The sequence below is a fragment of the Chlorogloeopsis sp. ULAP01 genome (genome assembly GCF_030381805.1).
In the GTDB taxonomy this organism is placed as follows: Bacteria; Cyanobacteriota; Cyanobacteriia; order Cyanobacteriales; family Nostocaceae; genus Chlorogloeopsis.
Genome location: NZ_JAUDRH010000020.1, coordinates 1 through 115,343 on the forward strand (window position 1 = coordinate 1; position 115,343 = coordinate 115,343).

Below are 115,343 nucleotides of genomic sequence, written 5' to 3' on the forward strand. Positions count from 1 at the left end.
CACTATCTTCCGAAAAAGACCGTTCGACTTGCATGTGTTAAGCATACCGCCAGCGTTCATCCTGAGCCAGGATCAAACTCTCCGTTTTGTTCTACGTTAGTAGTTTGTTTAGCTCTTTCTTTGGCTATTTCTTTTTTGACCTCTAGCCTCGGTCTATTTGCTTTACTCCGCAGGCTATGTGTCTTATAATTGCTTTCAAACTATATTATTTTCATGGTTCGGCTTCCTTTCGAGCAGCGCTCTGTCGCGCCCCTCTCAGGCACTTATCTATAGTAGCCAACACATCTTTCACTGTCAACTACTTTTCGAAAAATCTAAGAAAATTTTTTGGAATAGTCTAAAAAAATTAGTAGGTATAGGGTTTTGGGCTAAAGTATTCCTGGAACTAGAGAATTGATATTAAGAGTAAGTTGTGGATAATTTTGGAATTTTGCCCCCTTGGCTAGTAATAGATAAACTTTTACATGATTGGTTATTAGAGGATGTTGGTAGGGGTGATCGCACTACTCAATCTCTTTTATATAAGGATGCAAAAGAAGGACAAGCAAAGTGGATAGCAAAAGCGCCCGGAGTAGTAGCTGGTTTGCCTATTGCGGCAAGAGTGTTTCAAATTTTGAACGCAAAAGTTGGTTTTGAGGCTATCATCCTTGAAGGAAAAGAGTGTGAGCTAGGACAAACAATAGCGGAAATTAACGGTTCTCTGGATGCATTATTGATGTGCGAGAGAGTTGCACTCAACTTGGCTATGCGCTTGAGTGGCATTGCCACATTGACGCAAAAATATGTGGAACAGATTGCAGATTTACCTGCTCAATTGGTAGATACGCGTAAAACTACACCGGGACTACGATTATTAGAAAAGTACGCAACTCAGGTAGGAGGGGCAACCAATCACCGCATGGGTTTGGATGATGCAGTGATGATCAAAGATAATCACATTGTGGCTGCTGGAGGAATTAAAGAAGCGATCGCTCGGATTCGCAAGCAAATTCCTTATCCTCTATCAATAGAAGTAGAAACGGAAAGCTTAGATCAGGTAGAAGAAGCTTTGCAGCATGGGGCTGACATTATTATGTTGGACAATATGTCTCTAGATTCAATGCACAAAGCAGTGGAAATGATTCGTTTGGAGAGCGAGCGAGTGAAAATAGAGGCTTCAGGCAATATTACCTTAGATACGATTCGCGCAGTAGCAGAAACAGGAGTGGACTATATTTCCAGCAGTGCACCCATTACACAGTCAAAATGGTTAGATTTGAGTATGAAAATCAAGTGAATTACTGTAGGCTCCGCAATATTTAAAATTCAACTAGATAACATTTCAGAACTTTGCAATAGCTGATGCTGACATTCACCCAGCGTAAACCACCAAATCCACATACAGCAGTAACATTAACTTTGGCTTTGACAGCACAAGAGCGTACCCGTAGTCGTCATCATTTTGAGACAGAAGATGGACAAATAGTATGTTTGCGTTTACCCAGAGGTATGGTGCTGCAAAATGGGGATATTCTTCAAGATGAAACGAGCAATAGTATGATCAGAGTCATTGCCAAGCCAGAGCCAGTCTTCACTGTCACAGCTCAAACAGCGCTTTTATTAATACGGGCGGCATATCATTTAGGTAATCGTCATGTCCCAATAGAAATTACGGCTGATTATTTACGATTATCTCCTGACCTAGTACTACGCGCAATGTTGGAAAAACTAGGACTAAAGGTTCACGAAGAGGTTTTACCCTTTCAACCAGAAGGGGGTGCTTATGGACACCATCACACTTACTAATAGTAATTTTTTGTACATTTTGCAATTGGCAAGTCCAGCTTTGCCTGTGGGAGCATATAGTTATTCCGAAGGCTTGGAAACTTTGATTGAGAATAGCACAATCGCTACTAAAGAAAATTTAAAGCACTGGCTAGCAATGGAATTGTGTTATGGAACAATTCGCTTAGAAGCAGCTGTGATGGTACGAGCATATCAGTCAATGAAGGAGAACGATTTAAAGACTTTATCTGACTGGAATTTTTGGTTATCAGCAGCCAGAGAAACAGAGGAATTGCGTGCTTCCAGTGTAGGCATGGGGCGATCGCTGATGCGGCTACTGGTAGACTTGCAACCACAGTTAGCAACAATTGGTAGTGCTATCGGTAATTATTGCAATTATGCGATCGCTTTTGGTGTTGCAAGTGCTTTTTGGCAAATAAATATGGAAGCAGCAGTACTGGGATATCTGCATAATTGGGTGAGTAATTTAATTACTACTGGAGTAAAACTCATTCCTCTTGGTCAAACTGCAGGACAGCAATTATTAATGGAGCTACAATTATTACTAAGTACTACTACAGTAGAAATTCTCGGTTTAGAGGATGATGAGCTTAGTTGTTGCAGTTGGGGTCTATCGCTAGCAAGCATGAGGCATGAAACATTGTATACAAGATTGTTTAGAAGTTAGAGCAAGATAGGGAAATGAGCAGAGGGAGTAATAAACAACTAACCACTAACTACTATACATTGATAAAATTATGAGTGCCTTTCGAGTCGGTATAGCTGGTCCTGTAGGTTCGGGAAAAACTGCTTTAGTAGATGCTTTGTGTAAGGCAATGCGTGAGCAGTATAAAATTGCAGTAGTGACAAATGATATTTATACACAAGAGGATGCACGGTTTTTGGTACATTCTCAAGCACTGCCAAGCGATCGCATTGTGGGAGTAGAGACTGGTGGTTGTCCTCACACTGCAATTCGCGAAGATGCTTCGATAAATATAGCAGCTATAGAACAGTTAGAGGCAGATTTTCCAGATTTAAATTTAGTTTTTCTAGAAAGTGGTGGTGACAATTTAGCTGCTACTTTTAGTCCAGAACTTGTTGATTTAACTATTTATGTAATTGATGTAGCAGCTGGTGATAAAATTCCCCGTAAAGGTGGCCCAGGAATTACGAAATCTGATTTACTAGTAATAAATAAAACTGATTTAGCTCTCTATGTTGGTGCCTCGCTAACTGTAATGGAAAGTGATGCCAAGAAAATGCGTGGCAATAAGCCCTTTGTGTTTACAAATTTAAAAAATCAGGAAGGTCTTGCAGATGTAATTAAATTTTTATTAACAAATATCTGCTAATTTTTCCTAAGCTTTAATCTGTACCAGACCAACTCCAAACCGGGTTTCCTGTATTGACACTTTTTTTGGTAATGGAGGGTGTGAAACTATTAACGTCTCTGTTTCCAGTCATATCTAGAATTAAATATACTTTGCCACCATTAAATCTGACACGTAAATAGGAATGAGAATTATATGTTTCGTTGCCATATTTGATAATTCTGCCAGTAGCTACACATTTTTGAAAGGCAAGCTTAAGGTTTGCTACCCAAGTAACACTAAAGCGATCAAAAGAGGCGATCGTAAAGGCTCCTGCAAAAGAGCTTAATTTTGCTTGACCGTTGACTGTATATCCGCCCTCATAATAAGGTGCACGCTGTTCTGTGATAATCACTTTCTGAGGACAGTTTACATCAGGTGCATCTACAGATTTGAAAACACCCAGTTCTACTTGGGTTGCTTGAACTGACATAGCAGGGGAAAAAGCAAAAATGACAGATTCTAAACCAATGATAAATTTTTTACACATTATTATTACTCAATAAAATGACAGCACAAATAACACAATTTTCTAATGATATTTAAAATAAACTAATAGGTTTAAAAAAGACAGAAATTATTAACAAGGATTGATTGCATAATAATTTAGTGATTCCTAATTTTTAATTATTACTTCCAGTTATACAGTTCTAATTTACCTAGCAACTCAGAATTTGCTCATACATTTATATATTGTTATTCAGCCAGATGCAAAGTGGTATAATACAACAAAATTAGCCATAAATTTTTACTTAATTTATTTAAAGTTTTTATAAAATTAAGGATGCAGAAAACTATAGTGACCTACTAGTTAAAATAAAAATATAATTGAATAGTCTACTAAAGTGAATTTTTCATATGTTTAGGATTAAAATCCAAACAAATCGTCATTTGGCTATTCTAATTTTAATGAATTTTTTAGGAAAAATAAGAATCGAAGAGATGACTAGCAATTTCAATAATTAAATTTATTAACCTTTCTTCGTCATAACTTCAATTTGCTGAGGCAATAAAATATATCCAGCTTCAATTGATTAGGGACATTTTTAGTTTTTTAATTAAAGATTATAGCTTTAATTATCATATCTTGGGAATTAATATAAAGGTGATAATTTAAAAAAAATTTTGTTTTTTTGTAAATAAAATGATACAGTATCGGTGAATTCACTAACAACACTTGTATAGCTCAAAAGACCTTCTTGAATTAAAAAATAGCAGTATCAAAACATTTAGCCATCACAAGCACACTAAATATTAGTAATGAGATATTAAAAAACTAGAAATAATTTAAGTAATACTACTGAGACATTTAAATGACAATGGTTCAACATATTCTCAAAGCTACAAAAGAAACTGTGCATCTAGGTGGTTTCTCGCATTTGCTAGAATCAGTATTAACAGTTGACTCTGGTGATACAGTGGAGGTAGAAACTTACACTGGTTACTATATCCACGACAAAGCTCCTCCAGAGTTTCTCACGCCAGAATTTTTAGATATCTGCCAAAATCTGTCACCAGAACGTAAGATAGCAGAGGGGCCACATTTGCTAACAGGGCCAATTTATGTGCGGGGAGCAGAACCTGGAGATGTTTTGGAAGTAAAATTAGAAGCAATTAAACCAAGCTTACCCATTGGTTTCAATGCTATTCGTACTGGTTGGGGAGCCTTACCACACCAATTTCCACAAGCGGCTTTGAGATTTATTTCTCTTGACTTGGAAAAAAATATTGCTGAGTTTCCCAAAAACAGCAGTATTAAAATTCCTCTGAAACCTTTTTTTGGCATACTTGGGGTGGCAACTCCAGAGATACAACGTTCTTCAATTCCTCCTGGTTGCTATGGCGGCAATATCGACAACCGTGAATTACAAGCAGGTTCAAGAGTATTCTTACCTGTTTTCGTCCCCGGTGCTTTATTTTCTATAGGTGATGGGCATTCAGCACAGGGAGATGGCGAAGTAAATGTTACTGCTATTGAAACTTCTATGAACGGTATTATCAAACTAAATCTTCGTAAGGATTTGCAGTTGACAACGCCTATAGCTGAAACTTCCACTGACATAATCACAATGGGTTTCAGTCAAACTCTGGATGAAGCTTTTGAATTAGCTTTAACAAATATGATTGATTTTTTGGTAAAGTTTGTCCGACTATCACCAGAAGATGCTTATGTGTTGTGTAGCCTAGCAGTAAATTTTCGTATTACTCAAGTTGTTAATAATCCACAAAAAGGTGTACACGGAATGTTACCCAAGTCTATTTTACCTGAAGATTTACAGTTATTGTAAAGCAAATTGTTATGGATTAGTAGTTTTAGTGACTATGATTCAACTACTAAAAAGTATAGAGATTTACTCCAGGAGAAACTAATACCAATTTAAAAAATGATTAAGGGTAGATGGATTTAGCAAACCCTGACATACCAGGGAGATTCCCAATCCAAAATCCGTATTGAAAAGCTTTGATCGGAGGAAACATCCGCACCCTTACGGGAACCCACTCCGCGTCTACAAACTTTTCGCAAAATTCAAAATCGTATAACGTACATAGTGTTCTAACATCAAGGAAGTGGTGAGCCAGAGGAAGTTTGCTTATATAGCCATCTTTACCACTAACTACTATCTAATAACTACTATCTACTGATAAATGACTACTTGGTTGCTTTTAATTTTGAGTGGATTACTTTCTGGTGTTCTTGCTGGATTCCTTGGAATTGGCGGCGGTACAATTTTAGTACCTTTGCAAATTGCATTAGGGTATCCACCTGTACAAGCTGTTGCAACTAGTAGTTTGGCGATCGCAATTACAGCTATTTCTGGCACTGTACAAAATTGGCGAATGGGTTATATTAATGCCCGGAGAGTTATTTTATTAGGTTTGCCCGCTCTACTGACAGCACAATTAGGTGTCTATTTAGCAAATATTTTTCCTCCAAAGATAATATTAATTGCTTTTGGTTTGTTACTTTTATTAAATATTTATCTAGTTGAATTACGTAAACGATTAAGTAGAAAAAATGTGCAAAACCAGCCACAAAAATTAAATCCAGTTATAGCTAGAATACTTACTGGTGGCTCTGCTGGTATATTAGCAGGTTTATTTGGTGTTGGTGGTGGCGTAATTATGGTACCACTACAAATTTTATTACTAGCTGAACCAATTAAAGTAGCAATTCAAACTAGTTTAGGTGTAATTGTAATTACTGCTATTTCTGCAACGATAGGACACGCTATTAGCGAGAATATTTTGTTTCTAGAGGGGTTAATTTTAGGATTGGGAGGACTGGTGGGAGTGCAAATTAGTACTCGCTTTTTGCCTAAATTGTCAGACCAATTTGTTAGCTTTGCATTTCGGTTTTTGCTAGCAGTGTTATCAGTTTATATATTTTGGCAAGCTTGGCAAATATAGCTATTTAGTTAGTAAAGAAATCACGGCTTTACAGAAATTACTTTCTTTCAATGCTTTTTACTCTTCATTATTTTTTTTTAGAAATAATGAAAGGGTTAGTTAGCATTATAGAATTAATCTGTATCGCCGCGAAATTAAGTCGCTAAAGTGTATACAAGATGTGAGTTATCACTTTTATATTACGTGTTTTTCTTTTAAGAATATTTAAAATATAATGGTTTACAATTAAAATTTTTTAAAAGTCAATATCTAAAATACCGAAAGCAAATTATTGAGAAAAAATAATTAAACATTATATCAAAATAGTTGAATTTATTAAAATATAATAAAATTAACAAAAACCCTCAAATAGCTATTTAAAATCAAGTTAGATTCTTATACTGATTTTACTATTATTTATGTTAGATAACAGATGTTATGGGAATCAGGTTTAATTTCTGAAAAATTAAGTATTTGTAGAGAAGCCAGTGGTTGCGCGGGTTAAGCGCATTGTAGCACCTGGCATGGCGTTACGCTTTGCGATAAAACACCCTACGTGTTGTTCAAAAACCAAATAGTAATCCTATATCTTTAGTAAGACTTGGGTAGTACTTGAATTTAAAAGCTATTACTGACTTGAAAACTGATAATGCTAAATCTGCGATGGGCTAAGTAGCATCCCAAATAAAAATGTATTTGCAGTACAGGAAACTATCTGAGTAGGATGACCTATGCTTACTATTGATATGATTTCAGTAATGCAATAATTGGTCATGTTAGTAAATCCGAGTTCTGATCAGAGTACTTAGCTACATATATACGCAATAACAGATAACATATCCAATATTTAAAATCTAGAACCTATGCAACCTCCATCCTTTCAAGCAATCACACAGCGTCCAGTTCTGAAATTACCTAATCAAGCTAGAGTTGCTGTATGGGTAGTCATGAATGTAGAGCATTTCACCTTCGGCAAGTTAGGAACGGCAATTCAATCGCATTTAAATAGTTACCCAGAAATAGCTAACTATGGTTGGCGGGATTACGGTAACCGCGTTGGTATTTGGCGGTTATTTAACTTGTTTGCTGAATTGGAGTTTCCTGTCACTGCTGCTGTTAACGGCGAAATTTGCCAACTTTATCCCGATATTATAAAGGCTATACAGGAATATGGCTGGGAAGTGATGGGTCATGGTCTTAATAATTCTACTGGTCATAGTGGCATGGAACGGGAAGCAGAAACTCAGATAATTGAGAAAACTGTAAGTTTACTTGAAAAAGCCACTGGGAAAAGACCTAAAGGATGGTTAACCCCAGGATTTTCAATTACAGAATCAACTTTTGAATTATTACATTCAGCAGGAATAGTTTACGTTGCTGACTGGGTAAATGATGACCAACCTTATTGGTATCCATTATCTAATGACCGCTTACTGGCAATTCCTTATACTATAGAAGCAAATGATATTACTTTATGTTTGAGTAATCGCTTTTCTGGTTTAGAGTTTGCACAAGCAATCAAAGACCAATTTGAGCAATTGTGGGAAGACGGAGAAAAGCAAGGACGAATAATGGCAATTGGCTTACATCCATTTATTGTTGGTCAGCCGCTAAGATTGAAGTACTTAAAGCAGTGTTTATTACATATCAAAAACAAGCCAAATTCTTGGTTAACTACAGGTGAAGGTATTTATGAATGGTTTAGCAGTAATGCTAATTAACAACTATGATTAAAATATAATTTTATTAAGTTATTTGATTTTAAACTATTACATGAAGTCTTTATATGTCTAATTCATCTAGCAGAGTTTTAAAAATTCCCGTTATTGATGCTAATTCAGAAAATATTAAACCTTTTGGATATCTTTTGGGCGATAATGTTAGCAAACCAGGTTTAGAAATTCCTTTTTATCAAGGTAGAGTCATTGAAGGCGAAAATCTTGATTTTATCTATCGTGGTACGGCAACTTTTAGAACCGCGAAAATTATGCCGGGTTATCCAGCTATTATTTGGCTAGAACGCCATATGCATATGACCCAACTATTTGTCGGTTTGGGAAAAGCACCATTCATTATGGTAATGGCACCACCTAATCACGAACAGGGTGAAAATTTACCAGACTTAAATCAAGTGAAAGCTCTAAGATTTCCCGCCGGACACGCACTATTACTACATCTTGGTACCTGGCATGACTTTCCTATTGCCTGCGAGCAACCAGTTGTGATCTTGACAGCAAATTCTGATGAAGTTGTAATTGCTTTAAGTCAAATTAAACAACCTGGAGAAATGAATCAAGGTGATGTTTACAAAGTTTCTCTGCCAATGCGACTAGGTTATGAAATTCAGCTAGATGTAATTAATCAGTGAGTTATTGTATTAGAAGTATATTAGTTGAAAAGCCTCTGATTTGTGATGGAGACTTAAGCGAGAAGTAAATTGTTTATTTGACCTTCAAGTAACATTCAAATAAGCGTTTATTGTGATTGCTGTAATAATTTAGTTTTTAAATCAATGGTTTAGTCAGACTGTTATGAATACACTGACAGACCAACAATTAATGTATAAGGTAAGCAAAAGAAGCATATACTATTTGCCTTGTTGATTAAGAGAAACACTCATAAGAATTAATTCTCATTAACTTCCGATCTGAAGCACTAGTTTTCAAGCTATGATTGACCCTAGTTTGACAATATAACCTAATATATAAATTCGTAGTGTTGTATTTAGTTTTATCTTGTTCACAATGAACAAAAAGCAAGCGCACAGTTGTTATGCGGTTGCAAACAAATTTTATGAGAGTTGATTGCTGATCACAAATTTTTTAATACATGGCTTTACAGAATTGGAAACGTAAGCGTGGTGTTGTACTTACCACTAGAGGTTTACACAAACTTCAAGAGGCAAAGCGTCAGTCAGAAACAAACGAGAATTACGGAAATAGCTACACACTTGAAGAAATGAGCGATTTATCTGGATTGTATCCTAGTACAATCTCAAAAGTAATAAATCGTGAAGGAGGAGTAGATAAAAAAACTATTGAAAAACTATTTTCTATTTTTAAGTTGAAAATAGATAAAAGTGACTATTTAAGCTCAAATACCCACATAGATTGGGGAGAGGCTGCGAGTATCTCAATTTTTTATGGGCGTACAGAAGAACTTGCTATATTAGAACAATGGATTCTTGATGATCGCTGCCAATTGGTAGCATTATTAGGAATGGGTGGTATCGGTAAAACTACTTTATCCATAAAACTTACTCAGAAAATTCAGGAAGACTTTGAGTATGTTATTTGGCGATCGCTAAGAGAAGCTCCACCCGTTAAAACTATTTTGGCTAGTCTGCTCCAAGTTTTATCTGATGAGCAGGAAACAGAAAGTAACTTATCCGACAACTTGAGCGATCGCGTATCAAGATTACTTGATTACTTGCGAAATCAAAGATGTCTTTTGATACTTGACAATCTGGAAGCAATTCTCCGTAGTGGTGGGCGAGCCGGACAATACCGAGAAGGATATGAGGGATATGGTGAGCTATTGCGACGATTAGGAGAAGCAACTCATCAAAGCTGCTTGGTGCTGACAAGTCGGGAACAACCACAAGAAGTAGCATTATTGAAAGGACAAGCATTATCGGTTCGCTCATTACAATTAAGTGGGTTAAATGTCATCGCAGGGCTAGAAATCTTTAAAATTAAGGGATTAACTGTAGCAAAGGAGGAATGTGAGGCGATTGTTAAACGCTACGCAGGCAATCCTTTAGCTTTGAAAATAGTTTCTACAACGATTGAAGATGTATTTGATGGTAATGTAAGTGAGTTTTTGCAGCAAGAGACTGCTGTTTTTGGCGATATTCACGATATTTTAGAACAGCAGTTTAATCGTTTGTCAGATTTAGAAGCGGAAATAATGTACTGGTTGGCGATTAATCGTGAACCTGTTTCGCTCTCAGAATTACGAGAAGATATTGTCTGGCTAGTGCCATCAGCCAAATTGCTAGAAGCTTTAGAATCTTTAGGAAGGCGATCGCTAGTCGAGAAAAGCGCAGCAACATTTACTCTACAACCTGTAGTTATGGAATTTGTAACTCAGGTATTAATAGAGCGAGTCTGTGAAGAAATTGCTGCTGAGGATATTGAGCTTTTTAGAAGCCACGCTTTGATAAAGGCAACAGCAAAAGACTATGTTAGGGAAGCTCAAATTCGCCTTATTCTCCAACCAGTTGTGAATGGGCTGCTCTCTGTTTTTAGAAATAAAAAGGGAATAGAAAAGCACTTAACTACAGTATTAGTAAAACAGCGAGAGGAATCACCGCAAGAACCTGGATATACGGCTGGAAATATTCTTAATCTGCTGAAGCATATAGGAACAGATTTAACTGGCTATGATTTTTCTTATTTAACTGTTTGGCAAGCAGACCTACGCAAGGTAAATTTACATCATGTAAACTTCCAAAACGCCGATTTAGCGAAGTCAGTTTTTTCTGAAACCTTTGGTGGGGTGATGTCTGTCGCCTTTAGTCCTGACGGGAAACTCCTTGCTGCGGGAGATAGCAATGGTGAAATTCACTTGTGGCGAGTTGCTAATGGTCAAAAACTTCTCATCTTACGAGGACACGCTAACTGGGTTGTCTCCGTTGCTTTTAGTTCTGACAACAAGACTCTTGCTAGCGGGAGTAGCGACTGTACGATAAGGCTGTGGGATATCAGTACTGGTGGATGCCAACAAATTTGGCAGGAACATGGTGGTGAAGTTTGGTCAGTTGTCTTTAGTCCTGATGGCGAGATGATTGCTAGTGGTAGTGATGACTACACCTTAAGGCTATGGCAAGTTAGCACGGGCGAATGCTTGAAAATTTTTCGGGGGCATACAAGCTGGGTAACCTCTGTTGCTTTTAGTTTGGACGGGCAGACACTAATTAGCGGCAGTGACGACCACACGATAAAATTCTGGAATGTCAGCACGGAAGAATGCCTTAGAACATTGGAGGGACATAGCGATGGAGTCCGGTCAATTGCCCTCAGTCCTGACGGTAAGATGCTAACCAGTGGCAGTGAAGATCACACAGTAAAGTTATGGAATATTTATACAGGTGAATGCCTTAAAACATTTGAAGGTCATACAAATCGAGTATTTTCTGTCGCCTTCAGTCCACAAGGAAATGTTCTCGTTAGTGGTAGTCATGACAACACAGTAAGGTTGTGGGATATTACCACAGGTCAAGCGATGAAAACTATGCAAGGACATTCTAGTTGGATATTTTCTGTCGCCTTTAGTCCGCAAGGAGATTACCTTGCTAGCGGTAGCCACGATCAGACAGTAAAACTATGGAGTGCCAGCACTGGTGAATGTTTCAGAACTTTCCAAGGATATACCAATCAAGTTCTTTCAGTCGCTTTCAGCCCGATTCCCCCAACCCCCCTTCATAAGGGGGGCGAAGGGGGGATCTTAGCGAGTGGTAGCCACGACCACACAGTAAGGTTGTGGGATGTTAGCACAGGTGTGGTTTTAAAGACTATTCAAGGACATACTAATTGGGTTTACTCAGTTGCTTTTAGTCCACAAGGCAATTTATTGGTTAGCGGTAGTGGCGACAGAACCATTAAATTATGGGATATTAGCACAGGTCAGCTTTTGAAAACTCTCCAAGGGCATCGCGCCGCAGTTTGTTCGGTTGCCTTTAGTCCCGATGGCCAGATCCTGGTAAGTGGGAGTGAAGATAACACGATTAGATTGTGGGATGTCAGTACTTACCAAGTCTCAAAAGTTTGCCAAGGGCATAGAGCTGCGGTTTGGTCGGTTACTTTTAGTCCTGATGGTCAAATGTTAGCGAGTGCTGCTTGGGATCAAAAAATTAAATTATGGGATGTCAATACTGGTGAGTGTCTCAAAACTTTAGAGGGGCATACGAGTTGGGTTTGGTCGGTTGCTTTTAGTCCCAACGGCAAGATGCTAGCAAGCACTAGCCCAGACGGAACGCTAAGGTTATGGAGTGTTCGCACGGGTGAATGCGAAAGAATTTTACAACCACCTACAGGTTGGTTACTCTCTGTTGCTTTTAGTCCAGATGGTCAGACACTAGCTAGTAGTAGTCAAGATGGCATAATTAGTTTGTGGGATGTTAACACTTTTGCATACCAAAAAACCTTGTCAGGACACAAAAGTGGAATGATCTGGTCAGTCGCTTTTTGCTCAGATGGTCAAACTCTGGCTAGCGGTAGCGAAGATGAGACTATTAAGCTTTGGAATACTGAAACTGGTGAGTGTTTGAAAACTTTAAAAACAGAAAAGCCCTATGAAAGTTTAAGTATCATAGGGACTATTGGTATAACAGAAGCAACGAAGACTACGTTAAAAGTTTTAGGTGCAGTTGACTGAACTGCTGCTACTTTTTGCTTTCTAAAGCCATCATTTACTTTCTGTGTTACATAATTCGGATAGCTCACTGAAATTTATCAGAAAGTTTTTGGCAAATAGCGATCCTTGCTCAGATTTATCGCCTAAAATGCCCTAGTATTGGCAAGTAGCAATCCTTGCTCAGATTCATCGCCTGAAATGCCTTGCCACTCTTTATCGAGATCTATTTCCTCCAAAACTACATCGTTGTTTTTGTCGAGGCGGTTATTATAATCCCGATTCAAAGTCTGTTGCTCACCTGCTGGAACAACATTTTGCTTTTTCGACAGCTGCTCCATCGCTGCTGTCGTTGTAGAGGTAACAATTGCGCACAAACTCAGAACAGTTAACAGGTTTAAAGACTGCTTTTGATTTGCTGTGTTTTTGTTTTTAGGTTCCATGAGATCCTCCTAAAATTTGCTTCTTAAAACTGGATTAAAAACTTTTGTAAAATGGATTTAGGTTCTGTTTATTTTACAATTGATCGCTTAACCAGCTAGCAACATGAATGACTACTGTTAGTATTCCTTCAAAGCTAACGGTCTTAATATATGCTGTAACTCCTCTTCTGATGGATAATCATTCTGGGACGAACTAAAGTCCAACAGCGCAGTTTCATAACAGGCAATGGCAACTTTAGTGCGTTCTTCCGGGGTTAATCCTGCCACCAATTCAATGATCTCATCCGCGTGTTCCACATCGCTACCAACACCACTGTGTACACGCAGACAACGGGTAGCACGAGTTCCAGGTGGCAATATTCTTTCTACTGCTTGAATACGCTTTTCACTAACACCAAGTGCGAGACGTTCCATCGTATAGGCATAACCTACGCAACCAATTGGATCGATCGCTTGCACGGTGCGGGTGAAGTAATCTACTAAAGCTTTCGCCGATGGAGGAAATATAGCTTCCACCACTGCCTCTGCATCATATCCTAATGATTGAATATCGAGCAGAGCTAGGCGATCGTGACCGCTTTCTTCAATGGCTTTCTGTGCTGCCCACTGCGCCAAAACTTCGCGTCCAGCAGCAGCAAAGAGCTCTCGCGCTTCCTCCATCAGTCGTGGCGTAGAGTGGGTGAGATGGTACTGACCTGCCAAACTCCAGATCCAAAGTGTAGGAGTTAAAACAGGGGGTTGGTCAGAGAACGAGACCGCACGTTTTGCGAGCACTATTGAAGTGTCAAGGAGCTTCTGAGTTGTGGCTACACTACCTATACCACTCATTGGTTGAGTGAAGATATTGCTACTATCCGTAGAACTGGGTCGGTACACCCAAACCCGTTCAGATGTCGCCACTACTACTGTATCAGGCGCAACCCGCGCCCATTCAATATCAGGGCATTCAGTTTTCATAGCAGGTGAAGGTAGATGTACGACGCAATGCTTTTCACTAATGTTAAGAGCCATATTCTAGATGCTTTTTAACACCATACCTTGATGGTAATAACATCATAATACTAAACTGGAATTTTTTAACCAAGCTTACCAAAAAGATTTTATAATCTTCAGTTTGGCGAAAGTACAAGAATTCAAATGAAAACACATAATTATGTATTCCATCTAAAATTATGTCTATCATCAAGACAATAGCTACCGACAAAGTCAAGTCATTTTAATTGACAATGTATCAGATAATATTTAACACTTTCACAGATAATAGTCAACAGAGTAATTACTCAAAATTATTTTAGTTAATCTCTTATAGATTTTCAGTATAATTACTGGATAAAATGTCAGTTTGGCATTCCATCAAGATATACATTTTTAAAGCTTAAGCAAGGGAAAATCATAAAGTTAAGAGTGAACTTTAGAACAATTCATCAAAATTTATTTAAGTAATTAACGGATCTGTATTGTAAATCTGAGTTTGATAAGAAAATAAATAGCCATACCATCTATTATATAAAATCCACTTATTTTAAATAGATTTAAAGTCCCCTTAGTTTACTTAATAAGGCGTAGATCATAATTTAAATATATGAGTATACGAAATAACCACACCAGTATTTAGAGCAAAATTGTTAATCACAGGGCAGCGATCGCTGGATATGCTTTGCAAAAAAATAAGTAACTCAAAAAGCTTAACTTAAATCTCAAATTCTCGATTTTCACTGGTAAAAATTTTTCTAAGTTGGCAAGATTAGCAAACTTGATAAAAACATATGAAGCAATGAACAAGACCACTGCTCATAAGTCTCCCAGTGCTACAACTCCCTATCAATTGACTTGCAAAGAAATCTCTGTAGACTTGACGCAAGATGAAGCGAATCATCTTGAGAATTATTGCAGACAAACAGGAAAAGCTGCAACGGATGTGATTCAAGAGCTGATTCAAAGTTTGCCTGTTACCTAACTTTTCATCGCTGATCGAAAAAGTTAGGTTTAGAAAACTTTTAGTTCAGTTACAGCAAGTACATAGTTAACTGATTGATGATTGCTGAAAAAACTGAATCAACCTTAAAATTATTAACTAAATGATAGCTAAAAGTCTATGATTACTAGAAGATATTTATGGTAAAAAGAGTAAAGCCTTTAGTAAAAAATGTTACTAAAGACTATATAATAAGATTCAAAGTGATTTGATGTTACTCTACTCTCGTCACAGGCAACCCTCGAATCAGTTCTCGAATTACATCTGTTGCTGGTCTACCCGTCTGTCCACAATACTTTTCTAGCTTTTTGGCTTCATCTAATGCCAAGTTTATGGTGATTCGCTTGATCGCCCATTTTTTGCTCATGCTGCAATTTTGATGATGTTCCACAGATTTATTGAAGTAAAAAGACTCTGTATAAGTCAAAAATTTTTTGTGAAGAAATTTTAAAGATTTAGGTCAAGGAAGTTGACCAGAACCTAGAAATCTTTTGTTGTTACATAACTATGCTTCTGGTGCTTCAGCTCATGGTTTCGTATCCTTGTAGCTCTCCTGATACTGGTTTGGCAATCTTGATAGAATATTCTCATTTTGAAGTTTCTGGCTAGCTTGGTCAAGACTTAGAATAATATTTTCTTAATTTTTGAGTTAGTGAATTTAGTTCAGGCAACAGCCTAAATCTTGTGATCAAGGGAGTTTGGGAGCAAAAAAACTTTGGAGAGTTTTCATCTATTAGGCGATCGCGATCTAGCTTGTTGTACCCACAGCTTTTCTATAAAAGACTATTTGAATACTAGGATCAAGGACTAGCACGTCCCATAACTATACTCTGAAATCTAGGGACACAAGGCAATTGTTATCATTTAAAGACTAGATTTTGACATCTGCGTTGAGGCTGTTTAGTTTTCAAGAAATAAAGCTAAGGAGAAAGAGCAACGCGTTGTGGAGCCAGTGCGGTGGTGAGACAGTGCTCATAGTAAGGTTTCCAACGCCACTTGACGCCGAGCACGTGCAAAGAGGTAGTAGACGTTCGTCTTCTTAGCTAGCGGATAGAAGCTAGAGGATAGAATTGACTTGTTTATTTCATTTCTAGCTTATGGTGGTGCTATGGGTTAACCTGCTCCCAAGTAGTGATAAAGATATGAAATATAGTGAGCACATTACTAGTCATATTTTGAACACATATAGGACTCATATTTGATTTTTGAAAAACACGTAGGGTGTGTTGTCGCGGAGCTTAACGTACCGTTTTTATATAAATTCATGAAGTAAAATAAATAAAAAAGTATTACTTGACATAAAAATTTAAAATTATATTTTGTAAAAATTGAATTTACTAGTTTTCTAGCTTTTATCTTTTAAAAATGTTTTTGTTATAATTCATCCAAAGAACAACTTTTGTACGTATAGTCTTAATTATATTTAGGTAAATCAATGGATTTGCCCAATATTGAGAATTATTTAAGTGTTCATAATATTCAAAATATCACTAACTGGGATGAAGGCTGGGCTTGGTTAGCTGGTGGAACGTGGCTATTTTCTGAACAGCAACAAAATCTCAAAGTATTGGTAGATATACAGCCTTTAGGATGGTCAGAAATTGAAGTTTTACCGTTTCTCGATATTAATGAATTACATTCTTTCGAGGCTCCTATACAAAAGAAGATGGTATTATCGATTGGTGCAAGCTGTCCGTTAAGTAAATTATTGCAGTATACATGGCTGCCGGAGTGGCGAGCAGTAGAAGGATTAAAAAGTGCTGTGTCTGCACTTTCAGCTTCTATGAAAGTCATTAATATGGCAACAATAGGAGGTAATATTTGTCTGGCGCTATCTGTTGGAACCTTTGCACCTTTAATGGTGGTATTAGACGCAAAGTATGAAATTTGGAATTTAAAAGGAGAAACGCGCCTAGTATCAGCAAAGGAATTTCAAGTTGGTTATCGCCAGACAATTTTGCAACCACAAGAAATATTGAGGCGAGTTTTAATTCCTGTTGAAAATTTAAAATGGCAAGTGAATTATCAGCGTATTGGTATTGCAGCAAGCGATCCAGCATTAGCAATAGTAGTGAGCGCTTGTAATCCAGATAATTTACAACTACGATGCGCGCTCGCTGCGAGTGTCAGTGCACCGATGCTGCTAAATTTGCATGATGAGCAAAAAATACAAGATTTTCGGTTTCTACAAGGAATAAATTTTATTGATGATGCTAAGGCAAGTTCTGTTTATCGCCGTGAGGTAACACAAGTTTTAATTAAGCGATCGCTACAACAATTAAAAATGTAAAATCCGACATGGAAGAATTATTAAATTTTCGGGTTAATCACCAAACTTTTACAGCAACTTGCAATCCGGGAAGCAGTCTATTGACTGTACTAAGACAACTTGGTTGGTTTGGTGTTCATCGTGTTTGTGATTCTGGAGATTGTGGTGGATGTACAGTTTGGGTAAATGATGTACCAGTGCATAGCTGCATTTACCCTGCCATGCGAATTGCCAACCAAGAGGTGACGACAATAGAAGGGTTATCAGTAGATGGCAAACTCATGCCGATGCAGCAAGCATTTCTACAAGCACAAGGATTTCAATGCGGTTTTTGCACTCCAGGTATGATTATGAGTGCGACAAAGTTGTCTTATTCATCAGAACAGGAACTACGTTTAGCGTTAAAAGGTAATCTCTGTCGTTGTACTGGATACCAAGCCATTATTAATAGTATTTTACTTGCTTGTGGCTCTTTAGAGGTGATAGAGCAAGATGGATGCAACCAAAAAAGAATTGTCGGACAAAATATTCCCAAGCAAGATGGTACAGCAATTGTCACTGGCAAAGCATCCTACACCGCAGATTTTGTACCACCTGGTTTACTACATCTGAAAGTACTGCGATCGCCTCATCCTCACGCCCGTATCCGCAAAATTAATACTGAAGCAGCGAAAGCACTACCTGGCGTCGTTGCCATTTTTACCCATGAAGATGTCCCCAGAATAGCTTACACCACTGCTGGTCACGCCGAACCAGTTCCTGATCCCCTCGACCACTATTTATTAGATCATAAAGTGCGGTTTGTGGGCGATCGCGTTGCAGCTGTAGTTGCCCAGTCAATAGCCATTGCTGAACAAGCTTGTCAATTAATTGAAGTCGATTACGAAATTTTACCTCACGTTCTTGATCCGATTACAGCCATGAATGATAGTAACCTCATCATTCATGATGAATCAGAATCGTCACAAATTCCAGATAAAAATCGCAACATAGCAGGACAAATTTTTCTTGAATCTGGTGATATTGAAAAAGGTTTTGCACAAGCAGATTTAATTTTAGAAAATACCTATCATCTGCCAGCAGTACAACACGTTCATCTCGAACCTCATGTGACTATAAGTTGGTTAGAAGCGGATGGAACGTTAGTTGTTCGTTCTAGTACTCAAGTTCCATTTCACTGCCAACGTTTACTTTGCCAAATTTTTAATTTACCACAAGAAAAAGTTCGTGTTTATAAAACTCAATTAGGTGGTGGATTTGGCAACAAACAAGAAATTTTATCGGAAGATATTTGCGCTTTTGCTACCCTTTCTACAGGCAAACCAGTGCAATGGGAATTTACTAGACATGAAGAATTTACAGCTACAAATAGTCGTCATGCAATGACAATCAAAATTAAAAGTGGAGTAAAGCTAGATGGTACATTTGTAGCTCAAGAAATAGAAGTAGTTGGTAACACAGGTGCTTACGGCAATCATGGTCAAACTGTAGTATTTTTATCAGGGTATATTGCGCTAGGTTTGTACCGTTGTCCAAATAAAAGATTTCAAGGATTTGCCGTCTACACAAATACAATGCCAGCTGGAGCATTTCGCGGCTATGGTGCTACTCAAGGTACTTTTGCAATGGAAAGTCAAATAGATGAAATTGCCAAGCAACTGGGTATAGATCCAATTGAAATCAGATTAAAAAATATTATTTGTCCTGGAGATGTGATTAATTTAGGACAGTCTTCAGCAGACCATTTTAATTTAATTGGAAGCTATGCTGTTCGAGAATGTTTTGAAAAAGTTACACAGGCATTAGGTTATATTCCTGGAACACTACCATTAGTAGAAAGCTCTCGCTCTCGTGGAGTAGGGTTTGCAGTTTCTATGCAAGGTAGCGGTTTATGTAAAATCCACGTAGCTAGCGCCAAGCTATCACTTTTACGTAATGGAAAATATGAGTTAAGAACTGGTTCGGTAGATGTTGGTACTGGTTCAGACACAACACTTCGGCAAATAGTAGCAGAAGTTTTAGATGTAGAAGTTACTGATATAAATATTGTTTCTGGTGATACGAAAGAAACTCCTTTTGATGCAGGTTCTTACGCATCTGCTACTTTGTATATTTCTGGACAAGCTGTAAAGTTGGCGGCAGAAAAATTGATAGATAAGTTAAGAAATGAACCGCTAAGTCACCAAGATGAAATAAATATAAATGAAGAGGATTTAGTTGCTGTTGAAGTATCTTATGCAGCAGATGCAGCAACTTTAACTTTTGCTGTGCAAGGTGTAGAAGTAGAAGTTGATAAAGAGACAGGAAAAATTGAAGTTTTACGATGTGTGCAAGCTATTGACATCGGCAAAGCGATAAATCCCAGAATTTGTCACGGACAAGCCATTGGTGGAATTGCAATGGGAATTGGCTATGCATTAACTGAAGAGTTGCTATTTGATGAACAAGGAAGAATTATTAATTCAAATTTGCGAAACTATCGCATTCCCACAGCTAGTGATATTCCACCAATAGAAGTTTTTCTTGTAGAAAAAGCTGATCCTTATGGGCCTTTTGGTGCTAAAGGTGTGGGTGAAATAACTACTAATTGTACAGCACCTGCGATCGCCAATGCTGTTGCCCATGCTACAGGTATCAGATTACGCCAACTTCCGATGACACCAGAACGAGTATGGAGACAATTGCATCAATAGCGATTATGCCACTGCGCTCAACAATCAAGCTGTGTTTAAAATTATTGATATTTTGAAAATAATCCTTGAACATACATTTCTACTAGAGCCAAATTTGAGGCTCAACTTTAATCTATAAATTAGTGCGTTACGAACTATATTCTTAACGCATTTTTCTTTTAGAAGTAGTAGCTGGTAGCGTGTGCTACACCTTTACAAATACGAATATTTGACTTGTTAGTACATTTATACTATAATAGGAATTGATCAGGTAATCTCTAGGGTAGACAAACCTTACTAAGTCAATCACTACACAATTAATGTATTTGATATAGTATTTTTGACAGTTAGTTGGCATAACTGTTAGTGAATATATTTTGGTTTATTTAACCTCAATATTTTAAGCTTTTCAAACAGTTGGAAATCATTATAGACACTGTCATAAAATCTCAGATCAATTTGAAGTCTGAAATTGGAGTAGATAAAAATATGCATAAACAAGCAACGAATATTACAACAGACAACACTTTTTCTTTACTAGAACTCATCAAAATTTTTGAAGAACATCAAGACAATATTATTATTAATCATAACCAATTACAGGAACATTATCAACGCACAAGTGTCAAGCGTGTTAATGGTTATAGAGATGAAAATGGCAAAATTATCACGCCGTGGCTCAGGACGGAAGATATAGATAATTGCAAGTATGTTGGTATGGGTTCATTTGAATTCAACCGCAATACTGCTACTATTAATATGCTCGTTACTCATAAAGTTAGACTTGTCAAGGTAGAGGATAAAACACCAATACTTGAGGTTGCAGGTTTACTAGTAAATGAACTAACTAATTTTAAAAATTACACTATTGTGAGTGACGGTCAATTGAATATCAAGTCACTACAAGTCAAAATTAATAGTAGAAAAACATTTGCTTTACTTAAAGAAAAAGGTGTACTGGATGCAGAAGCATATGATTTTCACCGTGAATACACAATTCAATTAGATAAGTTACCTCTTTTACCTTTGAGTAGGTATTACGGGAATATTGATGGTTTATTTGAGCAACTTGCAGAAATAAAAGTAATTTCTAGTATTCTTTCTGCGTTTTTAAAAGAAGAATCAGATATTTTCGTTCCAGAACAGTTGTTAGAGCTAAAAAAGCATGAGCTTTCAAGAAATACTTATATCAACTTTCCAACAACTAATGATTACACCGATTTACAAGAAGCTCTTACAAAAGGTAAAGTAGATACACGCTTAAGCTATAAAATTGAAATCGGCAGCAAAGAAATTCTCAATCTGAATAAACTGTATCCTGCCAACAAATTCCTTAATAGAATGTATCGAGTTTATGAGCGAGGAAGTAAAAAAGTTTTCCAAAAACCCACCTTGAAATTGGCTTTTCATGAAAATATTGGTTTTAGGCAGAGGCTATTATCTTCCCGTACGAAAATTACTAAGGTGGATGAGTTCATGAAACCAATTTTTGACGATTTTCTCGGACTTGAGAATAATGGTATTGTTGCCAATATTCTGACGGAAGTCAGAGGCGATCGCTTGGTGCAGATATTACAAGAATACCGTCACGGTAAGAGTGGCAGCAAAGAGAATTTAGTTGCAGCAATGTTTGCAGCCAATGCCAAGCTCAAAGAGATTGTAGATAAAATCTACCGCGAGCAAGTTTGCCCTTTGGTGTTCTATATCGGTTCTACCGGAGTTTTGCCAAATGGGATGGATGCAAAAGCCATGACTGCTGAAGAATTAGCCATTGAATACCCGCATTTGCAGTTCTCTAAAAGTGAGCAACAAGGTAAGTTTTTTATAGTTGGCAGCAGCATTATTAGTATGTACAAAAAAACTGAGTATTATACTCCAGGAACAAAAAGTGTTAATTGTTCCTATTCTACTAATTGAACTCAATCCCTGTTCACGAGAATTGGGTAAAGTACTTTACCTACCTGTACTATTCGGCACTCCACGCTAGTTGACGCTAGTTTTACAACCTTCCCATTTTTTCTCTTTCCCAGGCTGGAGCCTGGGAAACCATGATTGAGGCTCTGCCTGAAAAGGAGGCGGAGCCTTCCAACTTTCATTACCATGCAGAGCATGGTAATGAGAAAAATATACTTGTGTATACACGGTAGCTTAATGGAGGGAGTGTTTGACTTTGTTATTTGTGGATTATTGAGAATCCTCAGTAGTTATTAAGATACTGTTCGCTAATTCCAAATGTTTATTAACTTGGCTATTTTGGCAGTGTGTAAGATTTTCTCGATTTTTGCAGTATAACTCTGGATGCAGTGCTATCTGCTCAAATAAAAAGCCACAGGGTTGTTGTTGCTGTGAGGGATAAGGACTAGATATTTAATTTTTGAACTTCAGTAGCACGAATTTTACTAATACTTTGAAGCAAGTATTCAGAGATATTGGGGGTAAGTATTTTTTTGAACAGCAATTTAATAATTAACTTTTGAGTTTCTATTTGAAGTAGGATTTTTGGATTTAGCTGGATTGCTTTACGCAATTTTTGACTAGCTTTTTTTACTCCTTCTTTACCTGGAATTCTTGTTAAGCAAAGCTTGCTTGAATAACGATAAACATGAGCAAAACTAGGTTGTTTAAGCCTTTGCAATTCTGCTGGGGCTATCTGGAAAGCTCGCTCCAAAACTTTAAATTGACAGTCTTCCATCAATTCAACTTGAGATGACATTGAACTAGAAGATTGACGATAAAAAACTTGTGGTTTGGGGACTACAACAAATGACCATTTTGCAGCTAAACGTAACCAATAATCCCAATCCTCAGCTCTTGACAACGATGTTTCAAATTCTCCGACAGACTCAATTGCTTGTCTACGAATTAGAGGATTTGAACCACTTGCAATGAAATTCCATTTCAATAAATCAGCAAAAACATTTCCTTGAAATAATATAGGTTTATCTGTACTGCAATACTCATTTTTTTCATCCATGAAATAACTCCAGCTATAGGCAACTCCTGCTTCTGGACTTTTCTGCAAAGCTTCTAACTGAAGTTCTAACTTATCAATTGTCCACAAATCATCAGCATCAAGAAAAGCAATAAATTCCCCTGTTGCATGAGAGATACCACGGTTGCGAGCTGTTGATAAGCCTCCATTTCTATAGGAGAAAACTTTGAGACGACTATCTTGTATCTCGTTCAGTAGCTTGAGAGTTCTATCTTTTGAACCATCATTGATCACAATTAATTCAAAGTCAGAAAAAGTTTGTTTCTGAACGGAGGTAATTGTATCGATTATTGTGTTCTCGGCGTTATAGGCAGGGATAATTACAGATATGGTAGGCATATGAATCACACAAGTTTCAAAAGTGTATTGAACAGATTAGCTATGGGTGGAAACAATAGCTCGCAAAACTAAGTTCAGGCACAATCATGGATAGTATGAGTGATAGTATGAGTCGGGTATAATCTAGCATAGCCAGCAGTTATACATTCATCTGTCTGATGGAATAAGTAAAGCATGACAATTAACTAATTCATATTGTATGCACTCTGTAAGAAGTTGCTTCAACGGTAGTATAAAAATCTGCTGTAGATTTAGTGAGTAAATCACATTATGTAGAAGCCGAAAGTTTTCCTGAGCCATTATTATTTAAAGTGTTTGTCAGAATGCCGACTGCCCTAATTTAGTGACAATATCCCGGTTAACTTTTACATAGCCAAGCTCGATATGTAAAAAATGTGCTTTTAACTGCTGATGAGCTTTTGGCAATGCATGGAAAGGAATAGATGGGTATAAATGGTGTTCTGCATGAAAGGGCATATTCCACATTAAAAATTGCACAGGCCAAAGCGTTAATGTGGTACGCGTATTTGTAAGTAGATTGGCATCAAGAGTGCAACTTGTGTGTTCTGCCAGCAGAATAAAACGCAGAATCGGCTGCCCTACAACCAGTGGCAGCAGCCAATAGAGTACAAACCAAGGCTGATTAACTGTAAATGAAATAGCGATCGCAACTATATAAGTAGCTAATTGCCAGCGAGTTGAGCAAATAACTTCTTTTTGTGCTTTTTCTGGTATAAATGGACAATCATCAAGTTGACCGAATGCAGCACGAAAATGTCCGCGTATCTTTCCGAACCACCAAGGCAAACCGCTAATTATTAACAAGTATCTACCTAAGTTGCTTGGCTTCATATCAGTTAGTTCCGGATCTTTGCCGGGAACACGAGTGTAAAGGTGGTGCCATTTGTGGTAGTAACGGTAGAATGTGCTGTTATAAAACGAGAGGACACCTGCACACCAAGCAATAGCGTCATTCAAACGATTGTTAGTAAAAGGAGTTCTATGAACACATTCGTGCATAGGTGCAAACATAGAAGCAAAACTAAAGCCGTATACTACCAGTGCTGATATTGCTAGCGCCCAATTACCAAAGTTCGTCGCCCAAAGGTAGCCACTACATCCAGTGATTGTTAAATGTCCAGCTAGTTGTACCAACCCTTGATGATTAGAGCGATCACTTAAAATCCTTAATTCTTTTACACTCAGAATTTGACGCTCATTGGCTTTGTTATCTATTAATTCGGGTTGAGTGATTGCATCACCAGACATAATAGAAAACTCCACTCACATGATAGATGGGCAAATTAGACGTAAAATATAACAAATTTTTAGGACGTTGTAGTTTAGCATTTAGTTGCGGATAACACAAATAGCACTAACAAATTTGTTAAGGTCATTAATAAAGCGATCGCTTGAAAACTAATGCCACTCTGAATAAAAGCGCTGAACATAGTTTGATACAATCTCAGCATTTTTAGCTGTTTGCAGCTTGGCTAATTCTTCGTCAGGAAACAGGGAACAGGTGAAGGGATTTTTCATGCGTTCTGGTGAAGCAGCGCGAAGTCTAAACTAAGCTAGTTCAGGTTAAAACCAGATTATCCCGGTGAATCACAGTCTCCGCACCTTCATATCCTAAAATTATAGGAATTTCACTTGAGCGACGTCCGCGAATCTGTTGGAGTTCTATACTGTTGTAATTCACAAGTCCTCTGGCAACTTCTTTCCCACTGCGATCGCACAATTGCACAGCATCTTGGCTATCAAATTCCCCTTCGACGGCGGTAATGCCAGCAGCTAGCAAAGACTTACCTGCTTGAGAAATTGCTACCACTGCTCCCTCATCTAAATACAATCTTCCCGAAGGAACTACACCGTAGGCTATCCAGCGTTTACGAGCAGAAGTTGGCTCTGGCTGTGCTTCAAAGTGAGTACCAATAGCTTCTCCTTGTAAAATTTGTTCTATTTTTCGGGGATATTTTCCTTCAGTAATGACGGTACGCACACCAGCAGCTGTAGCAATGCGAGCAGCAGAAATTTTTGTCACCATGCCACCAGTACCCCACTGGGAGCCTTGAGCACCTGTTTTTACCTGTAATTCTTCCAATTCTTTAATACTACTAACCAAACTAATTGGTTGTGCATCCGGTACAGAACGGGGATCGGCGGAGTAAAGCCGATCTACATCAGTGAGTAAAAATAGCCAATCCGCGTGGACTAGACTAGCAACTAAAGCTGAAAGAGTGTCATTGTCCCCAAATTTTAATTCCTCTACCGCTACCGTATCATTCTCGTTCACCACAGGAATTATGCCTAATTCCAACAATTCCTTAAAGGTGTTATAGACATTGAGATAGCGACTGCGCTGTACTAAGTCACTGCGCGTCAGCAATACTTGAGCAATTGGTTGTTGCAAGGTAGTAAATAAATCGTCGTATACCCGGATTAATCGCCCTTGCCCAACTGCGGCTACTGCTTGTTTGAGAGCGATCGCTTTCGGTTTTTCTGTTAAACCTAAACGCGCACAACCTACCCCAACCGCACCAGAAGACACCAAAATCACCCGATGTCCCTGTTGCCGTAACTGCGAAAGAGTTTCTGCTAAGGTAGCGATCGTGGAAAGTGCCAGTTGTCCAGTTTCTGGTTGAGTTAGACTGGAAGTTCCGATTTTGACAACGATGGTTTTAGTCATTTGTCAATAGTCATTTGTCATTTGTAGAGGCGGGTTTTATGGATGATTTTTGCTTTCAAATCGACTATTTATATTTACCCTGATTTTGGTTCGCTTGTTGAAACCAAAGCATACCATGTCGTGGGTGTGTAGCTTTATAGGCGATCGCTTATATGCGCAGTTTGTCAGGAGATGATATTTTACCTGGATTTGTGCTTGATTTAGCAGGGATTTTGAGTTAGGCGATCGCAGCTGATAAATTAAAATCAGTCACTCAAAGTTGATGCCAACCGTGTCTAAAAATGAACCTCCCCAACATTTACACTTGTTAGAGGCGGGATGTGATGGCTTGCACCTCATCTGTGAGTTGGAACCTGCTAATGACGAAATGCCTGCAACTTACTTAGGGCAGCATTTTATCGTGATTGCTTTAGATGATTTTCGGGCTAGCTATATGCTGAATGGACGTTGGCAGGATGTAGATTATGCTCAGGGTGAAATAGCTATTTTCCCAGCCACTGAACTTTTTCCCAGAAGCAAACTTGATCGGGAAGTTCCATTACTAGAATTATTTGTTGAACCTGCGATGTTGACGCGTGTAGCTTCTGAATCTGTGGATGTAGAGCAAGTCGAGCTTGTACCGCAGTGGCAGTTATGCGATCCATTAATTCAACATCTGGGGCTAGCACTAAAAGCAGAGTTAGAAGCAGGAGATACAGGCTGTCGGCTTTATTTAGAGTCAATGGTAACAGCACTTTCTGCCCATTTAGTGAGGCGATACTCGTCACAGCAACAACAGATAATAAACTATTCGGGTGGATTGCCGAAATATAAACTCCGAGAAGTGCTTGGTTATATAAATGAAAATCTAGAGCAAGATTTAAATTTGGCACAATTGAGTGGCATAGTTCACATGAGTCCGCATTATTTTGCTAGTTTATTCAAACAATCTACAGGGTTGTCTCCACATCAGTACGTGATGAAATGCCGAATAGACAGAGCAAAGCAGTTATTGCTCAAGCAAGATTTGACGCTTGTAGAAATTTGCCAACAAGTGGGTTTTCAAAATCAAAGCCATTTTACAAGAGTATTTCGTCAACTAACCAAAACTACACCCAAGGCATATAGAAAGCTGTTTTGAAAAAGGCAGAAGGTAGAGAGCAGCGCGTGGGTTAAGCGCGTCGAGTGCGACTGCAAAGAGGCAGAAGGAAAGACAGTTTTCATTCGCTTGTTGTGTGTTTTATCACTTGACTGTCTAGCTTGAAATTTGCAGAAGATTAGAACATTTTTCGGAAGAATAGACAAGACTGGAGCAAAAGGCGATCGCTAAACTTTGTACCTATGAGCAATTTACTCAAAGGATAGCAAAGCATGAGAAGTATACAGGGATGGCGGATCGTTGGTTTGTCTGCGTTGGCAATTGGTACGATGGTTGCTGCAATCTGGCTTATGCATGGTATTGACGAACAAGGTATGCGGATGGCGATACGAGCAACTGCTAGAACATCATGTATTTTATTTCTCTGTGCTTTTGTTGGTTCTGCGTTGCGAAGAATTTGGTTAAGCCCAATCAGCACATGGCTTTTAAAAAATCGCCGCTATTTGGGATTATCGTTTGCACTCTCCCATACTTATCATGCGATCGCTTGGACTGGATTATGGTTTGTCACTTCTGGCGCTCACCCAAAATTTGATCCTTTGGGAATCTTGGGTTATATCTTCCTTGTAGCTATGACTGTAACATCGTTCGAGCGTCCGGCAGCTTTATTAAGTCAACGTGCTTGGAAGATTTTGCATACTGCGGGAATGTACTATTTTTGGCTTGGTTTTACACTGGAATTTAGTCTGAGAATTTCCCAGTCAATGTTTATATATTTGCCGTTGGTAATTTCGCTCGTTTCTGCAATGCTGCTACGCGTAATTTCTCCGAGAATGCAGCGCAAATTAGCGAGTTAATTGGACAAGCGATGTCTCCGACAAACCGCTCGTGTCTTCTGCCATCTGCCCTTTACCATCTGCCTTCTACTTAAACAGGAGTCAAAGTAGGCTGAAAAGGTTGCAGTAATATTCCTAAAATTTTATCAACTTCTTTGATGTAGTATTCAATTGCATCAATATAAACAGTAGTTCCTTCTAAAATTAAAAATTTCCAGTTAGTTCCAGTTGTCACCGAGCCATAGATTTTTTTAATGGAAGTTAACGATAAGGAAGCGATCGCCCCTACGTTTCTATAAAGTTAAGTAATTTACCACGGTAAGCGACTACCATTCCAAGAAAAAAACTGCCCGCTATCATCTGACTGTAGCTTTTCTATCACAGTAAGTAATTGGCTAACTGTACGTTCTACGGAAAATAATTTTTCGGCAGGTACATTTTTTTGAAAAGGTTGAGAAAGACGTGTATCAGTTGTACCAGGATGCAATGTGACAACTATTGTCTTTGGACTCGTTCTGCCATATTCTATCGCTACGTTTCGCATAAACATATTTAGTGCAGCTTTGGAGGCACGATAACCGTACCATCCACCAAGTTGGTTATCGCCAATACTGCCGACTTTGGCAGAAATACTAGCAAAAATGCTTTTATCGTTATGTCGAAATAATGGCAATAGGTGTTTGGCAAGCAGCACAGCACCAATACTATTAACCTGGAAATAGCGTACTAACTGTTCGGAATTAATTTGTCTGAGGCTTTTTTCTGGTTGCAACGTCCCTTCATGCAGTATTCCCACGCAGTTAATTACCAGATGTAATTTATCTATCTCTGCACGCAGTTGTTCTACACATTTTGATATTTGCACTTCATCTGTAATATCGACTGACAAGCAAACTAATCTCTCGGGATGCTCATCCATGAGTGCAATTAACTCAGAAGCCGACTCCTGATGGCGATAGGTTGCATAAATACGGGCGATATTGTCCAATTGCAGTAATTTTTTTACAAAACCCAAACCAATACCTTGGCTTGCACCCACAATTAAGGCATTATTAGTTTCTTTAAGAATAGACATTATGATAATAGGGATTAGAGAACAGGGAACGGGAAATAAACATAACACGGGGACAGGGAGGTGAGGAAGTGATTGAAGTAAATTCTTCCCCACCTTCTTTATTTCCTTCTCTAACTCTTCCCTTGTGAATTCTTTTTTGATAATAGTACGGATATTGCGATCGCTCTAGGCTGAAAACCCGAACCTTGAGTTTGCTTGCTATAGCGTTCGACAAAAAGTTCATCCTGTTTGACTAATAAATATTATAAATATTCGCTAAAACTAGGAATTGATCGATATATCCGAAATTTATTTTGTCGGTCGTAATCTACGATAGAAGATAGTACTTTAATAATCAAAATGGAATTCAAGACTTCATCTCAGCGATTGCCCTTTACAAAAACGCGGTGAAATAAACTTTATATATTAACGAACAGCTTGAAGCGCATCATATAATAACTTAAATCGCTTAAACCCTGCTTCATACACAGAGTTTTCTTGCGGCTGTACTACATTGCGATCCTGTGGCAACATCTTGAATGCAGCTTCTAAATTGGGATATGCACCAACCCCCACCATTGCTAAAATTGCTGCTCCGTAAGCGGCTCCTTCTTCGGCTTTGGGAGCAATAAGTTCTATTTGCAAAATATCTGCCAAAATTGGTAACCAGATGGTGGATCTTGCGCCTCCACCTGTTGCTAACGTTGGTGATCAGGAGCGATCGCACTAATTATCTCCAATACTTGCCGCAAACTAAATGCAACGCCCTCCAAAACAGCACGACTTACTATCTGCCTGCGTATGAGCTAATGACAGATTCACAAAGGCACCGCGAGTATCAGGATCGAGGTAAGGACTGCGTTCTCCTGAGAGGTGGGGCAAAAATAGCACACCACGAGCACCAGGTAGTGAACTTTCTGCCATATTCATCAAATTGGTGTAAGGAATATTTGGTGCAAATGTATCTCGGTACCAACACAGCGAACCGCTAGCTGCCAGTGTCACTCCCAAGAGATGATACCCGCCATCCACATGACAGAACAAATGCACCCGCCCTTCTGAATCGGGAATTGGGCGATCGTAGGGTGCAAAGATAACTCCTGAGGTGCCAATACTCAAACTGCCCCGGTTAAGATTGCTCGATGAAATGCCCAAACCAATCGCTGCTGCCGCATTGTCGCCTCCGCCTGCAACCACAGGTAGTCCCACGCGAGCGGCAATTTCTGATTTCAGCCGTCCGGCGATCGCGGTAGACTCAATTAGCGGGGGAAACAACGCTGGGTTAATCTTGAGAGCAATGCAAAATTTAATAAAAGTTGTAACGTTTGAAAACAAGACTTAGCAAGTTAAGAGCAAAACAGGTTAAGTTACAGCCAATCTCGATAAGCCGAAATTTCATTGACGCTGATTTCAAATGGCATTCCTTTACCAGATGGCGGATAAACGCGGATTTTTGCGTCACTACTATACTTTTCTAGCTTCGTTCCAATCTGGGTAATATTGTTGACGATGTGCCAATAAGTTACTATGTCGGGACAGTCGATTACTAATTTCATGCTGTTAGCATCTGTAATTAGATACCACTGACATTGAGACAACAGTACTTGCGTAATGCGATCGCACGCTTGATAAAAGCATGAACCAATAGATTGCTCTAGTTCCAGATGTAGCATTCTATCCTGTTGCGTCACCTCAGTTGGTGGTCTATCATCTGGATGTAAGAAGGGTTTATTCATAATACCAGCACTTTCTACAAGATTTATTAATTGCTAATTGGTACTTGTTCATTTTAATTAGCCATTAGCTATTAACCATTAATAATTAACCATTTCAGACATAATTCCGGATTTCTTGGTTGTAGCGTGTCAAACTTTCCAGATTTTTTTGCACATTCAAAGATGAGGGTTTAAGTGCTAGTGCATCTAAATTTAGTTCATCCTGAAAGAGTTTGATTTTGTCGCGACAAGTTGCTACATCACCAATTATTGAATTTTCAATTAGATAGTCCTCATCAAAACAAATGTTGTTGCGGTCAAACGGTTTTTGTTGTTGATTACCGTTATTTTGCATCACCACAGCAGCATTAGCTTTCATTTTTTGGCTGAATTTGCAGATGAAGGGCAAAGCCTCGCTCACGGCTTCTTCATAAGTTTTAGCAACGAAAAAGAAGCGTGCCAACATTAATTTTTCCGAATCACTAGAATTAATTGTCCGATACTTAGCAACAGTATTTTTCAATCTCTCCAGTGAAAATGGTGGCCCTCCCATTAAACCAAACGAATGTTGGGCAGCAAAGGCTATGCCCTGTTCATCACCGCTTGCTACATACACAGGTATGTTTTTCTGCAAGGGTTTGGGGAAAATGGTGACGCGATCGCAATGATAGTATTTCCCGTCAAACGATACGTCAGTTTCATACAACAGCTTATGAATCAATGCCATCGCCTCTAAGGTTTTGGCACGAGATTCACTCATGGGTATGGCAAAATGCTTGTTGTGTTCGGGAAAAGGCCCTCCTTTGGCTATCCCGAAGGCAAGTCGCCCACCACACAGATGATCGAGTGTAGCAATGTCTTCTGCAACTCGAATCGGGTTGTGAAAAGCCAGCAATACCGCCGCCGAGCCTAACCGGATCGTTGAAGTTACGCCCGCTAGGTGTGCCATCAATACTAAGATTGATGGACTGAGATTGGATTCATTGAAATGTTGTTCCGTCACCCACGCCTCATCAAAACCCAAGCTTTCCACGTGTTTTACGAGGGCGACTTGTTCTTGAATGGCGCGACGAGCATCTTGATGATGATTTTCGTAATTGCAAAATAGTCCGGTTCTCATTGCGATCGCCTTATGTTCTTATGTTGCAACCCAGTGCAAATCTAACCACAAGCGTGGATCTGCCTGCTTAATCTTCGACATTGGATCGCGCAACAATCGCGAGGCATTTAAGAAGACTACCTGAACTAACCCCATATTGTCTGCTAATTCTCGTAGTACTTCTTTATGAGCTTGCACATGGGGCATCATTTCATCAGAACAATAAATTCCTATGTATCGCAAGCGCTTAGGAGGTCGTCCCCAATAATTAGTGATGACTTTTACATGACAGCCATCCAATAATTCTCCAATTTTTGGGTAATATTTACCGACGACCCTGATGAATTCTTTTGCCAAGATATCTTCTCTAATCATGACAAAATCTAAATTTTGTAGGGTTGATTACATATTTAAATATAGCATAAATTTGTCATACAAAGCTGACTTTTTGGACGGAAAAAACCATTTATTTATATATTTTAATTTTAGCAAAAAAGAGCTAAATTCATTAAATAATTCTTGAAAATTGGAAAAGTGAATTGTCAATTAAAAACAAACTTTGCCATTTTTATACTTATATATTTGTATTTATTTTAGTTTTTAAAGTACTCAAATACTATAAAATTATGGATATAAATTCAAAGCCTCAGGAATCTATCTATAGGGCAGTAATATCTGAAGTGATTATGCTTAAAAAAAGCAAGTATAAGATTTTCTATAATTATCTACTTTTATATTTATAAAATAAAATTCACAATTTTCAGGAATGTTTTTGAGCAAACACAAATTGTGAATTTTAAGATGAGACTATAAATTTTACTTATCGAGAATTGCGCTCTGATACTAAAACTTCTGCGACTAGATGTGGAATATTTGTCAGGTCTATATATCCTTCTGAGCCAGAAATAGGTGAGAGAAATGTATAATTTGGATCGCACTCTCCTGTATCGTAGACTTGGACATACCATCGATCAGGAAAGCCTTCTATAGCCAATTCTACAATGTACCAACTCTGACCAACAAGACGAGAGCTAATAATTACAAACCACTCCCTATCTTCTTCTAAGATATTCCACTCAGCTAAGATAAATTCTAAAGCAATTCGTCCTGCATCAGTTGCGGTCAGTAGCATTGTTACTCCTATTTTTTACTCCTTATTTGGAACTTCAGGATACAAACCCAATTCTTTAGATAATTCACGAGCAATATGAATTAAAAATTTTGCTCCTTCTTCATTACCTTGATGTGCAAATACAGTTGCCACTTGTAGTATTGTTTGTATTAAACCTGCATCAATTAACTCTGGTTGGGCTTCCAAAATTTCTGGTTCTTCCCCATTAGGACATTTGAGTAATTTATCAATCAATTCAAAATATTGATTCTGGCGTTCTTCTGTTAGTGTCATTTTTTCTTGCAAATAAACTATTGTTCAATACTTTCATGCCACAATTTCTCTAGTATATCTACTTGTCGTTGAAAAACTGTAGCGCGATAAACCAAGTACCTGTCATATAAAAAAATTAATATGCCTAGACAAATAGGGAACAGTAAAAAAAACCATTTAAAGAAACTGATAATTTTATATTTATATAATTGAATAAGAAATAATTGTGATTTTAATAAGTTGGTATCAAATATTTTAATACCAACTAAATCTTGAGTAGATTTTTTACGTTCTTGTTGAAAAATCATTGCGGGAGCGTTTTGACTAGAAGCAATGCTAGGATTCTTTTCACACATGAAATTTTGTGTTTCTACTAGCTGCATATGTTGCTCCCAAACCACGCTTAATACTACTAGCTCTGGAGAAAGCACTATTAATGTTAACAAACTAACTGTCAAAAACTTTAAAATTTTTAATTTCATGTTGGCTCTCCTGAACTCGGCAGTATGCACCCTGTCAGATAGTCTCTTTTAGAATTAATGTAAGTTTGCTTACATCTGTAGGCTATGCCTCAGAAATCTTAATTCAGGTATGCACACCCAGAAGTTAAGCCATTGTGTACTCAGATAGCATCTTTTCGTGTAGGAGACGAACTTTTGATACACACATTATTAACAAAATTCCTCTCCATTGATAATAAAGCTAGAACTTGAGAACTGAACTTACGCCTTTAAAGCCTTTAATCTTATCTTGTAGTTGTGGGGGCTTAAGAAGTCCCCCCTTTGCAGGGGGGATAGAGGGGAATCTCTGCGTAAATCCTATAGGTTTTATAGCAGCCACCTCAAAAGGGAATAGTTTTTCATCCCTGGATCAAGAATTATTAAATTAATTAAGCTTGTACTCAAAACCTGTAATTTCCATCTTGTCTACATTCAAAAAATTTTTTGGGGTATGGGTACTAGTATTTTAGGGGTGTGGGTACCCTTATTTTTGAGGTAGGGTGCTGGCATTGATGTACTCATTAGAAACTATAAGAAGCGAGAAATGAGGCTTTTCTCAAGTTTTGACTCTAGTAAAAATAATTTGGAAAAAAATGTATTTTATTTTATGGAGAAAGTTTGTATAGTCAACAAACTATTACAAAGTGAATGTAGATTATAGAAACAATAAAAATATAAAAATATCCTATAATGTCAAACTCAGATCAGCTAATAATAAACTTAAAGATATTGTTAAAGTTTTTAGTAAACAATGTAATAAGTTTTTACAATATTTAGTGAATCAGTCAAATTAATAATGTATAAACAGCACTTCAAAAGAGCCTCTAATAAAAGAGAAATATTTCATATTGTCAAATTAAATAGACAACAGAAAAAGTAGGGATTAGATACTAAATTATTGGGATTATTGGGAAAGGGAGATTACTAATTTTTTATTCTGTATCCTATCTAGCAGTAATTTAGGAGTTAATTAATGCGCATCGCTCATGACATCAGCGAACTAATTGGACGAACTCCTTTAGTTCAATTAAATAAAATTCCTCAAGCCGAAGGATGTGTGGGTAGAATTGTTGTCAAGTTGGAAGGCATGAATCCAGCCGCTTCGGTAAAAGATCGTATTGCTATAAGCATGGTACAGGCGGCAGAAGCAGCAGGGTTAATTGAGCCAGCAAAAAGCATTTTAGTCGAGCCGACATCTGGCAATACGGGAATTGGGCTGGCAATGGTAGCGGCGGTACGTGGCTATCGTTTGATTTTGACTATGCCTGAAACCATGAGCTTGGAAAGACGAGCAATGTTGAGAGCTTATGGCGCAGCCTTGGAATTAACACCCCAGGCTGAGGGAATGCAAGGAGCAATTCGTAAAGCCGAAGAAATTGTGGCTAGTACTCCTAATGCGTATATGCTGCAACAATTCCGCAATCCAGCAAATCCAAAAGTTCACAGAGAAACCACTGCCCTAGAAATTTGGGTGGATACAGATGGGAAAGTAGATATTGTTGTAGCTGGGGTAGGAACTGGAGGAACGATTACTGGCATCGCTGAAGTTATCAAATCACGTAAACCTAATTTCCAGGCGATCGCAGTCGAACCAAAAAATAGTCCTGTTTTATCTGGTGGTCAAGCAGGAGCGCATAAAATTCAAGGTATTGGTGCCGGATTTGTGCCGGAAGTTCTGCGCACAGATTTAATTGATGAAGTGATAAAAGTCAGCGACGAAGAGGCAATGATATTTGGGCGGCGTTTGGCAAAGGAAGAAGGTTTATTATCTGGTATATCTTCGGGCGCAAACTTGTGCGCAGCTATACAAATAGCAAAACGTCCAGAAAATGCCGATCGCTTAATTGTGATGATTCAGCCTTCCTTTGGGGAACGTTACCTCAGCACACCGATGTTTCAAAACAGCTAATTACGAAAAAATCTCACAATCACTCATTTCCCAGTAAGCGATCGCCTGATTGGAAAGCCTCTGTTGCCAAAGCATCTACACTTTGCATTAGGGGCGATCGCTCTAATGGAATGCAAAATTTTATGTAAAATGGTGTTCGTAGTAGATTGCGCTTCAAAAAAAGGCTTCTACATTGTGTCGGAAAGCAATCAAAGCGTGCTTGCCCTGCACCTCTTTTAGCCCTGAAAGGATAGCATTAGATACTTCTAATGAAACAATAGTCTTAATTTCAATATTAGTGTTATAGCCTGCTATGTCTCCCATGCGTTTTCCGTGGCTGCCCTCTCCCTGCACTTGATTAATGGTATAACCACTGACATGATGGCTTTTCAACAGCTTGACTATACGGTCTTGTAGTACTGTTTCAGTAATAATAGTGATTAGAACAGCAGGTTGGACGGGAGGAGATGAATCTGACATGAAAAATTTCAGAGAATGGGTTTTTACTTCTAAAGCTTACAGCTATTTTGTCACCTACCTGCCTTCATCTAGCGTGTAACCACCAAAAACACGCTACCTACCCTACAAAAAGTTGTGATTCAAACAAATGAAATTTGCTGTAAGTTTTTGTCGTCTAGTCGAAATTTAGTATAAAAAAGCTCAAGCATTAATGCCTGAGCCGCTATAAAATCCAATTAACTTGCTGGGCTAATAGGTTAGCTTAAACACCTAGATCTATGAAGCAAATCTTAGTAGCGATTACGGTAGCTGTTGTTTCCCCGATTACCACCAAAGGAACCTCTATCTTCTCTAGGTCTAGCCTTATTTACTTTGAGATCGCGTCCCATCCACTCAGCACCATTAAGAGCTTCAATAGCAGCGTTTTCTTCAGCATCTGTACCCATTTCTACAAATCCAAAGCCGCGCACACGACCTGTTTCACGATCAACGGGGAGCTGAACACGCTTTACAGAACCATATTCTGCAAAAACAGCATTTAAATTATCTTCCGTTACTTCATAAGAAAGATTGCCTACATAAACTGACATAGATTTTCTCCAAAATCATAAGAGTGTAGAGATTTAGATTTCGGAGAAAAGTCTGTAAATACCAAAAGGAAAAAGCCTGTCAATACTAAAAACAAACGTGGTCGCCGAATTAACTCTCACCTCCCAGTGTGACACAGCGAGCAAATATGAGGGGAAAAGTTTGAAAAACTGCCACAAAAAGTTACGTTAACAATTGACAGCTAAGTATGGATTATGGCTTGGCTATGAAGCAACATCTCTGCAAAATTTGCTCCAAACAGGATTGGGGATCTAGTTGTGTTTTAAAATGACTTCTTCACTTGTTCTATCCAACACTAGCAGCAACAGGTGCATTCGCTAGCTTGCCGTCTTCCATATACACAATGCGATCGGCAATATCTAAAATCCGGTTATCATGGGTGACTAAAAGAATCGTACAACTTTGCTCTTTTGCCAGTGTTTGCATTAAGTTTACGACATCTCGTCCTGATTTACTATCCAATGCGGCGGTAGGTTCATCTGCAAGCACTATTTTGGGATGACTTACCAATGCACGGGCGATCGCAACCCGTTGTTTTTGCCCTCCTGACAAGTCATCTGGGTAATAATGAAGACGATTCTCCAATCCTACCATCTCCAGCATTTCAGCCGCCTTGGTATACATTTCTTGCGGGGAAAGACTATGGTGCAGTTCTAAGCCCATCTTGACGTTTTGTAGTGCTGTCAAACTGCCATGCAAGTTATGAGCTTGGAAGATATAGCCGTGACTGCGTCTTGCGAGTGTTAATTGTTTGTCATTGGCTCCACAAAGTTCTTTTCCCAATACCCGCAAACTACCTTCTTGAGCAGAGCGCAAACCGCCCACTAAGGTTAGTAGTGTAGTTTTACCAGAACCAGAAGGCCCTGTCATGATCACAATTTCCCCAGCGTTAATCTCCAGGGTGATACCAAATAGTACTTGTTTGCGGAGTTGTCCTTTACCAAAATAGTGATTGAGATTTTGGATAGCGATCGCAGGTTCCATATTAATTAGTTAATTGTTAATAGTTAATTGCACTGTTAATCATTTTTTAAAACATATCTGCCGGATCGGCTTCTAGAACTTTACGAGTAGCAATAGCTCCAGAAATCATACACATAACTACAGTGAGTAACTGCACGATCAATGCTCGCCCTAAAGTCATATATAGTGGCAAATTAGTAGCATTTCTTGTTAAGGTGTATAGCCCCAAAGAAACAGTAAATCCAGGTATAAACCCTAAAATTGCCATAATAATGGCCTCTTCAAATACCACACTTAATAAGTAACGATTTTGGTAGCCCATCGCTCGGAAAGTAGCATATTCTTTCATATGGGCATTAACATCGGTGGAAAGAACTTGATAAACAATAATTACTCCCACCATAAACCCCATCGATACACCCAAGCTAAAAATAAAACCGATGGCGGTGTTTGTCTGCCAATAATGCTTTTCAAAGTTAATAAATTCTTCTTTAGTTAAGACTTGAACATCTTTTTCATTCTGAAGATAACTTTTTAAAGCTGTTTTGACTTGGTTCGAGTCATAGCCTGGCTCAATTTGAATTAACCCCAAGTTGACGCTAGTTGCTTCTCGCCTGGGAAATAGTCGTAAAAAGTTCTGATCGCTGGTAATCAAGGTGCCATCAGCAATAAAGGAAGCCCCTACCTGAAATAAGCCGCTAACAGTAATGGTTCGTCGTTCAATTTCGGTAGTAACAGTTTTTCCCGCTTCAATTTGAGCGATCGCTTCTTGGTAATCTCCCCTAGAACCGCGATCAAATAACACTGTATCCGGTAGCTTGATGGCATTCAATTGGCTATTAACTTCTGGTAAATTCAAAGCTGGTTTGTCGGGATTTAACCCCATCACCAAAACCATTGTTTCTTTACGGGTTTGGGGATTTTTCCAAGAAACGGTGTTGATGTACATCGGTTGTGCTGATTTCACACCCGGTACATCCATTGCCTGGAACAGCCGCCGCCGGGTAAATGTAGATAAATAGGCTAAGTTCCGCGCCTGGGGACTAATCAAGACAATATCTGCCTCTAGGCTGCTATGCACTCTAGTGTTACTGTTGTACAAAGCATTCTGAAACCCCGTTTGCATAAACATCAGCATATCCGCAAAGGCAATACCCGATAGTGCCACTAAAAAACGGCTTCTGTGGCGGCGCAGTTGTAGCCATCCCAGTGGTGTGCGTCGTTGTAGTTGCTGAATAAATGCAATCACTGTTGTTTCGCTCCAAGTTAAAAGTTGAAATGTGATTAATGTCGTCTGTACATAAAGTCAAAAAAGTCTTTAAATTTCAATTGCTGCCTGTACTTGCAGATTGGTGAACTTGGCAGCTTTCTGACTTGATGCATTGTCTAGTTGAACGTGAACTTCCACAACTCTGGCATCTATATTGCTTGAAGGATCACTGTTGATCACATTCTGTCGCTGGATCTGCCAGCCAATTCTTTCCACAGTTCCGGATAATTTACCTGGGAGAGAATCGCTATCTATCTGCACTTTTTGCCCTGGACGTACTTTATTGACATCACTTTGGTAAACTTCTACTACCGCATACATCTGCTGGCTTTGCCCAATCTCGACAATACCGTCGTTGGAAACTAATTCACCTGGGCGGGTATATATTTTGAAAACTTGCCCATCTTGAGGCGATCGCACGTAAGCTTGTTGCAGATTTGCCTGTGCTCTTTTAGTGGCAGCAATGGCTTGATTTACTTCGGCTTGGGCAGCAGCCACATCTACAGGGCGCACTTCGGCAATCTGATCTAAAGTAGCTTCCCCTTCCTTAATTTGTTGTTGTCGGGATGCTTGGATACGCTCTAAGTTGGCTTTCGCCTCGCTTAACTGTTGCTGTCGGGATGTTTGAATACGTCTGAGGTTGGCTTTTGCTTGATTTACCTGTTGCTGTGTAGTTTGCCAAACTAAACGCTTGCTATCCCGTGATGATGCTGAAATCGCTCCTTCTTGATACAGGGTTTGATGGCGTTGGTATTCTGCTTGGGCGTTATCTAGTTCTGCTTGCAACTGAGCAATAGTTGCTTTTTGCGCCTCTATTTCCGTGTCTTTTTCTGCCTGGAGGCGAGCAATAGTGGCTTTTTGGGCTGCTATTTCCGTGCCTCGTTCTACTTGCAGGCGGGCAATCCCGGCTTTTTGGGCTTGAATTTCACCCTGCTTGGCACCAGCTTCAACCTTTTGCAGATTTGCCTGTGCTACTTGCACCGCTTCTTTGGCTTCATCTAGGGCTGAGGAGAGGCGATCACGATTGTCTAAAATTGCAACTACTTGCCCTGCCTTCACCGTATCTCCTTCTTTTACCAGTAGCTGCTCCACTCGATTCCCTTCGGCTGAGGTAGGTGCAGACAGTTTAATCACCTCTCCCTTTGGCTCAAGTCGCCCCAAGGCTGTCACGGTTTTGATTTGTGGTAGTTGAACTAACTGTTGTTGCGCCTTCAGTTCAGCACTGCGAGACTGCTTTACTGTATACACACCAATTCCTACTGCACTCAAAACTGCAATTGTTGCGATCGCTATCGAGGGGCGAAAAATTGATTTTGGGGAAAAGGAACCTTCTAACTTGGAGTGTTGCAGCATGGCATCCCTCAGCTATTAAACTAAACTGTTTAGTTTTATAATAATACTAGACTAAACCGACTAGTTTAGTTTGACAAGTACTACAATAGAAAAAACTAGACCATACAGTTTAGTTCGTTCCTTGCAGTTTTCTTAGCCCGACACGGTGCACGATATATCACGATATATATCGTGTCCGTGTCTCTCCCTAATAGTGAACAAGGAAGGAGCAGGGGGGATGAACAGACAAGGGGAATAATTAATGACTAATAACCAATGACGACCTTAATAAGTTAACTTTATTAGTGCCGACCTTCTAAATATAAGTTTTGCGTAAATCCTACGGTTTTCTCTAAATCATCTGGGATATTAAACAGTGTGTGGAGTGTGCTAAAGGTTGGTAAGTAGCAGGAAACAGTAAAAAATGGTACGTGCAAAAACAACTGATATAGAACGTGAGAGTTCGGTTGAGAAAGTTGAACAAATTCTCCAAGGAGCGATGCAGGAATTTTTAACGCATGGCTTTGCTGGTACAAGTATGGATAGGGTAGCAGCAACAGCTGGTGTTTCTAAAGCTACTGTTTACAGCCACTTTACAGATAAAGAAGGACTATTTAAGGCTTTAATTGAGCGGCTAGCACGTAAAAAATTTCATTCTATCTTTGGTAATGAACCCTTAGAAGGAGAGCCATCTCAGGTACTGCGCCAAGTAGGAAGCAAAGCTTTAGAGCAGATGCGCGAGGATCAAGAGCATTGTGCATTGATGCGCGTGCTAATTGGAGAATCGGCTCGTTTTCCAGAGTTAGCGAAAGTTTGCGTTCGTGCCATGATAAAGCCGATATTTGAGACTTTGAGTCAATATCTAGCTTCTCATCCGGAACTTAAAATTGCCGATCCAGAGGCTGTCGCGAGAATTTTGGTTGGATCGTTAGTTCATTTCCATATTACTCAGGACGTGTTGCACGGCAAAGACATCATATCGATGGAAGGCGATCGCATCCTTGATACTATAATTGACTTGATTATGAAATCTGCTCGATAAACTGAATTTCTACTTCCAGGTTGTGACGAGCGGAAGATTCAGAATTTGCGAACATCAAATCTGTAAAGTAAATCCGATGCCGTTGCAGAAATTGTTGCAAAACCTTCTTTCTACCTGCCAGATATATTGCATCTGGTAACCAAGCATATTCTTGACGAATTGCCAGGGCGTATTGATTATACTTTAATGGGTGAGTACCTAAAATCGCTAAATCCGCATCCAGCAATATCTGAGTATCAAAATCATCTGATTCGGCTTGATGATGTTTGGTATGCAAAATCAGGGTAGAGACTTTGGTAATTGTAGGAGGGGAAATAGTAAGTGATTTTAAGACTTCAACAGCATAAATAGTACTGTTCTGTTCATTGTTTTTTGCTTGAGCATCATAAATAACATCATGAAACCAGGCAGCAAATTGAACTGCTGGCAAATCTTGAGCCTGGTTTTGTAAAGTTTGTATCGTATTTAGTACATGATGGATGTGTTCTAGGGTGTGATAATAACGACCTTGACTTGAGTAGGCTGTAACTAGATGAGTAAAAGCTTTTTCGGCAGTAGCTTGCTCTACTCCAAAAGATAGGAGTAGATGCCACCAATTCTCAAATAATTTCTCTATGATTTGATTTTGAGGCTCCAAAGCAAAATAATTTCTGTTGAACTAAAGAACATTCCCATTATGTAGCAATACGGTTTAGTTAAAGGTAGCCGACACCTCAAAAGGAACGTCTACACAGACAAAACCTGCCTTTATTATGTATTTTGTTGTTAAGGCAACAGCACAGACTTGATTAGCATTGTAGTGTCTGAATGAAATTGATGCCTCCAAAAATTAGGGACATGAGTGCAGTAGCAAAGAATACTCCTCCGACAACGGTTAGAATTTGTTTCACAAATTTGGCAGTTGCGATGAGACTTTTCTTAAGTAAAATTGAGTTAAGTAAACCTAATCTCCTAACTGCCCAATCAAGAAAAGGCTATACTTACCTAACAACTATAATGATGGCAAGTTCCGTAAAAAGGATCGATAGGTTTTACTGGCTCAGAGGCAGGGTTATAAGAAGGGGTAGGAGTATTATCTATATAGTGATAGTCTCGTTTATGATCTTGTGGACTGCTGCTACTACCATTAGATAAAAATAATCTTAATAGAAACAATGATGCTTCTAATTGCTTTTTTCTGAGTGCTTGCTGCTGTTGGATATAAGCTTGTTTTTGTTCTGGAGAGAGGCTGTTAAAGTACTGTCTTCTTCTTTCTACTTCTTCAATTTGTCTTTGTGTTGCAAGTCTACGAGCAGCTGCATATTCTTCTTGTCTTCTTTTTCTTTCTTGTTCACGAGCTTGACGTTCCTGCAATCTTTGCTCACGTTCCCGTTGTTGCATCTCTAATCTTATTTTTCTTTCCCGCGCTCTTTGTTCTTGCTCTGTTCTTAATCTTTCCCGTCTTTCCATTCTGTCATTTGTTCTGTCTATTGTATCAACGGTCTTGAGAATTTCATCGAATAATCCTGCAACAATGATCTCTTGCGAGTTTGCTTGATGGTCTAATCTTTGATTTGATGGTAATCCATTCTGGTATTTCGATGCTGCGAAAACTGGGTTTGCATTGGCGATAACAATCAGTAAAAACCCAATTTTAGGGAATACTTTATTCATAATTTTCAAACGAGTCAACGAAGAGTTGGAGTTTTTAGTGTTCTGATTAATCAGCATGACTATAATTTGGGTAGATAGAATTAGAGAAGGAAACTAACAGTAGCAAGCTTGTGATATTACTTCCTTGTGGCTGATAGTTTATATACGTACTCAATTCTCTACGTACTGCAAAAGACTAAAAGAATTTTAGAGGATAATGCGTAGAAACTAAAGTGCCAGCTTGGCTGGATTATAGTTCAAATCGATGCTCTCAGGAATATGGCGCACTCAAATTCTACGTGGGTTTGGAGCAACTGTGATTTTCTTTTTCCAGACAGGCAGTAGTACTAAAAAGCAAACTCCAGTCACCAAGGCTTTTTGTAGCAATAATTCCCGATAGCCTAAGTCATAAATGGCATACCAATTGGATTGCCTCTGAGCCTTACTTACAAGAAGGAATCAATGTTATTCAGTATGACAAAGGAAATAACGATAACTCTAAATGGAAGTTGGAAGATGCAGGTGATGGCTATTTCTACATCATCGGCAAACAAAGTGGTAAGGTTCTACAGGTAAATGGTGGCAACAAGGATAACAGTGCAAATGTCGATCAATGGACAAAAAAACGTTGATCGACACAAATGGAAATTTGAGGCTGTGTAGTTAAACCCTTTACCGCTTTGTGAACTTTGCTCGACTCCTGAATTTTCAGGAGTCGGTTTTTCTGTCGATTTCCACTCCAAGCGATCGCTACTCCAACAGAGTAAGGTGGGCAGGTAGTTAATGCTAACTCTGGCTTTTCTGTTTCATGGGGTATAGCAGTTAGCTTCAACAATTTTGTAGAAGCTAAGGTTTCTTTAGTTTAGAGTGGCTCACTGCTACTTGTGCTGGTGTAATTGCTCTATTATGTAAGCTTCTAGTTCTTGCCTTTCTCGGTTACTTGCCTTTCGTTGGTAACTCCTGCCTGTTTCTTGAATAAACTTACGTTTCTCACTTTGAGAAGAATTGAGTTTAGTTCCCCCTTGCTTCAAGTTTTTGTGTAATTCCTCCCACGTTTTTTCACCCACACTTTCGCCAAGTTTTACCAGTGCTTGAGGTAGTAATTTTCTAGCCTCTGTTTGAAAATCCTCCTCTGTCTCTAGAGAACTGAAATCTACATTGCTGAAGTCTAAATTGATTTCAAACTTATTCATTAAATTATATTTGCTCCATTGACAACTAATGCAGTAGATACACTCTACAGTCTTTTAAATACTGACTATTACATAATAATTTTAATAATATTTCACTCTGTACCTATTTATATTTGAAGATTTTTATGAGATAATCACAAGTTTAAAATTATATTTTTTAATTGTCAATTTATAATGATGTCAAGCTAGGATTTATTAGCTTTATAAGCTTTAAAGTTTAAATTAATCATATTGCGATCGCCTAAATTCAAATTAACAAACTAGATTATTTAAACTAGATACAAAAATATCAGAAGCTCAATTATACTGGTGGGAAAAGCCTGTAATCTAGCTGGCATGAATTTAATTGAGTTTCAACGGGAACCTGCTAGTCACAAATTTTGCGTAAATCTATGATGTTGAAGATTTGAAAGCGGTAGTGAAAATTCTTAGAAGATTGGGTGATTTGTGATTGTAGTTGGCAACACTTCCCTAACAGCTTCACCCCTAATTCCCTCTTACTTTTTCCCTCACCCACTGTCGCACCGCTCGCAGAATTGCTAGTCTCCCACCTATCCGATGTTCCTCAATTAATTGCGGTAGTTCTTTAATTGGTAAATTAGGAAACACTAAGCTTGTTTCTGCCTCAATATATTCACTCTCTTGGAGATGATATATTTTCAATTCCCCAACATCGTAACACCATAATTCCGGTACTCCCAAACGTGCATAAATCGGAAAGCGGTTTAGAGACTTGCTGGTAACATCTATTTCCAGTGCTAAATCAGGCGGTGGATCTTGTGTCAAATTTACATCCAGCCTACCTCGAACCGCGTCAACATTCTGGAAATAAAAGCAGTTATCAGGCTCTAAGCCTGCCATCCGGCTTTCTCGTTTCCAAGTGGTAGAACCATAGCTTTCGTAGTCCCGTTCAAGTTCTTGGGCAATATCTTTAGTTAAGTCGCTAATTACTTCTTTGTAATATTCATGTTCAGGCAGAGGCGTCATAATTTCCAAAGTTCCGTTATCGTAAGCAATCCTTGCAGCACGATGCTCTCCCAAATCTTTGAGGAGATTTTCAAACTGTTCCCAACTGATGTTGTAAAGTAGAACGCGATCGGCACGCCTGCTAGCGATTGTCATAAAAACGGCTCCTGCGGTTATCTCCCATCAAATTACTGCCCAAACTCAAGCCTAGCCTGCTCAACCAATTCTGCTGTAATAATTTCTTGCTCTGCTTGACGAGCCAGTTGCTCAATTCGTGCTTTAGCTTGAGCGCGGGCGAAGAAGGGTATTTGCTTTAATTTTGCTTTGGCTTCGGCTGTCCATTTTAAAGCATCTGGAAAATTGGAGTCGTCCATACTACCCCCATCCTCACCTAAATTAATATTGGAGAAAAAATTCGGTTAATCAATACTGATTATCACCTTAAACGCCTTTAAAGAACTTTTCTACGCTTTGCTGCCAATATTCTTTATTCACAGTAACAAGTAACTGATGCTTTGCATTGGGAAAGATAACAAGTTGTTTTGTGGCTCGCAAATTCTGGAATAACTCATTAATTTCTGTCATATTCGTCCATTGATCTTGTTTACCTTGAAATACCAAAGTTGGACACTTAACTTGGTTAGCATAGGTAACTGGATTATGAGCAAAGCCATTAAATCCTTGCTGAATACTGCCCCAAAAGACAAGCAACTCAGCTGTAAGAAATGAAGGAATATTGACAGCTCTCAATCGGCTCTTAACAGCATTCAACAGCCGAGCAAAGGGAAGTTCAAGAATAATAGCATCGGGTTCAATTTTCTCTTGAGCGAGGGCTTTTAAAATAGCTGCACTTCCCATTGAAACTCCATAAAGCACAATCGGATGTTTTAGATTTAACCGTTCAGCATAATTAACCACTAGAGCAACATCTTTAGCTTCCCGTATACCAAGAGTTGTTGTATTGCCACTGGAACCCCCCACACCTCGAAAATCCACCAATAAGGAGTCATAGTTTAAGGCATGAAACACCTTAGTTGGGGCTAGCAGTTGCTTTCCTTTACTGCTTCCATTACCGGGAAATAACAATATTGTCCCATTCGGCGAAGATTGTTTAGCAGGGACGAACCAAGTTTCCAGCCACTCAGTCTGGTTAATCGAAATACGTTGCTTGACATATTTAAGTCCAATATCTGTTGGAATTGTGAAATTCTCAGGTCTGGGAATGCCCAAGCTAAACTCTCCTGGGGAGCTAAAGTGAGTGAGGGTGTAAGCACCTATGCAGGCGATCGCATTAATTACAACAACAGCGACTAATACAGCCTGAGCAATTCGCTGCTTCTGAAGTATCCTTAATAATTTTTTAACTGCCGATACTTTTCGTCCCTGCAACATAAATTTCATCACCTGGGAATTTCTATTTTGGCTGATGATAAACAGGATGGAAAGATAGCACCCAATTGGCACAAACATACAAAAATAAAAAAGCCCCTGCTTTTACACAGGAGCTTCATCAATAATTGTCAGTGATGAAAGAAAACTTATGTTTTAGTCGATGTCCTTCATGAACAACACTGGTTCTGTTTCACGGTCAATACCTTTTTCAAAGCCAGCAGCAGCAGCACGAGCACGACCAGCATGCCACAGGTGACCGATGAGGAAGAAGAAAGCTAAAACGAAGTGAGAAGTTGACAACCAAGCACGGGGGTTGACGTAGTTGAAGGAGTTAGGCTCGGTGATTACACCACCCACAGAGTTGATAGAACCGTTGGGAGCGTGGGTCATGTACTCAGATGCACGACGAATTTGCCAAGGCTGAACGTCGTTCTTGATCTTGTCAAGATCCAAACCGTTGGGGCCGCGAAGAGGCTCTAACCAAGGGCCGCGGAAATCCCAGAAGCGCATAGTTTCACCACCAAAGATGATTTCACCAGAGGGTGAGCGCATCAGGTATTTACCCAAACCTGTGGGGCCTTGAGCAGATGCAACGTTAGCACCAAGTTTTTGGTCACGAACCAAGAAGATGAAAGACTGAGCTTGAGAAGCTTCAGCGTTTGTAGGGCCGTAGAATTCACTGGGGTAAGCAGTGTTGTTGAACCAAACATAGCAAGAAGCAATGAAGCCCATTAGGGAAAGAGCGCCCAAGCTGTAGGAGAGGTAAGCTTCACCAGACCAGATGAAAGCACGACGCGCCCAACCAAAGGGCTTGGTGAGAATGTGGAAAATACCACCAGCAATACAGATTAAAGCAACCCAGATATGACCGCCAATGATGTCTTCCATGTTATCAACACCGACGATCCAGCCGTCACCACCGAAGGGAGACTTAAGCAGATAGCCAAAGATGACTGCTGGGTTCAATGTTGGGTTGGTAATAATACGAACATCACCACCACCAGGCGCCCAAGTATCGTAGACACCACCAAAGAACATTGCCTTTAGCACCAACAACAAGGCTCCACATCCCAAAATAATCAGGTGGAAACCGATAATGTTGGTCATCTTGTTCTTATCTTTCCAGTCATAGCCAAAGAAGGAGGAATAATCTTCTAAGACTTCTGGGCCACGAATGGCATGATAGATACCGCCAAATCCTAGTACGGCGGAGGAAATTAAGTGCAGAACACCAACGACAAAATAGGGGTAGGTGTCTATTACTTCACCACCAGGGCCAACTCCCCATCCGAGAGTTGCCAAGTGAGGCAGAAGGATAAAGCCTTGCTCGTACAAGGGTTTTTCAGGGACAAAGTGAGCAACCTCAAACAAGGTCATTGCTCCAGCCCAGAAGACAATCAAACCTGCGTGAGCAACGTGTGCGCCCAACAGTTTGCCGGAGAGGTTAATCAGACGAGCGTTACCAGCCCACCAGGCAAATCCGGTGGAATCTTGGTCGCGTCCTGCTCCCAGAACGCCAGGTCGATTAGAGAGCGTTACCACGAGGTAATACCTCCTCAGGGAATACAAATTTCTCGTGTGGCTGATCTTGAGGAGCCATCCAAGCGCGGATACCCTCGTTCAGCAAAATGTTTTTGGTATAGAAAGTTTCAAACTCTGGATCTTCTGCTGCGCGCAGTTCTTGAGAGACGAAGTCGTAAGCACGCAGGTTCAATGCCAAACCAACGATGCCAACCGCACTCATCCACAAGCCTGTGACTGGTACAAACAACATGAAGAAGTGCAACCAGCGCTTGTTGGAGAAAGCAATACCGAAGATCTGAGACCAGAAACGGTTTGCTGTCACCATCGAGTAGGTTTCTTCAGCTTGAGTTGGATTGAAGGCGCGGAAGGTGTTTGCTGCTTCGCCGTCTTCAAACAGGGTGTTTTCGACTGTCGCACCGTGAATCGCACACAGCAGCGCACCACCCAATACTCCTGCTACACCCATCATGTGGAAGGGGTTGAGTGTCCAGTTGTGGAACCCTTGCAAGAATAGCAAGAAACGGAAGATTGCTGCGACGCCAAAGCTCGGAGCAAAGAACCAGCTTGACTGTCCCAAGGGGTACATCAAGAATACGCTTACGAATACGGCAATTGGTGCTGAAAATGCGATCGCGTTGTAAGGACGAATCCCTACCAAGCGAGCAATTTCAAATTGACGCAGCATGAAGCCGATTAAACCAAAGGCTCCGTGCAAAGCGATGAATGGCCACAATCCTCCCAACTGACACCAACGGGTGAAGTTGCCTTGAGCTTCTGGACCCCACAACAGCAATAGGGAATGTCCCATTGCGTCTGCTGGTGTGGATACTGCTACGGTTAGGAAGTTACATCCTTCTAGGTAGGATGATGCTAATCCGTGGGTGTACCAACTGGTGACGAAGGTGGTGCCGGTTAGCCATCCCCCTAGTGCCAAAAATGCACAGGGGAAGAGCAGAATACCAGACCACCCTACGAATACGAAGCGATCGCGCTTCAGCCAGTCGTCGAGAACGTCAAACCACCCTCTTGTGGGGGCGCGTCCAACTGCGATGGTCATCGGACTAAAATCCTCTTTTTTACTAAAATTGCAACCTTTTGAGGAATTTAACGCTTTTTTGACACATCAGGCTGCTTTGATGCTGCCGCTCTTATGAGAAGTCACCGCTTAAACTTAAGTCGGCTTCCCTCTTGCTTGTGCCAAAAGCACTACCACTTGCTGTAATCCAGCTTGTGATTACTTAATACTTTTTAACTTATCACATTGGTTCTGCTTTACGCCTGGTTTACATCAGTAAATCAGGTATTAAAAACAAACCTATTAAATATTATCAATATCAGAAATTTTACAATCTGACACAACTTTTCTCAGAAATCTTAAAATAAACTTGCAATAGAGCCTGCTCCAGTGGCAGACTTTTAAAGGGAAATTGTTAAACACCAAGGTAGTCCCATGACGACATCAACAACCATTAACAAAGGCGAGCCGCCTAAGGATAATGGCTTGGCTTCGCAAGTTTTGCATCAAAAAGTCATCGGTTCACGTCGGTTTAGTAACTACTGGTGGGCAACTATCGTCACCTTGGGAGCTACGGGCTTTTTACTGGCTGGGATATCTAGTTACCTAAGAGTAAATTTACTCATAGTTACTGATCCAACTCAACTAGTCTTTTTTCCCCAAGGCTTAGTGATGGGGTTGTATGGTGCGGCAGGCTTGGTTTTAGCTTCATATCTATGGATAGTAATTCTATTGGACGTGGGTGGCGGATACAACGAATTTAATCGGGAAACTGGCAAAATCAAAATTTTTCGTTGGGGATTCCCTGGTAAAAACCGTCGTATCGAAATTGACTGCAACACTCAAGATGTACAATCTGTACGAGCACAAATCAAAGAGGGTTTAAATCCTCTTCGTGCATTGTACTTGCGTGTTAAAGGTCGCCGTGATATTCCCCTCACCAGAGTCGGGCAACCCATGTCTTTAACAGAGTTAGAAACGCAAGGTGCAGAATTAGCAAAATTTTTGGGAGTACCTTTAGAAGGTTTGTAAGTAATTTGAGATTTGGGATCAAACACCAGAGTAACTCATAGCAAGTTTGTAGCAACTAACAGTAAAAGTAAAAGAAATGACGAAAAAATAAGCAACTACTGCCAAAAAGCAATATCTTTGACAGTGTTACTGACACTTACAGAAGCTAAGATACTCTGGTTGAGTCTATAACTGGCGATGCGGTTAAAAATTTCTGAATTTTTAGTTGTGCTTGTGATTGTTGTTAGCTTGATCACAGCTGGATGTTCTACACAACAAGCAGCTTCTAATACTTCTTCTCCTAATTCCACAGCTACCGAGGCAAGCACAAAAACAACGACAGAGACAACCACATCTGTATCTGAAGTTACAAAAGAGGCTGTTCCTGGAATGAACAATTTACCAAGACTTGAAGGCAAAGCCACTGTAGAGATGATTGTTAATGGCTCGCCGATCACAATCGAAGTAGACGGCACCAATGCCCCGATCACGGCTGGCAACTTTGTAGATTTAGTCAAACGTGGGGTATACGATGGAGTGGCCTTTCATCGAGTCATCGGCCCTCAGAGTAACCCACCGCAAGATCCTTTTGTAGCTCAAGGTGGAGATCCTCAAAGCAAAGATCCCAAAGTTCCTGCACAACGTTTAGGAACAGGTAATTTTGTTGATCCTAAAACAGGTACTCCACGCTATATACCCTTAGAAATTAAACCAAAAGGGGCAAAGGAGCCGATTTACGGTAAAACAATTACCGAAACGCCGGAGTTACCTCACAAACTTGGTACAGTTGCTATGGCGCGATCGCAGGTGCCTAATTCTGCCTCCTCTCAGTTCTACTTTGCTTTGGCAGACTTATCTTTCTTAGATGGTAACTATGCTGTGTTTGGCAAGGTTACTAATGGTATGGAAGTAGTAAGCAAAATTAAGCAAGGCGATCGCATTGAATCTGCGAAAGTCACCCAAGGTGGAGAAAATCTTAAAAACGGCGGACAGTAATTAGGAGGGGGAGAGTGAGAGATAGGGAAGATGGGGAAGATGAGGAAGAATTTACTCTTATCACTTCCTCACCTTTCTCAACTCCTTGTTCCCGTGTCCTCCTTATTCCCCATTCCTAAAATTCAAAATTGGTAGAGGTTGTTGTTACTGGTATTAGTTTAATTTCTGCTTTAGGTAAAAGCCTAGAAGATAGCTGGCAAAAATTAATAGCAGGAAATTCTGCTATTAAAGTCTATCAACCATTTCCTGAACTAAAATCACATCCCCTTGGGTTGATTGGTAAGCAACCAGCGCAAGTAAAAAAACTGACTTCTTTGCTTGTCACTTCTGCTTTAAAAGACGCTGGTTTGGTTCCACCCTTACCAGATTGTGCTGTTGTCATTGGATCTAGTCGCAGTCAACAAGCAGCATGGGAAGAGATGGCACGGCAGATGCATGAAGAGTGGGAGAGAGGGAAAGGGGGAGAGAGGGAGAATCTATCAAAAATATTCCCCGCGTCACCGCGTCTCCATGTCCCCGCGTCCTCTTCTTTCCCCCTATGCTCTAGGAATTGGTTAGACACTCTTCCGCACATGAATGCGATCGCTGCGGCACGACAAATCGGTGCTACTGGAATTGTGTTGGCACCAATGGCAGCTTGTGCTACTGGTATTTGGGCGATTACCCAAGCTACCGAATTAATTAAAACTGGGCAAGTAGCGCGAGTTCTGGTTGGTGCGGTAGAAGCTGCAATTACACCACTGACGATTGCTGGCTTTGAGCAGATGGGTGCTTTGGCAAACACAGGGGCTTATCCCTTTGATTTGCACCGTGAAGGTTTAGTTCTGGGAGAAGGGGGAGCTTTATTCGTCTTGGAATCGGCAGAATTGGCAAAGCAACGCCAAGCAAAGGTGTATGCTCAAATTCTCGGCTTCGGTTTAACAGTAGATGCATTTCATCCAAATGCACCAGAACCAGAAGGTAAAAGTGCGATCGCTGCTATCAAGCAATGTTTAGAACGCAGCAACTTAACACCCAACGATATTGATTACATTCACGCTCACGGAACAGCCACGCAGATGAATGACCGGATAGAAAGTTTAGTTATACAACAGTTATTTACTCAAGGTGTGGCAGTCAGTTCTACCAAAGGTGCTACAGGACATACACTCGGTGCATCAGGAGCTTTGGGCATAGCTTTTTCTTTGCTGACATTGCAGCATCAAATTTTACCACCTTGTGTAGGGATAAAGAAACCAGAATTTGATTTGGATCTGGTGAGAGAAGCGCGTAAAGCTGAAATTCGACAAGTATTGTGTTTAGGTTTTGGGTTTGGGGGACAAAACGGGGCGATCGCGTTGGGTTTACCTACGAACGCGAATTGATGAAAACTCCTCTTCTGTTGTCCCTAGCCTCAGCACCCCTATTTTCGCTTTTGTATAGCAATGGAAAAATTTTGGTCGTTAAGGAAGTTAGTTCTGTTTTGGGATTTTTTTCAGTTGGAACATTTCTTAACAGTTCGACAATGAAACAACGGAAAATCAAGGATTTATACAACTTTTGTTACAAAATTTTACAACGTGTCTCTTTTTGCTCGTATCTGCGCGGCCACCCTAATTGAGTCTACTCAAACCAGTGGCTTACTACAATTTATCCTCAAGCAGTTAAAAGTTCAGCATGATGTTCATAGTTAGCATTGTGTTACCTTAGTATTACTTGTAAAACAAAGTGTTGAACAAGTAAGAGGAATTATTATCGTCATCCAAAAGCAACTAATTAACTCACAAATCAAGTCACCTCAAGTCTTCTTGATTGATCATGAGAATAGCAATCGTGGTCTTACTGACACCCGTGAGGCTCTAGAGTTAGCCCAGAGCGTAGATCTTGACCTAGTTATAGTATCTGAAGGCAAAGACGCCCCAGTGGCGAAGATTCTCAACTATGGCAAGCTTCAATATCAAAAGAAAAAACGTCAGAGTCAGAGTTCTAGACCAACACTCAAGGAAGTTCGGCTACGTCCAAATGTAGGTGTGGCTGATTACAATTTACGCATCAATCAAGCCATTGAGTGGTTGAGTAAAGGCAATTCAGTAAAGTTTGTCATTCGTTTGCGAGGTCGAGAACATCAAAATCGCGGTCATGCGGGAGAATTGCTAGACCGCATTGTAACTAATCTAAGTCCAGTGGGTAAAGTCCTGTCGCTTGATAAACGCTCACTGATTGTTCAAGTTATTCCTGCCTAAATTAACCAGGAATCTCTTAAGGGTTTCTCAAAAAAGGAATTAGGCTAAATTAGCAGTTTGAGTCTATAACTCAAACATCTCATCCATATATTTCTATTGGGCATTAGTCAAATGGTTTAGCATAGCCTACTTGCCCACAGCGACAGCCCTATAGAATTTTCACACTAAGCGTTTGCTTTAGAAAAAATGGTGAGCTTGTGGCAACAGTAAATTATAAACAAACAGGGAAATATCTCCCACCTCAGATATTTATTTTGGGAATATGTTTTGTTCCTGGAGTAACTGAAATTAGCGGCGAACAGCTAACTGAAATACGGCGATTTATCAAGAGCGATCGCTTGCTTCAGCATTATTTGGAGCAGAAAATTCTGATCATTCAAGATTGAAGATTTGTCTCATAGTTGTTTAGCTTGAGTGTCATACCATTTCACGTTAATCACAATACATACAAATTATGTAGAGACATGCCATGCACGTCTCTACATGAAGATTATTAAACTTGAATAAGAGTTGAGGCATTGCTTGCTCATGGGCTTTAAGTATAAATGGAAGCATAGCTCTGTACCTTCGCGCGACAAGGCAGCACGCAGCAAGTATCTCCTGGAAGAAGGGCAGTTTAATAACAAAAAAGACCAAAATCTAGCAGAGCAAGAAGCTCGCAAACACTTAGGTGTACCAATGCGAATTCCAGACGATGATCGCTCTATACTGGGAAATTCACAAGACTGGTAGTAAGCGCCCCTCTCTCATTCGTGTTTAAATCTTTTACGAGATTTTAGCGTACTCCTCAAGAAGGGTAGGTATAAGTGAGGGTAGGGGGCAAGCAAAAAGCTTGCGTTTGATTGCTAGGCTAGCGATCGCCTAAAGCCTCTGATTTGAGAGTCACCTCCCCCACCTCTCCCTGTCCTGTCGGACACCCCTCTCCTTGGTAAGGAGAAGGTGAAGAAGTGAGGTTTTTCAATGCCTGGCGATAAAACTTGTATCATCGAGACTGCCTTCCACCTACTACCTTTGCCAAAACTTGGGAAAATTGAAACTTCCAAAAGAGCGGCGGTAACGGCGAGCAGGTTTTCTCGTCCGGCGTCTGGTATTTGTTGTCAAAGCAGACTGTTCTGATTCGGCGTTTTCTGTAAATTCTTCAGGGAGTTGGGTTCTATATTCTTCCTTGCTTTTCCACCAAGCAATCATCCAACCTCCCCCTATACCAGCTAAAGAACCCAGCAAGATACTTACGGGAGCTTGATACCCCAACAAAACAAAGCCTAGTAAGAAAAATAACCAGTATTTTAAACCAGCATCAATGCCCTCGGAAGAAGCCACAGAACCAGCCTTCGGACTGCCTTGGCTTGCTGTACTCATCCAGCCTATAGACAAACCACCTAAAACACCCAAGAAAAGGCTCTGGGATAGCGGATATCCTAGCGCCAGCAATATTAGTGTTAAAAACAACCCAAACAGTAGTTGATTAAAAAAGTTGGGTGAGATAGATAAGAAATTGCTGTTGTTCTTTTCTGGTGCCATGAGGTTAAGACTAGTAGCTAAAGATTTGTTTTAATTGTGCCTGTTGTGGTTGAGTAGTGTCCAAAATTTTAACTAATGGTTTTTCTTTTTCAGTAAAAGGTTCCGCCAATTTTTGTTGAGATGCCAATAAATCGGCAGTAGCATCAGCAATATCGCCCCTGCGGTTTTGCAACCGCTCCCTTATTACTTCTAGCGGTGCTTGACAGTGGAGAATTTGTAAAGGAATTTGCTTTTCTGTAGCTTGAGCGATCGCTTCTTGGCGCAATGCAGAACGGTCATACTTAGCATCCAAAATCACACTAAAACCTTGGGATGCTAGCATAATTCCCAATTCCAGCAAGCGTTCATAGGTTTTCTGAGTCATTTGGGGCGTATACAAATCATCTCCACCGCGTTGCATCAGGGGAATACCAGCCAAATGCTTCCTAACAGCATCAGAACGAAGATGAATTGCTCCCAACTGTCGAGCTAAATACCGTGCCGTCGTACTTTTGCCAGAACCAGACAATCCAGACATCAAAATTAATTGTCCTTGACAGGGTTTAGTATACTCCCAGGCTTGCTTGTAATAACCAGCCGCAGTATTTGCCGCCTCTTGCTTAACTTGGGCTGGCACACCAGGATCGTCTAACAAAAACGAAGTTACCTTAGCTCTAACATAAGCTTGACGGCTTAAATACAAAGGCAGCAGCTGCAAACCTTCCCAGTCGCCAGTTTGTTCTATATACGTATTCAAAAATGCATTACCCAAGTCCTGGCGCTGTCGTGCTTCCAAATCCATCACTGTAAACGCCACATCATACATGACATCGACAAAGCGAAACGGCTCATTGAACTCAATGCAGTCGAACAACAAAATTTTGTCTTGCCACAGAGCAATATTTCTCAGATGCAAATCGCCGTGACATTCTCGAATAAAATCATCAGTCATCCGGCTTTCAAATAACTCTGTACGCTCTGCAAAAAACTTATCTGTATACTGCTTAGTTTCTTCAAACTGTACCTGGGTTTGCGGCCCATTAATATATTTTTCAGTTTGTTGATAATTCTCATCAAACGCTGCTCGAATTTGCGACACCTCACCAAAAGAACGAATGTAATCGTTTGTCGCAGTTTGAGCATGAAATTGTGCCACTACCCGCCCCAACTCTTCTAAGTGAGACTCCTGCAACTTGCCTTGCTCAAACATTTCACTCAATAGCGCCGCTTGAGGAAACTGGCGCATCTTCAGCATGTATTCTACTGCCTCTGTCTTTCCTCCCAAATGGTATTGCCCTTCCACCAAAGTCACAGGCAAAACTTCCAAATACAGTTCCCCCGCTCCCCTTTGATTCAAGCGCAACTCCTCCTCAGCAAAATGATGCCGCTTTTCTAACGTAGAGAAATCCAAAAAGCCAAAATTGACAGGCTTCTTCACCTTATAAGCAAAATCCCCAGTCAACAACACATAAGAAATATGCGTCTGTATCAATTGAATCGGCTCCTGCACTGGATGCGGATAAAATCCAGGCTGCAACATTTGCTCAATTAAAGGTGGAATAGCAGCTTCTGTCATCTCTTCTCTTAGTGTCCTTTGTGCTCTTTGTGGTTAAATCAATAAAAAACCAGGGGTAAAGCCCTGGTCTCTTCAGCAATTTATCACAGATTTTAAGCAGTAGCTTCTGATTCTGTTCCCGTATCGGTGCTTTTTTGTGGAGGTAAAACACTGACAACCATTCGCGTTCCTTCATCCAACGCTGTTACACCAGACGGCAGTGCTATTTCACTGATATGTAGGTTGTCACCAATATCCATTTGAGAAACATCTACTTCAATGTAATCAGGAATATTCTGCGGATCGCAACGTACCTGCAATTCTGTAATCACAGGATCTAAAATTCCACTGTTTTGTTTCACACCGATCGCATCTCCCACAAAATGTAAAGGTATTTCGACATCGGTGGGGCCATGTCCTGCTACAGCAAAAAAGCTGAGATGGTAAGGTGTACCCTTAGCTGGATGGGTTTGCACTTCCCGCAGCAAAGTTTTGCCCTGCCAGGGTGCATCAGTCACTTTTAAATCAATCAAAGTGTTGTTGACTGAAGCTTTTTTTAGCAAGCGCTCTACAACCTTAGCGTCAATGCTCAACGCAATTGACTCTGTGCCTTTATGACCGTACAGGTTACCAGGTATTTGCCCAGAACGGCGCAAAGCCTTTGGCTTGCTACCTTCTGGACGCTTTTGACATTCAACATTAAGTTCCATACTTCAACACTTCAAGAATCAAAATTTAAAATTTGTGAGAGCACTCACACACAAAGGACACTTGGCTGCTACAGAAACCGTAATTGCCAGTGTCCTCCCCAAGTCCCAAGCTGGGATGAAAATAATAACGTATCCCCTACGCACTCAGCAACGAAGCAGGCGTACCGTCAGCGTGCAACAAAGCGCGTTTAGGACCGTGAATGGGGTCTTCAACAATGATAGTTTGATCGCGGCTTGCTCCTAAAGAAACGATCGCGATCGGAACTTCCATTAATTCTGCCAAAAACTTTAGATAATCCAACGCTTGCCGTGGCAAGTCTTCCAAAGTGCGGCAGTTGGCTGTAGATTGCTGCCATCCCGGCATAGACTTATAAATAGGACGACAACGGGCAAACTTACGAGCGCTGCTAGGAAAATGTTCGCAACGTTCCCCATCGATCTCGTAAGCCACACAAACTTTGATTTCCTCTAGTTCATCAAGAACATCTAGTTTGGTAATTGCCAGACAATCCATACCGTTGATCCGCACAGCGTAACGACCAATTACAGCGTCAAACCAGCCACAGCGACGCTTGCGCCCGGTTGTTGTTCCAAATTCGGCACCACGCGCACACAATAATTCTCCCACTTCCCCGTCCAATTCGGTCGGGAAAGGCCCCTCGCCCACACGCGTAGTGTAAGCTTTAGCTACTCCAATCACGCGGTCAATCATTGTCGGCCCAAGCCCTGTGCCGACACAAGCTCCTCCCGCCACCGGATTAGATGAGGTGACATAGGGATAAGTACCGTGATCTAAATCGAGCAGAGTTCCTTGCGCTCCTTCAAACAAGATATTGCGCCGTCGTTGAATTGCATCGTATATTTTTAAAGAGGTATCAACGACGTGGGGACGCAGCCGTTCTGCATACCCCAGATATTCGTCTATTACCTTTTGCGGATCTAAAAGTGGTAGATTGTAAAGTTTTTCTAGAATGACGTTTTTATAATTGATCGTCCACTCTAACTGCTTGCGCAGCCCTTCAGCGTCCATTAAATCTAAAATCCTGATTCCTATCCGCTCTGATTTGTCAGCATACGTAGGGCCAATACCCCGGCCGGTGGTACCAATTTTGTGGCTGCCCCGGCGTTCCTCCGATGCCTGGTCAATCAATCGATGATAGGGCATCGTCACGTGGGCTGTTTCAGAAATAAACAGATTATCAGTGGAAATTCCTAGTTGTTTGAGCTGATCGAGTTCTGCGATTAAAACCTGTGGATCGATTACTGTCCCACAACCAATAATGCACTCCGTATTCGGGTACAAGATACCAGAGGGAATCAAGTGCAGTTTAAAGGTCTGACCCTTAACGACAATTGTGTGTCCAGCGTTGACACCCCCTTGGTAACGCACTACAACATCGGCGGAGCGGCTGAGTAAGTCGGTTATTTTTCCTTTTCCTTCATCGCCCCACTGGGCACCTATGACAATGACGTTAGCCAAGTGTTTATTTTAGAGAGCTACAGTTTCCACAAACAATCATTATGCGCATATTTAATCACTTATGTCAAGGTTGTAAGCAATTTGATTTATGTTTGTGAGGATCGCACTCGCTTTAACAAATTGCTATCAATTGATTGGTTCTTTTTACTGCTAACATCAATAATTAATATGATTAATTTTTATTAATTACTTTATTGTTTAAGAAATTAAAGATTATTGTAAGATTAATTTTACTTATTTTTGCTTAATGCTACTGGCGATATAGTTCCAAAAATCATCTATTTGAAAAAGCCTCATAAGCATATTAATTATTCAATCAAAATTTTAGTTAGGTGATATCAAAATTTAAATCTGAAAGCTAAAGATTACACAGGTATCTTTACCGGAATTATCACCCAATGAAGCTATCAATTACACAAAAGCTGGCAGTAGGATTTGCAACTGCATTGGCAGTTGTAGTTGGAAATGCCATAGTCTCCTATTGGAACACTTTGCAGCTGATTGATAATGAGCGATGGGTACAACATACTCACAAAGTGCTAACTCAACTTGAGAGTACACTTTCGACATTAGAAGATGCTGAAACTGGGCAGCGTGGCTATTTAATTACAGGAGATACAAGTTATTTGGAATCTTATTTTACCGCAGATGTGGAAATAAATGAACATATCAAAAGACTGAGAAAATTAACAGCAGATAACCCCAACCAACAGGAGCAAATTTCTTTACTTGAGCAGAAAATAATCAAGAGATTTGAGCTACTCCAACAAGGACTTTCTTTGCGTCAAAACCAAGGATTTGCACCTGCACAAGAGTTAGTCATGTCTGGTAGAGGAAAAAAGGTAATGGATGAAATCCGCCAGATAATTCAACAAATGCAGCAGGCGGAAAATTCACTATTAGAAAAACGAAGTCAACTGTCGCACACAAGCTCTCAGCAGATGATCGCTACCTTCACCCTCGCTGCTCTTCTGAATTTTGCGCTCATCGTAACACTTTACATATTTATCAGCCGTTACATCAGTCAAAATCAAAAGTCACAGAAGGCGCTACAAAATAGCGAGCAACAATTTCGCGCTACATTTAATCAGGCTGCTGTCGATATTGCTCATGTCGCTCCCAATGGTAAATGGTTACTAGTAAATGAAAAGATTTGCGAGATTCTTAGCTACAGTCGTGAGGAGTTACTCAACCTAACATTTCAAGATATTACTCATCCAGAAGATCTCGATACTGATTTAGAGTTTGTACGGCAAATTTTAGCGAATAAAATTCAGACGTACTCGATGGAGAAGCGTTACATCAGAAAAGATGGCGATCGCATTTGGGTAAATTTGACTGTATCGCTGGTACACGAATCAAGTGGAGAGCCTAAATATTTTATTTCTGTTGTCGAAGATATTACAAAACGCAAACAGGCAGAACAAGCGCTGCAAATATCGCTCAAAGACTTGGCAGACATGAAGTTTGCTTTAGATCAAGCTGCAATTGTGGCATTTACTGATGATGAGGGAAAAATTACATACGTCAACGATAAATTCTGCGAAATTTCTCAATATTCTAAAGAAGAACTTTTAGGGCAAAATCATCGCATTATTAATTCTGGTTATCACACGCGAGAATTCTTTCATCAAATGTGGGCAACTATTACCAGAGGACAGGTGTGGAGAGGCGAAATCAAAAATCGTGCCAAAGACGGCACCTTTTACTGGGTAGATACAACAATTGTGCCACTTTTAGATGCCCAAGGAAAACCTTTTGAATACGTAGCGATCCACAGCGACATTACTCAGCGCAAAGCTGCCCAAGAGAAAATACAAGAGCAAGCACAGCTTTTAGATCAATCACAAGATGGGATTTTTGTCATAGATATGGCAGAATGCATCGTGTATTGGAATAAAAGTGCGGAAAATTTATTTGGCTGGACAAATAAAGAAGCGATCGCAAAAAAAGCCAGCGAACTTGTCTTTAAAAATACTTCTCCCCAATTGCAAGAAGTACAAGAAATTGTTGCTCAATCTGGCACCTGGCAAGGCGAGTTATATCTGGTAAAAAAAGATAGCAAAGAAATCATCGTCGATAGCGGTTGGACATTGGTAAGAAATGACAACCAGCAACCGAAATCAATCCTCATTGTCAATACTGATATTACAGAAAAGAAAAAACTAGAAGCGCAATTTTTACGCGCTCAACGCCTAGAAAGTATTGGCACCTTAGCAGGTGGTATCGCCCACGATCTCAACAACGTACTAGCACCAGTTTTGATGTCTGTACATCTGTTGCGGATGAAATTCCCCGAACCGCAGAATCAGCAACTGCTAACATTGATGGAAGACAGTGTCAAATGTGGGGCGAATTTGGTTAAGCAGGTATTGTCTTTTGCTCGTGGTTTGTCAAGCGATCGCGCTATTTTGCAACTCAAGCATATCATTCGAGAAATTGAGCAGATTATCAAAGAGACATTTCCCAAATCGATTGAATTGCAAACAGATTTACCAAAAGACCTGTGGACTGTTTATGGTGATGCTACTCAAATCCATCAAGTATTGATGAATTTAGTAGTTAATGCTAATGATGCCATGCCAAATGGCGGAGTACTCAAAATTGTTGCTGAAAATGTGGTACTTGATGAACAGTACGCCAGAATGCATCTTGATGCCCAAGCGGGGACTTATACAGTCATTACAGTCGAGGATACTGGCATAGGTATGCCGCCAGAAGTCCAAGAACGGATTTTTGAGCCATTTTTCACTACCAAAGAAGTAGGTAAAGGCACGGGGTTAGGACTTTCTACGGTAATTAGCATTGTCAAAAATCATGGTGGATTTGTCAATGTCTATAGTGAAGTGGGTAGAGGCACAAAATTTCAAATTTACTTCCCAGCATCAGAGGGCGCTGAAACTCAGCAATCTGCTCAAGAAAGAGAAGAACTGACAGGAAATGACGAGTTAATACTGGTAGTAGATGATGAAGTTACTATTCGTGAAATTACTAAAAGTTCTTTAGAAGCTTACAATTACCGTGTCATTACTGCCAGTGATGGTGTAGAAGCAGTAACAATATATGCACAGCAGTGGCAGGAAATTAGTATAGTCTTGCTGGATATGATGATGCCAGCAATGGATGGAGCGATCGCCATCCGCACGTTACAAAAAATCAATCCTGATGTCAAAATTATTGCTACTAGCGGACTGCTGTCACAGCGAACAATTGCCGAATCTCAAGGCACAGGAGTAAAAGCATTCTTATCAAAACCTTGTACGGCGAAAGATTTATTATTGGCGATTAGTGCAGTTAAGTAGAAGGCAGTCACGATGAAACAAGTTTCACCCCCAGACATGAAAAACCTCACCCCGTCCTGTCGGACACCCCTCTCCTTAGCAAGGAGAGGGGCAGGGGTGAAGTGACTTTCAAGCTAGAAGGGGGAGAAAAACGCAAAGACAGTGAGACGCTGTGACACGGAGACAAGGGGAGGGCACTTCCGTGCGGAGGTTCCCTCCGTTGAGGAAAGTGTCCGTCGACAAGGAGAGAAATAAACATTTCCCCCAACCCTGTTCCCTATTTTCAAGACAAACTTACAAAAACTTCATCCGAGTGTCGGTTGTTTTTTAATTTGCTACTGTTAATAATAATTAACATTTATTCCTAGAAAGATTTTTATGGCTTTATACGCAGAATTACACAGGCATCTGGGTGGTTCGGTTGTACCGCGAGTTCTGTGGCGATATTTTGAGCGCCATTCTTCGGAACTAATTTCTCGGTTTGCTGACTATCCAGAATTTGAAGAGTTTTACACGCGTCCTCGCAACACATTAGATGAGTATTTAGAGTTGCACACCCTTGTGGAAAGCGTGCAAACAGTGGAAACTTTGCCTTACTTTATTTATCGCTTACTTCGGGGTGCTTACATTTTTGAAAATTTAGCGTATTTAGAACTGCGTTACACCCCTTATTTGCGAACACCCGAATATCTCAGTCAATCTCAGAGAATTGATAAGATGGCGGAAATTGTTGATGTGGTGGGTAGAGCAAGCAAAATCTCAGAATATCCAATTGTTACCAGTCAAATTTTGTGTATGCACTCCCGCCTACCCTACGAGGTAAATAAGGCGATTGTTGATCTAGCAGCACAAAGCAAGCAGTATGTTTGTGCAGTAGATATTGCTGGCGGAGATAGCTACTATCGCGATCGCCTCCAAGAATGGAGCGAGCTATATGAATATGCCTTGTCTTTGGGAATTAATACCACAGGACATCTTTACGAAACTACTGCTGGCTTTTACCCAGAACTTTTACCCTACTTAATGCGGATTGGACATGGGATTCAAATACCCCTGCTGTATCCCGAACTACTGCCAGATTTAGCCAAACGAAACCAATGTTTGGAAGTTTGTCCCACAACCTACTTAAAAACTGGTACTTTACAGGATATCCGCCAACTGAAACTGGTTTTTGACCGTTGTTTCGATGCTGGAGTAGATATTGCCATCTGTACTGATAATGCCGGATTGCACAATGTGCGTCTGCCGTTTGAGTACGAAAATCTCTTGACATACGACATTATTAACTTTGAACAGCTCCAAGCTTGTCAGGACGCTGCTTTTCGCCATGCTTTTGCTTGGCCTTACACTCAACGCCCAGCATCTATGTTAAATGGTTTACTCAAGCCTCAATCAGCCCAGATTCTAGCGATGAAAACTAATTAATCATTGCTAAAAAATGAGACACTTACAAAGTCTAAAAATGTTGCAGTAAGTGAATTTTTATTATTTTTTATTTAAGGATTTGATGGAAATGCATAGTGATTTGCAAACAGTTGATTAACTGATAGCACAGTATGTATTTCCTTTCAATCAAATGAGTTTGAACCGCAAAATTACAGCTATAGACATTAACAAGAACAGTACTGCACATTGTGCAGTACATCAATAACGAAGCCAGTAATTTAATAATTTAGATTTCTTCTGTTGCACCTCCAACAGACTTCCAAGCATTAAGACCACCTTTAAGTTCTGTTACGTGGGTAAAACCTTCCTGGTGTAGGGTATTTACCGCTTGGGTGGTTTCTGCATCATTTTCACCATAAACAAAAATTTCACGTTTAGTGTGAAAACTAGATTTAGCACGTTCAGCTAAATCTTTTATCGGTAATGATACTGCTCCAGTAATATGAGCTTTGTTGAAGCTATGGCGATCGCGTACATCCAGGATTGTAAAACCCGGTTGACCCCATTCTAGGCGCGATTTTAAGTCATGGGCAATAGAATCAATCATATAGCCACCTCTTGTTACTTTTTACTCGGTTATTTGCCGCTTTTCGCCTCAACAGCAATCTACCAAAAAACTGATTTTCATCGGGATTTTTTTAAAAATAATAAATATTTTTTCAAAGTTTAAATTGCTTTGTTTAGTTATTTTGCAAAATATGAATTAATGTATATTGAGTTCATGAAATTTGTTTAAATAATACAGTGGTTGCTTTCTCGCCTACACTGGAGTGTATGGTATCTACGATACAAACTTTACCAACAGAAGTTGTACATTTAATCGCTGCTGGAGAGGTAATAGACTCTTTAGCTTCTGTAGTGCGGGAATTGGTAGAAAATTCCATAGATGCAGGTGCAACGCGGATTGTGGTTTCGATTTGGCCGGAGCAGTGGCGCGTGCGGGTAACAGACAATGGTTGTGGAATGAACCTAGAAGACTTACAGCGAGCCGCATCAGCCCACAGCACAAGTAAGATCCGCATCTGTGCAGATTTATGGAAAATTACTAGTTTGGGATTTCGCGGTGAAGCGTTGCACAGTTTGACGACTTTGGCTGATTTAGAAATTTTGAGTCGCCCAGCCCCTTCTGTGGAAGGTGGGGTTTGTGGATGGCGAGTAGTTTACGGCTATACAGGAGAAGTAGTACATTTAGAGGCAGCAGCGATCGCTCCTGGTACGGTTGTCACAGTCTCCAACCTGTTTGGTAATTGCTTGGGGCGACGGCAAGGTTTACCCTCAACAGCACAGCAAATGAAAGTGGTGCAAACCACAATCCAACAAATTGCCTTATGCCATCCCCACATCGCTTGGCAAGTTTGGCAAAATGACCGTGAATGGTTTACCATCTCCCCAGCCTCAACGATGGGACAACTGATACCGCAAATTCTTCATCAAGTGCGAGCTAGCGATTTGCAAGAGTTGCAGGTAGAAATACCTGAAAAAGAGTCACAAGCGAATGATTCAAAGCTGAATTTGGTAATCGGATTACCCGATCGCGCTTCACGCCATCGCCCGGATTGGTTGCGGGTAGCTGTAAACGGACGGATGGTAAAAACATCGGAACTAGAGCAAACTATTTTAGGGGCATTTCACAGGACGTTACCACGCGATCGCTATCCCATTTGTTGCCTGCATCTTTTGATTTCTCCAGGGCATATTAACTGGAACCGTAACCCAGCGAAAACAGAAATTTACCTCAACGATGTAAATTACTGGCAACAGCAAATTAGTCAGGCGATTGAACAAGCACTCCGCCTTAATTCTGCCACTGTTAAGGAAGCTGTTCACACTAGTCGAGTCGGGAAATTAATCAAAGCTGCTGAAGAAAAAAGTAACTATAATATCAACCCTTCCCAGCCAGCTGAACCAAATCAAACTTCCCACTACTTAACAGCCGTCGGTCAAGTTAATAACACCTATATTGTTGCCGAACATCCGGGTGGTTTGTGGTTAGTAGAACAGCACATTGCTCACGAACGAGTTTTGTACGAGCAATTATGCGATAACTGGCAACTAGTCCCCGTCGAGCCGCCAATAATTCTCTATCAATTATCGCCAGCCCAAGTATCGCAATTGCAACGCATCGGTTTAGATATAGAACCCTTCGGCGAACAGCTTTGGGCAGTTCGCAGCCTACCCGCACTATTGCAACAGCGAGACGACTGTGCAGACGCAATTTTAGAACTGAGTTGGGGAGGTGACTTACAAACAGCACAAGTAGCTGTTGCTTGTCGCAGTGCTATTCGCAACGGTACACCCCTGAGCTTACCAGAAATGCAAACACTACTAAATGACTGGCAGCGTACTCGCAATCCTCGTACTTGTCCCCACGGACGCCCAATTTATTTGTCTTTGGAGGAATCAGCCTTAGCGCGGTTTTTCCGGCGTCATTGGGTAATTGGTAAGAGTCATGGGATTTGATAGGGTATTGACTTAGAGCGCACTCTAACTTGTAGAGTTTTTTCATGACTAGTGAATTAACCATCCAACAAGTTGCAGAGGCAACAGGTTTAAGCGTCCACGCTTTACGGTACTACGAAAAAGTTGGACTTTTGGCTCCAATTCAACGCGCAGCCAACGGCCATAGACGATATTCTGTTGAAGATGTTGCTTGGTTGGAATTCCTAGTCCGACTGCGGACAACAGGTATGTCGATTCAACAAGTTCTTGCCTTTGCAAATCTAGTTCGTGAAAATCCTCATGATGTTCAACAAAGACGTCTGCTTTTGGAAGCACACCGCGATAAAGTCAGGCAAAATCTTGAAGAATTGGCTCATCATCTACACGTGATTGAGTTGAAAATTGCACACTATCAAGAACTAGAAGCAAAGGGAGAAAGTGATCGCAACTGTATCTTCAAAGAATAACTATCTGAAACAAGCGTTAGAATCTGAACCCTCATTAAACAAATAGGAGACAATCCATGCGATTCCAAAATAAGGTTGTCCTCGTAACTGGGGGCAATTCTGGGATTGGTTGTGCCAGCGCGATCGCTTTTGCCAGGGAAGGCGCAAAAGTTGCGATCGCAGCTAGACGCGAGCAAGAAGGGCAGGAAATCGTTCAGCTGATTAAGGAAAGTGGTGGTGAAGCTACATTTATTCAAACTGATGTTTCTAGCAGTGAAGAAATCGCCACACTCATCTCTAAAACTATTGAAATTTACGGAAGATTGGATTGTGCCTTCAACAACGCTGGAACGGAAGGTATTTTTGCTCCCATGCTGGAACTTAGGGAAGAAGATTGGGATAGAACGATCGCTGTCAACCTGAAAGCAGTCTGGCTGTGCATGAAGCATGAAATTGAGACATTTCTGAAACAGGGAACGGGTGGAGTAATAGTGAACACTTCTTCCTGGCTAGCAGTTGGCGCATTGGTGGGTTCAACCATTTATTCCGCTAGCAAAGCTGGAATTGATGGGTTAATGCGATCGGCAGCTCTTGAATTTGCTCAATCTGGTATCCGTATAAACAATATTAATCCAGGCATTATAGATACACCGATGCTGCGTCGGTTTGGTAATGATGCGGCGTTTCTCAAACCATTTATTGCCCATACTCCCATGCAACGTTTGGGAACCCCACAAGAAGTTGCCGAAACTGTTCTTTGGCTATGTTCAGACGCTGCTTCATTTATGAATGGTCAAAGTATTTTAATTGATGGTGGGTGGACTATTCCAGGTATAAGAAATTGGTTACAAGCTTCAGGAGAGTAGCCCAAGTGAAACTTTTCTTAGGCAAAAAATTTCTGTTTATTTTGGGGATTTTTGTGGCTTATTTTATGTGGGTAACTTTTCCTGCCCATGCCATCAATTTTATAGAAGATTTTTCTCATCCCGAAAGTATTACTATTGACTCAACTGGACAAAGAATATTTGTATCCAATATCGGTGTGAATATGGAACCTAGCTCCAAAGATGGAGATGGTTTCATAAGTGAAATAACAGCGAATGGAAGATTAGTACACAAATTTTTTACGCCCAAGGGAGCTTTAAACGCACCCAAAGGGCTAGCTGTAGCAAATAATATTCTCTATGTTGCAGATATTGACCGTATAGTTGGATTTGACATTGAAAGCGGCAAACAAGTATTTGAACTGGACTTATCAAGTCGTATTTCTTTTATCAATGATTTGTTAGCTTTGAACGAACAAACACTTCTTGCTTCAGCTTCCGACACTGGAAAAATTTATCAAGTGTCCCTAGCAGAGAATCAAGTTTCGATTTTACATGGCTGTGTTCCCGGTGCCAATGGTATTACTTACGATGCCAAAACTAACACTATTTATGCTGTGGGTTTAGGAAAAAACTTTAATGGCAAAGGAGGTATTTACGAACATGATTTATCAATTTCTCCAAACAAATTTGAGCAACTTGATGTTCCTACTGGTTTCTTTGACGGCATTGCTTATTTGGATGAAAAACACCTAATTTACTCAGATTGGGTTGAAATTAAAAAGCCTACACAAGGTGCTATTTACATCTACAACATCAATACCAAAAAACTAGATAAACTCAAACTACCAATAAAAGTTCATGGCCCAGCCGATTTTTATTACCAAGCTACTACCAATCTTCTCTGGTTACCACTAACTTTGGATAATCGGGTTGCCATCCTCAAATTAAATGAAATATTACCAAAGCTTAAAAAATATTGGCGAGAAGAAACAATTTAGTTGATATTAATTGATTAATTCATGCTGAAGAAATTCCTTTATACAGCTGCAATTGTAGTGTTTACCTTTGGCTCAGTTCAGTCTTTAGCTGCGCCCGTGGATGTACTAGCCCCTATTGAACTAACTTCTAATTTTCAATATCCAAATGGAATTACACGTGCCAGCAACGGTACTTTATACATTGGTTCGGTTACGAGCGGACAAATACTACGTATCAATCCTCAAGGCAAAATCGAAACCTTTTTTGCTGGAAATGACGAAGTGTTTGCTGCCAATGCTCTGCGGCTAGATGAACGACGAGGAATCCTTTGGGGAACTTCTTCCGACTTTCTGGGAGTTCGCACTCTGAATGGTGAAACTATCCGTCGCCCACATCGGATTTTTGCCATTGATACGCGCACGGGTAAGATTTTGCGTGTCATATTAATGCCCGATAGTGGTTTTGGTAACGATATTGCACTTGATGAAGATGGCGGCGTTTATGTTACAGACAGTTCACGCCCGCGCATTCACTATCTCGCGCCTGGAGCAACTCAACTCCAGATTTGGGCAGAGGACAAACGGTTTGCCTCCAAAGAAATAGGGCTTGCTGGTATTGCTCGTAAATCTGATGGTACAACCATCGTCGGTTTGTTCTCTGCTGGAGAAATCTTGAAAGTAATACCTCAGCCCCAAGGTGGCGTGAAAGTTGAGCCTATACTCCTTGTACGCAAGCTTGAAAATCCTGACGGAATGCAGTTCGCGTCTGATGGGCGTTTGCTTGTCATTGAAGGTGCGATCAACAGTGGTAACGGTAGCCTCCTACGCATTGATGTACTTTCTCCTGGAACTCAACCCAAATCTATAGAAACCTTGGCTCGTGGCATGGAGTCACCCGTTAACTTAACTGTAAGCGATCGCGAGATCTGGGTTACGGAAGCACGTATTCGCCACCGTCTTCTTCCAGGGCAGGAAAAACAGATCCCTGATCGCTTCTTTATCCGTCGTTTCACCTTGCCACGTTAAGTTTTTGTGTCTTTGGGATGGCTACGAACTCTGCCCAACAACATTTTCTGTCACCACAGCCTTGTGGAAAGAACAAGCGATCGCCAATTCCGCATGACGCATAAGTGTATCTTTGTCAAGGGAAGACACCAAATACTGCGGAGTTATTGCCAAGAGGCTATCAATTCGCATTCTGGCTGCTTCGACAATCCGTTCTTCAAGGCTACCGTTACTCAAAGAATTGATAAAATCTTGAGCGATGGCAAAGGTGCGTTCTAACGAAGATGAAGGCAGGTTGCGGGAGACAATGAACAAATCACAGCCTGCGTTAAATGTCCGCGCCACAGTTCCACTTTTGGTATACATATCTGAGACAGCCTTCATATCCAAATCGTCAGACACGATTACACCCCCAAACCCAAGCTCCTCTCTGAGTATGCCGTTGAGAATTGGTTGCGAGAGTGTTGCTGGCACATCAGGATCTATATTGGGAAATAAAATGTGGGCAGTCATAATCATTGGTACTTGCTCATCAATGAGAACTTTGAACGGGATTAGTTCTCGTTCTCGCAATTCTTCTATAGTTAAATTCAGTGTTGGCAGTTCCAAGTGAGAGTCTGTGCTAGTGTCTCCATGTCCAGGAAAATGTTTGGCACAGCCGATAATTCCTGACTCGTGCAATCCCAGATAGTAGTCACGCGCTCCAGTTGCCGCAGTTTCAGGAGTAGTGCCAAATGCACGAGGCCCTATAATCGGGTTATTGGGATTGGAAAAGATATCTGCCACTGGCGCCCAAGATACATTGATTCCCAATGATTTCAGTTCAACTGCTGCTGCTGTTGCGACTTCACGCGATCGCCCTCCCAACAAAAAAGCATGGGGAAATCGAGTGATCGGTAAATAAGGACGATGAACATTACCTCCTTCGTGATCAATAGTTATAAACATTGAGTCACGTTCGGCGTACTGGCGAATTTGATCAATCAGATTCTGATAAATCAGCAGCCAATCTTCATAATGGCTGCCATAACGAAAGTTTTTAGCATATAAAACAACCCCTACAGGCTTTAATTCGTTTAATATACGTTTATCATCATCATTTAAAGTAGTACCAGAAATACCCACAATCAGGTGATGTCCAAAGCTTTGAATAGCTTCTGATCCTGCCATTATGCGCTCCTTATAGCTAATACTGATAAAAATAAGGTTTTTCCCAGTTAATATCTAAAATTATGCAATTTTTATATGAAAGATAAATAAAGCAAGCGGAAATTAATTTAAACACTCACAAATTCTTCAGCTTGCAAATTCAAAATTTACTATCAGCCTCAATAAGCTTGTTTTTCTCAGCTTCTTTAAATGTATTGGTTTAGTGTTACAAATTATTTAATATTATAATTTTTGTAAATTTTTGCTAATTCATTAGAGCCAAATCTCAGAAATTTATTGAATTAATCTATATATTTAATAAGGTAAAAATCAATTCATGATCTTATCTACTTCATAAAACTTTATAAAAATAAGTTTATGTATTAAACATAGTATACCTTAAGCTAGATGCATAAAAATAAATTTTAAAATGTCATTCTAAAAAATAAGTTTTTCTCAAACATCTAGATTTATTGAGTAATTACTAATAACTTTATAAACCTAAATTTTTTATAAAAGGTATAAATTATCTACGAACTAGATGCAAAAATCTGTTGGTTAATAAAGACCAAGATAATTTTTTAAATGAGTAGTCTTAATTTTTACATAGTTGATGTATTTGCTGAGACAAAATATACTGGTAATCAGTTAGCTGTATTTACTAATGCAGCTAACTTGACCTCAGAGCAAATGCAGCTCATCGCCAAAGAAATAAATTATTCAGAGACAACGTTTTTGACCTCACCTCAGCAAATATCTGGTGGATATAACGTCCGTATATTTACTCCTGAGCAGGAACTCCCTTTCGCTGGACACCCAACATTAGGTACAGCCTATATTCTTCAAAGGGAGATTATTAAATATCCTGTGCCGAAAATTTTATTAAATTTAAAAGTTGGACAAATACCTGTCACCGTTAATTATATTGATGCTTTTATTGAATGTATGTGGATGAAGCAAAAAGAGCCAACTTTTCACCAGGTATTAGATGCACAAACGATTGCTGAAGTACTGAATATTCTGCCAGATGAGATAGATTTGCGTTTTCCAATTCAAGAAGTTTCGACTGGAGTGCCGTTTATTATTGTTCCTCTCAAAACTTTGGAATCATTGAAAAGAACTAAAGTCAATCAAGATAAATATTTTGAGATAATAAGTACCACAGATGCTAAATGTATTCTTGTTTTTTGTCCAGAAACTTATCATCCTATTAATCAACTCAATGTGCGAGTTTTTTGTGATTATTTAGGCATACCAGAAGATCCTGCAACTGGTAGTGCAAATGGATGCTTGGCTGGATATTTAGTTGAATACTCTTACTTTGGCAAACAAAAAATCAGTGTACGAGTTGAACAAGGGTATGAAATCAAAAGGCCTTCTTCGCTACTACTGGAAGCAGAAAAAAAAGATACAGCCATAGAGGTGAATGTGGGAGGAAAGGTAGTTATGGTTGCCACAGGTGAGTTTGTATAAACAGGCTGGAAGCAGACGAAGATAGGTAGTAAGTAACTGTATAAACTGTGTCCCACTCAGTATGCATGAAATTTTTTGCTCATTTTGTATAGCTGCTAACAGCCCTCCGCATTCCTCCGCATTTTTTATAATCACCTATCATCGACTGCAAATGTAACGGTTTGCAAAGTATAATGAGTACGGCAAAACCATTAAGAAATATTGAAGAGCAGTAAGGTTAAATGCGAGTAGCGATCGCCGGAGCAGGACTAGCAGGACTTTCCTGTGCTAAATATCTCACAGATGCAGGTTATACACCCATTGTCTTGGAAAGTCGGGACGTACTGGGGGGTTTAGTAGCAGCTTGGCAGGATAAAGACGGCGACTGGTATGAAACTGGGCTGCACGTCTTTTTTGGGGCTTACCCCAATATGTTGCAGCTACTTAAAGAACTGGGTATTGAAGACCGTTTGCAGTGGAAAGAGCACACAATGATCTTCAACCAACCCGAAAAACCAGGCACTTACAGTAGATTTGATTTTCCGAATTTGCCAGCGCCTTTAAATGGCATTGTGGCAATTTTGCGAAACAACGATATGCTCTCTTGGGGTGAAAAAATCCAGCTAGCAAAAGGATTAGTTCCAGCTATGCTCCGGGGGCAAAAGTATGTTGAGTCAACAGACCAATACACTTTTTCACAATGGTTAAAGCTACAAGGTGTAAAGGACGAGGTACAACAAGATATTTTTATTGCTGCCTCAAAGTCACTTAACTTTATCAACCCCGACGAAATATCGGCTGTAGTACTATTGACAGCTCTAAGTCACTTCCTCCAAGAAAAACATGGCTCTAAAATGGCTTTTTTGGATGGTTCTCCAATAGAGCGATTGTGCCAACCACTGGTAGATTATATTACAGAACGTGGAGGGGAAGTACGGTTAAACACGCCTTTGAAAGAAATTTTACTTAACGAAGACGGAACAGTGAAGGGATTTTTGATCCGGGGGTTAAATGGCGCACCAGATGAAGTGTTGACTGCTGATGTTTATGTCTCGGCTATGCCCGTAGATGTGATGAAGGTAATGTTACCAGTCCCTTGGCAGCAAAATCAGTTCTTCCAAAAGCTAGAAGGGTTAGAAGGCGTACCCGTGATAAACTTGCAGTTGTGGTTTGACCGCAAGCTTACAGATATAGACCAGTTGCTATTCTCGCGTTCACCTCTACTCAGCGTTTATGCTGATATGAGTAATACCTGTCGTGGATACGCCGATCCAGATCGCTCGATGCTGGAATTGGTGTTGGCTCCGGCAGAAAATTGGATTGCAAAATCCGATGAGGAGATTTTGCAGGCAACCCTTGCCGAGTTGCAGAAACTCTTCCCTGTCCATTTTAGTGGAGACAATCCAGCCAAATTATTGAAATATCACATAGTCAAAACGCCGCGCTCAGTTTACAAAGCAACCCCTGGTCGCCAACAGTACCGTCCTTCCCAGCAAACTCCGATTAGCAACTTCTATCTGAGTGGTAGTTACACAATGCAACCTTATCTCGGTAGTATGGAAGGTGCCGTACTTTCCGGTAAGCTGACAGCACAAGCGATCTCTGCGAGAAGCCCTGCGGGCGTCTACGCTGAAGCAGACTCGGCGGCAAATTCAAAAGAGCAAACGCAAACCCCTCAGCCTGCAACGAATGCTGCAACTGCCTGATTCCCCTCCGCGCATGAAACTGCCGGTCTCTGTGGAAGAGTCCTATCAACTTTGCCGTAAAATCACAGCAAAGTATGCCAAAACATTTTATCTTGGCACTTTGTTGATGACCAAAGCAAAGCGTCCTGCTATTTGGGCCATTTATGCTTGGTGTCGTCGTACAGACGAGCTAGTGGATGGCCCAGCAGCTGCTGTTACTACACCAGAAACTTTAGACAAATGGGAGCAGCAACTGGAATCCATTTTTGCGGGATACCCCATAGATAGTTTTGATGTAGCCTTAGTGGATACCCTCCAGCGCTTTCCGATGGATATCCAGCCTTTTCGGGATATGATCACAGGACAGCGCATGGACTTATACCGCAGCCGCTACGAAAATTTTGAAGAGCTATACCTTTACTGTTATCGCGTCGCTGGTACGGTAGGATTAATGTCAACGGCTGTGATGGGAGTAGATACCCAGCAAAATACTGCCCCTTGGAATTACTATCAACCAGCTTATATACCTACCGAGGAAGCGATCGCCTTAGGAATTGCCAGCCAACTTACTAACATTCTCCGAGATGTAGGTGAGGACGCTCGACGAGGGCGAATTTATATTCCCCAAGCGGATTTGGCACAATTCAACTACACTGAACAAGATTTGTTAAAAGGTGTGGTTGATGAGCGCTGGCGTTCTTTAATGCGCTTCCAAATTGACCGCACGCGCCAATTCTACAGCAAGGCAGAAAAGGGTATTAGTCATTTATCTCCTGATGCCCGATTGCCTGTATGGGCAGCTCTAATGCACTATAGTAAAATTTTGGAGAAAATAGAGCGCAACGACTACAATGTTTTCGACCGACGCGCCTGCGTGCCGCAGTGGCAAAAATTACGTAGCTTGCCAATAGCTTGGTTGCGATCGCAAGCGCTATAGAGTGTAGTCATTTGTCATTTGTCATTTGTTAGAGACGCGCCATGGCGCGTCTGTACATAGTCATTAGTAAATAAGCTGGTATGACCAGTGACCAATGACAATGACTCATAAAGCCTAATAACTATTGACTAGCACCTGAGAATTTGCTAATATTTTTATTCGTGACCCTGGAGAGATGGCTGAGTGGTCGAAAGCGGCAGATTGCTAATCTGTTGTACGGTTCGTAAGGCCGTACCGAGGGTTCGAATCCCTCTCTCTCCGTCTAGTGAAGACGCGATACACATCGCGTCTTTATTTTTTTGAGAAAATTTTGTATGGAGGAGCTGGAAGTTTAACAAGTACAGCTTTTCATAAATTATTTAGTAAAGAAAACATAAATAAATATTACTTTTTTAATGCCCCATTCTGTGTTACAGAGGTGAATTTATATTCTGAAGTTTTCTCTATTTATGGATGTTTACAGATGAACGGGATACAAAACTTAGTCTCAAAGTATAAGACTTAGACCTGTTTGACTGCTGAGTTCTAAATTCTGTTGTATTTCGACTCTGCTGGCAAATATCTTACCTTCTTTTACTCCGTAAGGAGGATGTTATTATTTATATGCTTTTAAGGCATTAAGTTTGAATCTGCCTCTAAGATGATCAAACAATAGGCATAAATTCAGGATATATGCATATGAAAAAGAATATTGGTGCCTTTGCTCTAACTTTAACTACATTACTCACAGGTTTTTTAGTATCAGCTTGTGAAACTACTACTTCCAATACCACATCTAACAATGGCGGTAGTGCGACTCCAGCAGGTTCAACTACCACAGCAGCTGGTAGCACTCAAGGATTAAAAATTGGTTCACTTTTACCAACAACAGGTGATTTAGCAGCGATCGGACAGCAGATGGTGCAGTCTGTTCCTTTACTTGTAAATACTGTCAACGCTTGTGGCGGTGTAAATGGGCAACCCATAACTCTGGTACAAGTAGATGATCAAACTGATCCCAGGGCTGGTGCTGCGGGTATGCAAAAATTGGCAACCTTGGATAAAGTTGCAGGTGTAGTTGGTTCCTTTGCCAGCAGCGTCTCTACTGCTGCTGTCTCCATAGCTGTACCCAATAAAGTTATGCTGATTTCTCCTGGTAGTACTAGCCCCGTATTTACCGAAAAAGCAACAAAAGGAGGCTTTAAAAAAGACAACGTCAGCTACTGGGCGCGTACTGCTCCTCCAGATACCTATCAAGCACAAGCTTTAGCTCAACTTGCCAATAAAAGAGGTTTTAAACAAGTTGCCACAGTTGTGATTAATAACGACTACGGTGTGGGCTTTGAAAAAGCATTTGTGCAGGCATTTGAAAAATTAGGAGGAACTGTAGTAAATAAAAATAGACCTGTTCGCTACGATCCCAAAGCTACTACTTTTGATACTGAAGCCCAAGCAGCATTTGCAGGTAAGCCAGATGCAGTGCTAGGCGTTTTTTACGAAGAAACAGGCAGTCTGTTTCTTAAATCAGCCTACCAACAAGGGCTGACTCAAGGAGTGCAGATGATGCTCACTGATGGTGTGAAGTCAGACACGTTCCCGACTAGAGTCGGTAAAACATCTGATGGTAAATATATTACTACTGGATCGATAGGTACAGTACCTGGTTCCAATGGTAAAGGGTTAGAAGCTTTTAACAAACTTTGGCAATCAAAAAGAGCAGCGCCACCAGCACCATATACTCCCCATGGATGGGATGCGGCAGCCTTATTAGTTTTATCAGCTCAAGCAGCGAAGGAAAACACGGGTGTGGGAATTGCCAGCAAACTCCGTGATGTTGCCAATGCTCCTGGCGTAGAAGTGAGCGATGTTTGCGAAGGCTTGAAATTGCTGAGAGAAGGTAAAGATATTAACTATCAAGGAGCTAGCGGTAATGTGGATATTGATGAAAACGGTGATGTCGTAGGTGTTTATGATGTTTGGACAATAGGTGACGATGGCAAAATTAAGACAATTGATCAGGTAACTCCTAAGTAGGAATTAGGAAGAGCACCAGACGCGGTGACGCGGAGAAAGGGAGACGCGGAGAAACTTTTATTTACGTTCTCCTTGTCTTCTTGTCCCGTGTCTCCTAGCCCCTAGCTTCTAGTCCCTATTAAATGCCAAAACCTCCAAAATTATAACCAACACCTATCGACAGACCGATGTCAGTTTCATCAAAAAATGCTGCGTTTACAGCCGCATTTGCCGTAAATTGGGAATTTAGTGGTACATCTACACCACCAGATAAAAGTAGAGAAACTTGAGAGTCACCGCCAGTTTTAATTGCAGCGCCAGCACCAACGTAGGGAGCAATTGGTAATGCTTCACTAAGTGGATCTCCTAGCTGTTGAAAAGAAAAGTCATAGCTGACAGGTATTAAGAATACTGTGTTATCTCCAAGTACTGCTGATGGTCGTACAGAAAAGGCTCTGGTAAATCCAATTTTACTGATAATCATAAAATTACCATCGCCTAAAGCTGAATCACCACCACTTAAACCAATATTTGCTGCTACGCCAATATAGCTAGAACCTCCGCGAGTTGTTGTACCTATACCAATATCTGCTTGAGCCACATTGGGAGCAGCTGTTTGGGAAGTTGATTGTGAATTCTGGGGAGCAAGGGCAGCCGATGAAGTTTCCACAGTGCCAGGAGTAGGTATGACTATGGAACTGACTGTTTCGTGTGCAGAATTGGATACCGCTTGAGTGTTTGCCTGTACTTCAGTTTCCGAAACTTGGGTTAACTGCTGAGTGCCAATGGTATCTAAATTTTCAGCAACCGCAGGCATTCCACCACCTAAAACTGCCACTGCGGTTAAACTCAGCACACCAAAAGCTGTTTTATGAAAAACAATAGTATTCACGTTCACTCCTCAAAGGATATTACCTCAATAAATAGCGAGCCTTATGGTTTTTCAACCATCCTTTGCCAATATTTAACATTTAAACTTAAAAAAAAAATTCTCACATCCTTAGTTTCAACGTAGTACTAACGTTTGGGGAGCAAAAACTTCAAAAATATATCGTTGGTTTGACGGATGACAAACTTTTGTAAAAATGCAATGTACTTATCCTATACAATTAAGTTAGTTAGGTAATCAGGCTGAAATCTTTGACAAAACCCGTTTGCTGAACCTCTGGTGAAATACTCACATTTAATTGAGTGTCAGTGGATGACATAAAAGTGCTTAGTTGTTAAGAAAATGAACTTAAAAATAGAGCAATCCAAGCCATCGCTAAAGAATTATTCTTGTATTTGGGAACGGTTTGTAGAATGAACGCACCTATCTAGCTATAGATGCGACGAGGAGCGATCGCTCTCAAGCAGTTTACAAACAGCAACTCAAAAGCAGCTTTTTTGCTTCCCCTAAGACTAAAGCACAAAGCAAGGGAAATTTCACAAGCAGTTATATTTACATAACGTTAACTCTTTGTTCTTTTAGTTGTGAGATACTATTCTAGTAACTCCTCAAAAGTTAAAAAAGAATGTAAAACTCAATTAAACTTTGTTTGGCTTAAATCTTCAAGTCATCGAGTAGCTGATTGAGAATTGAATCAAAACTATGAGAGATTAGTTAATGTTCTCTCTTTGGTACTTATACCTTAAATTACTGCCGTAGTAAGACTTGTGTGGTGATACATGCAACAAAGGCGGATTAGACAAACTCCTCCTTCTACTTTTCCCTTTGAGATCGTTAAACCAAATGGAAATGTTCTGTCTGTAATTTTTAATACAGATTGCAACGATCCCGTCGCAGATTTTCGCATTCCTTATCAAATGCGACTAGCTGATCGCAATATTCGACGAGAATTAGAAAAGAATTTAGAAGAATTTCGCTGGCTTTTGATTGTCGGGCGAACAGGATTAGGAAAAACAAGAGAAGCGGCTGAATTAGCACAGCTTTACAATCGAGAAGGTTGGACAATTTTATGGCTCACATCAGCCAAATGGATAGATGAGCCAACCCAAGAAGAACTTGAAAAAATAGGGGCTAATCGCAAGTTACTGTTTTTTGTTGATAATCTTGAGCAAAGAATGGATAGCCCAACAGAAGCGGAATTTGAGTTAGCTCCGGCGATCGTGCCAATACAGGAGCGACTCTTGCGAGTTTTAGAGGCTTACGAACAGTTGTGCGGGCAAGCAAATATACGAGTGATTGCCACTGCCGACAATGAGAAAGAATCCGAAATTCCAAGTGAATTAGGTAAGTGGGATCAATTCCTAGAGCAGTGTTGGCAACGGTTTGGAGTTTATGAATTACCAGAGCCGGAAAATGCAGCAATTGTTCAGTTGTTGAGTGATATTGTCTGTCAAACTCAAATAAAAGTTAATGAGGAAGATTATCCGGCGATCGCCCAGAAAAATGACGGTACTTTCACAAATGTAGTTGAGAATCTGCGTTTATTGAGAAATCAGGGCTTACCTTTAACTTCTGATAATTATATTGAATCTTGCCAAAGTATCTGGGAAAAGCGCTATACAAATGCAATCAAAAAATACCCCGCGAGCCAATATATTTACGATGCCATAGATTTATTACGCCAATTTGATATTTCGCTGGAGCGATGCATTGTAGAACGAACTTCTATACTGATGGTGCGGGGAAATTTCTTGCAGCAATCATGGCAGCGCCGACAAATTCATCAGGCTCTAAATTATCTGATTGAAACTCAACACATCCTCAGCCCCCGCAAGGAACAAATTGAAGCCAAGGGCTCCAAGGTAGAAGCAAAAGAATATATACGTCCTTTATCTCGGTTAGTTTGGCAACTGGCAGACAAATATCCCCAAAAAATGTTGAGCTCGCTCTTTAATTTTGGCTGGCGTCTGTCAATTTTAAATTATCCGAAAGAGGCCTTGATCTGCTTCAACAAACTGATTTCCTTCATCCCCGAAATCTCTGATATATGGTTTTACGCGGGTGCAGCTTTGCATAATTTGGGCTACTACGAAGAAGCATTTGCCTGTTACGATAAAGTTTTGGCAATCAAGCCGAATGATTATTATGCTTGGCATAATCGAGGGAATGCGCTGTACTTTTTAGGGCGTTATGAGCAAGCAGTTGTTTCCTACGACAAAGCACTCTCATTCAAACCTAAGTCTGATCAAGCTTGGTATGGGCGGGGTTTAGCACTCAGGAACCTGGGGCGTTGCGAGGAAGCAGTTGCTTCCTACGACAAAGCACTCTCACTTAAACCTGAGTCTGATCAAGCTTGGTACAGCCGAGGTGTAGCCTTCGAGGAATTAAAGGATTATCAGCAGGCGATCGCCTCCTATGACAAAGCACTCTCCATCAAGCCCAACTTGGAGCGAGCTTGGAACAATCGAGGCAATGCACTGTACTTCTTAGGGCGCTATGAGGAAGCAGCTATCTCTTATCACAAAGTCTTAGAAATCAAACCTGAAGATTACCAAGTCTGGTATAGCCGCAGTGTCGCATTAGTAGATTTAGGGCGTTACGAAGAAGCAGTAGCTTGCTGCAATCAAGCACTCTCGATTAAGCCTAACTATGAGCAAGCCTATTATAACCGGGGTAATGCGTTGTACTTTTTGGGGCGCTATGAGGAAGCAGTTGCCTCCTACGATAAAGCATTAATTATCAAGCCCGACTTGGAGCAAGCTTGGAATAATCGGGGTAATGCACTGTTTGGCTTGGGATTTTATAAAGAAGCGATCGCCTCCTGTGACAAAGCGCTCTCAATTAAGCCTAATTTAGAGCAAGCCTGGTATTGCCGTGGTAATGCTCTGTATTTTCTGGGTTCCTACGAAGAGGCAGTTACATCCTACGATAAAGTCTTAGAAATCAAACTCGACTTAGATGAGCAAGGCTGGTACAACTGTGGTAATGCCTTGTACTTCTTGGGGCGTTATCAGGAAGCAGTTATATCCTACAACAAAGTGTTGGCAATTAAACCCGACAATGAACAAGCTTGGAACAACAGAGGTAATGCGCTGTACTTTTTGGGGCAATACGAGGAGGCACTTGTCAGCTTTAATAAAGCTATAGAACTTTCTCCTGATTCCTTTGGCGCTCATTACAATAAAGCTTGCTGCTATGCCTTGCAAGAAAATGTAGACTTGACGCTGGAGAATTTAAAAGAAGCTATTAACCTTAATCCTGAATGTCTAGAGATGGTAAAAACCGACTCTGATTTTGAAAGAATTCTCAAAGATGAGCGGTTTAAGACATTGACTGCTAATGGCTAAGGTAGCGATCGCCTTTCATGGCAGCAAAACTCTCTAATGCTTAAGTTATAAGACTACTGCTGTAACTATTTGTGAGTGTAGCTACTGTCTAATGAATTCAGTATAAATTATGTTTCAATCCATAGAAGGAGTTTACAAGCACGGTAAGATAGAACTTTCTGAATTACCATCAGACATATCAGAAAGCCGTGTGATTGTAACTTTTTTAGAATCAAAAAACAATAAACCAAAAAAGCAAATAATGCAGTTTGGTATGTTTTTTGGAGAAAAACAATCAACGGAAGAGGACTTTCAAATTGCTGAATTTCATGGGGATATCGAGGATGAACTAGACTGGTCATAGGCAATTATGAAGTATGTCATCGATACTCATGCACTAATCTGGTTTCTTGAAGGGAATTCACGATTAGGTGCAAATGCCAACGCTATTCTTTCTAACCCCGATTCTCAATTAGTTATCCCTGCAATTACATTAGCTGAGGCTGTTTGGATTGTTGCAAGAGGAAGAACATCTATTCCTTCTGCGAAAGATTTATTTTCAGCAGTTGAAGCTGATCCCCGCGTGTTAATTTATCCACTTGATAAAGATGTAATTGAAACAACTATGAGCTTATCCGCTATTAATGAAATGCATGATAGGCAAATTACTGCGACTGCAATAGTTTTAGCAAGCAAAGGTGAAATAGTGCAGTTATTAACGTGCGATCGCAATATAACTGCATCAGCTTTAGTTCCAGTTATTTGGTAATTTTATTAATCTTACCTATCCTGTGGCTGTAGCTTATGCCAACCATACCAGTGACGAACCGCTAGCCAAATAGCTGAAAGTAATCCTGCTAGACTCAAGGTAAGCCCACTATACGGTACTAATAATCCAAACACAGGCAGCACTGCCCCAGCAATAGTACAAATAACGGCTGCGAGGGAAGCATGACGGCTTGATCCCAAACCCCACGTTAATGTTAGCAAGATCAGTGAAATCAAAGTCCAAGCTAACTGCGGATTCATGACGCGGCTCATATAAGTTAAAGCCAGCAAACAAGCAAATAATATGCCACCAGCAACAGCTACATTTTTCAAATTCATCGGCAGTGACAAGTACAACAACAGCATCCACCACAGAAATAATGCTGGCGCTAACAGTAATAGCCGGGGAAGAATGCCTGTGTGACGGATGGGGTTAGTATTTGTAAATACGCCAAAAGGATTTTTAACTGCAACATTGTCATCAAATGTCCAAGTAAATCTGGTGCTTTGTCCCTCGCCTGCAATTTCATTTGGTACAATGCCACTGGCAAAATCTGCTCCTGGAAAATTGGCTGTTGCCACTAGACGAAAGTTTTTGAGCAACTGCCCTTCAGCACTATATACCCAGCGCGATCCTCCTTGAGCTTTATAGGTGAGTCGAAAGTTCGTTTCTTCCCCTGGTTGCAAGCGGAAGGGAAAGCCGTAGTCACCCGGATTAATTTGTTGCAACTTTTTACCAGACTGCTCAATTTGATAGCCAGCAAGCAAAGAGTAGCCGTTGGGCGGTGGAGCTTCAAAGAAAAAACTATTAATATCCTGAAGCTGATTAATTACTTTATAGTCAGCAGCATAATCTACGCGATATACAGCGCGGCGATTTTGAACATCTGGAGTTTGCTCGATTTTTACCTGAATTTGCGAACCAGCCAGCGTTAAGTAGCGGTTTTCTTCTCGCGTCTCATTTACCTTGACTAGCTTGTTATTAACTTGAGTCGTGTAGGTGTATGGTACTTTAACTACATAGCGTACTTGCGGCGCAACTTGTTCTAGCCTGTCACCAGCGACACTTTCTGCTACCTGGGCTACCCTCGCTTGTTCCCAATGATGATATCGATTGCTCAAAGTAGAACAAAGAAAAAATCCAGCCACCAGCAAAACTAATAACAAAAATAAATGTTGCAATCCTCGTAGTAGTTGAGAGTAACGAATTGCCCATTCGTCTATGAAAATCGCTTCTTCTGGTTGATTGCGACGCAGAGAAAAGTTGATGAGAGCGATCGCTACTCCCAAAGCAATAACTAAAAATACTAGTAACAGGGAAGCTTTAAGAGCGTGAGTTCCAAATTGGAGGAGTTCAGTAGGATGCGTAATGTCAGGTATTTCTGGGATACCTTGGGCTGGTTCAGACATAAGGGAAATTTCGGAGAATTTGGAGAAGCAGACAGATAAAGTGTCTTAAAAGTTTCTTGGCAGACATCACATTTACGAAACGCATTTTGTGGAACTGGTGCTTTCCTATCGGTTAGAGACTTTAAGATGAGAACATATAATTTTAGGAGATTAGCTTAATGACATATATCTCCCAAAAAACCTTCACCAAAGAAGATTTTCTCTCTCAATACCGAGATAATCCCCGCTATGAGCTGGCAGACGGAGAACTAATCGACATGGAACCAACTGGCCCTCACGAAACGGTGAGTGGCAAACTTGCAACCCAAATTGGTATATACCTTGTTGCAGAAAAACTCCCTTGGTTTATTCCTCGTACTTGTTTAATTTACCCCTTCGCGGATGCAGCCACAGTTCGTCGTCCTGATGTTGTGGTTCTTGATGAAACCGTTCTCGACCGTGAACCCCTTTGGGAGCGAGAACCCGTAATTACGTTGGGACGCTCAATTAAACTGGTGGTTGAAGTTGTTAGTACTAATTGGGAAACTGATTATGCTCGCAAAGTTGAAGAATATGCGCTTTTTGGCATTCCTGAATATTGGATTGTAGACTATAAAGGATTGGGTGGAGTCGCATTTATTGGTAAACCGAAACAACCTACCTTCACTGTCTGTCAACTAGTTGAAGATATGTATATTCAACAACAATATCGATTAAATCAATTAATTAACTCACCACTTTTGCCGCGTCTTCATCTTCGCCTAGATGATATTCTTCCTCGTTGATTGTATTCATGTTGAGGTGCGATCGCGTAGCGGCGATTGATCTATCACCTCAATTAACCGCACCACCAAAAGTATGATCGCAGAGAAATCCCCCAGTGATTTTTTCTGGGGTTAAGTACCTGAACAAAATTCATTACAAATTCTCTGTGCTGTTCCACGTTCCCTTGGCTCCAACCGTAACTTTAAAAGAGCGATCGCCAAGTATAGACAAAGTTTCCAATAGAGATTCATATTGCTCAAAGCTCAGTGCTGCCATCACTGGCTTACCGTGCTTGGTAATGATTACTGGCTCATCCTTTAACTCATCCGGCAAATTCAGCAGATGTTGCCTAGCTTCTGTAATAGTTAAGTACTTTGGCATATCAGTAAGTGTACATTAATATGTACATTTATTATAGTTGGATTTATCTTTCGTATCTTTGCGATTCAAATTTAAAAAAGCGATCGCTCTCTTCCTTTGCGGTAAATTGACAAATGCAAGCACGCAGAGGAACAAGTCATGAAAGCAGTATTAATGACAGCAGCTGGCAATCCGGAAGTTCTACAAGTGCAGGAAGTGACAAATCCCGGTGTTCCTGTTGGCGAAACTGAACTTTTGGTACGTTTAAAAGCAGCAGGGGTTAACCCCATTGACACCAAACTTCGCAAGCGCGGCACTTTCTACCCCGATCGCATCCCTGCCATTTTAGGGTGTGATGGTGCGGGTGTAGTTGAGGCAGTAGGTGCTGGCGTGCAAAAGTTTCGCGTCGGTGATGAAGTTTATTTTTGTAATGGTGGCTTGGGCGCACACCAAGGTAATTATGCTGAATTTACAACCGTCGATGAGCGATTTGTTGCCCGCAAACCCGCATCTATATCTTTTGCGGAAGCGGCAGCCGCACCTTTAGTATTAATCACTGCTTGGGAAGCTTTATACGAGCGGGGAAGACTCGAACCAGGCGAGCGAGTATTAATTCATGCTGGTGCTGGCGGTGTCGGTCATGTGGCAATTCAGCTTGCTAAACTTAAAGGTGCTCATGTCTGCACCACAGTAAGTTCCCAAGACAAAGCAAATTTTGTCAAACAACTCGGTGCTGACTACCCCATTTTGTACAAACAAACAGATTTTGTTCAAGCTGCTTTAAATTGGAGTGATGGTGAAGGTGTAGATTTAGCTTTTGATACCGTCGGCGGAGAAACTTTTCACAAAACCTTCCCAGCAGTGCGGGTGTATGGCGATATTGTGACGATTTTAGAACCAGATGCCAATACAGTTTGGAAAGCTGCCAGATTGCGCAATCTCCGCATTGGTTTGGAATTAATGCTCACACCGATGTTGCAAGAAATGGTGGAAGCACAACAGCACCAAGCCGAGATTCTAGCAGAGTGTGCGAAATATATTGATGCAGGCAAGTTAAAAATTCAAGTTAGCCACAGCTTACCACTACAAGAAGCAGCCAAAGCTCATGAATTACTTGAAAGTGGTTCGATGACGGGTAAAATTGTTTTGCTGATTGGCGAGGAGTGATTGAATAGATTTTTTTTTCAAACGCAAAGGAACGCAAAGGAAAGCGCGGAGGAACGCAAAGGCAGAACTCTGCGTTTAACCTCTGCGTGCCTCTGCGTTTCGATAATTATTTTCTGTAGCCTTATCTTTCTTCCCCTACCTGTTTGGAGCGCACCTGCACAACCAGAACGCACGCCCTTAACTTTAGAATTATTACAAGAACGAGTACGCACGCCCACAATCCGCGAAGGCAATTTGACTGTAGATTTGCGGCAGATGGTGATAGATTTACGCCCAGAAAATTCTGTCTTTCGTGACGCTTTTTACCAAATGCTGCGTAAAGAACTGCAAAAGGCTGGTTCTAAGCCTTTGGGTTTAGACTTGAGTTTTTCTCTGATTCAAGGAGATTTTATTGGTAGTGATTTGGGGTTGAGAACTCCGCTTTATGCCCAAGCGATCGCTCCTATTTTTACTGCCGCAGAGCAAGAACAACTTGAACGTTTGCGTGTGGTTTGTTTGCAGTCTTTTACCTTGGCGTTTCCCACCTCTAAAGATTGCCGATCGCTTTTGGCAACTCCCCCAGCTGCATCTAGTGAAATCAGTGTTTTCCGTGGCTCGGTAGTGTTAGAGCAAACGCATTTTACTGGGGCTGTGCAGTTTGCCAATACGTTTTTTCTTCAACCTGTAAATGCTACAGGTACTATTTTCAGCCAAGAAGCGAATTGGATAGAAACGCGATTTAGTCGTGGTGTGAGCTTTGTAAATGCCACTTTTCGGCGCGAGAGTCAGTGGCAGAGTAGTATCTTTTTTGATAAAAGTAATTTTAAACAAAGCCAGTTTCAGGAAAATGTTTATTTTCAAAATAGTATCTTTGCAGACACTGCCAATTTTAACCAAGCAACTTTTAAACAGTTAGCAAAGTTTAATCGCGCCCAGTGGCAAGGAAATGCAGATTTTTCTGGTGTGCGCTTTGTCAATTCAGCCCAGTTTACCAAAGCTAATTTCAATCAGTTCTTGTTTTTAACAGAAGCTGCTTTTGAGCAAGCTGTGACTTTCCGGGAAGCCCAGTTTAATCAATCTGTAAATCTGCGAGGTGCTAGCATTCTCAATCAAGCAGATTTTAGCGATGCCGAATTTGCTCAAGAAGCTTTTTTAAATGTCTCTGGAATCGCTTTTAACTCTAATCAAGCCAAAATATTAGGCAATCCTGGTCAAATTGGTGAAAAGCTAGTAGTATCAACTTTACAAGGCAATCAAAATGTCTTGCGGAATTTGGGGCAAAATTTTCGCCAGTTACAGCAAATTGCTGATGCCAATCAACTGGAGTATACAAAACAGCGATTGCGATTGGCACAGTTAAACTACCTTTTGGCTGGTGCAAATATTAATAGTGCTTCCAAAAAACGTTTGATTAATCTTGGTTTTTCACCAACCCAAGCAGAAGCGATCGCCCGCCGTAGAGTGATACAACCGTTTCGCAAACAAAGCGAGCTACTCACTCTTACAGATTTTGATCTAGAAACATATACGCAACTAAGTTCCCGGATTGTTGTTGGTGAACCTCTCTCTTTTGGTAAGTGGTTGTTACAAGCTTGGCATTGGCTAACATTGAGTTTACTGCTGCTGCTTTCTGGCTACGGAACGGATTTTTACTTGGTATTTGGTGTCGGCTTGATTGCGATCGCCTATTTCGGCATCCTATTTTGGCTAGTTGATCGTTGTCGTCGCCTACATCCTGTACCAGTTTTACCTACAGTCTCCGAAACTATAGCAATGCTAACTAGTTTTAGCCTGTTAACAGTGTTTGGTATCTTTGCCATTTTTCGCACTGCCGAACAACCTTGGCTCACACTGGGTTGTTTGACAGCGATTATTGTTCCCGTGCCAGCAATTTTGTTGCTCCGCCTATATCAACAAGGGCGCTATCATGACTTAATGGATGTTTCCTATTTCACAGAAGACGGTAGTATGCGCCAATTAAGATTGCTAATTGGACGCTTGCCAGTCATACCCCGGTTTGAAATATTTCGCGATCGCTATCTGCCACTGTTGTGGAATCGTCGTTGGAATTGGCTAAACTACTATGACTTTAGCCTCAACAACTTACTGAAAACCGGATTTAATGACGTTCGCCTGCGAGATCAGCATCTTCCAGGCATCATCACTACATTGGCTTGGTTCCAGTGGAGTTTAGGTATACTTTACATTACCCTAGCTTTATGGACTCTTTCCCGCACCATTCCAGGATTGAACTTGCTAATTTATTTAAAATGATGGCTCAAATTCACCACCAAGCATGAAAATACCTGTTCCCTATTCCTTATTTGAGATACCCCCAAAGTCTTTCCATCAAATTAACATCCAGAGAATTTTGTAACTGCTTATTTTCAGTACATAAGTTATTATCAACTGGAAAAATCAGGCGATCGCGATCACAAAAAGTTTTTTTAAAACCTTTTAGTTTTCGCCTTTTTTGTTTACGGTTATGAAGATATGTCATTTTCAGTTTTACTTGCAATTTGTAAACGGTTACATCTTGCGCTTGCACTCCGAAAATGCTATCAAACCATTGTTGTAATTGGTTATACCTTTGAATTTTTCCCTCTGACTGTTTAATTTGTTTATTAGAGTTTTCAACTGTACAATTCAATATTTTCCCTACTTTCAATAGACTATTTTGAGACTTTATTACTAAGGTAATTCCTCCCTCTTGGTAGTCTGCCAACCACCTTTGGATTGTGGATCTGTCTCTGCCGAGTATCTTTGCTATTGCCTTCACACTCATACCCTCTGTTTTGATCAGGTAAAGTGCTTGAATGCGTTCTTTGAGTCGCAGATTTTTCTGTTGGCGCAACAGCACCTCTAATGTCTCTGCACTCTCATTTATTTGAACTTGGGTAACACATACCATTATTTTTCACTCATGCAATCTCTTCTACCATTTACCGTTTACCTTTTTTCAAAGTGGTATGGTAGTTCATTTTTTTGAAAAAATGTCTTGGAATCGTTGACACGAATATTATTAAATTTGAGACAAGATAAACTAACTATGTCTCACCAAAGACTGAGATTGCCAACTCTTACTGCTTTAGGAACCTCGCTATCTTGAGCTTGAGAGTAGAATTCATTAGCAAGATATAAGCGGCTGTAGGGTTCATTGTAAGCATGAACTCCATTTACTACTAGTCCTAAAACATTTTGACCCGATTTGTTTAAAAACTCCTTCGCAAATAAACCGCTAGCATAATCAACAACCCCAGGACGAGCTACAAATAAAACACCATCAGCCATATGTCCTAAAGTAGCAGCGTCAGCAGCAACTGTTAAAGAAGGAGCATCAATAATCACAAAATCATAGTTGCTAGTAAAGTTTTCTATCAATGCAGCCATTTTTTTGGAATCGAGGAGGGAGGCAGGAGAGGGAGGTACCACCCCAGCACTAAGAACATCCAAATTTTCCATCACGGGTTTGACAGCCGTTGTCAATTGTGCTTCTTTAACAATGACATTGCTCAATCCTTCATGATTTGGTAATTCCCAAATATGATGCTGAACCGGGCGGTGTAAATCTCCATCTATCAGCAAAACTTTACGCTCCATCTGCGCCATTGCGATCGCTAAATTGGCAGCTACCGTTGACTTACCTTCTGTAGGCACAGAACTCGTCACAACGATAACTTTTAGTTCTTTATCAGCACTTATAAACTTGAGATTAGCCCGCAGCATTCGGAAAGCTTCACTAATAGGCGATCGAGGGGCATTGCGAACTACAAGCCTTTGGTTGTAAACCTCCGGTTCTTTCTTATTACGCAGAGGTTTTTTCGACTTATTAAATGAAGGAATCACCCCCAACAAAGTAAATCCAAACAATTCCTGTGCTTGTTGAACAGTCCGAATCGATTTATCCCTGGCTTCTAAGATATACACAGCAGCCACAGCAGCCATACTAGCCAATACACCTGCACCCAGGTACAACACTATCGGAGAAGACATCGGTTCTTCTGGAACTTCAGCTTTGGTGATAATGCTGGCATTACCCACATTTTGATTTTCAGCAATCCGACTTTCTTGTAATTTTTGTAGCAACAGTGAGTAGGTAGTTTGCGCTGCTTCTACTTTACGTTCTAACTGCCGTTGTATTTGTTCCAATCTTGGCAGATTATTCAGTCTTTGCCTGTAACCAGTTAGTAAATTAGATAAAGTAGTTGCTTGATTTGCTAATCCCAGACGATTTGCTTCTAATTCTGCCAGTCTTTCAGATAGTCGTTGTTTCATTTCTCCAAGTTGCAAGTTTGTATTTGGTTGTGGTTGATTACCTCCTCCCACTTGTTGAATTCGTTTTTGCATTAGTCCATTTAAAGACTGGATTTTTTCTTCTAAATCTATAATAAATGGATGGGTGTCTTGCAAAACTGTGCGCCTAGATGCGAGTTGCGTCTCTAACAATTGAATTTCTCTGAGTACATCTTGTACCCCTGGTGTTTGACTCAAGGAAGTCGTCGCTAGTGCCTGTTGAGAGTCCATTTCTAATTGTTTGCGCACTTGTTGAGATTGTGCTTCAACATTGGCAAATTCAGATTGAACTGTGTTAATTTCCTGTTGTAATTCTGCAATCACTCCTACTGCTCTGGTTGCTTCTTCTTCTAGAGAAACAACTTTGTACTTTTCTTTAAACTTCGCTAATTCTGCTTCGGCATTGCGAACAACAAATTCTGCATTTGGTAGTTGTTTTTCAATAAACTTGCGGGCTGCTGATGCTTCGGCTCTTAATGAAGATACATTTTGCTCTAAATAGTTATCCATCAAATTATTAACAACCTGTGTAGCTATCTCTGGATGTTTATCCTGATAGGTAATTTGGATAACATCGGCTCCTTTGACATCTTTTACAGTCAGCCGTTTCAAAAAATCTTTGGGTTTTAAGATATCTCCTTTGTTATCTTGTAAGTCAAGTTCTCTAATAGTTTTTTGGATTACAGGTAGAGAAGTTATGACTTCCGCTTCTGTTTTGAGAGGATTAGTTTGAGTATCACGTCCGACTGTCTCTAATGTACTTATTTCTCTTCCTACTCCTGTGAGAACCGACGTAGTATTTGTTCTTTGGAACCGTAACTTTCCTTCTGCTAAATAAGTAGGCTTTTTGAAAATAGTTAAAGCGATAGCAGCAATCAGGAAAGTAGGTAAAAATATATTTAAAGCAGGAACCCAACGCTGTTTTAAAATTTGATAATATTTCACTAACGGCGAAGATTTTTCTTGAGTTTCTATCATCTATTTGCTCCTTTTAATAGACTGAATTAATATTGAATTATGAGGTTTTAATACTTAGAAAATTAATAATGGTTCTGTTTTCTTAGAAACATAGTGAACAGCAATGATGCTATCAATCACTCGCTGCAAATCATCATCTGTGAGATTAGAACCAGAAGGTAAGCAAAGACCATGTGTAAATAAATCTTCTGCCACTGCACCACCAATACATTCACATTCAGCAAACACAGGCTGGAGATGCAAAGGCTTCCAAACTGGGCGTGATTCTATTTGCCCTGTTTGCAGGGCAAGGCGCACTTGTTCTCTATCTGCACCAAAAGCTTTAGGGTCTATCGTCAAGCAGGTTAGCCAACGAGTAGCACATCCATAATTTGCTTCCGGCATAAGTTCTATTCCTGGTAAATTTCCCAAGCAAGAAGCGTAAATTCTAAAGTTGCGTTGTCTAGAGGCAACCCGTTGTTTTAAAACACGCAACTGCCCTCGCCCAATACCTGCTGAAACGTTACTGAGGCGGTAGTTGTAGCCAACTTCCGAATGTTGGTAATGGGGAGCAGGATCGCGTGCTTGAGTTGCCAAGAAACGAGCTTTTGTCACTAACTGCTCCTCAGGGGAAACCAGCATCCCCCCACCGGAAGTAGTGATGATTTTATTGCCGTTGAAAGAGTAGATACCAATACGTCCAAAAGTGCCGGGAGAGCGTCCTTTATAAGTGGCACCTAATGCCTCTGCCGCATCTTCAATCAGAGGAATATTATATTGATTGCAAGCATTGAGAATCGGATCAATATCTGCACTTTGACCGTACAAATGTACAACTACAACTGCTTTGGGTAACTTGCCAATCCGGGCGCGCTTCTGTAGTGCTTCACACAGCAAGTTAGGATTCATGTTCCAAGAAGTGCGATCGCTATCAATAAATACAGGTTTTGCTCCTAGATAAACAATTGGGTTGGCACTAGCAGCAAAAGTCAAGGTTGAGCAAAAAACTTCATCCCCACGTTCTACACCGACTAATTGCAGAGCTAAGTGCAAAGCTGCTGTGCCAGAAGCCAATGCCGCAGCATAGCCAGCACCTGTAACTTGACAAAATTCCTTTTCAAAGGCATCTATATGTGGGCCAACAGGTGCAATCCAGTTAGTATCAAAGGCCTCTTTGACAAATTCTAGTTCGCGATCGCCTATGTGAGGAGTTGAAAGCAGAATTGTTTTTTTCATCTTATCTCTTCTTCTTAAGAACGATAGGCAGGGAAAAAATCTGATTTAAGTAATTCTTCCGTCTGAATGTTTAAAGTTTTTGCCCGCAAGTCAACTAGATGGCGATATTTTTCTTCGTCTGTAATTAGCCGTAGTGTCGAGAAGATATGGCTTTGTTTAGAAAAACCTGCTTTGAAATGGTACAAACTATCTTGAGAACTTCCTACTCCACCACCCAGATGAAAAACTTGGTTACCACGTTCCTTTGCCCAGAATCTAACATAGTCAAACATTAGCTTACTAGGAGCATCTTTCAAAAACCTTGTTTGTGTACAGCCGAGATGATACTGCACTATTCCACAGCATTCAGCAAATAAACCTGCACAAGCTATTTGTTTATGAAATTCCACAATACAAAGATGAAGTCTATCTCCGAAAAAATCAGCGATATCTTCAAAGTATTTTTTCCCAAAATAATAGAAGTCTTTAGCTTCTACTCGATTCATTGTTTCTTCATAAATTAGATTGAATTCATTGATGTATTTATGAAGAGGCATCATTTTAGCTCTAAAACCAGAACGCTTGCATTTGTTGATTTTATTGCGGTGCGCTGGTCTTGTTTGATGCCAAATATCCTGAGCATTTAGTGTCAAATCAATAGCAACTGTCGTACCACTTTCTTTCAAAATCTCATTGTTTATTTGCTTCAGATTTTGGTTAAGTATGGGATGAAGTCTGATAAATCCTGAACAAACTTGTTTATCCCGCAATACTTCTGTAAGTTTGCCTATTGCCAAGTTTAAAAACTCTGGAGTATTAGATGCTGCTTCATTTAATAAAAATCCAGGATAACCATAGGGCGAGACAATATCAAAAACTTCTGTTGTAAGCTCATCTTCAAATAAATCATCACATCGACGTAGTAAGTAAGGTAGAAAAAAGATTTTTTCCTCATCGACTATCACAATAGCCTCAGGAATCGATTTGGTTCTTTTCGACTCTAAATACACATACTCAGGCAAATGATAAATGTCATAACGGAGCTGTGCCAGAGTTTGTAACCACAAAGGATTAGTGATATCAATGACTTTAATATTCATGGTGAGGAGCAAAAATTTCTATGTTTACTTCCGTTCTTTCCGTCCTGTTAAGCGATAATATTTGTGTGGATATCGCCAGCGAATTACTTGGGCGATGATAGGATTTATTTGCACTCTAGCTGGAATATGCTCGACTGAAAAGCCTATTCCATCCTTAAAAATACAAAGCTTTTCATCTTCAGGTGAGTGCAAACCATTGACAAGTTCATGGATTGTGTCAGAACGTTGGCAGGCTTGTACAAACTCAAATATTAACCCTAAGTTAATATTTGTTGTTATTGCCTCCGTTGAGATATAAAGATGCTCGAAATAAGCAGTTCCACTGACAGCATATCCGGAAATATAGCCTCCCAATTTATCACCAATCAGACCTACCAGTATTAATCGGCGCTTAGTATCTATGTAGTTTGTCAATCTGGTAAGATATTCTGTTTTTGACGGTGCTTGCAAATATTCTGTTCGTTTTGCGGCTGAAAGAACAACTTCATATCCTTGCTCTTGCAGTAAATTTGGACAAGTTAACTGGAAAATATTTACTTTCTTTTGACACTGACGCAGATGTTTCCTACGATTTGCTGACAAGATGTGCAAACCATAGTTTTGAAGATTAGATAACAAGTGAACAGGTATTGAGCCATTGGCTGCTGTGGCATTTTTGTTGTACAAAGCTGCCCTAAATCCCCAAGAAAATGACACTGGGCAAGTTGCCTGCTCCGCACTCAAGCGAGCAAGCCAATGAAGGGGTTCATAAAAACCCGTAATTGACTGGTGCCAGTAACAACCCTGATGGTAAATAACCTGCTTTCCCTGCTCTATTTGCCAGTTTGCAAATTCTTCTTCCGTCATAGAATTGAGGACAGCTTCTGTAACATTCAGCATTTGTATAGAACTCATTAGCTGTACTTCTTTACTTTTGTGATTGAATTTGAGTGTTTATGCAACCACGGTATTGACAAGTCCTAAATTATTTGTGAATAGCTCAAGTTGCTCTGGTTCAACTATAATTTCATTCCAATACTTAAACATAGCGATCGCTCGTACTTGAGGCACCGGAATCGGCTTACCCAGAACATAATGTTTGATGAGATAGTCCACCGAGTTGAATCCAGCATGAGCGCGCAAAGGAGATGTGCCAGAGAAACGGGCATTGATCTCAAAAATTTTAGGAATTCCTTGATCAACTCGAAATTGAAAATTTAAAGGACCAACCCCATCAAGTTGTTCTGCAATCTTAGCTAGTAAAGAATTGAAAGGAGCATCAGGTTCGACATAAGCGCGATAAGTATTACCATCCCGTAGTTCGCGCCTCATGGTGACTACTGCCTTAACAACTCCCTCCATGTCTACCACCACGCCACTGGTATACTCTTGATTAGCAGTAGCAACACATTCTTGAATGATAGGATTCTCCACACAACACAATGCTTGATTTAATTCTTCCTCATTCTTGACAAGGTGAACACCAATAGAGCGAGCACCAATCCGAGGTTTAACAATTAACGGAAAATCACATTCCCGCAACAGATCGTAAATTCCGTTAGGCAACACAGATTTGGGATAAGGAAATCCATTTTCCAGGAGAAACTTATATGTCAACCATTTATCATCAGCAATTTGGATAACATGGGGTGGGCTAACAATGACTCGTGTTTTATACCGAGATTCCAGTTCTAGTTTGTTTTGAGCGTATATCATCAGTTCTGTATCTGTACCAATCAAGACGACATCAGGTTTTTCACGCTCAAGAATACAGCAGACTACATCTAAATAAGATGGATTACTCGCAAGGGGAACTAAATATGCTTGATCTGCCCAATACAACCCAACAGAGCGAGGATCGGGATCTACTGCAATAATATGGTAAGGAATGTCAGACATCCGTAGGCACTTGATAATGCCTTGACCTAACAAAGCACCGGCTCCAGTTACTAAGACTTTCATGGCGTTGCAACTCCTAATTCGTGTAATTGATCTCGACAATTAGCCAGTTGTTCAAGACGATGTACATCTGAACCAATAGAAACATAAGGATTAACTTCTGCACATAACTCTAAGAAATGGTGTAAATTACGCAGGTAATACGTATTAATTTCTATAGCAATTCCTCGTTCTAAGCTAACTTTCATTAACTCGCGCATTAACTCTGCCGGAAACTCATCATGAAGCCTAGAATACATACCACCCGGATGAGCTAACACATCTATAGGAGCAAATTTCAGCAAGCCAAGAGCTAGTTCAAATTCAATTCGGATAAACTCCTCTGGCGTCAACCCAGACACATTGATATATCCTCCTTGTCCATTGGGAAAGCGGTGAACGCTACCTAATACCAAATCACATTCAGCCAGAATTTCTTCTGAGACATCAAATTCACCATTGGTATCAAGAGCCTTCGCTTCACAACCAACTAGCACCCGAAGTTGAGGATGAACCTCTGCATACGATCTGACTTCTTGTACAAACTCTGAAAACCAATTTGTACTTTTGCGAACATGCTCTGTAAAAGCTACACAACTCAAACCTTTTTGAACAGACAACTCTAGGATGTCTGAAACTCTGGCTTTGCCATCTGTCCAAGTAGTGTGCATATGTAGATCGCAATTGATATCAGACCATTGCAAGTCAAGAAAACGTCTAAATTGATACGGTTTGTTAGGATTTTTAGTATCTGTATTATTGGCGATCGCTACAGTTGTCATTGCATTTGCTGTATATTACTTGATTGATTTTTTGTGTCACTTCAGACGATATTTTTGAGCTGATCGAGTTTGCGGTATTATGCTTCAGTTATGTATATAAGCGCTTAACCCACTGCCATTCCTGAGTTAAACCGTCCCTCAAGAAAACTTGCGGTTCATAACCCAAAATCATCCGCGCTTTGGATACATCGGCTGCCGTGTGACGAGCATCTCCCATTGCTTTTTCAATATGCTTCCTTTGTATGGAATGTCCGACAACTTCCTCAATTATGTTTAGGACTTGCGTTAACATCACTCTGCTACCGCCACCAATATTAAAGATTTTGCCCACAGCTTGGGGTGCCGTGGCGGCGGCTAAATTGGCTGCGACAACATCACTGACAAAGGTAAAATCTCGTGTTTGCCGTCCATCACCATAGACAGGAATTGCCTCATTCTGTAAAATTGCTTTGAAAAACTTATGAAACGCCATGTCCGGACGCTGCCTGGGGCCATAAACTGTAAAGTAGCGTAAGGACACAAACGGCACGCCAAAATTTTTGTGATAAAGTCCACATAACCTTTCAGCTGCTAGTTTAGTAATCCCATAAGGGGAAACTGGTTTTGGACAAATTTCCTCATGAGTGGGTAGAGTTTCAGCATCACCATACACGCTGGAAGTAGAGGCAAACACCAATCTTTTCAGATTCGGAGCCTCTTTTGCAGCTTCTAGCAAAACTTGTGTAGCGTTGATATTGCGTTCGGTGTAAGCATGGAAGCCTTGACCCCAGCTTGCTCTTACCCCAGCTTGTGCCGCCTGATGGTAAACAATATCAACATCTTTCAGAAGTGGTTGCCATTCCAAAAATTGAATATTGCCTTCGATGAGTGTGAAACCAGGATGGCTCTGCAAGTGTGCAATATTCTTTTTCTTCAAGGTTGAAACATAGTAATCATTAAATTCATCAATACCTATTACTTCTTCTCCTTGTTTTAACAATGCTTCGACTAAATGAGAGCCAATAAATCCTGCTGCTCCAGTAACGATACTTTTAGCCATAACTTTGGTACTGGTTAATCAGATAACTTGTCGCACTAGATAAAAAGCCTCGGCAGCAAAACGATTGACTGTGCTGCCGCGTAAAGTAGCTAATGCCCGCAATGTTTCCTCAGAACGCTCGTCGGGAAAAGGTTTAACCTGTGAGGCATACATTTGCATAGCTGCCAATTTTGTCTCCAGGTAAGGAGAAATATCAACAAAAACGTTAGGAACAAAGTTAGTTGTTAGATAAGGAGCGTGCCAGTTTGTTTCCGAGAGTGTTTCGTAAGCATATATTGTTTTTGGAGCATAAGGATTATTTGGTCTTGCTGCCACCAAAGACGATAAGAAAACTCTTTGGTGATCCATGTGAATATCACCATAAAAGGGAATAAAAAGCGTATCCGGTTGAAATTTTTTGATTAACTCAAAAAGTTGTCTGTTCACATCGCGATGGGGGACAGCATCTAATCTAGCTGCGGGGAATGAAAGAAATATAGTTTCTTTAACACCTAAAATATGATGCGCAGCTAAAGCCTCTTGGCGTCCTTTTTGAGTCATCTCCTCTGAATAATCTGGTGGACAACCTTTGGTCACGATCACTACATAAACTTCAGCTTCCTCAGCCGCAAATCGAGCTATTGTGCCTCCAACACCCAGCACTTCATCGTCAGGATGAGGTGCAATAACTAGTATCTTGTTGCTCATAGTTTTCCTCAATTAAGCTCTAAGAATTTTTTAGTTTCTGGGCCACAGCAAAACAGGGTATCCACAATTGATAGATTGGGTATGAAGCCCAATTCAGGAAAAGCTTGAACATATGATGGATAATTAAACTCTTGCCATAAGATATTGATGCCAGCAGTTTCAAACGCTGCCAGATCCATATAATTTTTTCCTCCAGAACCTGATAAGTAAGTATCGGCTCCTACAGCTTTACAAATATCAATTAGTAGTTCCGATTTGTTACCTTCAACTTCCAATGCAGACATATATATGATTGACTTTTTGATACCCAGAGTCTCCATCACCCATTCAATTAACGCCATATCGAGTTGGCAAAGATTATTCCATTCTCTACTGAGTATTTCTTCGAGTCCCGCACTATACTTATCGAAGTAAGGAGTACGAGAATAGTTGGTCATCAAAGTATGCCAATGCTTGTGAGACCATGGAAACTCTGAGTTTATGAGCATCTCATTAATGCGCTCTTCATCTCTTGAGCGATGGAGAACTGGTACAGTTAACCATTGCGCTCCTTGAGAAGTTTTGATTTGGTTGCGATGTTGAACACCACGCCTCTGAAACTGAACGCTATCCATAACCACAAAAATATCACCTTGTTGGAGCTTATGAAAGAAGCCTAGATAAGGTAAATACTGTGGCTGGTGAATTACTGCTATTTTCATATCAACTGGTTATTCTTCTAAAGTTTATAATGGGTTTTACTCTTTGGTTTGGTTTGTAGATGTCAAAATACCTTCTTTTTCATAAACTCCTTCTTTGCGAAGAACTACTGGAATTGTTCGTAAAATAATCACTATATCTAACCAAAATCTCCAGTTGTTGACATACCAAATGTCTAGCTTGATCCGTTCATCCAAACTATTTTCCAAGCCACCGTTTACTGCTTCCCAAGCTGTTAAACCTGGTGGCATTAATAAACGTTTTTTTTGGCAGTTTTTGTATGTTGATAGAGTTGAAATTAATAGCGGTCGCGGCCCGACTAAGCTCATTTCGCCAACGAGAATATTGAAAAGTTGGGGTAATTCATCGAGATGATATTCACGTAAGAATTTACCAACGGATGTAATGCGAGGATCGCCTTTGAATGTGTTGATACCAGATCCAATATGGATTGCTCCATCAACCATTGTACGAAATTTATAGATTGTAAATGGTTTTCCTAACCTTCCCAAACGTTCCTGACAAAATAAAATCGGCCCCGGAGAACTAAATTTTATTGCCAAAGCAACTAGCAAAAAGATAGGTGACAAAATTATTAGTGTTAGAAGAGCGATCGCAATATCAAATAAGCGTTTTAATACTAGCTGCGCTCTTATGTATTTATGTTCTTTGAGATAAGCTTGCTCAAATTCCCGCCACTCTTTATCTGTCCAAAACTCAGACTTAACTTTACCAGAAAATAAGTCTATTCTCCCATCCAAAAATCTATTATCCATAGATACAAAACACTTTTTATTTAGGTATGATTAGCAGCTATACATAAAGTGACTCAGAGTAGGTTGAAGATGACAGCATCACTTCGGTATATAAGCTTTCGTGCAATTTAATGATGTGTTTGATATCATAAAAACTCATGCGTTCTCTTCCTTGCTTACCAATTTTGCTAGCTTCTAGGGGATGATCTAAAATCCAAGCCATCGCTTTAGCAAGTTCTTCTATATCTCCTACTTTTACTAATAGACCACAACCTTCGGTTAGTAAGTCACGAGTTCCCCGAATATCTGTACCAATAACTGGAATTTCCATGCACATGGACTCCATCACACACCTAGGTAATCCTTCGTGTTCAGAAGCAAGCACAGTAGCTACAGCCGCACGCATTAAAGTTGGAATATCTTGGCGATTACCTAAAAAACGGACTTGATTTTCCATTTTCAGTTGAGATGCCAAAGATTGCATTTGTTCCATGAGAAATCCGTTACCAGCAAAAGCCAAACAAGTATTTGGTCGATTCAGATGAGCAAATGCTTTTAACACATCTTGAGGGCGCTTGCGAGGAGTAAACTCAGCTACCGACAAAAACAGTTGAGTATTTGGTTGTAACCCTAATTCTTTGCGTACCTGTTCAAGTTCTGTTTTTGAAATTGCATCAGGACTGTAATAGTTCAAATCTACACCAATTCCTGGCATATAACAGATTCGTTCTGGTGAAACAATCTTATACTGTTTCGCTGTTTCCTCATCCTCACGATTAATTACTACCAAATAGTCTGTCCAATTGCCAGCTAGCTTTTCTAGAGCCAGAAATACCGCATTTCTTAATAGTTTGCCACCACGATAGAAATGAAAGCCATGAGCAGTGTAAATTACCTGGAATCTTTGATTTTTTCTTTTATTTCTTAAAGCGTAGCGAGTAACAAAAGACGCCACCGGTGTGTGGACATGAACTATGTCATATTCTTCTTGCTTTATTAGCTCTTGGATAATGCGTGGAGCAATCAGTAAATTCTTAGGATCTAAAGGTTGACGCGACCATTCTATATCCCAAACGCGATCAAATGCCTGCAAACATTCTAAGCTACTAGATATTCTATATGCCATAGCATCCACCCGCCAGCCTTGAGTGCGAAGGGAAGAGCTAAAGGGAAGAAGAAAACCCTTGAGGGTTTCTGGAACGGTAGCAACCATTAATAAGCTTTTCATAATCAATCTCTATTCCTTGTTTTGCTCTAACCACAGTTGTGTTTGCTCGCGCACATATCGATAGAATGCAATTCGTTTGGCGTGCAAAATTTCATCTGTATACTCTTTGGCTTTCTCTAAATTGCGAGCTGACATGGAAGCCATGCGTTTTGGATTAGTTATTACTTCCTGAATTTTTTTGGCTAAAGCTGTCACATCACCGGGTGGTACCATATCTTCAGGCGGTAGTAGTTCAGGAATGCCACCTACTGTAGAACCAATACATGGTAGCGATCGCGCCATTGCTTCTATCATTGCTCTAGGTAAACCTTCTTGATAGGATGGCAAGACAAATAAATCTGCCCGATCCAACTCGGCACGCACGGCATCGCCAGCAGGCAATTGACCTCGAAAGTAGACCCTCTTTTCTAACCCTAAATTTTTAGCTAGCATCTCCAATTCGGGTCGATGCTTACCATCGCCAATCAGAATTAACTGAAGGTCTAATCCCTCTTTTACACATACAGCAACAGCTTTGATCAGTATATCTGGAGCTTTATATAGTTGAGCTAGTGTGCCTACACTAATAAGAGTAAATTTGTGTATTTCCTGCTTAGGTGATTGAGCAAAAGCCACGAAAGCTGTATTAGGTAATTCAACACTAGAATAGTGAGTCGAAAAAGCTCCCTTAGCTGGTGGATACCGACGCTGAAGGGCATATTTGGTGACATAGGCGGCGGCGCAGGCTCCAGCACATTGATGTTGCAGTTGGCGGGGAAAAAACCAGCGAAAAAGGGGGCGGAGGGGATGCTTAATGGAGCCAGAAGCAAAGACATCATAGGGATCAGCTACAACTTCTACTCCGTAGGGATGTCCAGTTTTGTCTAACAAGGGTTGGACACAGTTAGCAATTGTTGAACCTACACGTAAAATTACAGCATCGTTGACATTAACTGCATTTTGGGCAGCAATTTTGACTTGATGCGATCGCTGCAAATATTGCCACGGGCCAACATAGTATGGTACTGCTGCAAATGAAACTCCTTCGCCATCAGCACGTTTTGAGCCGACTGGTATCAAAGGAACTTCACGGACACGCGCTACCACACGTACACTATCAAAAACTTCTAAATAGCGCTTCCAGAACTGATGAGCAAAGGTTGTTTGAGTCCACACAGCACCATCCGGAGTGCGATCAAAACGATGCTCAAGTATTACAACAACATTCATAATCAACATTTCGGGTTAACTACTTTACATTTGTTCAATGCTTTTTCGGTGGCGGCGTTAATATTTAACCCAAGTGGTTTTCCTGTTTGAATCTTTGTCTTAGCCCTTCTGATCGCATCCTCAGCACCTTTGGGGATGCGGTTTTGCCACCAATTCATTCTCTCTCCGTAAATCCAGACATATCGATCCGCAGTCCGGAGCGCATGGTAGGTGTTGTACTCTAACAACCGTAGTCGGTCATTTTGTGACAGAAAATGCGGCATTCTCATACCATACCAGGCGTTCTTAGCGTTGTTAGCAGGCTTCTCAAACAGGTCAAGTACAAGATCCATATAGACGGCTTGACCAACCTCCACATGATTGTCATACTTGTTAGTGTTTATCGGCTCAACAAATGCCCGTGCTTCATTGCGGATGATGTCACGTATTGCTCCAAACCAAGCTCCACGGTAAAAGTAGTATGCGCTTTCGTTACCATCAATGATGACGGAACCAGGGCGCGCTGCATCGAGCATACCGTTGATGAAGGCTGGCCACAGCCCATATTTATGGTTGACTAGTTGCTGCTGCAATTTTGCTGGATCGGTTGTCTCTACCAATAAAGCTTTCATCCAACTCAACAGACCAAGTGTTAACACTTCAGTCTGAGGTTGCGTTGTTTGCAAGATTCTCATAAACCGAGCACCGCGCTTTCGCACCTGCTGTTGATACTCTTGAAATGTCTTGCTATTGTGTTGGGGTTGCACCTCATAGTGCCATGGGGTATAACCGTAAGGCTCTGGATCAAAAGCGATGCCCTTGAAGCGACCAGCTTTGGCAGCCTTAGCAAAGTTTTGAATGTTCTTTTCAGCAGCAGCCCAGTCAGTATCGTTGAACCAGTCCCACCCTTCCTCACTTGCAGACCACATGACTATGAAGTTATTAGTGAGTTTGGAGGAGTTTGTAGCAGCAAGGTCTTTTCGATCTTGAGTGAATGCTGTATCTGGGTAGGGCTTTTTCTTAAAAACTTCTCTACCCGCGTTGAGTTTAACAATTACGCCATCAAACGGACGCTGCTCCATCTGCTTAATATGCTCTCGGAGAAAGTTAGGGGTTGGCATATCCCAGCCAGACTGGATCAATTTTTTTGTGCTTCCTTGGGATTGTACCGATGCTGTTGACAGGTGCATCATGACTGAAAGCATCACGAGTATAAAACCTAATAAGAGTATTCGACGGATCGTATTTCTAGAAATGCGTGGAAAACTAAAACTACGGTAGTAATTATGGAATGCTAAGGCTAATTCTTCTTTATAGCTCATATGTATTCTATGATGAATTAGATAATATCTAGGCAAAATCACAATTTAACTCGAAAGAATAATCTTGGTAGATATTAATTTTGATGATTTAATTTTTGACATTAATATTTTTGCTTATTTAACTTCAATGAATTTGCGTTTCTACTAGCTTACTCTTCTCTATTTGTTCATTTTGAAGATTAAAGTTTAATGCTAAAGCACCAAATAGATAAGCCCACCATATTAAACTTATTTGTCCACCTTTAAAAATAAAAAAATCAAAAAACATTGAAAACCCCGAAGCAAAAATTCCACAATTAAAAATAGCAGATTCAATTCCCTGCTGGCTGCGAAAGAGGAGCCTAATTAAAATAATCCACAGGTTTCCAAAATACATGAGACCAGGAATTCCTAATTCAACAACACACAGTAGAAAAGTTGAGTGGGGATGATATAACAAATATCCAAAGGGATATACCAAAACGATTGGAGCACCATTCATAAAACTAACTCTAGTGTCATCCATATCTGTAAGATACCAAGGCCAATAAGAGCCATAACCAGAACCAGTAATATTCAGTTCAGTATTTCGATGACTAATAATTTGAAAAGAAGTAAAGTATGTATCTGAACGAGTTGAATCTTCAAAGGTTCTAATGCGATCGCTACTAGCTTTTGAATAAATAATTGTTGTAGCTGTGGAGACTAAAATAATCATTATTATAGCAGCAATTACTGCTTGTTTTTTATTTTTCATAAATAGGAATAAGCATAGAAAAAATAAGCACATAGTTAATAAGGCAGCCCGCGAACCAAGACCGATAATAGTTAGTGTTAGAGCCATGATAATAGCCAACTTAAATAAACGTTGAGCATGATTTTTCATGAACTCTTGAATAGCAAAGGCTAAGGCTGGTACTAAAATGAAATATCCAGTGGAAGAAGAAAAAAGAGGCCCTTGTACACGTACTATTCCAAACTCACTTCCTCCCGCATTCAGATCGGCTCTTACATCTGCCATACCTAAAGAGAATAAAGAGGCTGCTGAGTAGAGTAATCCTAGTACAGCTAGATAAACTGTCAGTCGCCATAGAAATGGACGCACAGATGTAACGGATCTTCTTGCCAGTAGAATATAGCCAAGTAAAAAAGCAGATGCTGTCAAAGTTAGAGTGTATGTCATTGCTCTGGCATTGCTTGCATCCATACCACTTCCTTGTATAGATACAAGAGCGTAAAACAGTAAAACAACTGTCAAGATTGGTAAGTGGCAATGCCAATTCCATTGTCTATATTTGGCGGTGCTGCCAAAATTGGTAAGTACTATTAGTAACAAGTAGAAGCAAGCAACCCCAATTAAGACCAAATCTTTAACATTGACAGGTATTGATAGAAATTCAAACTTTGGAGTTAAAGTATCTGCTAGCAGTGACCAATAGGAAAAACTTAACCAGAACGGTAGTTCCCACAAAAACAGCGAGAAAGAATTAGTATTGATATCAGTATTTAAAGAATTGACTTTCATAGCCTTCTAACAGTTTTTTTACACTTGTCTCAATATTGAAAGCGCTCTTTTCGACAATATTTAGGGCATCTAACTTGGTGAGAGCTGATGAATTGTTTGGTGCTGTTAAAACCGCTTCTGCCCATGCAGAGGCTGATTGTGATCGGGATATTCGCTTCACCAAAGGCTTGACTACATCTGCTTCCTGTGGAATAACATCCGAAAAAATACAGGGTAATCCTGCTGCTTGTGCTTCAATTAAAACCAAACCTAATCCTTCGTAGAGAGATGGCAAGAGGAAGACATCCATCGCACCCCGCATTAGTCGTGGTACATCAGGTCGGCTACCTGCAAAAATGACGCGATCGCCTAAGCCCATTTGAGCAACCTTCTGCTCTATATCTGCGCGTAGAGAGCCAACACCCACTAGTAAAAGGTGCATTTTTGGTTCTTGCTTGGCAACCTCTGCGGCGATGTCCAAAAGAAATACATGATTCTTTTGTGGCTCGAATCTACCTACGTGTCCAATCACAAAGGCATCTTTGGGAATCCCTAATTCAGAGCGAACGGCAACCACATCAACAGGATCTTGGAATACAGTTAAGTCAATTCCGTAGTAAAGAGTCTGTCGATGAGGATGGATATGCTGATCTGAACCAAATAGATTTGCTATTGCTTGGTGGCTGCATCCAAAACCTAACGTTGCATATCGAGCAATCCAAGCTCTCATCAAATCCAGATACAAACGTCGATACCATTTGGCTTTCGCTTCAACACAAGAAGTATTGTTGTGGCTATGGGCAATCCGGATAGGTATTCCTGAGCGTTGAGCTAAACGGAGAATGTAACCATTAAAGTGATGAACGTGACTGTGAACAACGTCATAAGTACCGTACATTTTTAAAATTCGCTGAAAGTTAGCAGCGTAAATCCAAGGCTGCAAGCGATTCAGAGGACAATGGATAATTTGACTACCTAAGGCGCGAATCTCTTGATCGTAGGCACAGGCTTGCTCGGTGTGAACGAGGAAATCCATTTGGAAGCGATCGCGATCAATGTGCCGCAAAATGTGCATTAGCCAAGTTTCGATGCCACCCCGATTCATTCCCCCAACCACGTGCAGAATACGTATCGGATAATGCTTGCTAGATAGGAGATTTTTGTTGTGTTTGGTTGTATCGATTGAGTTTGTGTAATGCATGAATGATTACTCCATAACTAATAGCTGCTTGGACAATGACTGAAATTAATAAAGCGATCGCCGCTCCTAGCAATTCCAGCCTGGGTACTAACAACAAACAAGCGATAGCACAGCTAGTTGTTGCAGCAGCAAACAACGGTAATTGAATGCGGAAGTATCGCACTGCGGTCATTCCATATCCCATGAAGGAGGACACATAACCAATCCCAGCAGCAATCATCAGCCAAACAAATAAACTTGTATGTTGAGCGTACTCAGGTTGATACAAAAGAGTTAGGATCTGCTCACCACCAACCACAGCAATCAAAACACCACCTCCGCCCAGCAATAGAGCAATTCCTATTAGCTTTAACAAAAGTCTGCGAAAAGCTATGGTGTTTCCGGCAGCGTAATACTTAGCTAATCTAGGACTGGCTGACTGCCCTAAAGCATTGACAATCATACTTCCTACGACCATCAAGTAAGCTATGGCTGCAAAAATTCCCAGTTCCCGTTCACCCAAATGTTGCTCAATAAAGTAGCGAGGAATATTGGTGTTGAGTGAGATAAGCATCATTACCAACCCCAAAGGTAAAGACAGCCATGCCAAATTTTTAAGAGTGACAAGATGCCAACGATATTTTGGTAAGGCGTCCAGTATTAGAACACCATTCGGAATGTCGTAGACAAATAAAACCACACTCCAGGCAAATACCAATCCAACGACTCCCCAGACAACACCACTCGATAGATATACTCCCATTCCTAGCAGTGTCAATGATAAAGGCCCTTTAATCATCAAGGATATGGCAATGCGATCCATGCGTTCGTGTTGCTGGAGCAAGCCATAATAGACGTCACTGATCGATTCAAATGCCTTTGCTAAAGCTACCAACAAAATAACTAGCGATATTTCCCAAGGATATTTTGCTAAGAAAGTAATGACTGTGATCGCCACCAGTCCAAACCCTGTACCAATCAGTCTCAATTCTAAGTAATCGCTAAATAGATACTGTTTTTTTGCATCTGTTGCTTGAATACTTCGTAACTGGAGATTAGTAAACATGAATACAGGTGCCGTTACCGCTAGCCCCAAGGTAAACTGCCCAACTATTTCAGGGCTACCAAGTTTAGCCATTACCACCAGCATTCCCCACTGACAAGCTGCATAAATAGTATTACCAATAAAAGTCCAGGAGAAGTTATGACGTAACGTTAGTGGTTTAATTTGTTCCATTACTGTAAAATTTCCTAACTTTAGCAAGCTCCTTGATAAAGTTTAATCAACTCTTTATCTGACAGAATTTTTTGGCTTTTCTTACCTATGAAGTAATAAGCTGAGGCGGCATCGAGAGTACCCGGACAATCAATCAATAAGTAATCGAGATACTTTAATGGAAATGCTGTGATTCTGACAAATAATCCAATCAGCTTTCTCCAAAACTTTGATGTTGTAAAACTCAAAAGTAAGTATGAGTAAGACCAAGCTAATGCCATTCCCGGCCCAGCTACTGCTCCACTCTCAATTTCCTCAAATTTTCTAAATAAACGACGATGACCTAAAAAAGTAAATCTAGTAAAGTCATAGCATCCTCCATGTACTTGTTGCATAAATGGGGTTTCCGCATAGACTAGCCCATCATCTTTTAAAACCCTGTAAATTTCTTCTACACAGCACCAGGGGTCAACGACATGCTCTAATACAGCTTGTATGATGACACCGTCAAAAGAACGATCTGCGAAAGGTATGTTGTGAGCATCACAAATCAAAGTTGTGCGAGAGCCGAATGAAACATCAGTTTCTACTATTTCTAAATTGGAGTTTTCAACAATATTTTCTATGCCTTTACCTAAAATGCTACCACCAATTACTAAAACTTTAGGATGTATGCAACGCATATGCAATTTTTTAGAAAATTGTTCATAGTTTCTTTTCGCTTTGAGATTTAAGCTTATACTTGGAACCAAATTTTTTAGAGTTTCCAGAAATTGATTTTTAGGAGATAAATCAAAATATAATTTTCGCTCATTAACAAAGTCATCAATCGAAAATATACTAGCACTCTCATTAATCAAAATTGGTATTCTATTTTTGTGTGGGAATAAAGCCTGACATTGAGAATTTATACATTGGCTATCTTCACTACGCACTACCAATTCACTATTACATATAGGACAGCGTAGCATTGACTGCACTATCGGAGAAAGTTTGAGTTTAGTTTGATTGATTTGATGTTGCATAAGTTTATAACTTCATAATCAGTAATAAAATTTCGATAGCTTAGTCTGAAATTTGCTAATACAAAACTTTTCATACACTTCCTGGTTTCACTCTGACTGTAATTTTTCCATTTGTTCCTGCAAGTAAATTGTTATTTGCTACTGTATCTACCAAAACATGACTTTCAAGATATTTTGGCTTATACCCTGGTACAATTTGCTCAAGTAGAAACAGAATTAAATTCGTATGATTCTTAGCCGCAGCCTTGCATAAATCTTCAACACTTATAGTCAAATTATCTGGAACAATTCGACTCGCATTTTTGACAACTAACAACTTTTCATGCTCAGTTGGTTCGTACTCTTCTCCTTCAATAAACAACTCTTCAAATAACTTTTCACCCGGACGCAAACCAGTAAAGACAATTTCAATATCTTTGTTGACTTCATATCCACAAAGACGAATCAATTCCTTTGCCAAATCAACTATTTTCACTGGCTGTCCCATATTTAACATCAGCACTTCTCCACCATGCCCAATTACTGCTGCTTGCAACACTAATTGCACTGCCTCTGGAATCGTCATGAAATAGCGGCGGATTTCCGGATGGGTAACTGTGACGGGGCCTCCTGCTAAAATTTGCCTAGTGAAAGTCGGGACAACACTGCCACGACTACCTAAAACATTACCAAAGCGCACAGCAACATAAGATAAGCCACTTTTTTTTGCTGCTTGCAATACCAACATTTCTGCAACTCTTTTACTTGCTCCCATCACATTGGTGGGATTGACTGCCTTATCTGTAGATATCATCACGAAATGTTGAACTTTGTATTGCAGCGCCAGATCCACTAAATTTTTTGTTCCCAGTACGTTGTTAGTAATTGCTTCTGGTGAATTTAATTCCATCAAAGGAACGTGCTTGTGGGCTGCGGCATGAAAAATCACATCTGGCTGGAATCGCTCAAAGGCGTGTTTAAGGCGATCGCGGTAACGAATATCGCCAATGAAGATATGAAGACTAGGAGTGTATTGTTCTGCCTTGCCATTTTCTTTAAGTGCTTGAACTAGTTGTTCTAATTCCTGCTGAATATTGAACACAGAATTCTCACCATGCCCCATTAGCATCATTTGGGCAGGATGACATTTGTAAATTTGACGGCAAAGCTCACTACCAATCGAGCCGCCTGCGCCTGTAATTAGTACTCTCTTGCCTGCCAAAAATTCCGCAACTCGTCCAATATCTGTCTGTATTGGTTCACGCCTGAGTAAATCTTCAATCCGCACATCACGAATGCTATCCACTCTTACTCGTCCATTCAGGATTTCATGTATTCCTGGTAAAGTACTGGTTTGAATGCCGGTAGCTTTGCAAATATCAACGATTTCTCGAATCACTTTTCCTGCAACTGTTGGCATTGCAATAATCACCTTGTGAATTTGCAAAGATTTGACAATATCAGGTATTTTGTGGCGATCGCCCACTACAGGAACACCGCGAATGTGTGCATATAGTTTTTGGGGATCGTCGTCAACAAAGGCAACTGGATAAAAACCCTGTTGAGGATTTGTTTGCATTTCTTGCAGTAGAGTCACTCCGGCGTTACCAGCCCCGACGATCAGTACTCGTTGTGAGGGGTTAAATACTGCTCGTTTTTTGTTGGTTCTTTCTACTGCTTTGATGCTGAAACGCAAACCACCGATGAAAATAAACGAAAGTAGTCCATCAATTAATGGCAATGAACGTGGAAGTCCACTGAAAACAGAGTTTGGGATGCTATGAATCACATCAAAACAAAACGATTGTATGATAATCGCTGCTGCCATCAACATAGCGATGTATGTGAGTTCTTCAATGCTGGCATAGCGCCAGTAACGGCGATAAAAACCAGAACTCCATAAAATGAATTGTTTGATCAGCAAAAATAGGATTGTGGCAAATGCTAAGTTTGGCAGATATGCTTCTAGGCTAGGTATTCCATCTAAGCGTAGAATCAAAGCTAATAGGGGTGTAGTGGCGAAAATACTGATGTCGAGTATTAACCAATGCCTGTTTCTCATTTTCAGCAATTTATTCAGCAATATATTGCTTGATTTTTGTATCAACCAATGAGAAACAAAAAATAGTAAATTCATGGTCGTGCGTTCAGGCTACTGTATGTAAATAGTCAAAAAATCAGTAACAGCTTTGCTGCCATTTGTTTAAACAAAAAATGCTTAGATAAATGTGTAGATAAAATTGACACATTTAACACATATTGATGAAATTTTTATTTTTACCACACGATTTATACTTCCACCAAATACTTCACAAATGGTGAAAATTTCTTGTGGAAATCTGAAAATAGCTCTTCGGCGCTTGTAATACTAGCTATCACCCTATTCAGGTCAAAATCTTTCAATAGAGGCTATATACCATCATCTCTCTCTAGTAGAGGCTATATATCATCATCTCTCTCTAATAGAGGCTTTAATCCTCTTTTATCATCCAATCAAGGATTTTATTACTTACATATAGCAAACTATCACAATCTGTTCAGTAAAATCGATAGATTTCTGCTCAATGGATTTTTACCTGAACAATTTAATAGTAATTAAACATTTCGTTTCATGCAACTTATTTCTTTATTTTTTTATTTTGTAACTGATTTGTATCTTGATTGATACTTTAGTGATGCTATTTATTTACAATCGTTTGTATTTTGGTTGTAAGAAGAATATAAAGTACAGAATCTAGGATTAAAAATTCAGTAATTAGAAAGCATGGGGCTAGAGGAAATTAGGACAAGGAAAGTAAATGTGAGTTATGTTGCTTATTTACCTATCCACCATGCCAGGTGATGTTAGTCACTACACACTCAACTACTTTAGCTAGAAGATAAAAGCTTATCCTATCTAGTTTTTGTGAACAAGCATTTTATGTTTGATTATGCCTACCTATTTAGTTAGAGTTATTCTAATTTATAACTCCTGAGTTTGTTCCATCAACTTTGTGCTGGAGTTTAGGTTAAAGATATAACAAAAGTCGAAGAAGTGTTTGCCAATTGATCGGCTCTCCAAACTCCTTCGACTAAAATTTCTATGAACTAAATATTTCTCTGGCGATCGCTAAACTTTTGCTTCCAAAGATTTCAGCAACTCAGTGTTTACTCCTGATTCACGAGTCAGGGCAATTTTACCAGTGCGGGCTATTTCTCTCAAACCAAATTTTTGTAATACCTGCACGATCGCTACCATTTTACCTGGATCGCCCACAACTTCCAAAGTTAGAGAATCTTCTGCCACATCTACGACTCGCGCCCGGAAAATTTGTGCTAATTCAACAACTTCTGAGCGATTGGTGCTAGTAGCATTAACTTTCAACAACATTAATTCTCGCTCTACACAAGGAATTTCGGTGATGTCCTGTACCTTCAAAACGTTGATGAGCTTGTAAAGTTGTTTTGTAAGTTGCTCAATCACATAATCGTCACCAGGTACGACCATTGTAATGCGAGAAATACCTGACTGCTCTGCTGGGCCGACAGCAAGGCTTTCAATGTTGAAGCCACGACGGGCAAATAAACCAGAAATACGGGATAGAACACCCGCTTCATCTTCTACAAGTACTGAAAGGGTATGTTTCATCTTCGCCGACAGAGGCTAGGGGAGCAGTGATTAAGGTGATGAGTATTGCCACACTGGCTATTAAGTGTGGATTATTATATCTTGCACTTGTTTTTTGACCACCAAGAAATAAATTTCTTGGCTGAAAGCAAAAGTAAGCTAAAGCTTACTAAACATATCTTTCAGTCCGTTTCAACGGACTTTAGCTATGAGACTTGTACTTTAGTACAAGGGTGTTCAAGACGAGGTGCAAGATGTGTGGATTCTTATTTTAAACTTAAATCGGTGAACAGGGAACAGGGGATAGGGGACAGGGAACAGGAGATAGGGTAAAAATAAATTATTACTGATAACTGTTAAAGTTAAATAGCATTTTAGGATCGGGCAAAGGTAATACTTGTACTGGATACTGCTTTAGCCACTCCTGAAATGATCGCCCGCCCTGCTCAATATATTGATTTAATTCTGGTAAACAACGACGCCGATAAAAGCCACACAACGGCTCCCATCTATTATCTTTTTGAACTAAAGCAGCGATCGCTTCTTGGGGTAAGCGATCAAGTTCAACTGCCCATTTCTGTAAAACTTCTAGCCGTAAATTGGGTAAATCGCAAGCTAGCAGCAACACCCACTCTGTTTCTACATATACCAGTGCTTGAGCAAATCCTACAAGTGGCCCGTGGGTTCTAGGTTCGTTGCCAGTTTCTCCTGGTAAAGGTACTTCCTGAATGAACTGGCTTTTGGGAGGTAACAAGTGTTGATAGCGTTCCTGCCAGGGAGTGATTACGTAGACTTTTTCAGCACAAGCCTCAGCTATGCGGCAAATAAATTGCAACATCGGCACTCCTTGAATCGGGATCAAGGCTTTGTCTGTCCCCATGCGCGTACTCTTACCACCTGCGAGAACGATCGCAGTTAATTTACATTGCTGAATTTTCTCAGTTTGCTGGTTCATAAAAAGTGATACACACACCAGCCGGATCAATCACGGCAAACTCTTTCATTCCCCAAGGTTTAGTTTCTAGCTTACCGTTTGGGTGAATCATCTGTCCTCCTTTGGCTTGAAATTCTGCGTAAAGTTGCTCGATACCATCAACAAAGACACGAAAACTTGTCCATTCTGCCAGGTGTTTATCATCGTTCTTAAGCAGAAAAATTGTCGCCCCATCTCGTTGGACGATCGCCATCCTCACTGGCTCGCCTTCTTTATGGATAGTTGTAAAGCCAAGCTGTTGCTCATAAAACGCGATCGCTACTTCCATGTCGCTTCCTGCTGGAATCATCGGGTTAATGTTTTTAAGTACAGGTGGCTTGTTCATAGTTATACGTTTAAAACGCGTCCTCTAACTCCGCGTCTTTGTGTCCTCACGTCAATTGGTATTATCCCCTAGTCTGACTTTGCTGTACCTGCTGCAACAGGTTTTCTAAACTCTCAGGTGCTGGCAAACATTTCAAACCTTGGCAAACTAGCCCAACACTACCTTGTGGTAATTTTGATTCTGCGGTGAATACAGCAGTTGGCAAATACTGAGAACTTAATGAGTTAATCTGCTCGGTTGTAGTGCGAATCAAAGTCGAATTGCTATACCAATCCAAGGCGGTAAATAAACTTGGGCAAGCTTGGGGAGCATGATTCATGGCAGAGTGAAATGCCCTCAAGCCCTGCTCGGCTAAATCTAAATAATGGAGATTGTCGGTAAGCAAAGCAAGACGCACAAGATTTGCGATCGCTACTCCATTTGCAGAAGGTGTGGCATTATCTGCATAACTGCGCTCTCGCACGATTAAATCTTGAGTTGCATCGCTGGATGTGTTGTAGTATCCACCTAATTCGACACTCCAAAGATATTCGTCAAATTCTTCTTGGAGAGCGATCGCGCTTTCTAACCAATTTTTTTGATCGGGGCAACAAGTATGTAAATCCAATAGGGCTTTGATAAAGAAGGCGTAATCTTCAGATTGAGCTAGTACGGTTGCTTGTCCTTCATAATTAAGACGATGGAACCGCCCATTTACAAACTGATTATTTAAGATAAAGTTCGCTGCCTGAGTTGCTAGTTCCAAATAAGAAGGTTGTCGGAATACTGCATACGCTCTTGCCAAGCCGGAAATCATCAAACTATTCCAGGCAACAATCATTTTAGTATCTGTTACCGATGGAATTCGACCAGGCCAATTGCTTGTTTTTGCCTCTTGGTTATTGCGAGCGGGTGGAAAAGTTTGTAGCGATTCAGGGGTTGCACCATACCGAGCTACAAACAATTTCGTTAACGCTGTTTCTAACGTTTCGCTCAGTTCTCCTGGATGACGCCTTTGCAGTACGTTCTTACCTTCAAAGTTGCCGTTAGCGGTAACTGTAAACGATTGTTGTAATTCTGTTAGTTCTTCGTGAGTAAGTAATTGCTCTAGTTCACTGTAACTCCAGACATAAAATGCTCCCTCCTCTGGTTCAGTTTCTTCACCAGTGATAAAGCTATCGGCATCTTGAGCAGCCCAGAAGTAACCTGATATATCCGTCATTTCTCGTTTCAGCCATTGCACAGTATGTGCGATCGCTCTCTCAAAGGCAGGTTCCTGTACTCCCGCACTCCAAAGATTAGCCAAGTACTCTACAATTTGACCATTGTCGTAGAGCATTTTTTCAAAGTGAGGCACAGTCCAAGTGGGATCAACTGTGTAGCGGTGAAACCCTCCACTCACATGATCGTAAATTCCGCCCAATGCCAGATCAAGTCCTCGCTGGGTGCAAATTTGCTTGCCGTCGTATTTAGATTCGCGTTCCCAGGTAGAACCAGGGAACGAGAATCGTGTTCCCCGCAGAGCTAATTCTGCATAAGGAATCATCGGAAAACTATTACCGTATTGATTGGGAGTAATGATCCCCGTGCTGGTTTCCCAGCCTTTTCGTAGTAATTCACGGTCTTGAGCTTGTGTTGTACCCTGAAATTGCAACACCGCAGAGGTAAGAAGCGACTCTAAAATTACTGCTTTGCGATCGCGCAAATCTTCTTTTTCTGTATCGTAGTAACGGCGAATCGCTTGCAGAACTTGCAAAAACCCTGGACGACCGTAGCGTGGTTCCAATGGAAAGTATGTACCAGCGTAAAACGGCACTAAATCTTCTGGAGAAAGAAAAACATTTAAAGGCCAACCTCCTTGCCCGCTCATCATCTGCAAAGACTGCATATAAATGCTATCGAGGTCTGGTCTTTCTTCTCTATCTACTTTAATAGGGATAAAATTGGCGTTCATGTACTCGGCAACAGCCGGGTCGGAAAACGCTTCTCCTTCCATAACAGTACACCAGTGGCAGCTAGAGTAGCCAATGGAGAGAAAAATAGGTTTATTTTGCGCTTTTGCAGTGGCGAGTGCTTCATCACACCAAGGCCACCAATCGATAGGATTTTCGGCGTGTTTGCGGAGGTAGAGGCTTTTAGCTTCAGCAAGGCGATTAGTCATGATTAGACATCAGGTATTACCTTCTGAATGTCAGTCTAACGTGTTCTTTAAAGCCTGAGTGTGAATAACGTCGTACTTGATGAAGTGATATCTGACTTGAAAGAGGGTGTGGGGGTATAAGGATTTGGGGTGTAGGAGAAAAAACCTTTTTCATATTTGGTGATGAAGCTTGTTTCATCGGGACTGTCCTGAAAAAGGGTTAAAAGAAAGCTAGTGGAGCACACCCGTAACCCATCTGTATGTATCTGTATCTATACTGGTGTATCGGTGGTCGATTTTTCATGCCTGATTGTGGGCAGTCTCCCATGAGAGTCTTGCATCATATCTTGCGGGAAGGGCTTTGCCCTACTATTGAGAGAGCCGAGGCTCTAGTTCTCATTAACAGGTTGAATCTGGTAATGAGGGTTTGGGGGCTGTCGCCTCCAAGCTGTTGGAACTGGTGCAAGATGTGAATGAAACAAAGCACAAGAAAAGAATTCATAGCGGTTGGTGTGCCGCCCGTGGATCTGCTCTTAAATATAGATGTAATTTTGGCAAAAATACTTAACGATGATGAAGTGGTGTTATCATTACACAAACAAAAACTGCCTGCTTAAACTATCTAGCAGTTTCAGCAGGCAGGTTTGTTTTATATTATTGTGATTATTTACAAGTTGTTTACTATGTGCAGTCATATTAAAGATTTGGACACCTATGTCTGAATTCATCTGTGAAATTTTCTTAATCTAGAAAACTCAGCAGTGAAGCTATTGGTGTTGACAGTGTACCTGGGGATTTTGCTGCCCTAGTATTAATTGTGTTATTTGAAGTCAATCCTACAATCAGATGAAGTAAGAAGGTGATGATCGCGGCTTGCAAAAATTTTTCTAGCATGGCAGTTTCCTCTCTTTAGGTAGATGTTTTTGAATTGCAAAATCATACTTCTTGAATACATCTTGTACTATTGATTAACCCGATGGGATGATGACATCGAGTCTATTGCCAGCAAAATGACGTAGTTACTTTTGACCCAAAAACGACACAATTGTTCCAAGGATGAGCGAAATATATAGATTCACCAACAGAAGAAAGGGGTTTAGGTTTGCGAAGGAAAACAATCAGCCGTTGTAATCGGTAAAATGTATGTACATTAATTACAAGCAGGCTGCATGATTCCTATCGTTATTGAACAATCGGGTCGTGGCGAACGTGCCTTTGATATCTACTCACGACTGATGCGTGAGCGCATCATCTTTTTGGGACAACCGATTG

The 115,343-nt window shown here is 40.4% G+C and carries 108 protein-coding genes, 1 tRNA gene, 1 rRNA gene and 1 pseudogene (1 of these 111 running past the window's edge); 44 read left to right on the plus strand and 67 right to left on the minus strand.

The window, feature by feature from the left end; genetic code table 11:
• Positions 1–88: ribosomal RNA gene (locus QUB80_RS31235) — 16S ribosomal RNA — on the minus strand; the annotation flags it as partial.
• 324 nt (positions 89–412) lie between these two features.
• On the opposite strand from QUB80_RS31235, the gene nadC reads away from it, so the two are divergent.
• The 4 genes from nadC to ureG all read left to right on the plus strand — a co-directional run bounded on the left by nadC (position 413) and on the right by ureG (position 3,119).
• Entirely contained in the window at positions 413–1,276 is an 864-nt protein-coding gene (gene nadC, locus QUB80_RS31240) for a carboxylating nicotinate-nucleotide diphosphorylase (RefSeq protein WP_289793349.1), read from the plus strand.
• Positions 1,277–1,341: 65 nt separating this feature from the next.
• Positions 1,342–1,785, plus strand: coding sequence for an urease accessory protein UreE (gene ureE / locus QUB80_RS31245; protein ID WP_289793350.1), 444 nt, complete (start codon positions 1,342–1,344; stop codon positions 1,783–1,785).
• A complete protein-coding gene (locus QUB80_RS31250; protein WP_289793351.1) occupies positions 1,763–2,452 on the plus strand; it encodes an urease accessory protein UreF in 690 nt (229 codons plus the stop codon). Before ureE ends, QUB80_RS31250 begins: the two co-directional genes overlap by 23 nt.
• A 70-nt stretch (positions 2,453–2,522) precedes the next feature.
• A complete protein-coding gene (gene ureG, locus QUB80_RS31255; RefSeq protein WP_289793352.1) occupies positions 2,523–3,119 on the plus strand; it encodes an urease accessory protein UreG in 597 nt (198 codons plus the stop codon).
• Positions 3,120–3,132: 13 nt separating this feature from the next.
• Here ureG and QUB80_RS31260 read toward each other — a convergent pair whose 3' ends face one another.
• Complete coding sequence (locus QUB80_RS31260) at positions 3,133–3,627, minus strand: hypothetical protein (protein WP_289793353.1); 495 nt, start codon at positions 3,625–3,627, stop codon at positions 3,133–3,135.
• 829 nt (positions 3,628–4,456) lie between these two features.
• On the opposite strand from QUB80_RS31260, the gene QUB80_RS31265 reads away from it, so the two are divergent.
• The 5 genes from QUB80_RS31265 (at position 4,457) to QUB80_RS31285 (ending at position 12,902) form a co-directional block, all read left to right on the plus strand.
• On the plus strand, positions 4,457–5,425 hold the full coding sequence (locus QUB80_RS31265; RefSeq protein WP_289793470.1) for an acetamidase/formamidase family protein: 969 nt from the start codon (positions 4,457–4,459) through the stop codon (positions 5,423–5,425).
• Positions 5,426–5,783: 358 nt separating this feature from the next.
• Positions 5,784–6,545 (plus strand): sulfite exporter TauE/SafE family protein, encoded by a 762-nt coding sequence (locus tag QUB80_RS31270; RefSeq protein WP_289793354.1) that lies wholly within the window; start codon positions 5,784–5,786, stop codon positions 6,543–6,545.
• 842 nt (positions 6,546–7,387) lie between these two features.
• Positions 7,388–8,245 carry a polysaccharide deacetylase family protein gene (locus QUB80_RS31275; RefSeq protein WP_289793355.1) on the plus strand — a complete coding sequence of 286 codons (858 nt, stop codon included), beginning with the start codon at positions 7,388–7,390 and terminating at the stop codon, positions 8,243–8,245.
• Positions 8,246–8,310: 65 nt separating this feature from the next.
• The gene (locus QUB80_RS31280) at positions 8,311–8,892 is read left to right on the plus strand and encodes an ureidoglycolate lyase (protein ID WP_289793356.1); all 582 of its coding nucleotides are present in this window, start codon (positions 8,311–8,313) and stop codon (positions 8,890–8,892) included.
• A 461-nt stretch (positions 8,893–9,353) separates the two neighbouring features.
• A complete protein-coding gene (locus QUB80_RS31285; protein WP_289793357.1) occupies positions 9,354–12,902 on the plus strand; it encodes a WD40 domain-containing protein in 3,549 nt (1,182 codons plus the stop codon).
• 122 nt (positions 12,903–13,024) lie between these two features.
• Here the strand turns inward: QUB80_RS31285 and QUB80_RS31290 are convergent, their stop codons facing one another.
• Both QUB80_RS31290 and QUB80_RS31295 read right to left on the minus strand, forming a co-directional pair.
• Positions 13,025–13,321, minus strand: coding sequence for a hypothetical protein (locus QUB80_RS31290; RefSeq protein ID WP_289793358.1), 297 nt, complete (start codon positions 13,319–13,321; stop codon positions 13,025–13,027).
• A 117-nt stretch (positions 13,322–13,438) separates the two neighbouring features.
• Positions 13,439–14,278 (minus strand): heme oxygenase-like domain-containing protein, encoded by an 840-nt coding sequence (locus QUB80_RS31295; RefSeq protein ID WP_289793471.1) that lies wholly within the window; start codon positions 14,276–14,278, stop codon positions 13,439–13,441.
• Positions 14,279–15,095: 817 nt separating this feature from the next.
• On the opposite strand from QUB80_RS31295, the gene QUB80_RS31300 reads away from it, so the two are divergent.
• Positions 15,096–15,278, plus strand: coding sequence for a CopG family transcriptional regulator (locus QUB80_RS31300; RefSeq protein ID WP_289793359.1), 183 nt, complete (start codon positions 15,096–15,098; stop codon positions 15,276–15,278).
• A 232-nt stretch (positions 15,279–15,510) separates the two neighbouring features.
• Here the strand turns inward: QUB80_RS31300 and QUB80_RS31305 are convergent, their stop codons facing one another.
• The gene (locus QUB80_RS31305) at positions 15,511–15,663 is read right to left on the minus strand and encodes a ribbon-helix-helix domain-containing protein (RefSeq protein ID WP_289793360.1); all 153 of its coding nucleotides are present in this window, start codon (positions 15,661–15,663) and stop codon (positions 15,511–15,513) included.
• A gap of 1,068 nt (positions 15,664–16,731) precedes the next feature.
• Between QUB80_RS31305 and QUB80_RS31310 the strand changes: the two genes are divergently transcribed.
• The 3 genes from QUB80_RS31310 to QUB80_RS31320 all read left to right on the plus strand — a co-directional run bounded on the left by QUB80_RS31310 (position 16,732) and on the right by QUB80_RS31320 (position 22,154).
• Positions 16,732–17,586 (plus strand): FAD binding domain-containing protein, encoded by an 855-nt coding sequence (locus QUB80_RS31310; RefSeq protein ID WP_289793361.1) that lies wholly within the window; start codon positions 16,732–16,734, stop codon positions 17,584–17,586.
• 8 nt (positions 17,587–17,594) lie between these two features.
• Positions 17,595–20,258 carry a molybdopterin-dependent oxidoreductase gene (locus QUB80_RS31315; protein WP_289793362.1) on the plus strand — a complete coding sequence of 888 codons (2,664 nt, stop codon included), beginning with the start codon at positions 17,595–17,597 and terminating at the stop codon, positions 20,256–20,258.
• A 438-nt stretch (positions 20,259–20,696) separates the two neighbouring features.
• Positions 20,697–22,154: a hypothetical protein gene (locus tag QUB80_RS31320; protein ID WP_289793363.1), complete on the plus strand. Its 1,458-nt coding sequence runs from the start codon at positions 20,697–20,699 to the stop codon at positions 22,152–22,154.
• 442 nt (positions 22,155–22,596) lie between these two features.
• Here the strand turns inward: QUB80_RS31320 and QUB80_RS31325 are convergent, their stop codons facing one another.
• The 3 genes from QUB80_RS31325 to proB form a co-directional block, all read right to left on the minus strand.
• The gene (locus QUB80_RS31325; RefSeq protein WP_289793364.1) at positions 22,597–23,568 is read right to left on the minus strand and encodes a glycosyltransferase family 2 protein; all 972 of its coding nucleotides are present in this window, start codon (positions 23,566–23,568) and stop codon (positions 22,597–22,599) included.
• Between the two features lie 318 nt (positions 23,569–23,886).
• A complete protein-coding gene (locus QUB80_RS31330; RefSeq protein WP_289793365.1) occupies positions 23,887–24,837 on the minus strand; it encodes a fatty acid desaturase in 951 nt (316 codons plus the stop codon).
• Between the two features lie 310 nt (positions 24,838–25,147).
• Positions 25,148–26,257 carry a glutamate 5-kinase gene (gene proB / locus QUB80_RS31335; RefSeq protein ID WP_289793366.1) on the minus strand — a complete coding sequence of 370 codons (1,110 nt, stop codon included), beginning with the start codon at positions 26,255–26,257 and terminating at the stop codon, positions 25,148–25,150.
• Positions 26,258–26,519: 262 nt separating this feature from the next.
• Between proB and QUB80_RS31340 the strand changes: the two genes are divergently transcribed.
• Both QUB80_RS31340 and QUB80_RS31345 read left to right on the plus strand, forming a co-directional pair.
• On the plus strand, positions 26,520–27,377 hold the full coding sequence (locus tag QUB80_RS31340; protein WP_289793367.1) for a helix-turn-helix domain-containing protein: 858 nt from the start codon (positions 26,520–26,522) through the stop codon (positions 27,375–27,377).
• Between the two features lie 230 nt (positions 27,378–27,607).
• Positions 27,608–28,192, plus strand: a complete 585-nt coding sequence (locus tag QUB80_RS31345; protein WP_289793368.1) for a ferric reductase-like transmembrane domain-containing protein — start codon at positions 27,608–27,610, stop codon at positions 28,190–28,192.
• A gap of 70 nt (positions 28,193–28,262) precedes the next feature.
• Here the strand turns inward: QUB80_RS31345 and QUB80_RS31350 are convergent, their stop codons facing one another.
• The 10 genes and pseudogenes from QUB80_RS31350 to QUB80_RS31400 form a co-directional block, all read right to left on the minus strand.
• On the minus strand, positions 28,263–28,406 hold the full coding sequence (locus QUB80_RS31350; protein WP_289793369.1) for a hypothetical protein: 144 nt from the start codon (positions 28,404–28,406) through the stop codon (positions 28,263–28,265).
• A gap of 75 nt (positions 28,407–28,481) precedes the next feature.
• The gene (locus QUB80_RS31355) at positions 28,482–29,246 is read right to left on the minus strand and encodes an SDR family NAD(P)-dependent oxidoreductase (RefSeq protein WP_289793370.1); all 765 of its coding nucleotides are present in this window, start codon (positions 29,244–29,246) and stop codon (positions 28,482–28,484) included.
• On the minus strand, positions 29,233–29,460 hold the full coding sequence (locus QUB80_RS31360; RefSeq protein WP_289793371.1) for a hypothetical protein: 228 nt from the start codon (positions 29,458–29,460) through the stop codon (positions 29,233–29,235). The genes QUB80_RS31355 and QUB80_RS31360 overlap by 14 nt, the downstream gene beginning before the upstream one ends.
• A 191-nt stretch (positions 29,461–29,651) precedes the next feature.
• Positions 29,652–30,560 (minus strand): annotated as a pseudogene (locus QUB80_RS31370) (FGGY-family carbohydrate kinase).
• A gap of 32 nt (positions 30,561–30,592) precedes the next feature.
• Positions 30,593–30,961, minus strand: coding sequence for a hypothetical protein (locus tag QUB80_RS31375; protein WP_289793372.1), 369 nt, complete (start codon positions 30,959–30,961; stop codon positions 30,593–30,595).
• A gap of 94 nt (positions 30,962–31,055) precedes the next feature.
• Positions 31,056–32,060, minus strand: coding sequence for an LLM class flavin-dependent oxidoreductase (locus QUB80_RS31380; RefSeq protein WP_289793373.1), 1,005 nt, complete (start codon positions 32,058–32,060; stop codon positions 31,056–31,058).
• An 18-nt stretch (positions 32,061–32,078) separates the two neighbouring features.
• Positions 32,079–32,414 carry a hypothetical protein gene (locus tag QUB80_RS31385; RefSeq protein WP_289793374.1) on the minus strand — a complete coding sequence of 112 codons (336 nt, stop codon included), beginning with the start codon at positions 32,412–32,414 and terminating at the stop codon, positions 32,079–32,081.
• A gap of 445 nt (positions 32,415–32,859) precedes the next feature.
• Positions 32,860–33,171 (minus strand): hypothetical protein, encoded by a 312-nt coding sequence (locus QUB80_RS31390; protein ID WP_289793375.1) that lies wholly within the window; start codon positions 33,169–33,171, stop codon positions 32,860–32,862.
• Positions 33,172–33,186: 15 nt separating this feature from the next.
• Positions 33,187–33,444 carry a hypothetical protein gene (locus QUB80_RS31395; protein ID WP_289793376.1) on the minus strand — a complete coding sequence of 86 codons (258 nt, stop codon included), beginning with the start codon at positions 33,442–33,444 and terminating at the stop codon, positions 33,187–33,189.
• 17 nt (positions 33,445–33,461) lie between these two features.
• Positions 33,462–33,905 (minus strand): hypothetical protein, encoded by a 444-nt coding sequence (locus tag QUB80_RS31400; RefSeq protein WP_289793377.1) that lies wholly within the window; start codon positions 33,903–33,905, stop codon positions 33,462–33,464.
• A gap of 991 nt (positions 33,906–34,896) precedes the next feature.
• On the opposite strand from QUB80_RS31400, the gene cysK reads away from it, so the two are divergent.
• Positions 34,897–35,832 (plus strand): cysteine synthase A, encoded by a 936-nt coding sequence (gene cysK, locus QUB80_RS31405; RefSeq protein WP_289793378.1) that lies wholly within the window; start codon positions 34,897–34,899, stop codon positions 35,830–35,832.
• Between the two features lie 19 nt (positions 35,833–35,851).
• Here cysK and QUB80_RS31410 read toward each other — a convergent pair whose 3' ends face one another.
• The 6 genes from QUB80_RS31410 to QUB80_RS31435 form a co-directional block, all read right to left on the minus strand.
• A complete protein-coding gene (locus QUB80_RS31410) occupies positions 35,852–35,989 on the minus strand; it encodes a hypothetical protein (RefSeq protein WP_289793379.1) in 138 nt (45 codons plus the stop codon).
• Positions 35,986–36,291 (minus strand): P-II family nitrogen regulator, encoded by a 306-nt coding sequence (locus QUB80_RS31415; protein ID WP_289793380.1) that lies wholly within the window; start codon positions 36,289–36,291, stop codon positions 35,986–35,988. The genes QUB80_RS31410 and QUB80_RS31415 overlap by 4 nt, the downstream gene beginning before the upstream one ends.
• A 269-nt stretch (positions 36,292–36,560) precedes the next feature.
• Complete coding sequence (rbp, locus tag QUB80_RS31420; RefSeq protein ID WP_289793381.1) at positions 36,561–36,860, minus strand: RNA-binding regulator; 300 nt, start codon at positions 36,858–36,860, stop codon at positions 36,561–36,563.
• A 304-nt stretch (positions 36,861–37,164) separates the two neighbouring features.
• Positions 37,165–37,863: a DevA family ABC transporter ATP-binding protein gene (locus QUB80_RS31425; RefSeq protein ID WP_289793382.1), complete on the minus strand. Its 699-nt coding sequence runs from the start codon at positions 37,861–37,863 to the stop codon at positions 37,165–37,167.
• A 46-nt stretch (positions 37,864–37,909) separates the two neighbouring features.
• On the minus strand, positions 37,910–39,091 hold the full coding sequence (devC, locus tag QUB80_RS31430; protein WP_289793383.1) for an ABC transporter permease DevC: 1,182 nt from the start codon (positions 39,089–39,091) through the stop codon (positions 37,910–37,912).
• 69 nt (positions 39,092–39,160) lie between these two features.
• Entirely contained in the window at positions 39,161–40,465 is a 1,305-nt protein-coding gene (locus QUB80_RS31435; protein WP_289793384.1) for an ABC exporter membrane fusion protein, read from the minus strand.
• Between the two features lie 403 nt (positions 40,466–40,868).
• Here QUB80_RS31435 and QUB80_RS31440 point away from each other — a divergent pair, with 403 nt between their 5' ends.
• Entirely contained in the window at positions 40,869–41,486 is a 618-nt protein-coding gene (locus QUB80_RS31440) for a TetR/AcrR family transcriptional regulator (protein WP_289793385.1), read from the plus strand.
• Here QUB80_RS31440 and QUB80_RS31445 read toward each other — a convergent pair.
• On the minus strand, positions 41,467–42,123 hold the full coding sequence (locus QUB80_RS31445) for an HD domain-containing protein (protein WP_289793386.1): 657 nt from the start codon (positions 42,121–42,123) through the stop codon (positions 41,467–41,469). The two genes, QUB80_RS31440 and QUB80_RS31445, sit on opposite strands and share 20 nt — an antisense overlap.
• Positions 42,124–42,470: 347 nt before the next feature.
• A complete protein-coding gene (locus tag QUB80_RS31450) occupies positions 42,471–43,196 on the minus strand; it encodes a hypothetical protein (protein ID WP_289793387.1) in 726 nt (241 codons plus the stop codon).
• Between the two features lie 431 nt (positions 43,197–43,627).
• Here QUB80_RS31450 and QUB80_RS35100 point away from each other — a divergent pair, with 431 nt between their 5' ends.
• Positions 43,628–43,750, plus strand: coding sequence for an RICIN domain-containing protein (locus tag QUB80_RS35100; RefSeq protein WP_353962238.1), 123 nt, complete (start codon positions 43,628–43,630; stop codon positions 43,748–43,750).
• On the opposite strand, the gene QUB80_RS31455 is transcribed toward QUB80_RS35100, so the two are convergent.
• From QUB80_RS31455 to psbD, 7 genes are all read right to left on the minus strand, one after another.
• Positions 43,729–43,953 (minus strand): hypothetical protein, encoded by a 225-nt coding sequence (locus tag QUB80_RS31455; protein WP_289793388.1) that lies wholly within the window; start codon positions 43,951–43,953, stop codon positions 43,729–43,731. The two genes, QUB80_RS35100 and QUB80_RS31455, sit on opposite strands and share 22 nt — an antisense overlap.
• 43 nt (positions 43,954–43,996) lie before the next feature.
• Complete coding sequence (locus QUB80_RS31460; protein WP_289793389.1) at positions 43,997–44,311, minus strand: hypothetical protein; 315 nt, start codon at positions 44,309–44,311, stop codon at positions 43,997–43,999.
• A 486-nt stretch (positions 44,312–44,797) separates the two neighbouring features.
• Complete coding sequence (locus QUB80_RS31465) at positions 44,798–45,433, minus strand: Uma2 family endonuclease (RefSeq protein WP_289793390.1); 636 nt, start codon at positions 45,431–45,433, stop codon at positions 44,798–44,800.
• Between the two features lie 32 nt (positions 45,434–45,465).
• Positions 45,466–45,651 carry a PCP reductase family protein gene (locus QUB80_RS31470; RefSeq protein ID WP_289793391.1) on the minus strand — a complete coding sequence of 62 codons (186 nt, stop codon included), beginning with the start codon at positions 45,649–45,651 and terminating at the stop codon, positions 45,466–45,468.
• A 67-nt stretch (positions 45,652–45,718) separates the two neighbouring features.
• Complete coding sequence (locus QUB80_RS31475; protein ID WP_289793392.1) at positions 45,719–46,747, minus strand: alpha/beta hydrolase; 1,029 nt, start codon at positions 46,745–46,747, stop codon at positions 45,719–45,721.
• Between the two features lie 75 nt (positions 46,748–46,822).
• On the minus strand, positions 46,823–48,211 hold the full coding sequence (gene psbC, locus QUB80_RS31480; protein WP_289793393.1) for a photosystem II reaction center protein CP43: 1,389 nt from the start codon (positions 48,209–48,211) through the stop codon (positions 46,823–46,825).
• The gene (psbD, locus tag QUB80_RS31485; protein ID WP_127011367.1) at positions 48,195–49,250 is read right to left on the minus strand and encodes a photosystem II D2 protein (photosystem q(a) protein); all 1,056 of its coding nucleotides are present in this window, start codon (positions 49,248–49,250) and stop codon (positions 48,195–48,197) included. Before psbD ends, psbC begins: the two co-directional genes overlap by 17 nt.
• Before the next feature lie 393 nt (positions 49,251–49,643).
• On the opposite strand from psbD, the gene QUB80_RS31490 reads away from it, so the two are divergent.
• The gene (locus QUB80_RS31490) at positions 49,644–50,240 is read left to right on the plus strand and encodes a photosystem I assembly protein Ycf4 (RefSeq protein WP_289793394.1); all 597 of its coding nucleotides are present in this window, start codon (positions 49,644–49,646) and stop codon (positions 50,238–50,240) included.
• A gap of 95 nt (positions 50,241–50,335) precedes the next feature.
• Here the strand turns inward: QUB80_RS31490 and QUB80_RS31495 are convergent, their stop codons facing one another.
• Positions 50,336–50,572: a hypothetical protein gene (locus QUB80_RS31495; protein WP_289793477.1), complete on the minus strand. Its 237-nt coding sequence runs from the start codon at positions 50,570–50,572 to the stop codon at positions 50,336–50,338.
• Here QUB80_RS31495 and QUB80_RS31500 point away from each other — a divergent pair.
• The 5 genes from QUB80_RS31500 to QUB80_RS31520 all read left to right on the plus strand — a co-directional run bounded on the left by QUB80_RS31500 (position 50,469) and on the right by QUB80_RS31520 (position 54,169).
• Positions 50,469–51,215 carry a peptidylprolyl isomerase gene (locus tag QUB80_RS31500; RefSeq protein WP_289793472.1) on the plus strand — a complete coding sequence of 249 codons (747 nt, stop codon included), beginning with the start codon at positions 50,469–50,471 and terminating at the stop codon, positions 51,213–51,215. The two genes, QUB80_RS31495 and QUB80_RS31500, sit on opposite strands and share 104 nt — an antisense overlap.
• Positions 51,216–51,343: 128 nt before the next feature.
• Positions 51,344–52,579 carry a beta-ketoacyl-ACP synthase gene (locus tag QUB80_RS31505; protein ID WP_289793395.1) on the plus strand — a complete coding sequence of 412 codons (1,236 nt, stop codon included), beginning with the start codon at positions 51,344–51,346 and terminating at the stop codon, positions 52,577–52,579.
• Positions 52,580–52,969: 390 nt separating this feature from the next.
• Entirely contained in the window at positions 52,970–53,437 is a 468-nt protein-coding gene (infC, locus tag QUB80_RS31510; protein ID WP_289793473.1) for a translation initiation factor IF-3, read from the plus strand.
• 197 nt (positions 53,438–53,634) lie between these two features.
• The gene (locus tag QUB80_RS31515) at positions 53,635–53,823 is read left to right on the plus strand and encodes a hypothetical protein (protein ID WP_289793396.1); all 189 of its coding nucleotides are present in this window, start codon (positions 53,635–53,637) and stop codon (positions 53,821–53,823) included.
• A gap of 142 nt (positions 53,824–53,965) precedes the next feature.
• A complete protein-coding gene (locus tag QUB80_RS31520; protein ID WP_289793397.1) occupies positions 53,966–54,169 on the plus strand; it encodes a bromodomain-containing protein in 204 nt (67 codons plus the stop codon).
• A gap of 273 nt (positions 54,170–54,442) precedes the next feature.
• On the opposite strand, the gene QUB80_RS31525 is transcribed toward QUB80_RS31520, so the two are convergent.
• The 4 genes from QUB80_RS31525 to QUB80_RS31540 all read right to left on the minus strand — a co-directional run bounded on the left by QUB80_RS31525 (position 54,443) and on the right by QUB80_RS31540 (position 58,682).
• Entirely contained in the window at positions 54,443–54,958 is a 516-nt protein-coding gene (locus QUB80_RS31525) for a hypothetical protein (RefSeq protein ID WP_289793398.1), read from the minus strand.
• Positions 54,959–54,968: 10 nt separating this feature from the next.
• On the minus strand, positions 54,969–56,513 hold the full coding sequence (locus tag QUB80_RS31530; protein ID WP_289793399.1) for a bifunctional aminoglycoside phosphotransferase/ATP-binding protein: 1,545 nt from the start codon (positions 56,511–56,513) through the stop codon (positions 54,969–54,971).
• Between the two features lie 92 nt (positions 56,514–56,605).
• Positions 56,606–57,202, minus strand: a complete 597-nt coding sequence (locus tag QUB80_RS31535; RefSeq protein WP_289793400.1) for a 50S ribosomal protein L25/general stress protein Ctc — start codon at positions 57,200–57,202, stop codon at positions 56,606–56,608.
• 136 nt (positions 57,203–57,338) lie between these two features.
• Positions 57,339–58,682 carry an adenylosuccinate synthase gene (locus tag QUB80_RS31540; RefSeq protein ID WP_289793401.1) on the minus strand — a complete coding sequence of 448 codons (1,344 nt, stop codon included), beginning with the start codon at positions 58,680–58,682 and terminating at the stop codon, positions 57,339–57,341.
• 398 nt (positions 58,683–59,080) lie between these two features.
• Here QUB80_RS31540 and QUB80_RS31545 point away from each other — a divergent pair, with 398 nt between their 5' ends.
• Both QUB80_RS31545 and QUB80_RS31550 read left to right on the plus strand, forming a co-directional pair.
• Positions 59,081–61,984, plus strand: coding sequence for a PAS domain S-box protein (locus QUB80_RS31545; protein WP_289793402.1), 2,904 nt, complete (start codon positions 59,081–59,083; stop codon positions 61,982–61,984).
• Between the two features lie 357 nt (positions 61,985–62,341).
• Entirely contained in the window at positions 62,342–63,388 is a 1,047-nt protein-coding gene (locus QUB80_RS31550; protein WP_289793403.1) for an adenosine deaminase, read from the plus strand.
• A gap of 247 nt (positions 63,389–63,635) precedes the next feature.
• Here the strand turns inward: QUB80_RS31550 and QUB80_RS31555 are convergent, their stop codons facing one another.
• Positions 63,636–63,956 carry a rhodanese-like domain-containing protein gene (locus QUB80_RS31555; protein WP_289793404.1) on the minus strand — a complete coding sequence of 107 codons (321 nt, stop codon included), beginning with the start codon at positions 63,954–63,956 and terminating at the stop codon, positions 63,636–63,638.
• Positions 63,957–64,183: 227 nt separating this feature from the next.
• On the opposite strand from QUB80_RS31555, the gene mutL reads away from it, so the two are divergent.
• Genes mutL through QUB80_RS31580 form a run of 5 tightly spaced genes read left to right on the plus strand, consistent with a single transcriptional unit; the run spans position 64,184 to position 69,124 of the window.
• Positions 64,184–65,869 carry a DNA mismatch repair endonuclease MutL gene (mutL, locus tag QUB80_RS31560; protein ID WP_289793405.1) on the plus strand — a complete coding sequence of 562 codons (1,686 nt, stop codon included), beginning with the start codon at positions 64,184–64,186 and terminating at the stop codon, positions 65,867–65,869.
• A gap of 44 nt (positions 65,870–65,913) precedes the next feature.
• Positions 65,914–66,315 carry a MerR family transcriptional regulator gene (locus tag QUB80_RS31565; RefSeq protein WP_289793406.1) on the plus strand — a complete coding sequence of 134 codons (402 nt, stop codon included), beginning with the start codon at positions 65,914–65,916 and terminating at the stop codon, positions 66,313–66,315.
• A gap of 56 nt (positions 66,316–66,371) precedes the next feature.
• Positions 66,372–67,160, plus strand: coding sequence for a glucose 1-dehydrogenase (locus QUB80_RS31570; RefSeq protein WP_289793407.1), 789 nt, complete (start codon positions 66,372–66,374; stop codon positions 67,158–67,160).
• A 5-nt stretch (positions 67,161–67,165) separates the two neighbouring features.
• On the plus strand, positions 67,166–68,119 hold the full coding sequence (locus QUB80_RS31575; protein ID WP_289793408.1) for a hypothetical protein: 954 nt from the start codon (positions 67,166–67,168) through the stop codon (positions 68,117–68,119).
• Between the two features lie 21 nt (positions 68,120–68,140).
• Positions 68,141–69,124: a Vgb family protein gene (locus tag QUB80_RS31580; RefSeq protein ID WP_289793409.1), complete on the plus strand. Its 984-nt coding sequence runs from the start codon at positions 68,141–68,143 to the stop codon at positions 69,122–69,124.
• Between the two features lie 21 nt (positions 69,125–69,145).
• Here the strand turns inward: QUB80_RS31580 and QUB80_RS31585 are convergent, their stop codons facing one another.
• Positions 69,146–70,273, minus strand: a complete 1,128-nt coding sequence (locus tag QUB80_RS31585; protein ID WP_289793410.1) for a glycoside hydrolase family 3 N-terminal domain-containing protein — start codon at positions 70,271–70,273, stop codon at positions 69,146–69,148.
• Positions 70,274–70,837: 564 nt separating this feature from the next.
• Here QUB80_RS31585 and QUB80_RS31590 point away from each other — a divergent pair.
• From QUB80_RS31590 to QUB80_RS31610, 5 genes are all read left to right on the plus strand, one after another.
• Positions 70,838–71,725: a PhzF family phenazine biosynthesis protein gene (locus tag QUB80_RS31590; protein ID WP_289793411.1), complete on the plus strand. Its 888-nt coding sequence runs from the start codon at positions 70,838–70,840 to the stop codon at positions 71,723–71,725.
• A 221-nt stretch (positions 71,726–71,946) separates the two neighbouring features.
• Complete coding sequence (pds, locus tag QUB80_RS31595) at positions 71,947–73,410, plus strand: 15-cis-phytoene desaturase (RefSeq protein WP_289793412.1); 1,464 nt, start codon at positions 71,947–71,949, stop codon at positions 73,408–73,410.
• The gene (crtB, locus tag QUB80_RS31600; RefSeq protein WP_289793413.1) at positions 73,394–74,326 is read left to right on the plus strand and encodes a 15-cis-phytoene synthase CrtB; all 933 of its coding nucleotides are present in this window, start codon (positions 73,394–73,396) and stop codon (positions 74,324–74,326) included. The genes pds and crtB overlap by 17 nt, the downstream gene beginning before the upstream one ends.
• A gap of 169 nt (positions 74,327–74,495) precedes the next feature.
• Positions 74,496–74,587: transfer RNA gene (locus QUB80_RS31605), tRNA-Ser, on the plus strand.
• Between the two features lie 417 nt (positions 74,588–75,004).
• Complete coding sequence (locus tag QUB80_RS31610) at positions 75,005–76,339, plus strand: ABC transporter substrate-binding protein (protein ID WP_289793414.1); 1,335 nt, start codon at positions 75,005–75,007, stop codon at positions 76,337–76,339.
• Positions 76,340–76,457: 118 nt separating this feature from the next.
• On the opposite strand, the gene QUB80_RS31615 is transcribed toward QUB80_RS31610, so the two are convergent.
• On the minus strand, positions 76,458–77,210 hold the full coding sequence (locus QUB80_RS31615; RefSeq protein ID WP_289793415.1) for a hypothetical protein: 753 nt from the start codon (positions 77,208–77,210) through the stop codon (positions 76,458–76,460).
• Positions 77,211–77,986: 776 nt separating this feature from the next.
• On the opposite strand from QUB80_RS31615, the gene QUB80_RS31620 reads away from it, so the two are divergent.
• The 3 genes from QUB80_RS31620 (at position 77,987) to QUB80_RS31630 (ending at position 81,302) form a co-directional block, all read left to right on the plus strand.
• The gene (locus QUB80_RS31620) at positions 77,987–80,554 is read left to right on the plus strand and encodes a tetratricopeptide repeat protein (RefSeq protein WP_289793416.1); all 2,568 of its coding nucleotides are present in this window, start codon (positions 77,987–77,989) and stop codon (positions 80,552–80,554) included.
• Between the two features lie 109 nt (positions 80,555–80,663).
• Positions 80,664–80,897: a hypothetical protein gene (locus QUB80_RS31625; RefSeq protein ID WP_289793417.1), complete on the plus strand. Its 234-nt coding sequence runs from the start codon at positions 80,664–80,666 to the stop codon at positions 80,895–80,897.
• Between the two features lie 6 nt (positions 80,898–80,903).
• The gene (locus tag QUB80_RS31630) at positions 80,904–81,302 is read left to right on the plus strand and encodes a type II toxin-antitoxin system VapC family toxin (RefSeq protein WP_289793418.1); all 399 of its coding nucleotides are present in this window, start codon (positions 80,904–80,906) and stop codon (positions 81,300–81,302) included.
• Between the two features lie 11 nt (positions 81,303–81,313).
• Here QUB80_RS31630 and QUB80_RS31635 read toward each other — a convergent pair whose 3' ends face one another.
• On the minus strand, positions 81,314–82,711 hold the full coding sequence (locus QUB80_RS31635; protein ID WP_289793419.1) for a hypothetical protein: 1,398 nt from the start codon (positions 82,709–82,711) through the stop codon (positions 81,314–81,316).
• Positions 82,712–82,869: 158 nt separating this feature from the next.
• On the opposite strand from QUB80_RS31635, the gene QUB80_RS31640 reads away from it, so the two are divergent.
• Positions 82,870–83,475, plus strand: a complete 606-nt coding sequence (locus tag QUB80_RS31640) for a Uma2 family endonuclease (RefSeq protein ID WP_289793420.1) — start codon at positions 82,870–82,872, stop codon at positions 83,473–83,475.
• Positions 83,476–83,608: 133 nt separating this feature from the next.
• Here the strand turns inward: QUB80_RS31640 and QUB80_RS31645 are convergent, their stop codons facing one another.
• Positions 83,609–83,836: a type II toxin-antitoxin system Phd/YefM family antitoxin gene (locus tag QUB80_RS31645; RefSeq protein ID WP_289793421.1), complete on the minus strand. Its 228-nt coding sequence runs from the start codon at positions 83,834–83,836 to the stop codon at positions 83,609–83,611.
• A 138-nt stretch (positions 83,837–83,974) separates the two neighbouring features.
• On the opposite strand from QUB80_RS31645, the gene QUB80_RS31650 reads away from it, so the two are divergent.
• Positions 83,975–84,982 carry a zinc-dependent alcohol dehydrogenase family protein gene (locus QUB80_RS31650; RefSeq protein WP_289793422.1) on the plus strand — a complete coding sequence of 336 codons (1,008 nt, stop codon included), beginning with the start codon at positions 83,975–83,977 and terminating at the stop codon, positions 84,980–84,982.
• Positions 84,983–85,084: 102 nt separating this feature from the next.
• A complete protein-coding gene (locus QUB80_RS31655) occupies positions 85,085–87,235 on the plus strand; it encodes a pentapeptide repeat-containing protein (RefSeq protein WP_502875343.1) in 2,151 nt (716 codons plus the stop codon).
• Positions 87,236–87,281: 46 nt separating this feature from the next.
• Here QUB80_RS31655 and QUB80_RS31660 read toward each other — a convergent pair whose 3' ends face one another.
• The 23 genes from QUB80_RS31660 to QUB80_RS31770 all read right to left on the minus strand — a co-directional run bounded on the left by QUB80_RS31660 (position 87,282) and on the right by QUB80_RS31770 (position 114,092).
• Positions 87,282–87,872 carry a helix-turn-helix domain-containing protein gene (locus QUB80_RS31660; RefSeq protein WP_289793424.1) on the minus strand — a complete coding sequence of 197 codons (591 nt, stop codon included), beginning with the start codon at positions 87,870–87,872 and terminating at the stop codon, positions 87,282–87,284.
• Between the two features lie 143 nt (positions 87,873–88,015).
• On the minus strand, positions 88,016–90,232 hold the full coding sequence (locus tag QUB80_RS31665) for a GumC family protein (RefSeq protein WP_289793425.1): 2,217 nt from the start codon (positions 90,230–90,232) through the stop codon (positions 88,016–88,018).
• A gap of 54 nt (positions 90,233–90,286) precedes the next feature.
• Complete coding sequence (locus QUB80_RS31670) at positions 90,287–91,447, minus strand: DegT/DnrJ/EryC1/StrS family aminotransferase (RefSeq protein WP_289793426.1); 1,161 nt, start codon at positions 91,445–91,447, stop codon at positions 90,287–90,289.
• A 14-nt stretch (positions 91,448–91,461) separates the two neighbouring features.
• Entirely contained in the window at positions 91,462–92,526 is a 1,065-nt protein-coding gene (locus QUB80_RS31675) for a peptidoglycan bridge formation glycyltransferase FemA/FemB family protein (RefSeq protein WP_289793427.1), read from the minus strand.
• Between the two features lie 24 nt (positions 92,527–92,550).
• Positions 92,551–93,420 (minus strand): hypothetical protein, encoded by an 870-nt coding sequence (locus tag QUB80_RS31680; RefSeq protein WP_289793428.1) that lies wholly within the window; start codon positions 93,418–93,420, stop codon positions 92,551–92,553.
• Positions 93,421–93,459: 39 nt separating this feature from the next.
• The gene (locus tag QUB80_RS31685) at positions 93,460–94,467 is read right to left on the minus strand and encodes an ATP-grasp domain-containing protein (RefSeq protein WP_289793429.1); all 1,008 of its coding nucleotides are present in this window, start codon (positions 94,465–94,467) and stop codon (positions 93,460–93,462) included.
• Positions 94,464–95,225, minus strand: coding sequence for a PHP domain-containing protein (locus QUB80_RS31690; RefSeq protein WP_289793430.1), 762 nt, complete (start codon positions 95,223–95,225; stop codon positions 94,464–94,466). The genes QUB80_RS31685 and QUB80_RS31690 overlap by 4 nt, the downstream gene beginning before the upstream one ends.
• Before the next feature lie 88 nt (positions 95,226–95,313).
• The gene (locus QUB80_RS31695; protein WP_289793431.1) at positions 95,314–96,264 is read right to left on the minus strand and encodes an NAD-dependent epimerase/dehydratase family protein; all 951 of its coding nucleotides are present in this window, start codon (positions 96,262–96,264) and stop codon (positions 95,314–95,316) included.
• A gap of 18 nt (positions 96,265–96,282) precedes the next feature.
• Positions 96,283–96,951 (minus strand): PIG-L deacetylase family protein, encoded by a 669-nt coding sequence (locus QUB80_RS31700; RefSeq protein ID WP_289793432.1) that lies wholly within the window; start codon positions 96,949–96,951, stop codon positions 96,283–96,285.
• 8 nt (positions 96,952–96,959) lie between these two features.
• Positions 96,960–97,652 carry a WbqC family protein gene (locus tag QUB80_RS31705; RefSeq protein WP_289793433.1) on the minus strand — a complete coding sequence of 231 codons (693 nt, stop codon included), beginning with the start codon at positions 97,650–97,652 and terminating at the stop codon, positions 96,960–96,962.
• 36 nt (positions 97,653–97,688) lie between these two features.
• Positions 97,689–98,426: a sugar transferase gene (locus QUB80_RS31710; protein ID WP_289793434.1), complete on the minus strand. Its 738-nt coding sequence runs from the start codon at positions 98,424–98,426 to the stop codon at positions 97,689–97,691.
• Positions 98,427–98,463: 37 nt separating this feature from the next.
• Complete coding sequence (locus tag QUB80_RS31715; protein WP_289793435.1) at positions 98,464–99,633, minus strand: glycosyltransferase family 4 protein; 1,170 nt, start codon at positions 99,631–99,633, stop codon at positions 98,464–98,466.
• A 9-nt stretch (positions 99,634–99,642) separates the two neighbouring features.
• Entirely contained in the window at positions 99,643–100,842 is a 1,200-nt protein-coding gene (locus QUB80_RS31720) for a glycosyltransferase family 4 protein (RefSeq protein WP_289793436.1), read from the minus strand.
• 2 nt (positions 100,843–100,844) lie between these two features.
• A complete protein-coding gene (locus QUB80_RS31725; protein ID WP_289793437.1) occupies positions 100,845–102,014 on the minus strand; it encodes a hypothetical protein in 1,170 nt (389 codons plus the stop codon).
• Between the two features lie 253 nt (positions 102,015–102,267).
• The gene (locus QUB80_RS31730; RefSeq protein WP_289793438.1) at positions 102,268–103,329 is read right to left on the minus strand and encodes an O-antigen ligase family protein; all 1,062 of its coding nucleotides are present in this window, start codon (positions 103,327–103,329) and stop codon (positions 102,268–102,270) included.
• A gap of 292 nt (positions 103,330–103,621) precedes the next feature.
• Complete coding sequence (locus QUB80_RS31735; protein ID WP_289793439.1) at positions 103,622–104,827, minus strand: glycosyltransferase family 1 protein; 1,206 nt, start codon at positions 104,825–104,827, stop codon at positions 103,622–103,624.
• Entirely contained in the window at positions 104,772–106,043 is a 1,272-nt protein-coding gene (locus QUB80_RS31740; protein ID WP_289793440.1) for a lipopolysaccharide biosynthesis protein, read from the minus strand. The genes QUB80_RS31735 and QUB80_RS31740 overlap by 56 nt, the downstream gene beginning before the upstream one ends.
• Positions 106,044–106,063: 20 nt before the next feature.
• Positions 106,064–107,047 carry a methyltransferase domain-containing protein gene (locus tag QUB80_RS31745; protein WP_289793441.1) on the minus strand — a complete coding sequence of 328 codons (984 nt, stop codon included), beginning with the start codon at positions 107,045–107,047 and terminating at the stop codon, positions 106,064–106,066.
• A 70-nt stretch (positions 107,048–107,117) separates the two neighbouring features.
• Complete coding sequence (locus QUB80_RS31750) at positions 107,118–109,163, minus strand: polysaccharide biosynthesis protein (RefSeq protein WP_289793442.1); 2,046 nt, start codon at positions 109,161–109,163, stop codon at positions 107,118–107,120.
• A 972-nt stretch (positions 109,164–110,135) separates the two neighbouring features.
• On the minus strand, positions 110,136–110,654 hold the full coding sequence (gene ilvN, locus QUB80_RS31755; RefSeq protein WP_016875905.1) for an acetolactate synthase small subunit: 519 nt from the start codon (positions 110,652–110,654) through the stop codon (positions 110,136–110,138).
• 322 nt (positions 110,655–110,976) lie between these two features.
• Positions 110,977–111,588 (minus strand): molybdenum cofactor guanylyltransferase, encoded by a 612-nt coding sequence (locus tag QUB80_RS31760; RefSeq protein ID WP_289793443.1) that lies wholly within the window; start codon positions 111,586–111,588, stop codon positions 110,977–110,979.
• Positions 111,572–111,952 carry a bleomycin resistance protein gene (locus tag QUB80_RS31765; RefSeq protein ID WP_289793444.1) on the minus strand — a complete coding sequence of 127 codons (381 nt, stop codon included), beginning with the start codon at positions 111,950–111,952 and terminating at the stop codon, positions 111,572–111,574. Before QUB80_RS31765 ends, QUB80_RS31760 begins: the two co-directional genes overlap by 17 nt.
• Before the next feature lie 61 nt (positions 111,953–112,013).
• Positions 112,014–114,092, minus strand: a complete 2,079-nt coding sequence (locus tag QUB80_RS31770; protein WP_289793445.1) for a thioredoxin domain-containing protein — start codon at positions 114,090–114,092, stop codon at positions 112,014–112,016.
• A 452-nt stretch (positions 114,093–114,544) separates the two neighbouring features.
• Here QUB80_RS31770 and QUB80_RS31775 point away from each other — a divergent pair, with 452 nt between their 5' ends.
• On the plus strand, positions 114,545–114,688 hold the full coding sequence (locus QUB80_RS31775) for a hypothetical protein (RefSeq protein ID WP_289793446.1): 144 nt from the start codon (positions 114,545–114,547) through the stop codon (positions 114,686–114,688).
• Between the two features lie 124 nt (positions 114,689–114,812).
• Here QUB80_RS31775 and QUB80_RS31780 read toward each other — a convergent pair whose 3' ends face one another.
• Positions 114,813–114,965, minus strand: coding sequence for a QAALIT motif small membrane protein (locus QUB80_RS31780; protein ID WP_289793447.1), 153 nt, complete (start codon positions 114,963–114,965; stop codon positions 114,813–114,815).
• Positions 114,966–115,240: 275 nt separating this feature from the next.
• Between QUB80_RS31780 and clpP the strand changes: the two genes are divergently transcribed.
• On the plus strand, positions 115,241–115,343 hold the beginning of the coding sequence (gene clpP / locus QUB80_RS31785) for an ATP-dependent Clp endopeptidase proteolytic subunit ClpP (RefSeq protein ID WP_289793448.1). Its footprint extends 503 nt past the window's final position; only the first 103 of its 606 coding nucleotides appear in the window; its start codon is at positions 115,241–115,243; the stop codon falls past the right edge of the window.

Coding starts and splice junctions, on each gene's coding strand:
- ureE (WP_289793350.1), top strand. CDS start 1,342: ATGCTGACATTCACCCAGCGTAAACCACCAAATCCACATACAGCAGTA.
- QUB80_RS31250 (WP_289793351.1), top strand. CDS start 1,763: ATGGACACCATCACACTTACTAATAGTAATTTTTTGTACATTTTGCAA.
- ureG (WP_289793352.1), top strand. CDS start 2,523: ATGAGTGCCTTTCGAGTCGGTATAGCTGGTCCTGTAGGTTCGGGAAAA.
- QUB80_RS31260 (WP_289793353.1), bottom strand. CDS start 3,627: ATGTGTAAAAAATTTATCATTGGTTTAGAATCTGTCATTTTTGCTTTT.
- QUB80_RS31265 (WP_289793470.1), top strand. CDS start 4,457: ATGGTTCAACATATTCTCAAAGCTACAAAAGAAACTGTGCATCTAGGT.
- QUB80_RS31270 (WP_289793354.1), top strand. CDS start 5,784: ATGACTACTTGGTTGCTTTTAATTTTGAGTGGATTACTTTCTGGTGTT.
- QUB80_RS31275 (WP_289793355.1), top strand. CDS start 7,388: ATGCAACCTCCATCCTTTCAAGCAATCACACAGCGTCCAGTTCTGAAA.
- QUB80_RS31280 (WP_289793356.1), top strand. CDS start 8,311: ATGTCTAATTCATCTAGCAGAGTTTTAAAAATTCCCGTTATTGATGCT.
- QUB80_RS31285 (WP_289793357.1), top strand. CDS start 9,354: ATGGCTTTACAGAATTGGAAACGTAAGCGTGGTGTTGTACTTACCACT.
- QUB80_RS31290 (WP_289793358.1), bottom strand. CDS start 13,321: ATGGAACCTAAAAACAAAAACACAGCAAATCAAAAGCAGTCTTTAAAC.
- QUB80_RS31295 (WP_289793471.1), bottom strand. CDS start 14,278: ATGAAAACTGAATGCCCTGATATTGAATGGGCGCGGGTTGCGCCTGAT.
- QUB80_RS31300 (WP_289793359.1), top strand. CDS start 15,096: ATGAACAAGACCACTGCTCATAAGTCTCCCAGTGCTACAACTCCCTAT.
- QUB80_RS31305 (WP_289793360.1), bottom strand. CDS start 15,663: ATGAGCAAAAAATGGGCGATCAAGCGAATCACCATAAACTTGGCATTA.
- QUB80_RS31310 (WP_289793361.1), top strand. CDS start 16,732: ATGGATTTGCCCAATATTGAGAATTATTTAAGTGTTCATAATATTCAA.
- QUB80_RS31315 (WP_289793362.1), top strand. CDS start 17,595: ATGGAAGAATTATTAAATTTTCGGGTTAATCACCAAACTTTTACAGCA.
- QUB80_RS31325 (WP_289793364.1), bottom strand. CDS start 23,568: ATGCCTACCATATCTGTAATTATCCCTGCCTATAACGCCGAGAACACA.
- QUB80_RS31330 (WP_289793365.1), bottom strand. CDS start 24,837: ATGTCTGGTGATGCAATCACTCAACCCGAATTAATAGATAACAAAGCC.
- proB (WP_289793366.1), bottom strand. CDS start 26,257: ATGACTAAAACCATCGTTGTCAAAATCGGAACTTCCAGTCTAACTCAA.
- QUB80_RS31340 (WP_289793367.1), top strand. CDS start 26,520: ATGCCAACCGTGTCTAAAAATGAACCTCCCCAACATTTACACTTGTTA.
- QUB80_RS31345 (WP_289793368.1), top strand. CDS start 27,608: ATGAGAAGTATACAGGGATGGCGGATCGTTGGTTTGTCTGCGTTGGCA.
- QUB80_RS31355 (WP_289793370.1), bottom strand. CDS start 29,246: ATGTCTATTCTTAAAGAAACTAATAATGCCTTAATTGTGGGTGCAAGC.
- QUB80_RS31375 (WP_289793372.1), bottom strand. CDS start 30,961: ATGAATAAACCCTTCTTACATCCAGATGATAGACCACCAACTGAGGTG.
- QUB80_RS31380 (WP_289793373.1), bottom strand. CDS start 32,060: ATGAGAACCGGACTATTTTGCAATTACGAAAATCATCATCAAGATGCT.
- QUB80_RS31385 (WP_289793374.1), bottom strand. CDS start 32,414: ATGATTAGAGAAGATATCTTGGCAAAAGAATTCATCAGGGTCGTCGGT.
- QUB80_RS31390 (WP_289793375.1), bottom strand. CDS start 33,171: ATGCTACTGACCGCAACTGATGCAGGACGAATTGCTTTAGAATTTATC.
- QUB80_RS31395 (WP_289793376.1), bottom strand. CDS start 33,444: ATGACACTAACAGAAGAACGCCAGAATCAATATTTTGAATTGATTGAT.
- QUB80_RS31400 (WP_289793377.1), bottom strand. CDS start 33,905: ATGAAATTAAAAATTTTAAAGTTTTTGACAGTTAGTTTGTTAACATTA.
- cysK (WP_289793378.1), top strand. CDS start 34,897: ATGCGCATCGCTCATGACATCAGCGAACTAATTGGACGAACTCCTTTA.
- QUB80_RS31415 (WP_289793380.1), bottom strand. CDS start 36,291: ATGTCAGATTCATCTCCTCCCGTCCAACCTGCTGTTCTAATCACTATT.
- rbp (WP_289793381.1), bottom strand. CDS start 36,860: ATGTCAGTTTATGTAGGCAATCTTTCTTATGAAGTAACGGAAGATAAT.
- QUB80_RS31425 (WP_289793382.1), bottom strand. CDS start 37,863: ATGGAACCTGCGATCGCTATCCAAAATCTCAATCACTATTTTGGTAAA.
- QUB80_RS31435 (WP_289793384.1), bottom strand. CDS start 40,465: ATGCTGCAACACTCCAAGTTAGAAGGTTCCTTTTCCCCAAAATCAATT.
- QUB80_RS31440 (WP_289793385.1), top strand. CDS start 40,869: ATGGTACGTGCAAAAACAACTGATATAGAACGTGAGAGTTCGGTTGAG.
- QUB80_RS31450 (WP_289793387.1), bottom strand. CDS start 43,196: ATGCTGATTAATCAGAACACTAAAAACTCCAACTCTTCGTTGACTCGT.
- QUB80_RS31460 (WP_289793389.1), bottom strand. CDS start 44,311: ATGAATAAGTTTGAAATCAATTTAGACTTCAGCAATGTAGATTTCAGT.
- QUB80_RS31465 (WP_289793390.1), bottom strand. CDS start 45,433: ATGACAATCGCTAGCAGGCGTGCCGATCGCGTTCTACTTTACAACATC.
- QUB80_RS31470 (WP_289793391.1), bottom strand. CDS start 45,651: ATGGACGACTCCAATTTTCCAGATGCTTTAAAATGGACAGCCGAAGCC.
- QUB80_RS31475 (WP_289793392.1), bottom strand. CDS start 46,747: ATGTTTGTGCCAATTGGGTGCTATCTTTCCATCCTGTTTATCATCAGC.
- psbD (WP_127011367.1), bottom strand. CDS start 49,250: ATGACCATCGCAGTTGGACGCGCCCCCACAAGAGGGTGGTTTGACGTT.
- QUB80_RS31490 (WP_289793394.1), top strand. CDS start 49,644: ATGACGACATCAACAACCATTAACAAAGGCGAGCCGCCTAAGGATAAT.
- QUB80_RS31520 (WP_289793397.1), top strand. CDS start 53,966: ATGGGCTTTAAGTATAAATGGAAGCATAGCTCTGTACCTTCGCGCGAC.
- QUB80_RS31525 (WP_289793398.1), bottom strand. CDS start 54,958: ATGGCACCAGAAAAGAACAACAGCAATTTCTTATCTATCTCACCCAAC.
- QUB80_RS31530 (WP_289793399.1), bottom strand. CDS start 56,513: ATGACAGAAGCTGCTATTCCACCTTTAATTGAGCAAATGTTGCAGCCT.
- QUB80_RS31535 (WP_289793400.1), bottom strand. CDS start 57,202: ATGGAACTTAATGTTGAATGTCAAAAGCGTCCAGAAGGTAGCAAGCCA.
- QUB80_RS31545 (WP_289793402.1), top strand. CDS start 59,081: ATGAAGCTATCAATTACACAAAAGCTGGCAGTAGGATTTGCAACTGCA.
- QUB80_RS31550 (WP_289793403.1), top strand. CDS start 62,342: ATGGCTTTATACGCAGAATTACACAGGCATCTGGGTGGTTCGGTTGTA.
- QUB80_RS31555 (WP_289793404.1), bottom strand. CDS start 63,956: ATGATTGATTCTATTGCCCATGACTTAAAATCGCGCCTAGAATGGGGT.
- mutL (WP_289793405.1), top strand. CDS start 64,184: ATGGTATCTACGATACAAACTTTACCAACAGAAGTTGTACATTTAATC.
- QUB80_RS31565 (WP_289793406.1), top strand. CDS start 65,914: ATGACTAGTGAATTAACCATCCAACAAGTTGCAGAGGCAACAGGTTTA.
- QUB80_RS31570 (WP_289793407.1), top strand. CDS start 66,372: ATGCGATTCCAAAATAAGGTTGTCCTCGTAACTGGGGGCAATTCTGGG.
- QUB80_RS31580 (WP_289793409.1), top strand. CDS start 68,141: ATGCTGAAGAAATTCCTTTATACAGCTGCAATTGTAGTGTTTACCTTT.
- QUB80_RS31585 (WP_289793410.1), bottom strand. CDS start 70,273: ATGGCAGGATCAGAAGCTATTCAAAGCTTTGGACATCACCTGATTGTG.
- QUB80_RS31590 (WP_289793411.1), top strand. CDS start 70,838: ATGAGTAGTCTTAATTTTTACATAGTTGATGTATTTGCTGAGACAAAA.
- pds (WP_289793412.1), top strand. CDS start 71,947: ATGCGAGTAGCGATCGCCGGAGCAGGACTAGCAGGACTTTCCTGTGCT.
- crtB (WP_289793413.1), top strand. CDS start 73,394: ATGCTGCAACTGCCTGATTCCCCTCCGCGCATGAAACTGCCGGTCTCT.
- QUB80_RS31610 (WP_289793414.1), top strand. CDS start 75,005: ATGAAAAAGAATATTGGTGCCTTTGCTCTAACTTTAACTACATTACTC.
- QUB80_RS31620 (WP_289793416.1), top strand. CDS start 77,987: ATGCAACAAAGGCGGATTAGACAAACTCCTCCTTCTACTTTTCCCTTT.
- QUB80_RS31625 (WP_289793417.1), top strand. CDS start 80,664: ATGTTTCAATCCATAGAAGGAGTTTACAAGCACGGTAAGATAGAACTT.
- QUB80_RS31630 (WP_289793418.1), top strand. CDS start 80,904: ATGAAGTATGTCATCGATACTCATGCACTAATCTGGTTTCTTGAAGGG.
- QUB80_RS31635 (WP_289793419.1), bottom strand. CDS start 82,711: ATGTCTGAACCAGCCCAAGGTATCCCAGAAATACCTGACATTACGCAT.
- QUB80_RS31640 (WP_289793420.1), top strand. CDS start 82,870: ATGACATATATCTCCCAAAAAACCTTCACCAAAGAAGATTTTCTCTCT.
- QUB80_RS31645 (WP_289793421.1), bottom strand. CDS start 83,836: ATGCCAAAGTACTTAACTATTACAGAAGCTAGGCAACATCTGCTGAAT.
- QUB80_RS31650 (WP_289793422.1), top strand. CDS start 83,975: ATGAAAGCAGTATTAATGACAGCAGCTGGCAATCCGGAAGTTCTACAA.
- QUB80_RS31660 (WP_289793424.1), bottom strand. CDS start 87,872: ATGGTATGTGTTACCCAAGTTCAAATAAATGAGAGTGCAGAGACATTA.
- QUB80_RS31665 (WP_289793425.1), bottom strand. CDS start 90,232: ATGATAGAAACTCAAGAAAAATCTTCGCCGTTAGTGAAATATTATCAA.
- QUB80_RS31670 (WP_289793426.1), bottom strand. CDS start 91,447: ATGAAAAAAACAATTCTGCTTTCAACTCCTCACATAGGCGATCGCGAA.
- QUB80_RS31675 (WP_289793427.1), bottom strand. CDS start 92,526: ATGAATATTAAAGTCATTGATATCACTAATCCTTTGTGGTTACAAACT.
- QUB80_RS31680 (WP_289793428.1), bottom strand. CDS start 93,420: ATGAGTTCTATACAAATGCTGAATGTTACAGAAGCTGTCCTCAATTCT.
- QUB80_RS31685 (WP_289793429.1), bottom strand. CDS start 94,467: ATGAAAGTCTTAGTAACTGGAGCCGGTGCTTTGTTAGGTCAAGGCATT.
- QUB80_RS31690 (WP_289793430.1), bottom strand. CDS start 95,225: ATGACAACTGTAGCGATCGCCAATAATACAGATACTAAAAATCCTAAC.
- QUB80_RS31695 (WP_289793431.1), bottom strand. CDS start 96,264: ATGGCTAAAAGTATCGTTACTGGAGCAGCAGGATTTATTGGCTCTCAT.
- QUB80_RS31700 (WP_289793432.1), bottom strand. CDS start 96,951: ATGAGCAACAAGATACTAGTTATTGCACCTCATCCTGACGATGAAGTG.
- QUB80_RS31705 (WP_289793433.1), bottom strand. CDS start 97,652: ATGAAAATAGCAGTAATTCACCAGCCACAGTATTTACCTTATCTAGGC.
- QUB80_RS31710 (WP_289793434.1), bottom strand. CDS start 98,426: ATGGATAATAGATTTTTGGATGGGAGAATAGACTTATTTTCTGGTAAA.
- QUB80_RS31715 (WP_289793435.1), bottom strand. CDS start 99,633: ATGAAAAGCTTATTAATGGTTGCTACCGTTCCAGAAACCCTCAAGGGT.
- QUB80_RS31720 (WP_289793436.1), bottom strand. CDS start 100,842: ATGAATGTTGTTGTAATACTTGAGCATCGTTTTGATCGCACTCCGGAT.
- QUB80_RS31725 (WP_289793437.1), bottom strand. CDS start 102,014: ATGATGCACCTGTCAACAGCATCGGTACAATCCCAAGGAAGCACAAAA.
- QUB80_RS31730 (WP_289793438.1), bottom strand. CDS start 103,329: ATGGATGCAAGCAATGCCAGAGCAATGACATACACTCTAACTTTGACA.
- QUB80_RS31735 (WP_289793439.1), bottom strand. CDS start 104,827: ATGCATTACACAAACTCAATCGATACAACCAAACACAACAAAAATCTC.
- QUB80_RS31740 (WP_289793440.1), bottom strand. CDS start 106,043: ATGGAACAAATTAAACCACTAACGTTACGTCATAACTTCTCCTGGACT.
- QUB80_RS31745 (WP_289793441.1), bottom strand. CDS start 107,047: ATGCAACATCAAATCAATCAAACTAAACTCAAACTTTCTCCGATAGTG.
- QUB80_RS31750 (WP_289793442.1), bottom strand. CDS start 109,163: ATGAATTTACTATTTTTTGTTTCTCATTGGTTGATACAAAAATCAAGC.
- ilvN (WP_016875905.1), bottom strand. CDS start 110,654: ATGAAACATACCCTTTCAGTACTTGTAGAAGATGAAGCGGGTGTTCTA.
- QUB80_RS31760 (WP_289793443.1), bottom strand. CDS start 111,588: ATGAACCAGCAAACTGAGAAAATTCAGCAATGTAAATTAACTGCGATC.
- QUB80_RS31765 (WP_289793444.1), bottom strand. CDS start 111,952: ATGAACAAGCCACCTGTACTTAAAAACATTAACCCGATGATTCCAGCA.
- QUB80_RS31770 (WP_289793445.1), bottom strand. CDS start 114,092: ATGACTAATCGCCTTGCTGAAGCTAAAAGCCTCTACCTCCGCAAACAC.
- QUB80_RS31775 (WP_289793446.1), top strand. CDS start 114,545: ATGAAACAAAGCACAAGAAAAGAATTCATAGCGGTTGGTGTGCCGCCC.
- QUB80_RS31780 (WP_289793447.1), bottom strand. CDS start 114,965: ATGCTAGAAAAATTTTTGCAAGCCGCGATCATCACCTTCTTACTTCAT.